At 28.3% G+C, this 115,343-nt stretch carries 116 protein-coding genes, 6 tRNA genes and 1 riboswitch (1 of these 123 running past the window's edge); of the genes, 59 read left to right on the top strand and 63 right to left on the bottom strand.

Features of this window, described 5'->3' with window-relative positions; all coding sequences use genetic code 11:
• Window positions 1-1,993 carry the 3' portion of a preprotein translocase subunit SecA gene (secA, locus tag AC5SL1_RS00610; protein WP_494599805.1) on the top strand. The gene continues 572 nt to the left of window position 1, outside the view, so only the last 1,993 of its 2,565 coding nucleotides appear in the window; the start codon falls outside the window, past its left edge; the stop codon is at window positions 1,991-1,993.
• Here the strand turns inward: secA and AC5SL1_RS00605 are convergent.
• Complete coding sequence (locus AC5SL1_RS00605) at window positions 1,988-3,094, bottom strand: acetyl-CoA carboxylase carboxyltransferase subunit alpha (protein ID WP_494599803.1); 1,107 nt, start codon at window positions 3,092-3,094, stop codon at window positions 1,988-1,990. The two genes, secA and AC5SL1_RS00605, sit on opposite strands and share 6 nt — an antisense overlap.
• Window positions 3,095-3,181: 87 nt before the next feature.
• Window positions 3,182-3,268, top strand: a riboswitch (glycine riboswitch).
• 83 nt (window positions 3,269-3,351) lie between these two features.
• Here AC5SL1_RS00605 and AC5SL1_RS00600 point away from each other — a divergent pair.
• On the top strand, window positions 3,352-5,538 hold the full coding sequence (locus tag AC5SL1_RS00600) for a malate synthase G (RefSeq protein WP_494599801.1): 2,187 nt from the start codon (window positions 3,352-3,354) through the stop codon (window positions 5,536-5,538).
• 1 nt (window position 5,539) lies between these two features.
• On the opposite strand, the gene recR is transcribed toward AC5SL1_RS00600, so the two are convergent.
• The 5 genes from recR to kdsB form a co-directional block, all read right to left on the bottom strand.
• Window positions 5,540-6,136 carry a recombination mediator RecR gene (gene recR, locus AC5SL1_RS00595; RefSeq protein ID WP_494580058.1) on the bottom strand — a complete coding sequence of 199 codons (597 nt, stop codon included), beginning with the start codon at window positions 6,134-6,136 and terminating at the stop codon, window positions 5,540-5,542.
• Window positions 6,137-6,140: 4 nt separating this feature from the next.
• The gene (locus AC5SL1_RS00590) at window positions 6,141-6,458 is read right to left on the bottom strand and encodes a YbaB/EbfC family nucleoid-associated protein (RefSeq protein WP_494599799.1); all 318 of its coding nucleotides are present in this window, start codon (window positions 6,456-6,458) and stop codon (window positions 6,141-6,143) included.
• A complete protein-coding gene (gene dnaX / locus AC5SL1_RS00585) occupies window positions 6,451-8,139 on the bottom strand; it encodes a DNA polymerase III subunit gamma/tau (RefSeq protein ID WP_494599797.1) in 1,689 nt (562 codons plus the stop codon). The genes AC5SL1_RS00590 and dnaX overlap by 8 nt, the downstream gene beginning before the upstream one ends.
• Before the next feature lie 142 nt (window positions 8,140-8,281).
• On the bottom strand, window positions 8,282-9,112 hold the full coding sequence (locus tag AC5SL1_RS00580) for a prephenate dehydratase domain-containing protein (RefSeq protein ID WP_494599795.1): 831 nt from the start codon (window positions 9,110-9,112) through the stop codon (window positions 8,282-8,284).
• Window positions 9,113-9,116: 4 nt separating this feature from the next.
• On the bottom strand, window positions 9,117-9,857 hold the full coding sequence (gene kdsB / locus AC5SL1_RS00575) for a 3-deoxy-manno-octulosonate cytidylyltransferase (protein ID WP_494599793.1): 741 nt from the start codon (window positions 9,855-9,857) through the stop codon (window positions 9,117-9,119).
• 104 nt (window positions 9,858-9,961) lie between these two features.
• Here kdsB and AC5SL1_RS00570 point away from each other — a divergent pair, with 104 nt between their 5' ends.
• Entirely contained in the window at window positions 9,962-10,501 is a 540-nt protein-coding gene (locus AC5SL1_RS00570; protein WP_494599791.1) for a c-type cytochrome, read from the top strand.
• Here the strand turns inward: AC5SL1_RS00570 and argF are convergent.
• The 3 genes from argF to AC5SL1_RS00555 are packed head-to-tail and all read right to left on the bottom strand — an operon-like array spanning window position 10,493 to window position 13,407.
• Complete coding sequence (gene argF, locus AC5SL1_RS00565; protein WP_494599789.1) at window positions 10,493-11,422, bottom strand: ornithine carbamoyltransferase; 930 nt, start codon at window positions 11,420-11,422, stop codon at window positions 10,493-10,495. The two genes, AC5SL1_RS00570 and argF, sit on opposite strands and share 9 nt — an antisense overlap.
• 2 nt (window positions 11,423-11,424) lie before the next feature.
• The gene (locus AC5SL1_RS00560; RefSeq protein ID WP_494599787.1) at window positions 11,425-12,591 is read right to left on the bottom strand and encodes an aspartate aminotransferase family protein; all 1,167 of its coding nucleotides are present in this window, start codon (window positions 12,589-12,591) and stop codon (window positions 11,425-11,427) included.
• A gap of 3 nt (window positions 12,592-12,594) precedes the next feature.
• Entirely contained in the window at window positions 12,595-13,407 is an 813-nt protein-coding gene (locus AC5SL1_RS00555) for an ABC transporter permease (RefSeq protein WP_494599785.1), read from the bottom strand.
• 124 nt (window positions 13,408-13,531) lie between these two features.
• Between AC5SL1_RS00555 and AC5SL1_RS00550 the strand changes: the two genes are divergently transcribed.
• Window positions 13,532-14,032 (top strand): GcrA family cell cycle regulator, encoded by a 501-nt coding sequence (locus tag AC5SL1_RS00550; protein ID WP_494599783.1) that lies wholly within the window; start codon window positions 13,532-13,534, stop codon window positions 14,030-14,032.
• A gap of 159 nt (window positions 14,033-14,191) precedes the next feature.
• On the opposite strand, the gene AC5SL1_RS00545 is transcribed toward AC5SL1_RS00550, so the two are convergent.
• A complete protein-coding gene (locus tag AC5SL1_RS00545; RefSeq protein WP_494599781.1) occupies window positions 14,192-15,160 on the bottom strand; it encodes a complex I NDUFA9 subunit family protein in 969 nt (322 codons plus the stop codon).
• Between the two features lie 16 nt (window positions 15,161-15,176).
• Between AC5SL1_RS00545 and AC5SL1_RS00540 the strand changes: the two genes are divergently transcribed.
• The 14 genes from AC5SL1_RS00540 to AC5SL1_RS00475 are packed head-to-tail and all read left to right on the top strand — an operon-like array spanning window position 15,177 to window position 27,581.
• A complete protein-coding gene (locus AC5SL1_RS00540) occupies window positions 15,177-15,788 on the top strand; it encodes a ribonuclease D (RefSeq protein WP_494580042.1) in 612 nt (203 codons plus the stop codon).
• On the top strand, window positions 15,776-16,756 hold the full coding sequence (locus AC5SL1_RS00535) for a KpsF/GutQ family sugar-phosphate isomerase (RefSeq protein ID WP_494599779.1): 981 nt from the start codon (window positions 15,776-15,778) through the stop codon (window positions 16,754-16,756). Before AC5SL1_RS00540 ends, AC5SL1_RS00535 begins: the two co-directional genes overlap by 13 nt.
• Window positions 16,757-17,332 carry an LPS export ABC transporter periplasmic protein LptC gene (lptC, locus tag AC5SL1_RS00530; RefSeq protein ID WP_494599777.1) on the top strand — a complete coding sequence of 192 codons (576 nt, stop codon included), beginning with the start codon at window positions 16,757-16,759 and terminating at the stop codon, window positions 17,330-17,332.
• Between the two features lie 2 nt (window positions 17,333-17,334).
• Window positions 17,335-18,111, top strand: coding sequence for an ATP-binding cassette domain-containing protein (locus AC5SL1_RS00525; protein ID WP_494599775.1), 777 nt, complete (start codon window positions 17,335-17,337; stop codon window positions 18,109-18,111).
• A 10-nt stretch (window positions 18,112-18,121) separates the two neighbouring features.
• Window positions 18,122-19,450, top strand: coding sequence for a 3-phosphoshikimate 1-carboxyvinyltransferase (gene aroA / locus AC5SL1_RS00520; protein ID WP_494599773.1), 1,329 nt, complete (start codon window positions 18,122-18,124; stop codon window positions 19,448-19,450).
• Complete coding sequence (locus tag AC5SL1_RS00515) at window positions 19,447-20,100, top strand: (d)CMP kinase (RefSeq protein ID WP_494599771.1); 654 nt, start codon at window positions 19,447-19,449, stop codon at window positions 20,098-20,100. Before aroA ends, AC5SL1_RS00515 begins: the two co-directional genes overlap by 4 nt.
• Window positions 20,100-21,830 carry a S1 RNA-binding domain-containing protein gene (locus tag AC5SL1_RS00510; protein ID WP_494599769.1) on the top strand — a complete coding sequence of 577 codons (1,731 nt, stop codon included), beginning with the start codon at window positions 20,100-20,102 and terminating at the stop codon, window positions 21,828-21,830. Before AC5SL1_RS00515 ends, AC5SL1_RS00510 begins: the two co-directional genes overlap by 1 nt.
• Window positions 21,831-21,833: 3 nt before the next feature.
• Window positions 21,834-22,124, top strand: a complete 291-nt coding sequence (locus AC5SL1_RS00505) for an HU family DNA-binding protein (protein ID WP_494599767.1) — start codon at window positions 21,834-21,836, stop codon at window positions 22,122-22,124.
• Complete coding sequence (gene pyrF, locus AC5SL1_RS00500) at window positions 22,114-22,791, top strand: orotidine-5'-phosphate decarboxylase (RefSeq protein ID WP_494599765.1); 678 nt, start codon at window positions 22,114-22,116, stop codon at window positions 22,789-22,791. Before AC5SL1_RS00505 ends, pyrF begins: the two co-directional genes overlap by 11 nt.
• On the top strand, window positions 22,792-23,415 hold the full coding sequence (locus tag AC5SL1_RS00495; protein ID WP_494599763.1) for a phosphoribosylanthranilate isomerase: 624 nt from the start codon (window positions 22,792-22,794) through the stop codon (window positions 23,413-23,415).
• Window positions 23,405-24,637: a tryptophan synthase subunit beta gene (gene trpB, locus AC5SL1_RS00490; protein WP_494599761.1), complete on the top strand. Its 1,233-nt coding sequence runs from the start codon at window positions 23,405-23,407 to the stop codon at window positions 24,635-24,637. The genes AC5SL1_RS00495 and trpB overlap by 11 nt, the downstream gene beginning before the upstream one ends.
• 1 nt (window position 24,638) lies before the next feature.
• On the top strand, window positions 24,639-25,436 hold the full coding sequence (gene trpA, locus AC5SL1_RS00485) for a tryptophan synthase subunit alpha (protein ID WP_494599759.1): 798 nt from the start codon (window positions 24,639-24,641) through the stop codon (window positions 25,434-25,436).
• Complete coding sequence (locus AC5SL1_RS00480) at window positions 25,433-26,362, top strand: acetyl-CoA carboxylase carboxyltransferase subunit beta (RefSeq protein WP_494599758.1); 930 nt, start codon at window positions 25,433-25,435, stop codon at window positions 26,360-26,362. The genes trpA and AC5SL1_RS00480 overlap by 4 nt, the downstream gene beginning before the upstream one ends.
• Window positions 26,316-27,581 (top strand): bifunctional folylpolyglutamate synthase/dihydrofolate synthase, encoded by a 1,266-nt coding sequence (locus AC5SL1_RS00475; protein WP_494599757.1) that lies wholly within the window; start codon window positions 26,316-26,318, stop codon window positions 27,579-27,581. The genes AC5SL1_RS00480 and AC5SL1_RS00475 overlap by 47 nt, the downstream gene beginning before the upstream one ends.
• Here the strand turns inward: AC5SL1_RS00475 and AC5SL1_RS00470 are convergent.
• The 16 genes from AC5SL1_RS00470 to AC5SL1_RS00395 all read right to left on the bottom strand — a co-directional run bounded on the left by AC5SL1_RS00470 (window position 27,578) and on the right by AC5SL1_RS00395 (window position 39,227).
• The gene (locus AC5SL1_RS00470; RefSeq protein WP_494586646.1) at window positions 27,578-27,895 is read right to left on the bottom strand and encodes a thioredoxin family protein; all 318 of its coding nucleotides are present in this window, start codon (window positions 27,893-27,895) and stop codon (window positions 27,578-27,580) included. The genes AC5SL1_RS00475 and AC5SL1_RS00470 overlap by 4 nt on opposite strands.
• Window positions 27,896-27,967: 72 nt before the next feature.
• Complete coding sequence (locus AC5SL1_RS00465) at window positions 27,968-29,395, bottom strand: exonuclease domain-containing protein (RefSeq protein ID WP_494599755.1); 1,428 nt, start codon at window positions 29,393-29,395, stop codon at window positions 27,968-27,970.
• Between the two features lies 1 nt (window position 29,396).
• The gene (locus AC5SL1_RS00460) at window positions 29,397-30,086 is read right to left on the bottom strand and encodes a hypothetical protein (protein ID WP_494599753.1); all 690 of its coding nucleotides are present in this window, start codon (window positions 30,084-30,086) and stop codon (window positions 29,397-29,399) included.
• 37 nt (window positions 30,087-30,123) lie between these two features.
• Window positions 30,124-31,221 (bottom strand): DNA recombination protein RmuC, encoded by a 1,098-nt coding sequence (locus AC5SL1_RS00455; RefSeq protein ID WP_494599751.1) that lies wholly within the window; start codon window positions 31,219-31,221, stop codon window positions 30,124-30,126.
• A 178-nt stretch (window positions 31,222-31,399) separates the two neighbouring features.
• Window positions 31,400-32,092 carry an ATP phosphoribosyltransferase gene (gene hisG / locus AC5SL1_RS00450; RefSeq protein WP_494599749.1) on the bottom strand — a complete coding sequence of 231 codons (693 nt, stop codon included), beginning with the start codon at window positions 32,090-32,092 and terminating at the stop codon, window positions 31,400-31,402.
• Window positions 32,092-33,144, bottom strand: a complete 1,053-nt coding sequence (locus AC5SL1_RS00445) for an ATP phosphoribosyltransferase regulatory subunit (protein WP_494599747.1) — start codon at window positions 33,142-33,144, stop codon at window positions 32,092-32,094. Before AC5SL1_RS00445 ends, hisG begins: the two co-directional genes overlap by 1 nt.
• A complete protein-coding gene (hisS, locus tag AC5SL1_RS00440; protein WP_494599745.1) occupies window positions 33,122-34,516 on the bottom strand; it encodes a histidine--tRNA ligase in 1,395 nt (464 codons plus the stop codon). The genes AC5SL1_RS00445 and hisS overlap by 23 nt, the downstream gene beginning before the upstream one ends.
• Before the next feature lie 4 nt (window positions 34,517-34,520).
• Window positions 34,521-34,595 (bottom strand) — tRNA-His (locus AC5SL1_RS00435).
• 235 nt (window positions 34,596-34,830) lie between these two features.
• Window positions 34,831-35,043: a cold-shock protein gene (locus tag AC5SL1_RS00430; protein ID WP_271516577.1), complete on the bottom strand. Its 213-nt coding sequence runs from the start codon at window positions 35,041-35,043 to the stop codon at window positions 34,831-34,833.
• Between the two features lie 92 nt (window positions 35,044-35,135).
• A tRNA-Phe gene (locus AC5SL1_RS00425) sits at window positions 35,136-35,210 on the bottom strand.
• 6 nt (window positions 35,211-35,216) lie between these two features.
• Window positions 35,217-35,432, bottom strand: a complete 216-nt coding sequence (gene infA, locus AC5SL1_RS00420; RefSeq protein WP_484014148.1) for a translation initiation factor IF-1 — start codon at window positions 35,430-35,432, stop codon at window positions 35,217-35,219.
• 2 nt (window positions 35,433-35,434) lie between these two features.
• Window positions 35,435-36,721, bottom strand: coding sequence for a histidinol dehydrogenase (gene hisD / locus AC5SL1_RS00415; RefSeq protein ID WP_494599743.1), 1,287 nt, complete (start codon window positions 36,719-36,721; stop codon window positions 35,435-35,437).
• Window positions 36,721-37,116, bottom strand: a complete 396-nt coding sequence (locus AC5SL1_RS00410; RefSeq protein ID WP_494599741.1) for a DUF2948 family protein — start codon at window positions 37,114-37,116, stop codon at window positions 36,721-36,723. Before AC5SL1_RS00410 ends, hisD begins: the two co-directional genes overlap by 1 nt.
• Entirely contained in the window at window positions 37,116-38,369 is a 1,254-nt protein-coding gene (gene murA, locus AC5SL1_RS00405; protein ID WP_494599739.1) for a UDP-N-acetylglucosamine 1-carboxyvinyltransferase, read from the bottom strand. Before murA ends, AC5SL1_RS00410 begins: the two co-directional genes overlap by 1 nt.
• Before the next feature lie 2 nt (window positions 38,370-38,371).
• Window positions 38,372-38,929, bottom strand: a complete 558-nt coding sequence (dcd, locus tag AC5SL1_RS00400) for a dCTP deaminase (protein ID WP_494599737.1) — start codon at window positions 38,927-38,929, stop codon at window positions 38,372-38,374.
• A gap of 100 nt (window positions 38,930-39,029) precedes the next feature.
• Entirely contained in the window at window positions 39,030-39,227 is a 198-nt protein-coding gene (locus AC5SL1_RS00395) for a hypothetical protein (RefSeq protein WP_494580001.1), read from the bottom strand.
• Window positions 39,228-39,330: 103 nt separating this feature from the next.
• On the opposite strand from AC5SL1_RS00395, the gene AC5SL1_RS00390 reads away from it, so the two are divergent.
• A tRNA-Thr gene (locus AC5SL1_RS00390) sits at window positions 39,331-39,404 on the top strand.
• 14 nt (window positions 39,405-39,418) lie between these two features.
• Here AC5SL1_RS00390 and AC5SL1_RS00385 read toward each other — a convergent pair.
• Complete coding sequence (locus AC5SL1_RS00385) at window positions 39,419-40,024, bottom strand: hypothetical protein (RefSeq protein WP_494599735.1); 606 nt, start codon at window positions 40,022-40,024, stop codon at window positions 39,419-39,421.
• A 20-nt stretch (window positions 40,025-40,044) separates the two neighbouring features.
• Between AC5SL1_RS00385 and AC5SL1_RS00380 the strand changes: the two genes are divergently transcribed.
• From AC5SL1_RS00380 to AC5SL1_RS00370, 3 genes are read left to right on the top strand one after another with little or no spacing between them, the layout of a single operon-like run.
• Window positions 40,045-40,749 carry a glycosyltransferase family 2 protein gene (locus AC5SL1_RS00380; RefSeq protein ID WP_494599733.1) on the top strand — a complete coding sequence of 235 codons (705 nt, stop codon included), beginning with the start codon at window positions 40,045-40,047 and terminating at the stop codon, window positions 40,747-40,749.
• 3 nt (window positions 40,750-40,752) lie between these two features.
• Entirely contained in the window at window positions 40,753-41,169 is a 417-nt protein-coding gene (locus tag AC5SL1_RS00375; RefSeq protein WP_494599731.1) for a cupin domain-containing protein, read from the top strand.
• The gene (locus AC5SL1_RS00370; RefSeq protein ID WP_494599729.1) at window positions 41,166-42,287 is read left to right on the top strand and encodes a DegT/DnrJ/EryC1/StrS family aminotransferase; all 1,122 of its coding nucleotides are present in this window, start codon (window positions 41,166-41,168) and stop codon (window positions 42,285-42,287) included. The genes AC5SL1_RS00375 and AC5SL1_RS00370 overlap by 4 nt, the downstream gene beginning before the upstream one ends.
• A gap of 7 nt (window positions 42,288-42,294) precedes the next feature.
• On the opposite strand, the gene AC5SL1_RS00365 is transcribed toward AC5SL1_RS00370, so the two are convergent.
• Window positions 42,295-43,563 (bottom strand): hypothetical protein, encoded by a 1,269-nt coding sequence (locus AC5SL1_RS00365; protein WP_494599727.1) that lies wholly within the window; start codon window positions 43,561-43,563, stop codon window positions 42,295-42,297.
• A complete protein-coding gene (locus AC5SL1_RS00360) occupies window positions 43,560-44,279 on the bottom strand; it encodes a TVP38/TMEM64 family protein (protein ID WP_494599725.1) in 720 nt (239 codons plus the stop codon). The genes AC5SL1_RS00365 and AC5SL1_RS00360 overlap by 4 nt, the downstream gene beginning before the upstream one ends.
• A gap of 92 nt (window positions 44,280-44,371) precedes the next feature.
• Between AC5SL1_RS00360 and rpmH the strand changes: the two genes are divergently transcribed.
• Genes rpmH through AC5SL1_RS00305 form a run of 11 tightly spaced genes read left to right on the top strand, consistent with a single transcriptional unit; the run spans window position 44,372 to window position 52,000 of the window.
• Entirely contained in the window at window positions 44,372-44,536 is a 165-nt protein-coding gene (rpmH, locus tag AC5SL1_RS00355; protein ID WP_271516905.1) for a 50S ribosomal protein L34, read from the top strand.
• Window positions 44,537-44,546: 10 nt separating this feature from the next.
• On the top strand, window positions 44,547-44,891 hold the full coding sequence (gene rnpA, locus AC5SL1_RS00350) for a ribonuclease P protein component (protein ID WP_271516908.1): 345 nt from the start codon (window positions 44,547-44,549) through the stop codon (window positions 44,889-44,891).
• Window positions 44,891-45,142, top strand: a complete 252-nt coding sequence (yidD, locus tag AC5SL1_RS00345; RefSeq protein ID WP_494599723.1) for a membrane protein insertion efficiency factor YidD — start codon at window positions 44,891-44,893, stop codon at window positions 45,140-45,142. The genes rnpA and yidD overlap by 1 nt, the downstream gene beginning before the upstream one ends.
• On the top strand, window positions 45,142-46,818 hold the full coding sequence (yidC, locus tag AC5SL1_RS00340) for a membrane protein insertase YidC (protein ID WP_494599721.1): 1,677 nt from the start codon (window positions 45,142-45,144) through the stop codon (window positions 46,816-46,818). Before yidD ends, yidC begins: the two co-directional genes overlap by 1 nt.
• Window positions 46,819-47,685: an acetylglutamate kinase gene (gene argB / locus AC5SL1_RS00335; protein ID WP_494599719.1), complete on the top strand. Its 867-nt coding sequence runs from the start codon at window positions 46,819-46,821 to the stop codon at window positions 47,683-47,685.
• Window positions 47,682-48,353: a pyrimidine 5'-nucleotidase gene (locus tag AC5SL1_RS00330; RefSeq protein ID WP_494599717.1), complete on the top strand. Its 672-nt coding sequence runs from the start codon at window positions 47,682-47,684 to the stop codon at window positions 48,351-48,353. The genes argB and AC5SL1_RS00330 overlap by 4 nt, the downstream gene beginning before the upstream one ends.
• A 29-nt stretch (window positions 48,354-48,382) precedes the next feature.
• Window positions 48,383-49,210 (top strand): 2,3,4,5-tetrahydropyridine-2,6-dicarboxylate N-succinyltransferase, encoded by an 828-nt coding sequence (gene dapD, locus AC5SL1_RS00325; RefSeq protein WP_494599715.1) that lies wholly within the window; start codon window positions 48,383-48,385, stop codon window positions 49,208-49,210.
• Window positions 49,211-50,365: a succinyl-diaminopimelate desuccinylase gene (dapE, locus tag AC5SL1_RS00320; RefSeq protein ID WP_494599713.1), complete on the top strand. Its 1,155-nt coding sequence runs from the start codon at window positions 49,211-49,213 to the stop codon at window positions 50,363-50,365.
• The gene (locus tag AC5SL1_RS00315) at window positions 50,365-50,559 is read left to right on the top strand and encodes a hypothetical protein (RefSeq protein WP_494599711.1); all 195 of its coding nucleotides are present in this window, start codon (window positions 50,365-50,367) and stop codon (window positions 50,557-50,559) included. The genes dapE and AC5SL1_RS00315 overlap by 1 nt, the downstream gene beginning before the upstream one ends.
• Window positions 50,560-51,489: a histone deacetylase family protein gene (locus AC5SL1_RS00310; protein ID WP_494599709.1), complete on the top strand. Its 930-nt coding sequence runs from the start codon at window positions 50,560-50,562 to the stop codon at window positions 51,487-51,489.
• A 31-nt stretch (window positions 51,490-51,520) separates the two neighbouring features.
• Window positions 51,521-52,000, top strand: a complete 480-nt coding sequence (locus AC5SL1_RS00305) for an SET domain-containing protein (protein WP_494599707.1) — start codon at window positions 51,521-51,523, stop codon at window positions 51,998-52,000.
• Here the strand turns inward: AC5SL1_RS00305 and truA are convergent.
• The 5 genes from truA to AC5SL1_RS00280 are packed head-to-tail and all read right to left on the bottom strand — an operon-like array spanning window position 51,990 to window position 56,117.
• A complete protein-coding gene (truA, locus tag AC5SL1_RS00300) occupies window positions 51,990-52,730 on the bottom strand; it encodes a tRNA pseudouridine(38-40) synthase TruA (RefSeq protein WP_271516934.1) in 741 nt (246 codons plus the stop codon). The genes AC5SL1_RS00305 and truA overlap by 11 nt on opposite strands.
• Window positions 52,723-53,655 (bottom strand): methionyl-tRNA formyltransferase, encoded by a 933-nt coding sequence (gene fmt, locus AC5SL1_RS00295; protein WP_494599705.1) that lies wholly within the window; start codon window positions 53,653-53,655, stop codon window positions 52,723-52,725. The genes truA and fmt overlap by 8 nt, the downstream gene beginning before the upstream one ends.
• Window positions 53,656-53,657: 2 nt before the next feature.
• Entirely contained in the window at window positions 53,658-54,176 is a 519-nt protein-coding gene (gene def / locus AC5SL1_RS00290) for a peptide deformylase (RefSeq protein WP_494586629.1), read from the bottom strand.
• Between the two features lie 26 nt (window positions 54,177-54,202).
• Window positions 54,203-55,966: a hypothetical protein gene (locus AC5SL1_RS00285; RefSeq protein WP_494599703.1), complete on the bottom strand. Its 1,764-nt coding sequence runs from the start codon at window positions 55,964-55,966 to the stop codon at window positions 54,203-54,205.
• The gene (locus AC5SL1_RS00280; RefSeq protein ID WP_494599701.1) at window positions 55,941-56,117 is read right to left on the bottom strand and encodes a hypothetical protein; all 177 of its coding nucleotides are present in this window, start codon (window positions 56,115-56,117) and stop codon (window positions 55,941-55,943) included. Before AC5SL1_RS00280 ends, AC5SL1_RS00285 begins: the two co-directional genes overlap by 26 nt.
• Window positions 56,118-56,176: 59 nt before the next feature.
• Between AC5SL1_RS00280 and AC5SL1_RS00275 the strand changes: the two genes are divergently transcribed.
• Both AC5SL1_RS00275 and aroB read left to right on the top strand, forming a co-directional pair.
• Entirely contained in the window at window positions 56,177-56,689 is a 513-nt protein-coding gene (locus AC5SL1_RS00275; RefSeq protein WP_494599699.1) for a shikimate kinase, read from the top strand.
• A complete protein-coding gene (aroB, locus tag AC5SL1_RS00270; protein ID WP_494599697.1) occupies window positions 56,676-57,782 on the top strand; it encodes a 3-dehydroquinate synthase in 1,107 nt (368 codons plus the stop codon). The genes AC5SL1_RS00275 and aroB overlap by 14 nt, the downstream gene beginning before the upstream one ends.
• Here the strand turns inward: aroB and AC5SL1_RS00265 are convergent.
• The gene (locus AC5SL1_RS00265; RefSeq protein ID WP_494599695.1) at window positions 57,771-58,031 is read right to left on the bottom strand and encodes a BolA/IbaG family iron-sulfur metabolism protein; all 261 of its coding nucleotides are present in this window, start codon (window positions 58,029-58,031) and stop codon (window positions 57,771-57,773) included. The two genes, aroB and AC5SL1_RS00265, sit on opposite strands and share 12 nt — an antisense overlap.
• A 25-nt stretch (window positions 58,032-58,056) precedes the next feature.
• Here AC5SL1_RS00265 and AC5SL1_RS00260 point away from each other — a divergent pair, with 25 nt between their 5' ends.
• Genes AC5SL1_RS00260 through AC5SL1_RS00250 form a run of 3 tightly spaced genes read left to right on the top strand, consistent with a single transcriptional unit; the run spans window position 58,057 to window position 61,357 of the window.
• Window positions 58,057-58,584, top strand: coding sequence for a J domain-containing protein (locus tag AC5SL1_RS00260; RefSeq protein ID WP_494573220.1), 528 nt, complete (start codon window positions 58,057-58,059; stop codon window positions 58,582-58,584).
• Complete coding sequence (cobS, locus tag AC5SL1_RS00255; RefSeq protein ID WP_494599693.1) at window positions 58,574-59,548, top strand: cobaltochelatase subunit CobS; 975 nt, start codon at window positions 58,574-58,576, stop codon at window positions 59,546-59,548. The genes AC5SL1_RS00260 and cobS overlap by 11 nt, the downstream gene beginning before the upstream one ends.
• Window positions 59,549-61,357, top strand: coding sequence for a cobaltochelatase CobT-related protein (locus AC5SL1_RS00250; RefSeq protein WP_494599691.1), 1,809 nt, complete (start codon window positions 59,549-59,551; stop codon window positions 61,355-61,357).
• Here the strand turns inward: AC5SL1_RS00250 and AC5SL1_RS00245 are convergent.
• From AC5SL1_RS00245 to AC5SL1_RS00235, 3 genes are all read right to left on the bottom strand, one after another.
• Window positions 61,354-62,634, bottom strand: coding sequence for an ActS/PrrB/RegB family redox-sensitive histidine kinase (locus AC5SL1_RS00245; protein ID WP_494599689.1), 1,281 nt, complete (start codon window positions 62,632-62,634; stop codon window positions 61,354-61,356). The two genes, AC5SL1_RS00250 and AC5SL1_RS00245, sit on opposite strands and share 4 nt — an antisense overlap.
• 2 nt (window positions 62,635-62,636) lie before the next feature.
• Window positions 62,637-64,694, bottom strand: a complete 2,058-nt coding sequence (locus AC5SL1_RS00240; RefSeq protein WP_494599687.1) for a DNA gyrase subunit B — start codon at window positions 64,692-64,694, stop codon at window positions 62,637-62,639.
• 120 nt (window positions 64,695-64,814) lie between these two features.
• Window positions 64,815-64,904: transfer RNA gene (locus AC5SL1_RS00235), tRNA-Ser, on the bottom strand.
• An 86-nt stretch (window positions 64,905-64,990) separates the two neighbouring features.
• On the opposite strand from AC5SL1_RS00235, the gene AC5SL1_RS00230 reads away from it, so the two are divergent.
• From AC5SL1_RS00230 to AC5SL1_RS00210, 5 genes are read left to right on the top strand one after another with little or no spacing between them, the layout of a single operon-like run.
• Window positions 64,991-65,737, top strand: coding sequence for a hypothetical protein (locus AC5SL1_RS00230; RefSeq protein WP_494591947.1), 747 nt, complete (start codon window positions 64,991-64,993; stop codon window positions 65,735-65,737).
• A 2-nt stretch (window positions 65,738-65,739) separates the two neighbouring features.
• Entirely contained in the window at window positions 65,740-66,144 is a 405-nt protein-coding gene (locus AC5SL1_RS00225; protein ID WP_494599685.1) for a sugar 3,4-ketoisomerase, read from the top strand.
• Window positions 66,141-67,067: an SDR family oxidoreductase gene (locus AC5SL1_RS00220; protein WP_494599683.1), complete on the top strand. Its 927-nt coding sequence runs from the start codon at window positions 66,141-66,143 to the stop codon at window positions 67,065-67,067. The genes AC5SL1_RS00225 and AC5SL1_RS00220 overlap by 4 nt, the downstream gene beginning before the upstream one ends.
• Window positions 67,067-68,266, top strand: coding sequence for a class I SAM-dependent methyltransferase (locus tag AC5SL1_RS00215; RefSeq protein ID WP_494599681.1), 1,200 nt, complete (start codon window positions 67,067-67,069; stop codon window positions 68,264-68,266). Before AC5SL1_RS00220 ends, AC5SL1_RS00215 begins: the two co-directional genes overlap by 1 nt.
• Window positions 68,267-68,292: 26 nt before the next feature.
• Window positions 68,293-69,402 (top strand): DegT/DnrJ/EryC1/StrS family aminotransferase, encoded by a 1,110-nt coding sequence (locus tag AC5SL1_RS00210; RefSeq protein WP_494599679.1) that lies wholly within the window; start codon window positions 68,293-68,295, stop codon window positions 69,400-69,402.
• A 1-nt stretch (window position 69,403) separates the two neighbouring features.
• Here AC5SL1_RS00210 and AC5SL1_RS00205 read toward each other — a convergent pair whose 3' ends face one another.
• The gene (locus AC5SL1_RS00205) at window positions 69,404-70,210 is read right to left on the bottom strand and encodes a DUF4422 domain-containing protein (protein ID WP_494591944.1); all 807 of its coding nucleotides are present in this window, start codon (window positions 70,208-70,210) and stop codon (window positions 69,404-69,406) included.
• Window positions 70,211-70,279: 69 nt separating this feature from the next.
• On the opposite strand from AC5SL1_RS00205, the gene AC5SL1_RS00200 reads away from it, so the two are divergent.
• A complete protein-coding gene (locus AC5SL1_RS00200) occupies window positions 70,280-71,032 on the top strand; it encodes an FkbM family methyltransferase (RefSeq protein ID WP_494591942.1) in 753 nt (250 codons plus the stop codon).
• Here the strand turns inward: AC5SL1_RS00200 and AC5SL1_RS00195 are convergent.
• Genes AC5SL1_RS00195 through AC5SL1_RS00155 form a run of 9 tightly spaced genes read right to left on the bottom strand, consistent with a single transcriptional unit; the run spans window position 71,029 to window position 81,406 of the window.
• Window positions 71,029-71,844 (bottom strand): hypothetical protein, encoded by an 816-nt coding sequence (locus AC5SL1_RS00195; RefSeq protein WP_494591940.1) that lies wholly within the window; start codon window positions 71,842-71,844, stop codon window positions 71,029-71,031. The two genes, AC5SL1_RS00200 and AC5SL1_RS00195, sit on opposite strands and share 4 nt — an antisense overlap.
• A complete protein-coding gene (lepA, locus tag AC5SL1_RS00190; RefSeq protein ID WP_494599677.1) occupies window positions 71,841-73,652 on the bottom strand; it encodes a translation elongation factor 4 in 1,812 nt (603 codons plus the stop codon). Before lepA ends, AC5SL1_RS00195 begins: the two co-directional genes overlap by 4 nt.
• 2 nt (window positions 73,653-73,654) lie before the next feature.
• Window positions 73,655-76,063, bottom strand: coding sequence for a phenylalanine--tRNA ligase subunit beta (gene pheT, locus AC5SL1_RS00185; RefSeq protein ID WP_494599675.1), 2,409 nt, complete (start codon window positions 76,061-76,063; stop codon window positions 73,655-73,657).
• A complete protein-coding gene (gene pheS, locus AC5SL1_RS00180) occupies window positions 76,060-77,127 on the bottom strand; it encodes a phenylalanine--tRNA ligase subunit alpha (protein ID WP_494573209.1) in 1,068 nt (355 codons plus the stop codon). Before pheS ends, pheT begins: the two co-directional genes overlap by 4 nt.
• A gap of 43 nt (window positions 77,128-77,170) precedes the next feature.
• Window positions 77,171-77,527 (bottom strand): 50S ribosomal protein L20, encoded by a 357-nt coding sequence (rplT, locus tag AC5SL1_RS00175; protein WP_271516858.1) that lies wholly within the window; start codon window positions 77,525-77,527, stop codon window positions 77,171-77,173.
• 1 nt (window position 77,528) lies between these two features.
• Window positions 77,529-77,735 carry a 50S ribosomal protein L35 gene (gene rpmI / locus AC5SL1_RS00170; protein ID WP_168606837.1) on the bottom strand — a complete coding sequence of 69 codons (207 nt, stop codon included), beginning with the start codon at window positions 77,733-77,735 and terminating at the stop codon, window positions 77,529-77,531.
• A 53-nt stretch (window positions 77,736-77,788) separates the two neighbouring features.
• Entirely contained in the window at window positions 77,789-78,334 is a 546-nt protein-coding gene (infC, locus tag AC5SL1_RS00165; RefSeq protein WP_494586609.1) for a translation initiation factor IF-3, read from the bottom strand.
• Complete coding sequence (gene thrS / locus AC5SL1_RS00160) at window positions 78,335-80,251, bottom strand: threonine--tRNA ligase (RefSeq protein WP_494599673.1); 1,917 nt, start codon at window positions 80,249-80,251, stop codon at window positions 78,335-78,337.
• Entirely contained in the window at window positions 80,252-81,406 is a 1,155-nt protein-coding gene (locus AC5SL1_RS00155) for a glycosyltransferase family 4 protein (RefSeq protein WP_494599671.1), read from the bottom strand.
• A 42-nt stretch (window positions 81,407-81,448) separates the two neighbouring features.
• Here AC5SL1_RS00155 and AC5SL1_RS00150 point away from each other — a divergent pair, with 42 nt between their 5' ends.
• Window positions 81,449-82,204 carry an alpha/beta hydrolase gene (locus AC5SL1_RS00150; protein WP_494599669.1) on the top strand — a complete coding sequence of 252 codons (756 nt, stop codon included), beginning with the start codon at window positions 81,449-81,451 and terminating at the stop codon, window positions 82,202-82,204.
• On the opposite strand, the gene AC5SL1_RS00145 is transcribed toward AC5SL1_RS00150, so the two are convergent.
• The 3 genes from AC5SL1_RS00145 to AC5SL1_RS00135 are packed head-to-tail and all read right to left on the bottom strand — an operon-like array spanning window position 82,169 to window position 88,996.
• The gene (locus AC5SL1_RS00145; protein WP_494599667.1) at window positions 82,169-83,050 is read right to left on the bottom strand and encodes an NAD-dependent epimerase/dehydratase family protein; all 882 of its coding nucleotides are present in this window, start codon (window positions 83,048-83,050) and stop codon (window positions 82,169-82,171) included. The two genes, AC5SL1_RS00150 and AC5SL1_RS00145, sit on opposite strands and share 36 nt — an antisense overlap.
• 1 nt (window position 83,051) lies before the next feature.
• A complete protein-coding gene (gltB, locus tag AC5SL1_RS00140; protein WP_494599665.1) occupies window positions 83,052-87,557 on the bottom strand; it encodes a glutamate synthase large subunit in 4,506 nt (1,501 codons plus the stop codon).
• Window positions 87,557-88,996 (bottom strand): NAD(P)-dependent oxidoreductase, encoded by a 1,440-nt coding sequence (locus tag AC5SL1_RS00135; RefSeq protein ID WP_494599663.1) that lies wholly within the window; start codon window positions 88,994-88,996, stop codon window positions 87,557-87,559. The genes gltB and AC5SL1_RS00135 overlap by 1 nt, the downstream gene beginning before the upstream one ends.
• Window positions 88,997-89,179: 183 nt before the next feature.
• On the opposite strand from AC5SL1_RS00135, the gene AC5SL1_RS00130 reads away from it, so the two are divergent.
• Window positions 89,180-89,947, top strand: coding sequence for an undecaprenyl-diphosphate phosphatase (locus tag AC5SL1_RS00130; RefSeq protein WP_271516842.1), 768 nt, complete (start codon window positions 89,180-89,182; stop codon window positions 89,945-89,947).
• On the opposite strand, the gene AC5SL1_RS00125 is transcribed toward AC5SL1_RS00130, so the two are convergent.
• From AC5SL1_RS00125 to AC5SL1_RS00110, 4 genes are all read right to left on the bottom strand, one after another.
• Complete coding sequence (locus tag AC5SL1_RS00125; RefSeq protein ID WP_494586601.1) at window positions 89,944-90,831, bottom strand: DMT family transporter; 888 nt, start codon at window positions 90,829-90,831, stop codon at window positions 89,944-89,946. The two genes, AC5SL1_RS00130 and AC5SL1_RS00125, sit on opposite strands and share 4 nt — an antisense overlap.
• Window positions 90,832-90,837: 6 nt before the next feature.
• Window positions 90,838-92,109, bottom strand: coding sequence for a 2-oxo acid dehydrogenase subunit E2 (locus AC5SL1_RS00120; RefSeq protein WP_494599661.1), 1,272 nt, complete (start codon window positions 92,107-92,109; stop codon window positions 90,838-90,840).
• Window position 92,110: 1 nt separating this feature from the next.
• On the bottom strand, window positions 92,111-95,146 hold the full coding sequence (aceE, locus tag AC5SL1_RS00115) for a pyruvate dehydrogenase (acetyl-transferring), homodimeric type (protein ID WP_494599659.1): 3,036 nt from the start codon (window positions 95,144-95,146) through the stop codon (window positions 92,111-92,113).
• 129 nt (window positions 95,147-95,275) lie between these two features.
• Window positions 95,276-96,463 (bottom strand): acetyl-CoA C-acetyltransferase, encoded by a 1,188-nt coding sequence (locus AC5SL1_RS00110; RefSeq protein ID WP_494599657.1) that lies wholly within the window; start codon window positions 96,461-96,463, stop codon window positions 95,276-95,278.
• Window positions 96,464-96,537: 74 nt separating this feature from the next.
• Between AC5SL1_RS00110 and AC5SL1_RS00105 the strand changes: the two genes are divergently transcribed.
• The 6 genes from AC5SL1_RS00105 to AC5SL1_RS00080 all read left to right on the top strand — a co-directional run bounded on the left by AC5SL1_RS00105 (window position 96,538) and on the right by AC5SL1_RS00080 (window position 101,377).
• Window positions 96,538-96,614: transfer RNA gene (locus tag AC5SL1_RS00105), tRNA-Arg, on the top strand.
• A gap of 121 nt (window positions 96,615-96,735) precedes the next feature.
• Complete coding sequence (locus AC5SL1_RS00100) at window positions 96,736-97,161, top strand: PaaI family thioesterase (RefSeq protein WP_494599655.1); 426 nt, start codon at window positions 96,736-96,738, stop codon at window positions 97,159-97,161.
• A gap of 134 nt (window positions 97,162-97,295) precedes the next feature.
• On the top strand, window positions 97,296-99,776 hold the full coding sequence (locus AC5SL1_RS00095; protein WP_494599653.1) for a helicase-related protein: 2,481 nt from the start codon (window positions 97,296-97,298) through the stop codon (window positions 99,774-99,776).
• The gene (locus tag AC5SL1_RS00090; protein WP_494586596.1) at window positions 99,776-100,204 is read left to right on the top strand and encodes a tellurite resistance TerB family protein; all 429 of its coding nucleotides are present in this window, start codon (window positions 99,776-99,778) and stop codon (window positions 100,202-100,204) included. Before AC5SL1_RS00095 ends, AC5SL1_RS00090 begins: the two co-directional genes overlap by 1 nt.
• A complete protein-coding gene (gene fdxA / locus AC5SL1_RS00085) occupies window positions 100,201-100,527 on the top strand; it encodes a ferredoxin FdxA (protein ID WP_494599651.1) in 327 nt (108 codons plus the stop codon). The genes AC5SL1_RS00090 and fdxA overlap by 4 nt, the downstream gene beginning before the upstream one ends.
• Entirely contained in the window at window positions 100,469-101,377 is a 909-nt protein-coding gene (locus AC5SL1_RS00080) for a CarD family transcriptional regulator (protein ID WP_494599649.1), read from the top strand. Before fdxA ends, AC5SL1_RS00080 begins: the two co-directional genes overlap by 59 nt.
• A 353-nt stretch (window positions 101,378-101,730) precedes the next feature.
• On the opposite strand, the gene AC5SL1_RS00075 is transcribed toward AC5SL1_RS00080, so the two are convergent.
• The 3 genes from AC5SL1_RS00075 to AC5SL1_RS00065 all read right to left on the bottom strand — a co-directional run bounded on the left by AC5SL1_RS00075 (window position 101,731) and on the right by AC5SL1_RS00065 (window position 105,631).
• Window positions 101,731-103,431 (bottom strand): AMP-dependent synthetase/ligase, encoded by a 1,701-nt coding sequence (locus AC5SL1_RS00075; protein ID WP_494599647.1) that lies wholly within the window; start codon window positions 103,429-103,431, stop codon window positions 101,731-101,733.
• 180 nt (window positions 103,432-103,611) lie between these two features.
• Window positions 103,612-105,540: an acyltransferase family protein gene (locus tag AC5SL1_RS00070; protein ID WP_494599645.1), complete on the bottom strand. Its 1,929-nt coding sequence runs from the start codon at window positions 105,538-105,540 to the stop codon at window positions 103,612-103,614.
• 6 nt (window positions 105,541-105,546) lie between these two features.
• Window positions 105,547-105,631, bottom strand: a tRNA-Leu gene (locus tag AC5SL1_RS00065).
• A gap of 67 nt (window positions 105,632-105,698) precedes the next feature.
• Here AC5SL1_RS00065 and AC5SL1_RS00060 point away from each other — a divergent pair.
• Genes AC5SL1_RS00060 through AC5SL1_RS00050 form a run of 3 tightly spaced genes read left to right on the top strand, consistent with a single transcriptional unit; the run spans window position 105,699 to window position 107,298 of the window.
• Window positions 105,699-106,295, top strand: a complete 597-nt coding sequence (locus AC5SL1_RS00060; RefSeq protein WP_494599643.1) for a YqaA family protein — start codon at window positions 105,699-105,701, stop codon at window positions 106,293-106,295.
• The gene (locus AC5SL1_RS00055) at window positions 106,296-106,781 is read left to right on the top strand and encodes a disulfide bond formation protein B (protein ID WP_494599641.1); all 486 of its coding nucleotides are present in this window, start codon (window positions 106,296-106,298) and stop codon (window positions 106,779-106,781) included. It abuts the gene before it with no gap.
• Window positions 106,765-107,298 carry a demethoxyubiquinone hydroxylase family protein gene (locus AC5SL1_RS00050; protein WP_494579905.1) on the top strand — a complete coding sequence of 178 codons (534 nt, stop codon included), beginning with the start codon at window positions 106,765-106,767 and terminating at the stop codon, window positions 107,296-107,298. Before AC5SL1_RS00055 ends, AC5SL1_RS00050 begins: the two co-directional genes overlap by 17 nt.
• Here the strand turns inward: AC5SL1_RS00050 and AC5SL1_RS00045 are convergent, their stop codons facing one another.
• Both AC5SL1_RS00045 and AC5SL1_RS00040 read right to left on the bottom strand, forming a co-directional pair.
• A complete protein-coding gene (locus AC5SL1_RS00045) occupies window positions 107,299-107,865 on the bottom strand; it encodes an HNH endonuclease (protein ID WP_494599639.1) in 567 nt (188 codons plus the stop codon). It abuts the gene before it with no gap.
• 47 nt (window positions 107,866-107,912) lie between these two features.
• Complete coding sequence (locus AC5SL1_RS00040) at window positions 107,913-108,569, bottom strand: alpha/beta hydrolase (RefSeq protein WP_494599637.1); 657 nt, start codon at window positions 108,567-108,569, stop codon at window positions 107,913-107,915.
• A 49-nt stretch (window positions 108,570-108,618) separates the two neighbouring features.
• Here AC5SL1_RS00040 and AC5SL1_RS00035 point away from each other — a divergent pair, with 49 nt between their 5' ends.
• The gene (locus tag AC5SL1_RS00035; protein ID WP_271517065.1) at window positions 108,619-108,822 is read left to right on the top strand and encodes a twin transmembrane helix small protein; all 204 of its coding nucleotides are present in this window, start codon (window positions 108,619-108,621) and stop codon (window positions 108,820-108,822) included.
• Here the strand turns inward: AC5SL1_RS00035 and AC5SL1_RS00030 are convergent.
• Window positions 108,819-109,334 carry a TlpA family protein disulfide reductase gene (locus AC5SL1_RS00030; protein ID WP_494573186.1) on the bottom strand — a complete coding sequence of 172 codons (516 nt, stop codon included), beginning with the start codon at window positions 109,332-109,334 and terminating at the stop codon, window positions 108,819-108,821. The two genes, AC5SL1_RS00035 and AC5SL1_RS00030, sit on opposite strands and share 4 nt — an antisense overlap.
• Window positions 109,335-109,358: 24 nt before the next feature.
• Between AC5SL1_RS00030 and argH the strand changes: the two genes are divergently transcribed.
• From argH to AC5SL1_RS00015, 3 genes are all read left to right on the top strand, one after another.
• Window positions 109,359-110,747 carry an argininosuccinate lyase gene (argH, locus tag AC5SL1_RS00025; protein WP_494599635.1) on the top strand — a complete coding sequence of 463 codons (1,389 nt, stop codon included), beginning with the start codon at window positions 109,359-109,361 and terminating at the stop codon, window positions 110,745-110,747.
• Window positions 110,748-110,864: 117 nt separating this feature from the next.
• Window positions 110,865-112,079 (top strand): diaminopimelate decarboxylase, encoded by a 1,215-nt coding sequence (gene lysA, locus AC5SL1_RS00020; protein ID WP_494599633.1) that lies wholly within the window; start codon window positions 110,865-110,867, stop codon window positions 112,077-112,079.
• Window positions 112,080-112,091: 12 nt separating this feature from the next.
• On the top strand, window positions 112,092-112,793 hold the full coding sequence (locus tag AC5SL1_RS00015) for a lysophospholipid acyltransferase family protein (RefSeq protein ID WP_494599631.1): 702 nt from the start codon (window positions 112,092-112,094) through the stop codon (window positions 112,791-112,793).
• Here AC5SL1_RS00015 and dnaN read toward each other — a convergent pair.
• Window positions 112,790-113,902 carry a DNA polymerase III subunit beta gene (dnaN, locus tag AC5SL1_RS00010; protein WP_494599629.1) on the bottom strand — a complete coding sequence of 371 codons (1,113 nt, stop codon included), beginning with the start codon at window positions 113,900-113,902 and terminating at the stop codon, window positions 112,790-112,792. The two genes, AC5SL1_RS00015 and dnaN, sit on opposite strands and share 4 nt — an antisense overlap.
• Entirely contained in the window at window positions 113,892-115,304 is a 1,413-nt protein-coding gene (gene dnaA / locus AC5SL1_RS00005) for a chromosomal replication initiator protein DnaA (protein ID WP_494586585.1), read from the bottom strand. The genes dnaN and dnaA overlap by 11 nt, the downstream gene beginning before the upstream one ends.
• Window positions 115,305-115,343: the final 39 nt, after the last annotated feature.

Raw genomic sequence — 115,343 nt, 5'->3', positions numbered from 1 at the left:
TAATATGAAATTCTCCAAGGACCAAATGGTTCAAAGAGGACATGTATATACAATTGTTGATGAAATTGACTCTTGTTTAATCGATGAAGCTAGAACACCACTTGTAATCTCTGGTGCTGCAGAAGATAAAACTGAACAATATCTTGCTATTGATAAATTAGTTAAAAAACTTACTCCTAAAAATTATGAGATAGATGAAAAAGACAAAAATATACTATTAACAAATGAAGGAATTAATAATATTGAAAAAATACTTTCGAATGCTGGAATATTAAAAAATAATAATTTCTATGATCCTGAAAACTTAAGTCTCGTACATCATGTGAATCAATCTTTGAGAGCTAATCATTTATTTGAAAAAGGAAGAGATTATATTGTAAGAGATGGCTCTTTAAAAATCATTGATGAGTTGACAGGTAGAATATTAGAAGGCAGAAGATATGGTGATGGACTTCATCAAGCACTTGAAGCAAAAGAAAGAATAGATGTACAGGCTGAAAATCAAACCCTTGCATCAATAACTTATCAAAACTATTTTAAGCTTTATGAAAAAATTTCTGGATGTACAGGAACAGCTGTAACAGAATCTCAAGAATTTTTTGAAATATATAATTTAATAGTAGTTGTTATCCCTACTAATAAAGAAATGATCAGAAAAGACTGGAATGATCAAATTTTTCGAACTGAATTAGAAAAAAATAAAGCAATTATAAATAAAGTTTTAGAATGTCATGAAAAAGGTCAGCCAATTTTAGTTTTCACTTCAAGCATCAACAAGTCTGAAATCTATTCTAAACTATTAGATGAAAAAAAAATTAAGCATGTAGTATTAAATGCAAAAAATCATGAAAATGAAGCTGAAATCATCGCAAATGCTGGAAAAATGAACTCAGTTATAATTACAACAAGTATTTCAGGAAGAGGTGTTGATATTCAGTTGGGTGGTAAGAAAGGTGGTCAGCCTGATGAAGAATTACTGCAAAATAAAAATAAAATTAAATCACTTGGTGGACTATTTGTAATTGGTACTGAAAGAATGGAATCAAGAAGAGTCGATAACCAAGCAAGAGGAAGAGCTGGGAGACAGGGTGATGAAGGTAGCTCAATATTTTATGTTAGTTTAGAAGATGATCTTATGCGAATTTTTGGTTCTGAGTCTATGAATAATATTCTTCAAAAACTGGGACTAAAAGATGGTGAAAGTATCGATCATCCCTGGATAAATAAAGCTCTTGAGCGTGCACAACAAAAAGTTGAAGCAAGAAACTTTGATATAAGAAAAAACTTATTAAAATTTGATGATGTTTTGAATGATCAAAGACACGTTATTTTTTCTCAAAGGAACAATGTGATGAATAATGAAAAAGTTTTTGATTATTCTGATGAATTTTTATTAGAGATTATAAATCATCTTATTACTTTAAAATCTCAAAAAATATCAAAAACTAAAAATAATGAATTCAACAATCAACTAAAAACTCTAGTTGGAAAAAGTGTAAATGATAATGAATTTGAAAATCTTGTAAATTTAAATGATAAAGAATTTAAGGAAAAGATAGACTCTAAATTTATCGAAGCCAGAAATGAGAGAGTTAATATGCTTAATGAAGAGAAGGCTAAAGAAATTGAAAAAAGAATTTTACTTCAGTGCATTGATTTAAATTGGAAATCTCATATCCAATATCTTGAACAATTAAGACAAGTTATTGGCCTAAGGTCTTATGGTCAAAAAGATCCCCTGGTTGAATATAAAAAAGAGGCTTTTTATCTTTTTGAAAATTTACTTAATAAATTAAAAATTGATTTTGTTACAATTTTAATAAATCTAAAAATAGTTCAAGAGCCAAGTGAAAATACAACTAAACCTATTAAGAAGCAAATTTCGAATAACCCCAAATGTTTATTAATACAAAAAAAAGATCAAAAACTATCAAGAAACGAAAAGTGTGAAGCCACTGGTAAAAAATTTAAAAATTGCTGTGGCGCTTTATAGAAAAAAAACCAGATAAGAAAACAAAACAATTGCAGCAACAAATATTGATAAAAAAATCTTAAAGTTAAAAAATTTTTCAATAAAGCTATTAAGCTTATTTTTTTTCATATTTAGCGCACTTAGATTATCTGGTTGACTTACAAAGCCCTTTGTTCTTCCAATGCTTAAAAATTTATTTTTTCTATGGCTAAAAATTTCTTCTCCACTCATATTCTCAAATTCATTCAAATTATTTGTGATTGATCTTCTAACATTATCCAAAATTAAATCTCTATCTCGGTGTGCACCACCAATTGGTTCTGCAACGATCTCATCAATCACCTTTAGTTCAAGGAGATCTTTTGATGATAATTTCATTGCTTTTGCAGCCTCTAAGGTTCTCTTTGGATCTCTCCATAAAATGGTTGCACATCCTTCTGGAGATATAACTGAATAGATTGCATTTTCTAACATAATAACTTTATTAGATGAGGCTAGTGCTATTGCTCCTCCTGAACCACCTTCACCAATAACAACAGCTAAAGTTGGAACATTTAATGACATGCAACATTCAATTGATTTTGCGATTGCCTCTGCCTGCCCTCTTTCCTCGGCTCCAACACCAGGATAAGCCCCAGGGGTATCAACAAATGAAATTATTGGGATATTAAATTTGTTTGCCAGATTCATTAATCTAATTGTTTTTCTATAACCCTCAGGTCTCATCATTCCAAAGTTTCTTTCCATCCTAGTTTCAAGAGTGTCACCTTTCTCTTGTCCAATAACCAAAACTGATTTTTCGTTAAACTTTGCAAACCCAGCTATTACTGATTTATCTTCCCCATAAAACCTGTCTCCAGACAATGAAATAAAATCTTCAAATAAATTATCTATAAAAAATTTTGCTTTAGGTCTATCTTCATGTCTTGCAACTAAAGTTGTTTGCCAAGGATCTAGATTTGAATAAATCTCTTTTAACTTTTCATCTATTTCTTTTTGTGATTGTAAGATTTTTTTTGTGTCTACTTCTGATAGCCCATCTTGATTATATGGATCCTTTAGTTTTTCTAATTCATTTTCAAGATTTTTTATATCTGTTTCAAAGTTTAAATAATTTTTCATAAACAACTTTTAATATTTAATTAACAAAAAAGGCAATAAAATGTTTTAAATAATTTATATTTGACATAATCTTGTTTAAAGGTACTCTTAAACAAATCGGGAGAGACTAATAAAAATAGCGCCGAAGGAGCAACCACCCCGGAAACTCTCAGGCAAAAGGACCGATAAAAACATAACACTCTGGAAAGAGATTAAATCTCGCCGATGGAGCAAAACTCTCAGGCAAAAATACAGATGGGGTAATTATTAAGGGTGCTATGAAAGAACAATATACAAAAATACACAATCTATCTGTTTCTAATCAATTACTTAACTTCATTGATGAAGAATTGCTTAAAGATACAAATATTTCTTCTGAAAAATTCTGGGAAGGCTTCGACAAAGCAGTTCATGAGCTAGCCCCAAAAAATAAAGAACTATTAAAAATAAGAGAGGATTTACAAAAAAAAATAGACAATTGGCATATTGCTAATAAAGGCAATGAAATAAATTTAGAGGAATATAAAAAATTTTTAAAGGAAATTGATTATCTAAAAGAAGTAGGTCCGGATTTTAAAATTCAAACAAATAACGTTGATGAAGAAATAACTAGCATTGCCGGACCACAATTAGTGGTTCCAATCATGAATGAAAGATATGCATTGAATGCTGCTAACGCTAGATGGATGAGTTTATATGATAGTTTGTATGGCACAGACATAATTGAACAATCTGAAGATAGTGCCCATCAAAGATATGATCCTTTAAGAGGGGAAATGGTTATAAAATATGGAAGAGACTTTTTAAAAAAATATTTTCCTTTAGAAGATTTTGAATGGCATAATATTACAGGGTTTAAAATTGATAATGGTTCTTTAACAATATTAAAAGATAATGCTGAAACATCTTTAAAATTTAAAGATAAATTTATTGGTCATAGAGGAGAGGCCAATAATCCTTCAGCAATAATATTAAAAAATAATAATCTTCATATAGAAATAATTATAGATCCAAATGCTTTTAGTTCTAAACAAGATCCTGCTAAAATTAGCGATATTATTGTTGAAGCTGCAGTTTCAACTATTTGTGATAATGAAGATAGCGTTGCTGCGGTTGATGCTGATGACAAGGTTATTTGTTATCGTAATTGGCTTGGACTTATGAAGGGTGATTTAAAATCAACTTTCGAAAAAAATGGAAAGACATATGAACGTAAATTAAATCCTGACAGAAGTTATATTTCTAAAGATGGAAAAGGATTAAAACTACATGGAAGGAGTTTGTTATTGATAAGAAATGTTGGACACCTTATGACTAACTCAGCAATCACTTTAAAAGATGGTTCTGAAATACCAGAAGGTATTATGGATGCCTTTATAACTTCAGCAGCTTGCCTTCACGATATCGAAAAAAAAAGTAATTCTAGAAAAGGTTCCATTTATATTGTTAAACCAAAAATGCATGGTCCTGATGAAACTGCATTTACAGATTTAATTTTTACTAAAGTTGAAGAAGTTTTAGGATTGGAAAAATACACATGTAAAATTGGAATAATGGATGAGGAAAGAAGAACATCGTCCAATCTTAAAGAGTGCATCAGAACTCTGAAAAATAGAGTATTTTTTATCAATACAGGTTTTTTAGATAGAACTGGCGATGAAATGCATACATCAATGGAAGCAGGTCCAATGATAAAAAAAGGAGATATGAAGTCTTCGAAATGGATTAATGCATACGAAAATAACAATGTGGATGTAGGACTTGCATGTGGTTTTTCAGGTGTAGCACAAATTGGTAAAGGTATGTGGGCCATGCCAGACAAGATGAAAGATATGATGGAGCAAAAAACTGGTCATCTTAAAGCCGGAGCTAATTGTGCCTGGGTACCTTCTCCTACAGCAGCAGCTCTTCATGCTCTTCATTATCACGAAATAAATATTTTTGATCAACAAAAAGAATTGCAGAAAAGACAGGCTGCAAAGTTAGATGATCTTTTAACGATTCCAGTAGCCGATAGACCAAACTGGTCTGTTGATGAAATAAATTCTGAAATTGCAAACTCTGCACAAACTCTATTGGGATATGTTGTGAGATGGATTGATCATGGCGTTGGTTGTTCAAAGGTACCTGATATTAATAATATTGGATTAATGGAAGATCGAGCTACTTTAAGAATTTCATCTCAACACATTGCTAATTGGGTTCATCATGGTGTTTGTTCTAAGGAACAAGTAATAAAAATTATGAAAAACATGGCAAAGATTGTAGATGATCAAAATAAGAATGATGGCGCCTATACTCGATCTGGAAGAGGTAGCTATGAAATGATGTCTGATAATTTTGATCAATCGGTTGCGTTTAAAACTGCTTGTGATTTAATTTTTAATGGAAAAGAACAGCCTTCTGGATATACAGAGCCTTTACTACATCTAAACAGATTGTTAAAAAAGTCTAGTCAGAATTAGTTTAAATTCCTGATCTATTTTTAAAGGCAGAATATAAAGTTCCATCATCCAGACTTTCTATCTCACCCCCAACTGGCAGACCTTGTGCTAGTTTTGTTATTTTTGTTTTTGTTTGCTTAAGACTATCTTGAATATAATAAGCTGTTGTTTGACCCTCGACAGTTGCACTTGTAGCTAATATAACTTCCTCTATATTTTCTCTAATAACTCTCTCCACCAATGAATTAATTAAAAGGTCTTCTTTTCTTTGACCAGCAGATGAAATTGTTCCACCAAGAATGTGGAAATATCCTTTAAAAATATTTGAATTTTCTATTGACCATTGGTCAGCTATGTCTTCAACAACACATATTTTATTATATTTCTCTTTTGTATTTTCACAATTATTACAGCCGTCTGAGTTTGATTTTAATGTTCCACAAGATTGACATCTAATTACATTTTTATAAACCTGGGCCAATGTGTTGGCCATTGGTTTAACCAACTCATCTCTATTGTTAATAAGTTTTAGCACAATTCTTTTTGCAGATTTAGGACCTAAGCCTGGAAGCTTAGCAATTAATTTAATTAATTCATCTATTTCACTAATATTTTGCATTGAATTAAAGTGGCCATTTAAAACCAGGGATGTCAAATCCACTTGTGGATTTTGAAAGTTCCTCAGATGTTTTAGACTTTAGTTCTGATTTTGCATTATTGTGAGCCGCTACGATTAAGTCTTCTATTATAACTTTATCCTCTTTCATAACTTCATCAGATAAATTTATTTTAATCATTTCGTTTTCACCATTTAGTATAACTTTTACAGAGTTGGAACCTGAAATTCCCTCGGCTTGAATATTTTTAATTTTTTCCTGGCTCTCTTTCATTTTGGCTTCTAATTCCTTAGCTTTATTTAAAATTTTTGTAAAATCAGTCATTTTTTTTGTTATCTCTTTGCTTAATATCAATTAGCTCAGCATCAGAAAATTTTTGTAAAATATCCCTATAAATTGAAGATTTTTTTACAGAGTCAATTAACTCTTTTTTTAAATTTACTTCCTCTTCTTTTTTAGATGGCTGACCCTTTGTTTTACTTAATGTTATTATCCACCTTTCGTTTGTCCACTCATAAAGTTTTAAAGACAAGTCTTTGATAAAATCTTTATCAAGATCTTCATTAAAAGAAATTTCTATTCTTTTGTTTTCAAAACTTACAAGGTTAACATTCTTTTCTAATTCATATTTTAATTTAATTTCTTTTTTAGATGAACATAATTCCAATAGATCATCAAATGAATTTAAAAGTTTTGTCTGTAGTTTAGTTTCTTTCCCCTCATCTTTTATTTTTATATCTTTTTCTTGAACAATATTTTTCATTTGACCTATTGTTTCTGCTTTGTCTTTTATCCCAAACAAATCATCATCATCTTTTGTTTGTAAAGAAGAGGCATAATTAACTTTTTCAGTTTTTTGAGATGATTCTTCGTCATCAATGTATAATACTTGCTTATTCATTTCTTTTAAATGTGTCAGTCTAATTAAAAACATTTCCATAGATAAATGTTGATTAGAAACAATATCTAGCTCTTCCAAAGTCTTAATTGTAAATTGCCAAAATAATATTAAAGTTTCATTATTAACTTTTCCTGAGATTTCTTGAATCTTTTTAAATTCTTCGTCATTTAAAGAAAAATTTGTTCCATCAATATCTAATGAATTAATATTTTTAAAATAATAAAGTAATTCTAGGAAATCATTTATAAATATTTTAGGCTCAACTCCCTGATTGTATATTTCCCTGTAAGTGTTTAAAACTTCTTTTTCTTTGCCCTCAAATATAAGTTCAAACAAAGTAATTAGTTGTGATTTATCGAAATAACCAAATATTTTTTGAGCAGCACTTAAATCTAATTCTCTATTTTCATCTAATGTCAGTAATGCTCTATCAAGTAATGATAAGGCATCTCTAACTGACCCTTCAGAAATTTTAACAATCAATTTAAGTGCATCATCTGATGCATTGCCATTTTCTTTATTTTTAATTTCTTTAATAAAATTAAATAATTCAAATGATTTAATTCTAGATAAGTCAAATCTTTGACATCGTGATACTACTGTAATTGGAATTTTTTTTATTTCAGTTGTTGCAAAAATAAATTTTAAATATTCTGGCGGCTCCTCTAATGTTTTTAACAAAGCATTAAATGCTTGTTTGCTGAGCATGTGAACTTCATCTATTATGAATATTTTATATTTAGCTGTAGTTGGACCATACCTTGAGAATTCAATAAGGTCCCTTACATCATCAACTCCTGTCTTACTTGCTGCATCCATTTCTAAAACATCAATATGATTTGAATTTGAAATTGCAGTACAATTTTCGCAAAAATTTTCTTTGCATAGGTTATCAGTGCCATTTGAACAATTTAAAGACTTTGCAACTATTCTTGCTGTGGTAGTTTTTCCAATTCCTCTAATTCCTGTGAAAAGGTAAGCATTTGGAACTTTATTAGCCTTAATTGAATTTGATATAGTTTCTGCCACCACATCTTGACCTATAAGGTCATCAAATATCTGGGGTCTATATTTTAAAGCTAAAACTTTTGTATTTTTATTCATTTTTTTAAGGAGACTAGAACCTGAAAAACTGTCTCTACGACTGCTTCCGTTAAGATCTGGTCGGGTTCAAGCAGCATTCACCTCTAGCCTCCAAAACTATTATAGCAGTAATGTTTTCTAATCTACAAGAAAAGTTTCTAGGTTATTTTTCTCTAAATTTATCAGCCTCAAAAACACCTAGCACGTGAAAGTCTTGACAATGAAGTCCCAATTCCTCCAAAGATTTTTGAACTTTTGTATCTTCTATGTGGCCATCTAAATCACATAGAAAAAAATAAGATTCGAATGAATTCTGCTCTGGATAACTTTGAAGCTTTGTAAGATTAACACCATTAATAGCAAAACCTCCCAACGACTGATAGAGGGCAGCAGGTTTGCTTTTAAGTTTAAATAAAAAAGAGGTTATGTATTTTTTATTTTCAAAATTAGGCTGTGAAACTTCCTTTCCCATAATTAAGAACCGAGTTGCATTTCCACTATCATTTTCAATATTGGGAGCAAGTATTTTTAAATTATAAATTTCTGCACTCAATGATGATGCTATTGCTGCTTCGCTTTTAATTTTATTCTTTGAAATATTTTCAGCAGATCCCGCTGTGTCAGCTCGAACATGCTCAACAAAGTTATTCTTTTTTATAAATTTTGAACATTGAGATAACGCCTGAGCATGAGAAAACACATCTTTAATATCACTTAGCTTACTATCAGGCTGTCCTAATAAATTATGTTCAATCTTTTGAAAATATTCGGCGTAAATATTTAGTCTGTATTTAAAAATTAAGTACTCTATTCCAATATTTCCTGTAATGCGATTTGACTCTGGTATTACTATTCTAGAATTTGTCTCTGATGAGGCTTTTAAAAAACATTCATCAAATGTTTTACATGGAATAATTTTTGAATTTGGATCTACTTCTAAAGCTGCCAAATGTGAGTAAGCTCCAAAAGTTCCCTGAAAATATATTTTTCTCATTCTATTATGATTTATATTCCATAATTTTTTTTATAGCCAGATAATCCTCTTCTGAATCGACTCCTATAGGAGAATATTTTGCTAAAGCTACATTAATTTTTATATTATTATCAAGCGCTCTTAATTGTTCTAATCTATTTTTTTTTTCATTTATAGTTTGATCTAAATCTATAAATTTTTCTAATATATTTGTCTTATATGAATATATTCCAATATGATGATAAACATTTAAATTACTTGAAGGCATACTTTTTCTACTAAAGTTTATTGCTAATGGAAAATTATTATTTACTATCTCTTTTTCTGTAAAAACTTTAACAACATTTTCATTTTCGAGCATAGCATCGTCTTTTAATTTTGCAGCCAATGTTCCAATTGCTGAATTATTGTTAATCATAAAATTATTTAAATTTATGATATCATTTTTATCAATATCAGGTTCATCCCCCTGAAGATTCAATATGTAATCAATATTTTTTAGATTAAGTTTTTTATAAGCTTCAAAAATTCTATCTGTACCAGTTTTATGATGACTACCAGTTAAAATTGCCTTTCCACCATTTTTAGTTACATCCTCTAATATTTCCTGATCTTCTGTTGCAACTACCACATCACCAATATTGGCCTCCACAGCTCTTTTAAAAACATGAGAAATAATTGATAAATTATTAATTTTTAAAAGAGGCTTTCCAGGTAATCTGGATGCTGACATTCTTGAAGGAATTAAAATTAATGTTTTAACCATTATAAAACCTGTAACTTGTGCGTCTGTTAGACGCAAAATTAAAAATTAAAATTTGAGTTTTTTTTTTATTATCATGTTATATCTGCAAAATTAATTAAATATATATGGATTCGTTTGAGTTAAATAAAATAATTGCTTCAATTCTATTGGTTGCTCTTTTGGTCATTGGCTTAGGTAAACTTGCCGATGGTGTTTTTCATGTAAAACAACCAAAAAATCCAGGGTATCAAGTCGAGATTGAAAACCAGTCTACTTCTTTAGTAACACAAGTTTCTGAAGTGGAAGAAAAGATTGATATAGTTGCTATCATGGCACTAGGAGACGTGGCAGCTGGAGAAAAAATATTCAAAAAATGTGCAGCTTGTCATTCTATTGAAAAAGGTGGAGCTAACAAAATTGGACCTGCACTTTATGGTGTAGTTGGAAGTAAAGTTGGTCATGTATCAGATTATAAATATTCTAAAGCGTTAGCGACGTATGGAAAACAATGGTCATTTGAAGAACTAAATGGTTTTTTAACAAAACCAGCCTCTTACCTTAAGGGAACAAAAATGTCCTATGCTGGTTTAAGAAAAGAAACAGATAGAGCTTCTGTTATCAAATACCTAAATCAAAATAGTGATAACCCAATACCTTTACCTTAATTTTTCAAAACAATACAAAAGAATACTTTTTTGAACATGAACTCTATTGAGTGCTTGTAACCAAACCTCTGAATTTTTCCCTAAAAAAACTTCATCGGTAACTTCTTTACCTCTAGGAAGACAATGTAAAAAAGTTGCATCTTTTTTTGCAAAACTAATTAATTTAGAATTAATCTTAAAATTATTAAAAGCTCTAATCTTATTCATTTTATTTACATTGTCATTTAGTGAGATAACCTTATCTGAAAAAATCACATCTGCATTTTTAACAGCTTTTTTAGCGTCATTAAAAATGAAAATTTTACCTTTGTTATTTTTTGCCCAATCAATTACAAATTTTTTAGGTTCATAATTTTTCGGACAAGCAATGTTTAGTTTAAATGAAAACTTAGCTGATGCTGCTATTAAACTATTTAAAACATTGTTTGAATCTCCAACCCAACAAATATTTAATTTTGAGATTGATTTTTTCTTTATCTCTTCGACTGTAAAAATGTCTGAAAGAACTTGAGTTGGATGAGATGAAGGACTCAAACCATTAATAACGGGCATTGTTAAATATTTACTAAATTCTTCAATTTTTTTATCACTATCAGTTCTCAACATAAAACCATCTCCATAGGTTGATAAAATTTTTGCAGTATCTGCTAAACTTTCACCACCTTTTCCAAGATGCAACTCATTTGCTCTAAGAGTTATGGTTCCTCCACCTAATTGTTTTATTGCTAGATAAAAACTTAATCTTGTTCTTAAACTTGCTTTTTCAAACATTTGAATGAGTAATTTACCCTTTAGAGGTTGGTCTTTATCCACATCTAAAGTGTTAAATTTTTTTCTTTTTAATTTTCTTTTTTTGGCATCAGTAATAATTTTTCTTAGATCTGCTGCTGGAATGTCTTTAAGAGTAATAAAATGTTTCATTATTATTTATAAGTTGAACAAACTTTTTTAATAATATTTATAGCTAAATCTATTTCTTGTTTCTTAACATTGAGTGGTGGTAATATTCTCACTACATTTTCCCCAGCCCGGATTGTTAAAAGCTTATTATCCATTAACTTTTGAATAAATTTTGTCTGATCCCCATACAATTGTAATCCAATAAGTAAACCAACTCCTCTTACCTCTTTAATGATATTAGGGAACTTTTTTTTAATTTCATTTAACTCTTTATTAAAATATTTTGATAATTTTTTAACATTATTAAGGAATCCTTTTTTAAATATTTGATCTAATACCGCATTCCCAACAGACATTGCCAGTGGATTTCCTCCAAAAGTAGATCCATGAGTGCCCGCTGTCATACCTGATGCAACTTTTTTATTCATCAAAAGTGCACCGAGCGGGAATCCCCCTCCTATGCCTTTGGCTATTGGTACTATATCTGGTTTAATTTTTGAGTCTTCAAAAGCAAAAAAATTTCCAGATCTTCCTATGCCACACTGAACCTCGTCTAAAATTAATAAAATTTTTTTCTTATTACAAATTTTTCTCAACTCTTTTAGGCACCAATCTGGTATTGCTTTGATACCTCCTTCACCCATAACAGTTTCAACCATTATAGCTGCTGTTTTTTTTGTAATAGAGTTCATTAAATTTTTGTGATTTCCAAATTCAAAATGATCAAATCCTTCAACTTTAGGTCCAAACCCTTCAGTCATTTTTTTTGATCCACTAGCATAAATTGCTGCTAATGTTCTGCCATGAAATGAATTTTTAATACAAAGAATTCTGTTTTTTGAAGGTTGCCCTATTGAGTAAAAATACCTTCTGGCGGCCTTGATTGCTGCTTCTGTTGCTTCAGCTCCACTGTTTTGAAAAATAACAAAATCAGCAAAAGTTTTTTTTGTTAATCTTTCAGCTAATCTTTCTCCCTCAGGAATTATAAATGCGTTTGATATATGCCATAATTTTTTTGATTGGTTATTTATTGCCTTTATTAAATATGGATTAGCATGTCCTAAAGAATTAACTGCAATGCCTTGAACAAAATCTAAGTATTTTTTTCCATTAGTTGAATATAAAAAACTACCTTTTCCATATTTAAATGAAATAGGTCTTCTGTTATAGTTTTTTGCTAAAGCGCTCATTTATTAAGATTTAATTTTATAACCTTTTTTGTAAAGAAAAAAAGCTACATACCACATTAAAATGCTTAGTATTAACAAATATATTAAACCTATACTTATTGATCCATCAGACCTTCCTAAAAAACCATACCTAAAACCATCAATCATATAAAAAAAAGGATTAAGATGACTTATGGTTTGAAAAAATTGTGGAAGCTTATCAATTGAATAAAAAACTCCTGATAAAAAACTTAAAGGGGTAATAACAAAGTTAGTTACTGTAGCTGTATGATCAAATTTTTCAGCCCATAGTCCTGTTATAAAGCCCAAACTTCCTAAAATAAATGCACTTAAAAAACCAAATATAAAAATATATAAAAAATTATTAATAGGTATTTCAACTATCAGAGAAAAAACTCCGATTGAAATGATTGCAATCAAGAAACTTCTAGTCAGAGCTGCAAGTATTATTGCCATTGTGACCTCAAATGCAGACAAGGGTGCGTAAAGCATATCCACGATATTTCCTTGAATTTTTCCTATCATTAATGATGAAACTGAATGACTAAATGATTGAGTTAAAATGCTCATAGCAATTAATCCGGGGGCTAGAAAACTAATGAATGAGTACCCAAGAACATCTCCCCTATTATTTCCTAGTGCCAAAGATAATACTGATAAAAATAAAAGACTGGATACAAGTGGAGATAGTAATGTTTGTTGCCAAACTGCCATGAACCTATTGCATTCTTTAAGCCACAAACTTCTAAAACCAATCCAATTAACAAGACCAAATTTCTTTACATCAATTTGATATTTTTTATTCAATTCAACCATAAGTAATCATTTATAGGTTTTAAAAAAAATTTGTGTACAAAACAAAAATATTTATTGTTTTTTTTTAATTCTCGTGAGATCTGTATATAGTTATTAGAATTAATTAACATACTAAATATAGATTATGAGTTGGACAGAAGAAAAAGTCGATAAATTAAAAGAGCTTTGGGGCAAAGGAAGTACAGCAAGTCAAATTGCTGAAATAATTGGAGGTATCAGCAGAAATGCGGTTATTGGTAAAGCACACAGACTTAACCTATCGTCGAAAATCAAAACTCGTAATGCTTCTTCAGTTCAAAATTATGATAATAACTCAGAAGAAAATAACTCAAAGCAAAAAAGAGGAAGAAAAAGTAAATTTAAATCATTAATAATTGAAAAAGACTTTGAGCCTGAAAATCCAAAAAAATTAGAAGAACTAGATGAAAGTTCATGTAAGTGGCCTATTGGGCACCCAGAAGAAGAGAGTTTTTATTTCTGTGGCAGATCTTCTTTAAAAGATTTTTCATACTGTAAACTTCACTTACTTTATGCCTATCAGCCAAAAGGGAAAAAAGAAGAGCCTGTGAGTGACAAAGATGAAGAGGCTCCTCAATATATCGAAAAGAAAATAAATACAGCTTAGCGTATTTTAAAATTTTTTTTTATTTTTTTTTACCCTCTAAACCTCTAATAAGAGATTTAACAATTAAATAGATTAAGAATGAAAAAATTAAAAATATTAATAAATAAATTTTTTTGATCACGATCAATAAATTATAACGTTTTAGTGTTTTAATTTCTATTAAGAATTACTGGATCTATATTTTTTTGTAGAAAATTGACCGCCTTCTCTCCACATATAACAATACTTTTCAACTTCTTGGTCAAATATTTTTGAACTTGGCACTCCTAAATCAAAATTAGTTTGATATTTACTTGAAGGAATATTGTCATATTTTAAAAGAGTCAATTGATCTATTGTCAATAATGGTTTTGGGAATAATTGAAAAAATTTTGCTGATATTTTGGCCGCAAATAAAGGCATGGGTATTAAGAGCCTTTTTTTATTAATTAGTACTAATAGTTTATTGAGAATTTCTTTTAAAGTAAAAGTTTCAGGCCCAACACATTCCACTATCTTTGAATGAATATTTTTTGAAATAATATAATAAATTATATCTGTTAAATCAGAACAATGTATTGGAGTAAATTTAGTGTCGCCATTGTAATAAAGTGGGAAAAATGGAAGTCTGCTTAATAAAGTCATAAAACTTGTTGTAAAGTTATCGTCAACTGAATAAACGACTGAAGGTCTTAATATTGTAGTCAGAGAAAAATTTTTTTGAATATTGAGCTCACCCTCTAATTTACTTTTTGCATATTCTGCGTCTGTCGCTTTATTAATGCCCAATGCTGATAAATGAATAAATTGATTAATTTTATATTCCTTACAAAGCTTAGCTAAAATAGATGGAAAAATAGAATGAATATTTTTAAATGAATTGCCTTTTCCACTTTCATATAAAATGCCTATTAAATTTATACAAATGTCAGCTTTAGAAAATAATTTTCTTATTTTGTTTTCATCAAAAATATTAGCTTCAACAATGTCAATGTATCCAGCATTGGCTTGGGTTTTAATTATGTAGCCTTTTTGATGAAGGTTTCTAGTAACAATAGTTACTTTATAATTATTTTTAGTTAGCTTTCTGATTAAATGTCTACCTATTTGACCGCTGCCGCCAAAGATTAGACAATTTTTTGCTTTCATATATATATATTTAAAAATGAATATTGATATTAAACTTCACAAAGGGGATCTACCAGAAGATTTAGATTTAGGCAATATTATTGCTGTTGATGGAGAGTTTATGGGGCTTAACGTAAAGCGTGATCCCTTGTGTCTAATACAAATATCAACTGGTAATTCAGATGCACATATAATTCAGCTAGACCGAAAAAACTATATTGCACCTAATTTAAATAAAGTGCTATCAAATGAAAAGATTACAAAAATATTCCATTATGGAAGAGCTGATATAGCGCATATTAAACATTATCTAAAAACAGAAACTAAAAATATTCTAGATACAAAAATTGCATCAAAACTAGCTAGATCTTATTCAGATAGTCACTCTCTTAAAACTTTAATTAAAGAATTTATGAATATTGATGTTAGCAAACAATTTCAAAGTTCAGATTTTGGTGGTGAATTATCACCTGCTCAACTTAAATATTGTGCTAATGATGTTATTTATTTGCACAAAATACATGGGGAGTTAAATAAAATTCTAGTTAGAGAAAAACGAATTGATTTATACAATGATTGCTTAAAATTTTTAAAAACAAGAGTTGATCTTGATTTAGCTTTATTCAAAGATGATATATGGGCTCACTAGATAAAAAAAAAAATTATAAAAAAATTGCAAAAGAAGTAATAGACTTAGAAATAAAAGCTCTAAAAAAGTTGAAGACTTCAATAAATAGTTCTTTTAATGAAGCCATTGAGGCTATTACAAATTGCCAATCAAAAGTAATTTTGTGTGGAGTTGGAAAAAGTGGTTTAATAGCAGCTAAAATATCAGCTACTCTCTCATCTGTAGGAACACCTTCATTTTGTGTATCTGCTAATGATTGCTTGCATGGTGATTTAGGCAGTATATCCAAAAAAGATGTTCTTATCCTAATAAGTAATTCTGGAAAAACAGAAGAGCTAAAACCAATAATTCATTATGCAAATAGAAATAAAATAAAATTAATTGGAATAGTTTCAAAGAAAAATTCTATCTTATATAAGGCTTCAGATATAAAGCTGCTAATACCTGAGGTTAATGAAGCAGGCCTATCTATAGTTCCAACCTCAAGTACTATTGCACAGTTAGCACTAGGAGACTCAATATCAATAGCAACTTTAAATAAAAAAAAATTTAGTAAATTTGATTTTTCAAGATTTCATCCTGCTGGAAGCTTGGGCACTCAACTCAAAACTGTTGGGGATTTAATGCTGACAAAGGATAAGATACCCTTCATAAATGAAAATCAAAATATGGCTAATGCTCTAAAAATAATAACAGAAAAGAAACTTGGCTTATTAGTTGTAAAAAATTCAAAAGGTAACACAATTGGGATAATAACTGATGGAAATATTAGAAGAATAGGTCAAAATAATTCAAATATTCATAAATTAAATGTCAAAAAGGTTATGACTAAAAATCCTATAACAATTAATATAGATACATTGGCAGCAAAAGCTTTGAGAATTATGAATGAAAAGAAAATAACAAGCTTGTGCGTTAATAAAAAAAATAATAAGAAAACAATTGGAATAATTCACATTCATAATATTCTTCAAGCGAATATTGAATAAATGAAACATAAAATAATAATTCAAATTATATTCATTATAATTTTTTTTACTATTATGTTTCTATTTTATTATAAATACTTTTCATCAAATAACGTCTCAACAAACTTACAAAATAATAACCCAGACTCTGAAAGTCTACAAAAAGAGAATAGCCTAATAAGAGATATGACTTATCAAACTACTGACATTAATGGAAATAAATATTATATTTTTTCTGAGTATGGAGAAGTGGATATTACTAATTCAGAAATTATTATAATGACAAATGTTTCAGCAAAAATTGAAATATTTAATAAAGATACAATTCATATAAATTCATTATCAGCAAGATACAATACCTCAAACTATGAAACAAATTTTAATAAAGAAGTGAAATTAAAATATTTAGATCATAAAATTTTTTCAAATAATATGGACTTGTCTTTTCAAAAAAAATTTGCATGGTTATATGAAAATGTGAATTATAAAAGTTTAGATTATGAGCTTTTTGCTGATAAGATAGAAATTGATTTAATAACAAAAAACTCTAAAATATTTGAGAAAAATACTAAAAAAGTAAAAATTATTAAAAAATAAAGATGGCAATAATTAAAAAATTTAGAATAAAATCTTTTAAAGAAAATAAACCTTTAATTAAATTAGAAAAAATTTCTTTATCCTTTGGTAAAAGACAAATTTTAGATAATATTAGTTTTAGTATAAATAGTGGTGAAATTTTAGGTATGCTTGGACCAAATGGAGTTGGTAAATCTACTTTATTCAATTTAATAATTGGTCTACTAAAGCCCGATTTTGGTTCTATAATAGTCAATGGAGAAAATGTTTTAGATTATCCCATATCAGAAAGAACAAAAAAATTTAAAATTGGCTATGTTCCTCAATACGGTGGGTATTTTCATGACCTTACTTTATTAGACAATTTAAAGGCAGTAAGTGAAGTGCTCATAGATAATAAAAATCACCGAAATTCAAAAATAGATTATTTAATTTCTAGATTTGAGTTAGATTCCGTACTAAATATACAGGCAAAATTTTTATCTGGAGGTCAAAAAAAAAAGTTAGTCATTGCTATGGCATTGATGGGTGACCCCAAGGTTCTACTTTTAGATGAATGCTTTGCAGCTCTTGACGTGATGACAATTAAGATGCTTCAAGAACTAATTGTTAGTCTTCAATCTGAAAAAAATATTTGCATCTGCATATGTGATCATCAAGCAAGAGATCTTCTTTCGTGTGTTGATGTTGCAATAGTTATGTCTAATTGTAAGATTGTAGCTAAAGGTACACCATCAATGCTTATTAATGATACAAAGGCAAAAACAGCATATTTTGGAAATTCATTCAAAATTAATTAATAAATTATAAATGCCAAGCTATTTATCTATCAATAAAAGAATAGATAGTTTTAATAAAAAAATTATCGTAAGTGGTGACAAAAGTTTATCTATTAGATGGGTTCTTTTAGCATCACAAGCTGTTGGAAAATCCAAAGCTTATAATTTATTGATGTCTGAAGATGTTATTGCTGCATTAGAGGCTATAAAAAAATTAGGAATAAAAGTATTAATTAAAAAAAAATATTGTGAAATATTAGGAAAAGGTCTTAATAATTTTACATACGAGAATGGCTTAATAATTGACGCTAAAAATTCTGGAACGCTTGGAAGATTAATATTGGGCTTATTAATCAAATCAACAAAAAAAATAAAATTAATAGGTGATAAAAGTCTCTCGAAAAGAGATTTTTCAAGAGTAATTGAACCACTTAAAAAATTTGGTGCCAAATTTCAATACAAGGTAAAAAATAAACTGCCTCTATCAATTATAGGGTCTAATAATTCAAAAGATATCCATTATGTAGAGAACAGAGGATCTGCTCAGTGTAAAAGTTGTGTTATGTTGGCGGCGCTTAACTCATCAGGAACAACATACATAAAGGCAAAAAAATCAAGAAATCATACAGAATTACTTTTTAAATATCTTAAAGTGCCTATCAAAATAAAAAAAACAAAAAAATATGATTTCATAAATATAAACAAACCAAAAAAAATTAATGCGTTTAATTATAATATTCCAGGAGATATAAGCTCTAGTGCTTTTTTTATGGTTCTTGCAATATTGTCTGAAAATTCAAAACTTTTAATTAAAAATATTAATATTAACCCCTCTAGAATAGGTGTGATTACTATTTTAAAAAAGATGGGTGCTAAAATTTCATTTAAGAATAAAAGAAATTATAAAGGTGAAAAAATTTCTGATATTCTAATACGAAGTTCAAAAAACCTTAAAGGAATAAACTGTCCAGCAGAATTGAATAGTAGTGCTATAGATGAGTTTCTAATTATTTTTATTGCTGCAGCTAAAGCAAAAGGAATTTCTTATTTCAAGGATATATCTGAGCTTAATCAAAAAGAAAGTCCAAGATTAAATTTGGGATCTAAAATTTTGAATATGATGGGTGTAAAAACTGAGCTAACTGAAAGTTCAATAAAAATTTATGGTCAACCAAATTTAAAAATCACAAAAAAAATTGTTATTAAGAATTATTTAAAAGATCATAGAATTTTTATGATGAGTACTATTGCTGCTTTAACATGTGGGGGGATATGGAAAATTCATGATAAAGATTCTATAAATACATCTTTTCCATCTTTCTTAAAATTAATCAAAAATATAAATAGTAAATCTCTATGAAATTAAAAAAAAAGATTAAAGTTGCAATTGATTCTCCAGCAGCTGCTGGAGCCGGTACCCAAGCAAAATTAATTTCTAAACATTTTAATTTATTTTATTTAGACACAGGAAAAATTTATAGATTAATTGCTAGTATAAAATTAACCCAGCCTAAAAAATATGGACACACATTAATTAAAAAAAAAATGAACCAACTAACTATAAAAGATTTGCAGAACAAAAAGCTTTTATCTGACGAAGTTGGTACTATGGCTTCTATTATATCAAAAGATAAGAAAATAAGAAAACTTGTTCATGCTTTTCAAATTAAGAGTGCTTATCATCCCCCAAGAAAGTATAATGGTTCATGTTTGGATGGAAGAGATATTACCTATAAGATAATTCCAGACGCAGATTTTAAATTTTTTATAACAGCAAATTCAAAAACTAGAGCGCTAAGAAGGTATAAAGAGCTAAAGGGCTCTAATAAGAAAATATCTTTTAATGATATATTAGAAAGCATTAAAAAACGTGATAAAAGCGATTATAATAGAGCAATATCACCATTAAAGAAAACGCAAGATTCGATCTTGATTAATACTACAAATTTAACTAAAAGAGCATGCTTTTTAAAAATTAAACAAATTATGGATAGGAAACTCAAAGCTTAATGGAAATTTATAAAGACCTTTCAAACCCTGCATCAAAAGAATTCGAACAACTACTTAACTCACAGTTTACCAAAACAGCAAGCCTTGAAGAAGGAAAAATAATTACAGGTGTAGTAAACAAAGTAACTGAAAACTTTGTTTTTCTTGAAGTTCCTGGCTTAAAATCTGAACCAATCCTAGACATAAATGAATTAAAAAGCATGGGTATGCTTGATAAGGCAAAAGTAGGTGAAAAAATCTCTGTACTTCTTGAGAGATTAGAAGATAAAAAAGGTGAAGTTTTAGTTTCTGCTTCTAAAGCACAAAAAATTCAGGGATGGGATAAACTTGTTGAGGCCTATGAAAAAAATGAGCCCATAATGGGAAAAATTACAGGACGTGTTAAAGGTGGGTGTATTGTTGAACATATAGATACAGGGTCTTTAATGTTTTTACCTGGTTCACAAATATCAGATAAACCCCTAAAAGATATTAGTCACTTAATGAACGAGCCACAAAAGTTTGCTCTTATTAAATTAGATAAAGTTAGAGGAAATGCCTGTGTTTCAAGAAGAGAAATTATTTCTTCTTTCAAAAAAGAGGATAAAATTAAAATCATAGAAAAATTCAAAGTTGGAGATATTATTAAAGGTGCAGAAGTAAAAGGATATAGTTCATTTGGATGTTTCTTCAGTGTTAATGGAGAGTTAGATGTTCTGGTTCACTTACAAGAAATATCTTATTCAAGAGTAAATCATCCTGATGAAGTTTTCACCATAGGTGAAAAACATGATTTATTAGTTATTTCAGTTGATAAAGAAAAATTACAAGTTGGTTGTTCTGTAAAACAACTTTCGAAAGATCCATTTGAAAATATTTCTAACTACGAACTAAACAAAGTTTATAAAGTCAAAGTAGTTAAATTAATGGATTTTGGTGCATTCTGTGAACTTGAAAAAGGTTTATCAACTTTACTACATTCGAGTGAATTAAGTTGGACTAAAAAAAATATATCTGCAAAAAAAATGTTTAAAGTGGGTGACGAGATAGATTGTGTAATTACTGAAATTGATAAAGAAAAAAGAAGAGTTGCAATTTCACATCGTTTAACTACTGAAAATCCATTTGAAACTTTTGAAAATAAATATCCTATTGGATCTGAGGTTGAAGGAGAAGTGGCAAGTAAAAATGAATACTCAATTTTCTTAAAAATTAATGGATTAGATATTGATGCGTTTCTTCACTGCAACGACCTTACATATTTAAATAATGGTGAAGAAGAATTAGCCAAATATAAAGTTGGAGATAAACTAAAGGTTAAAGTTTTAGAAGTAAAAGCTGCAGAACAAAAAGTTAGAGTTGGTTTAAGACAAACTCAGCCAGACCCATTTGATTGGTTTAATGATAAAAAAGTTAAACAAGCTATTACAGTTAAGATCATTTCAGCTGACAATAAAGGGCTTGTTGTAAGACCCGAAGGTTGTGAAATGGATTTCATCATCAAAAAATCTGCAATAGCTATTAATGCTGCAGATGCTAGACCAGCTAGATTTACTGGTGGAGAAAGAATTGATTGTGCAATAGCAGAACTAGATTTAGAAAAAAGAAAAGCAACACTAAGTATCAAATTACTTGAAGAAATTGAAAGAAAAGATGCGTTAGAAAAATATGGTGCTGAAGGATCAGGAAAAAATCTTCCCTTCTCTTCTCTTTCTGATGACTTAAAGAAAAAGAAAAAAGAAGACGAATAAAAATTGGCTATTGTAAAATCAAAACTTCTTAAACAACTAGCAAAAAACTACCCAAATTTTTTAAAAAAAGACTTAGAAAAATTTACTAACATAGTTCTTAACGAGATTAAATTTGCTCTTAAGCGGGGTGATCGAGTTGAATTGAGAGGTTTTGGGGTTTTTTCTACCAATATTCAAAAAGCAAGAATATCTAGAAATCCTAAGACTGGTGAAAAAGTAAATACCCCCCAAAAAAAAACAATTCACTTTAAAATGGCGAAAGATATGTTTAAAAAATTAAACAATGAAGAATAAAAATATTTTTGTAGCCTGTGATGTATCAAGTCAAAAAGAAATATTGGATTTATTAGAACTAATTCACGAAGACATATATGGCATAAAAATTGGGCTTCAATATATCACCCAAAGAAGTCCCAATGAAATAAGAGAGCTTTCAAAATTTAATAAACCTATATTTTATGATGGTAAATTTTTTGACATTAAGAACACACTAGTTGAGTCTATTAAGTCTCTTCAGGAACTTAATGTAAAATATGCAACAGTACATTTGTTGAATGGATTAGATGCTCTTAAAGCTGCAAATCTAGCTGCTGAAAATATTAATATAAACCTTTTAGGTGTTTCTGTTTTAACAAGTTTTGGAGATGAAGACCTATCTAAATTAGGTTTTAATAATAAAGTTGAAGATCAAGTAAAAACTTTAGTTAAAATTGCAATGGATGCAAATTTATATGGAGTTATTTGTAGTCCACTTGAAATAAAAATGATTAAATCTATTGCACCAAAACTTAAATGCTTTACCCCAGGAATTAGAATGGATGACTTAAAAGATGATCAAAAAAGAACTCTTACTGCTAATGAAGCAATCGAAGAAGGTAGCGACTGTTTAATTATTGGCAGACCTATTACAAAAGGTAACCCAAAAGAAAATTTAAAAAATATCCTTTCATCAATTAAATAAATGAAGTCTAAAATTTGCGGAATCTCAGATTCTAAAACATTAATTCATTTAACAAATCACCCCTATCCCCCCCAATATATTGGTTTTATTGTCAATTATCCAAAATCTAAAAGATTTGTTCCCTACGAAAAGCTTAAGCAAATTTTAAATATAGATAAAAAAAAATCAAAATATGTAGCTGTATTAGTTAAACCAAATGAAAATATTCTAGAGGAAATAAAAAATTTACCTTTTGATTATTATCAGATTTATGACGCTACCCCATCTAAAATTAGTTTAATTAAACAAAAATATAGAAAAAAAATTATTGTTTCTCTAACTATTAATAGTAAAGAAGATGTGATGAAATATTTAGACTACCATGATATTGCAGATATAATTTTATTCGATAGCAAGGGTTATGAAAAAAGCATGTCTTTTGAGCATCAATTAATTCAAGATATTAAAATCAACAAAGAATTGATGTTAGCTGGAAATATTCAAGTTGAGGATAACCTTGAAAAATATAAAAAAATAGCTGATATTATAGATATTTCTGGTGGCCTAGAAACATCTGGAATAAAAGATATTTCAAAAATAAATAATTTTTTAGATAAAATAAAACGGGTTAATAATGAAACTTAAAAAGAAAATTCCTTTAATAGACCAGCATGATAAAAGTGGATTTTGGGGAGGAAAATTTGGTGGAAACTATATACCTGAAACTTTAAAAAAGCCTGTTGAAGACTTAACGATATTATTTCAAAAACTAAGACGTGATAAGAAGTTTCTCAAACAAAGAGATCTATATTTTAAAAATTATATAGGCTCTCCTACTTCATTTATAAAACTTAAAAACCTATCTAAGCATCTGAGGGGGGCACAAATATATGCTAAAATGGTATCTGAGGCGAACGGAGGTGCTCATAAAATCTATAATGCAACAGTGCACTGCCTTATTGCCAAAAAGGCAGGAAAAAAATACGTCGTTGGTGATACTGGAGCGGGCTATGCCGGAAAAATGCTAAGTATGGCAGCAAAAAAATTTGGTCTTAAATGTAAAATATTCATGGGTGCAAAAGATATAAAAAGACAAAAACCAAATGTAGATGCAATGAAAAAAAACGGTGCAGAGGTGGTGCCTGTTTATTCTGGAAGTCAAACATTGGTTGATGCTGTAAGTGAGTGTATGCGTTACTGGGTTTCAAATTGTGATAATACTCATATGTGTGTTGGTTCAACTGTTGGTCCTAATATTTTTGTTAAAATTTGTGGTTGGAGTACTGCTCAAATTTCAAGAGAGCTAAAAATTCAAATTAAATCAGAATTCAAAAAAATTCCAAAGAAAATTAAACTAATTAATTGTGTGGGTGGTGGAAGTTCAGCTTATGGATTTTGGAGTGAGTTTATTGATTATGATAAAAAACAAATTGAGTTAATAGGTGTTGAAGCTGGTGGACCAAAAAAATCAAAGCTACATGCTGCTCCTTTAACAAACGGAGCTAAACTTGGTATTTTACATGGTGCGGCTGCTTATGTTTGTCAAAACAATGAAGGTCAGATTAATGATACTGCGTCTATTTCTGCTGGACTAGATTACCCTGGCGTATCACCTATTCACTGTTTTTTAAAAGATACAAAGAGAGCTAGATACACATCAGCAACTGATGAGGCTGCATTAAATGCTTATCAATTAGTCACAAAACTTGAAAAAATAAATCCTAGTTTAGAACCAAGTCATGCTTTTGCAGAAGCTATAAAAATTGCTCCTAAATTAAGCAAAGATACAATTATTATAGTAAACTCATGTGGGGATGCAAAAAAAGATCGTGATATTTTAAAAGCAAGATTGGGTAGAATTAAATAGTATGTCTTTAATTAATCTTGCATTTAAAAAAATTAGAAATGAAAAAAGACCTGCATTACTAACTTACACAGTAGCTGGAGATAACACTAAAAAGAAATCTCTTGAGATACTAAAGTCAATTGCAGCTTATGCTGATATTTGTGAGATAGGGTTTCCACACAACACTCCAATTGCTGATGGAGGTCAAATACAATCTAGTGCTTATAGAGCCTTAAAAAATGGAATTAAAATTAAAGATGTTTTTTCAATTGTAAAAGACTTTAAAAAATTTAATAAAACTAAACCTGTAATATTGATGGGTTACTATAATATGATTTATCAATATGGAGATAGTAATTTTATAAATATTTGTAAAAAAGTTGGCGTTGATGGATTAATTGTTGTTGATCTTCCATATCCTGAAAATAAAGAATTTGCAAAAAAATGTAGAAAAAAAAATATTAGTTTTATTCAGTTATTATCCCCAACTACCTCTACGAATAGGATGAAACAAATTGTCAAAGACTCACATGATATGGTCTATTATATAAGTATGCTATCAACAACAGGTGGTAAACTTAAAGTTTCACCAAAAACTATTCTAGATAGATATAATAAAATTAAAAAATTAAATAAAAATAAAAATATTGTAATCGGATTTGGAATTACTGAAAAAACAATAGCATCACTGCGAAAAGCTGATGGATTAGTTGTGGGTAGCGCATTATGCAAAGAAATATCAAATTCAATAAAAAAAAGACAAAATCCTGTCACAAATGTAACTAATATTGTAAAAAGATTAAAGAATAAAATATTATGAATTGGATAAAAAAAACTTTACGTTTTGGTGAAAAAATAAAAACAATTATCAAGCAACGTGCCAGTAAAGCTGAAATTGCTAACAGTGATTGGACTTCATGTTGTAAAGGGCCAATTTTAAAAAAAGATTTAGAAGACAATTTATGGGTTTGTCCATCTTGTAATAAACATCATAGAATTAGCCCCCGTCAAAGATTTGATATAATTTTTGGGAAAAATAATTATGAAGTTTTAAAAACTCCAATACCTCAGGATGACCCTTTGGTATGGCATGACTCAAAACCATATAAAGATAGGTTAAAATCTGCGAGAAAAAAAACAGGAATGGAATGTGGAATGATGGTAATTAACACAAACATTCAAAGTATAAAAATGACAGTTATAGCATCTGATTTTGATTTTGTGGGTGGGTCTATTGGCGCTGCTGAAGGTGAAGCTTTCTTATATGGTATTCAGCATGCAATTGAGAACCAACAACCTTTTGTAGTTTTTACTTCTGGTGGTGGAATGAGAATGATGGAAAGTCTTATTTCATTAAGTCAAATGACTCGAACAACTTTAGCTATTAATGAACTTAAAAAGAATAATCTTCCTTATATAGTTGTATTAACAGACCCTACTGCAGGAGGCATAACAGCATCATATGCAATGCTTGGCGATATACATATCGCTGAACCAGGTGCTTTAATAGCTTTTGCTGGTGCTCGTGTAATCCAAGGAACCGTTCGTGAAGAATTGCCGGTTGGCTTTCAAAGAAGTGAATACGTTGAAAAAACTGGTTTTGTGGATTTAATAGTTGAAAGAAAAGATTTAAGAGAAAAAATTAGAGTATTATTATCAATATTGTTAAAGAAAAATTCTGCTATAAATTCAGCTACAAATGAAACTTCAGAAGATAGTAGAACACTTACAAAAGCTGCATCCTAAAGAAATAGATCTTAGTTTAGATCGCATTAAAGAACTCTGCAAAAAATTAGGTAATCCTCAAGACAAAATCAAAGCTATATCTGTAGTGGGTACCAATGGGAAGAACAGCACAATTAATGCAATCTTTTCTATTTTAAAAGAAGCTAATTTCAAATGTAATGTTTATACAAGTCCTCATATTCTAAAAATAAATGAAAGATTTGTCTTCAATAATGAGCAATTAAGCGATGATGAGTTAGCTGATTTATTTGAAGAAGTAGAAAATATCAATGAAAATAAACCCATTACATTCTTTGAAATATTAACAGCATCTTATTTTTATAAAGCTGCTCAATACTCAGATAATATTAACCTTATAGAAGCTGGCTTATTTCACCGGTTTGATGCAACTAATATACTAAAAGAAAACTTAGCTAGTGTTGTATGTTCGTGTTCTATTGACCACACAGACTGGTTACCAAAAGATGATCAAACAATTGAAAAAATTATATTTGAAAAAACATCTACACTTTTAAATTCAAATATTATTGTAGCTAAACAAAGCGCTAAAGAGACGATGGATTGTATTAAAAAAACTATCTATCAAAACCCATCTGATAAAGTATTTTTTAATGATGATTTTAGTTACTCAATTAATGAAAATGATTTCTTCTATTATGAGGATAAATTAGGTGGATTAAAACTTCCAATGCCTAATGTTCTTGGTCAATATCAATTAGAAAATATTTCAACTGCAATAGCGACCTTAAAAACTTTGGATATTGGTATCAAGGACGAACATATTCAAAGAGGTGTTACAAAAATATCTAGCTTAGCAAGACTTCAGGAAATTAAATCTGGTAAATTAAAAGAGTTAATTAAAAACAATAAATTAATAGTTGATGGAAGCCATAACGAAGGTGGTGCTAAAGCATTAAACGAATATCTTCAAACCTTAGATTGTAACAAACATGTTATTATTGGAATGATGGCAAACAAAGAACATGAAAAATACATCAATTACCTTAAAGATGTTTCATCTATAACCACCATAGATTTAAAAACTCAACCAAACTCTATTAGTGGAAAAGATTTAAAAGAGAAATTTAAAAGTATACCTAATGTTCAATATCAACCAAGTATAGAACAAGCTATTAAATCGATTGATTTAAAAGAAGGTGATCTTTTATTAATTACAGGATCTTTGTATGGTGCTGCTGAAGTATTAAATTTAAATTAGATATTTTTATCTAAAAACTCTTTCATTTGACTTTCGGCTACTCCTCCAACCTTCCTGTCGATTTCTACACCTTTTTTATAAACAATAACGGTAGGCACGCCTCTTATTCCTGCAGCCGAACCTGTGTTAATTCCACCATTTTCAATATCGGCATAATAGAAACTAGCTTTATCTTTATAATTTTCAGATAACTTTTCCATTACAGGTTTTAAAGCTTTGCAGGGTTGGCACCATTCTGCAGAAAATTGCACAATAGAAACATCTTCATTTTTTATTTTTGTTTCAAATTGTTCATCTTGAAAGTCAATTAGCATATTAGTTTTATAAATTTTTATTTTATTAATTCAATATCAAAAAGGTATTTTTTTGTTTAATTCACAAAATAGTTATGCTTGTTCATACTTTTTCTGTATTCCCTCAACAAATTCGTTAATTTCATCCAAAAACTTAAGTTTTTCCTCATCCTTTTCATTTGTATATCTTTCCCTTAAATTATCGCATTCATAATAAAATTCTTTGCATGTCCACCATTTTTCTTTTTCATCGCTTAAAATTCTTTCAGCTATTCCTCTTTTAATCGCTTTATACATATCTGGTGGTAACGTTTCTGGTGATTCTTGATATATTATTTTTTTTCCAAAACTCACCATTCTCTCATCCTCAAATTTATCTAATAATATTAATTTATCCTTCCATGACGCTGCATGCCATTTTGGAAATAAAGCTGTATCTTTTTGAGGTGTAAATTTTTTATAAATAGTTTCTTCAGCTAGTAAATCAACCTGTGAGTCAAATTGAGCTTTTTCTTCAGCAGCTTCTCGTAATGCGGTTAAAACATTTTGAGAGAATTTTTCATTACTATTTACTAATTTCGCACGCTCTTTAATTAGATCAGGATCAAGATTGCTATATGGCTCAACTTGCAGTCCATAACTTGCATCTAAAATTATAGGAGCTTTATTTGATCTTATAGTTCTTAGAAATTTTAATTTTTTAATAGCACTTTTAAGTTCAGAAATTGACATATCAAATAGCGGGATCGGATCAATTTTAAGATCAAACGCTTGACCCCACTGATAGATTGGATGAATGCAATGTTTTGGGTGGAGTGGTGCAACTACAAATCTATAATTTTTTCCAAAATGATATTCAGCTAATGTAAACATTTTTTCAGTTTTAAATATCGTCTCAGTATCACTCTTATTTGCTGTTCTTAAAAATGTATCCCAAGTCTGAGGTTGATTTTTTTTAATTAATCCTAAAACCTTAACCGTTAGTTCTGCATCAAATAAAGCACTATGGGCACCACTTGATTCAAAGCCATTCATTCTAGCTAGCGACTCTAGTTTCATTACTGGATTACCTTTTGCATTTATTTCGGTTTTTACAACACTTTCATCGACTGCATGAGCGCCTCTTGCAATGTTTAAACCATCATGTCTTTTGTTGGGAGTTGCATTGGTGATATAAGGATATCTAATTCCTCTAAAAAATTCGTTTCTTATCATCTCATCATCAAAGCCAATGTTTGACCAACCCATGAATATTGCTGGGCTCCATTTTTTAAATGTAGCTTCTAACTGAGATAACATTTGGTAGTGACTTAAATTTCCTTTAGTTAATAAATCAACACTAGTTTTGTTAACTATTAATGCCATTGCTTGAGGAACTTCTCCTTCTGGCAATCTACATCTAAAATTAAAACGATCTAATTCTTTAAAATTTGGGTCAACTAAAATACCCCCTACTTCAATAATACTTCCCCATGAAGTATTGGCTGAACTGCTTTCTATATCCCAAATTGCTAAATTCATATTAGTTCATATTCCGTTGATGATAGTATTGTTCTACTTTTTCTAAAAACTTATTTTGATATTCTTCTAGTTTTTCACCTTGAATTCTAAAGTCTTGGAATAAATTATCTACAGTACAAAGTAAAACAATTCCTTGAGTTATTTTTGAATTATGGACAACGTTATGAGCTAATGAATAAGCACCTAATTGAAGATAATAATCCTCAATCCACTCTTCTTTTTTTGGTTTATTGGACTGTTTAAAATCTATAATAGTCTCTTGTCCTTCATACACACCTACTGCATCACATGTGCCCGCGTATTTGTTTGGATAAAATAATGTTGCTTCAATACCATAAATTTCCGACAATTTTCCTTTAATACCTTGTTCAATAATTTCATCTGCCATTTTTTTAGATTTACTAGCCTCTTCTTCTAATAGTTCTAAATTTAATTGACCTAATAAGTATTTTTCTAAATGAGAATGCATTGATGTACCTCTGCTTGAAGCATCATTTTTAATTCTATTCGCTTCAGCAGCTCCTACTCTTGCTTTCCAATTCGCAAGGGATGCTTTTTTTTCTTCACTTTGTGTTGCTTGTAATATGGAAGTTACCGATGGAAGTTTTTCTTGATTAACTGAATACATTCTTGAACCACTTACAATTGATCTCATAGATTTTGGATAAGTAAATTTATTATTCCATTGCATATATTTTGTTATAAGCGTTATTTAGAAAAAAAAGAAATTAATTTTTGGCTTGTTTTGAATGGTCAACAAATTTTTCTACATTTTCTGTTTGAATTGCTTTTTCGATTTGTTCAGGATCTTTAATATTCTCTAACGTTCTAGTAATTGATCTTGCGTCTGTTCCAAACTTGTCAACAACGATCATTGCTTCTTCTAATTTTTTTCTTAGAGCAACTATATTTTCAAAATGTTTTCCAAATCTTGAGCTAATTGTTTTTAAATGATCGTAAATTTCAGTTGCACCTTTTTGAACCTTTAGAGATTGAAAGCCCATATGTAGTGATTGCAGATATGCTGAAAGTGTATTTGGTCCACAAATTACAACTTTATGTTTTTTCATTAACTCTTGAGTTAATAATTCTTTGCTAGTTGGGTCTTGGTATTCAGTTAGTTCTTTATATAAACTTTCAGTTGGTGCATAAACAATTGCAAAATCTGTAGTTTTAGGAGGAACAATATATTTCTCATTAACACTTTTAGCCTTAGCTTTAAAGGCAGTCGCTAATTTTGCTCTAGCATCAGCAACAGCTCTTTTGTCATCCGCGTCATAACCATCGGTAATTGCTTTAAATTTTTCTACTGGGAAATGACTATCCACTGGAACTAGAACATCTCCTTGAAGCTTAATTGCAAATTCAACATTTTCACTTGTGTCCTCTTTCATCTTAACATTGGTCATGAATTGAGAAGCAGGTAATAAGTCTTTAATCAGTGCATCTAATGAAAACTCTGCAAGTGTTCCATATTTTTTAACTCCAGCCAAAATTTTTGTTATGCCTTCTTGGCTTTTATTTAATAACTCTACTTGGTTATTGAAGTTACCAACTTTTTCATCAACTTTTGTTAAAGCTTCTGTCATATCTTTAGTAACCCCAGTTGATAGATTGTTAAACGAGGTCGACATAGATCCTAGTGAAGTATTAATAGTAGTATTTAAGGTATCTTTTAATGAGGTGATTTCAGTTTTTAAATTTGCTATTTCTTCATTTTCCTTATTTTCACTTATATCATCAGGTTTTGATCTTAAATTTAGGTAAAGAATTGAAGATGCTATGCCAACTAATATGATCAGTAAAATTACTAAGATTATATCCATGATTCTTTTATTTTATTTTATAGTAAAAATTTGATTAATATATTTAAATATTTACAATTAAATTATGGACTTAATCTTGGTATTCAAAATAATATCTATTATTGCAATTATCGTTACATCCTATGCTGTAATTAGAAATTTTGATATTATTAAGATTATTTTGATTTATTGGAAAGATCTAATTCTTCGAAAGTAGTTTAACTAGTTTTTTAACTTCTAGTTTTTTTACAGATGATTTAGATATCATAATGCAAGCTACAGATTCTAAAATTTCACCATCTTTTAAAATACGTAAATTGTTAGCTTTTAAAGTCTCACCAGTTGAAGATATATCTGTAATAATTTCACTTGATCCTGTGAAAGGATAAGCTTCAGTTGCCCCTAAACTTCCAACTAACTTAAATTGAGTAACTCCTTTTGAAAACAAAAATTCTCTAGTTAGATTTGGATATTTTGTTGCTACTCTTAGCCTTTTCTTTTTCTTATCTTTAAACTCAAATGCAATTTCTTCTAAATCTGCAACAGTTTGAACATCTATCCATGGGTCTGGTATTGCAACAACTAAAGTTGCTTTTCCAAAATTATACTTTTTAAATACACTAACTTTATTTTGAATATTTACTTCACTCTCCTTTAATAAATCATAACCTGAAAATCCAAGGTCTAATGAACCATCTGCAAGTCTTTCTATAATCTCTCGTGCATGTAAATATAAAACTTTAACATGAGATAATTGTTTTATCGATCCTAGTAAATCTCTTTCTCCTCGTTCAGAAATCAGATTGAATTTATTCTTTTTAAATATTTTTAGAACATCTTTTCTAAGTCTACCTTTACTTGGAATACCAATATTAATTATATTTTTTTTCATTAGTAATTTAAATTTAAGGCAGCTCCTACTGCAGCTACTTGATTTTTTGAACCTAAATCAGAAATTAATTTATCGTATCTTCCACCGTTAATTATATTTCTATTCTTTGACTTAGACTTAATATCAATTTTAAATACCATGCCTGTGTAATATTCTAATTGTCTTCCAAAAGAGGCTGAGAAAACTACAGTTAGTTTTGAAATTTTATTATTTGAGGTTGGAAAATATTTTTGATCGACTACTAAATTAATCTTGTTTTTTTTAAAAAATTTATTTAGTTCATTTGCAGCTTTATTTATTGGGCATTTGATTTTAAGAAATTCTTTTATAATCTTTGATATATTTTCTCCTTTACTGGCTCCTCGTGGATCTCTAATTTTATTATCAAACCTTTTCAAAATTTCATTAATTGATCTTCCTGCAATAACTTTTGATGGATCTTCTTTTAACATTTTAAAATATCGTTTTTTATCAATCTCAACGATTGTGGGATCTACATCTGAGTTCGTCTCTAATCTTTTCAAAAGATCATTAAAATATTTCTCCCTCCAAAAATGCCTTGATAGTCTTAACTTCCATCGCTTTGGAATATCTAGTTTTGAAATTAACAAATTAAAAATTTCAACATTACCAATTGTTAATGTACCTGATGTATACTTAATATTTTGGAGGGATTTTAGAGATGTATTGATAATTTCTCTGTCATCATTCTTTTCATCTTTAGATCCAATGATTTCAAATCCAACTTGATCTCTAATTATAGAGTCTTTTTTATTCTGTGATTTTCTATAAGCCTGTCCACTATAAAAAATCTTCTCTTTTCCCTTTAAATTATTTTCTAAATATCTAAGACATGATGCAATGGTTAAATCAGGTCTAAGGCAAAGCTCACTTCCATTTTGATCAATGAAAGAAAATATAAATTTTCTAAAGTTTTCACCTGATCTTTGAACAATATGGTTAGCTTCAATAACTGAAGGTAAATCAATATACTTAAATCCTTTAGACTTTACTGATCTAAGGATATTTTCAGATAAGTTTTTTGACTTCATTAATTAAATCAGCTTTTGGAATTGTTTGATTATTTTCACCTTTAACACCTTTAAGGTTTTTAATAGTAACCGTATTGTCTTTAAACTCATTTTCTCCACAAATGATCGCAACTGGTAATTCACGTTTATTTGCAAAAGTTAATTGTTTGCCTAGGTTTTTTTTGCTGTCTAAAAAAATTTCAGCATTAATATTATTGTCTCTTAACTGATCAACTAATTCATAATAATTTTTTAAGTATTTTTCATCCATTACACAAACTAAAACTGGTTTTTGATCCTCTATTTTAATTTGATCTAATTGCATTAGAGCAAATAATAGTCGATCCACACCAAAGCTTATTCCTGTTCCTGGAATATCAACTCCTCTAAATCTTGATATCAATTTTGCATAAGCTCCACCTGAACATATGCTTCCAATATCTACTTCTTTGCCTTTATTGTTTGTAACTTTAAAATTTAAATTAGTCTCTACAATAAAGTCAGAATAATAAGCAAGGCCTCTAACGATTGTAAAATTAGTTTTAACCCGATTTAAATTTGATCCATATCCAAGTAATTCAAATACATTTTCTAACTCACTTATTCCTTCTTGGGATAATGGATTTTTTAAAGTTTGTTTTAGATCTTTTAAATCTTTTATTTTTAGAAAATTTAATATTTGTGCTGCTTGATCATCAGATAACCCAGCACCTTTAGTAATGGCACCACTTTGATCTTTTCTCTCTTTTTTTAGTAAATCTTCAACTCCCTTTAATCCAAAGCCCGGCTTATATAATTTATCGATTGCCCTGATAACTTTTATTTGTTTGTCCTCAGAAATTTTTAATTCATCAATTAAACCTTGAACGATTTTTCTATTACTTACATTGATTGTAAATTGATCTTTGTTTAAACCACAATCTGATAATGTGCTTGATATTAAATTGCACAGTTCTGCATTTGCCTGAGCAGGATTAACATTTCCAACAATATCAAAGTCGGCTTGCATAAATTCTCTGTAACGGCCATTTCCAGCTTTTTCATTACGAAATACATTTTGGATTTGATACCGCTTAAAAATAGATGGAAGTTCTTGATTGTTCTCAGCTACAAATCTTGCAAGTGGGCTTGATAAATCATATCGAAGCGTAATACTTTTTTCACCATCTTGGAACGAGAATACATCAGACATAGGGTTGCTATCGTCTTCTGCAAGAAAAGATCCTATATTTTCACTAATTTCAAACGAAGGGGTTTCAAGAGCTTCTGCTCCAAACTTAATAAAATTATTCTCAATAGCTTTTAATAGCTTTTTTTTGAGAAGAAGTTTTTTATCCCAACGATCTTCAAATCCTGAAGGTAATCCAGGAACTAATTTATTTTCTTTATTCATTTTTTGGTACCCGGGCTGAGAATCGAACTCAAACTTAAAGTTCCACAAACTTTCGTGCTAACCGTTACACCACCCAGGCATTCCTTGTTTTTATATTATTTTTGTGTGGATTAAAAATTATATTATAAATAAATAGCCTACAGGCTATGGAAACAGATTCTATGAGTACTTCTCGAAGTCTCTCTATATGTAATATTTATAATCATGAGCATCTTTTAGACAATAAATTATAATTTTCAATACCTAAATATAAAAAGGACGTTATCTTATTTTTCAAAGATAAAACGCCCTTTTAAATATGTGAAATTAAAGAACTAATCTATTTTTTTTAGATTTATAGCTGAAGGGCCTTTTGGACCATCCTCCATCTCAAATTCTAGCTTATCACCTTCGTTAAGAAAACGCATACCAGCATTTTTGACGGCTGATGCGTGAACGAATGCATCTTTTTCTTTGTCGTCTCTTTCAATAAAGCCATAGCCTTTTTTGCCATTAAACCACTTTACTGTTCCTTTTAGCGTGCTCATTTTTTACTTATCCTTTTATTATTTATATAAAAAAAATTATTTTATTTTTTTAATCATTTCAATAGGAAATTAAAAAATAGATATTCAAGGTATGGTGCCTCGAGCATGATTCGCACATGCGACACAAGCCTTTTCAGGGCTCTGCTCTACTCCTGAGCTACCGAGGCATTTGTTTACCCTCTAAAAGTGATCCGACCTTTAGTTAAGTCGTAAGGTGTTATTTCGACTTGAACCTTATCACCTTGAAGTACTCTAATTCTGTTCTTACGCAATTTGCCTGCAGCATGAGCTGTTACAATATGGCCGTTCTCTAACTTTACTCTAAACATTGCATTTGGTAATAAATCCTCAACAATTCCTGAGAACGATAGCATTTCTTGTTTTGACAAATTTATTTTCTCCTAATTCTTTTTTCTACTGACTTAGCGTGTCCCACTAAACCTTCGTAGTTTGCAAGTGTTATAACTGATGGTCCAAGGGTTTCAATCCCTTTTTTTGATAGGTTTATATATGAAATTCTTTTATAAAATTCATTAACACTAATACCACTGGAATATCTTGCTGAAGAATTAGTTGGCAAAACGTGGTTAGAGCCCGCGTTATAATCTGTCATAGCCATGACTGCATATTTACCTAAGCAGATAGATCCTGAATTTCTAATTTTTCCTACCATTTTTTTATAGCTTTTAATATTTAATTCTAAATGTTCGGGCGCAATTTTATTTACTGTATCAATAATTTTTTGATCTGACTGCATGTGAATTAAAATTCCATTATTGCGTAAACTATTTTTTGCAATTTGAGATCTGGGCAACTTTTTTAATTGCTTAATAATTTCATCATTAACCCTTTTAATAATTTTTTTATCTTTTGAAATTAATATGCATTGGGCAAGACTATCGTGCTCTGCTTGGCCTATTAAATCACTTGCAACCCATTCAGGATTTGAAAACTTATCACAAATAATTGTAACTTCTGAAGGGCCTGCAATCATACCTTCAATTCCAACATCGCCAAAAACTTCTTTCTTAGCTGCCGCAACATAAGAGTTTCCTGGACCAACGATTTTATCAACTTTTTTAATTTTCTTAGTGCCATATGCCAAAGCTGCGATAGCAGAAGGTCCACCTATGGAATAAATCTCTCTAATTTTACATTTTTTTGCAGCATATAATACCGCAGGATTTTGAACCCCTTTTTGTCCAGGATTAATCATGACAAGTCTTTTTACCCCAGCAACAATTGCTGGCACAGCATTCATTAAAACACTTGAGGGATATGATGCTGTAGAGCCAGGCACATAAATAGCAACCGCTTCAATAGGCACATATTTATATTCAAGCTTGTTGTTTAAATTATCAGTATAAGAAATATTTTTAAATTTTTGAAATGAATGAAATTTATAAATTCGATTATAAGCAAGATCAATTGCTCTCTTCACTTTTGGATCTAGAGATTTTATAAGTCGATTAATCTTTTCTTTATTTGGAGCAATTATACTATTTTTATTAAATTTTTTTTCATATTTTAAAATAGCTTTATCACCATTTACTTTAACATCTTTTATAATTTTAATAACTGAAGCTGAGCTAAGTTGAATTTTATTTTTTCTTTTAGATAATAAATTATCTAAAATATTATCAAAGTTTTTATTTTTACTGTCTAATATTTTAATCATTAATTAGCTTTATTTTGGTCATCTAGGGTTACTTCAATTATCTCAGCTGACAATGCAATATATGCATTATTTTCAAAAATTAAATTTATTTCATAATTGTCATTATTTTTTAAATAATCTATGCCAATTAACTCCAATTCTTCATCTGAATTGTTTTGTTTTATATTTTTAGACTTAACTTTATCTACAAATTCAAACTTGCAAATACTGCTAACTTTTTTATCTTTTTCATCTGTTTCTATTTTTAATCTATTAAGCGAGAGTAAAAAGACTTTGTTTAACGGAAGGTATTTTATATTCTCAATCTTAACTTTGGCCCCAGAACAACATGCGGATATTAACTGTAATCCCTCATTATCTGTAGCTATTATTTTTGATAAATATTTTTTATCCATTAATTAATCCTTCTTATTTTTACCCCTACCTTTTTTAATTTTTTTTCAATATCTTCATATCCTCTGTCAAGGTGATAAATTCTATTAATTATAGACTTTCCTTTAGAAGCAAGTGCTGCAAGAATTAACGATACAGAAGCTCTTAGGTCAGTAGCCATCAATTCAGCTGCTTCAAATTTAATATTTCCTTCTATTATTGCTTTGTTTCCATTAATAGAAATTTTGGCACCCATTCTATTTAATTCTGCAACGTGCATAAATCTATTTTCAAATATTTCTTCTTTAATATAGGACTTTTTATTAGCTTTGCATAATAAGACCATCATTTGAGCTTGGAGATCTGTTGGAAATCCTGGATAAGGAGATGTTTTAAAGTTTATACTTTTAATTTTTTTACTTCCATGAATTAAAATTTCATTTTTTCTTAATATAATTTTTGATCCTATTTTCTTTAAAACATTAATTTCAGTATTAATTATTTCAGGATTAATTCCAGTAACTTTTAAATTTCCTTCAGTCAATGCAGCAGCTATCAAATAAGTGCCTGCTTCTATTCTGTCAGGCATTATTTTATAACTTAAATCTTTAAGTATATTCACGCCCTCAATTTTGATAGCTCTCTTTGCAATCCATTTAATATTACATCCCATTGTGATTAAAAAATTAACCAAATCTTTAATTTCTGGCTCAATTGCACAATTTGATAAAATAGTTTTTCCTTTTGCTAAACATGAGGCTATAATTAAATTTTCTGTAGCACCAACTGATACTTTTGGAAATTTTATTTTTGCACCTATTAATCCTTTTGGGGCATTAGCATAAACATATCCTTGAATGATTTTATAATTGACCCCAAGTTTTGATAGAGCATGTAAATGTATATCGACAGGTCTAGTTCCAATTGCACAGCCACCTGGTAATGAGACTTTTGCTTTTCCAAATTTTGCAAGTAAAGGACCTAGAACTAAAATTCCTGCTCTCATGGTTTTAACTAAATTGTAAGAAGCAAAAGTTTTATTTTGTTTATTATTTTTAATAATCAAATTTTTTTTATTATAATTAATAGCTGAACCAAGAGATTTTAATAAAAGTATCATAGTTTCAATATCTTTTACTTTTGGTAGATTTGATAAAGATACTTTTCTATTTGATAACAATGTGGCTGCTAAAATAGGAAGAGATGCATTTTTTGAGCCAGAAATTTTAACTTGCCCTTTGAGCTTTGCTGCTCCAAAGACTTCCAATTTTTTCATGATTATACTTTTGGTAAAGTTACTCCAGTTTGACCCATATATTTTCCTTTACGGTCAGCGTACGAAGTTTCAGGAGATTGATCTCCTTTCAAAAATAAAAATTGAGCAACACCTTCGTTTGCGTAAATCTTTGCTGGAAGTGGTGTGGTATTTGAAAATTCAAGGGTAACGGTTCCAAAAAATTCAGATTCAATAGGAGTTACGTTTACTATAATTCCTGTTCTTGCATAAGTACTCTTGCCAACAACAATACACATGATGTTTCTTGGTATTTTAAAAACCTCTATAGTAGTTCCTAGAGCAAAAGAGTTAGGTGGGATAATGATATAATTAGAGCTTTTTTTAGTTACAAAATTATCTGGTGTAAATTCTTTAGGATCAACAATTGAGGAGTTAACATTGTGAAAAATTTTAAATTCATCTCCTACTCTCGCATCATAACCAAATGAACTTAGACCATAAGAAATTTTACCCTCTCTGACCTGTTTGTCTATAAAGGGAGAAATCATTCCTTCTTCAACTGCCAACTTCCTTATAGATTTGTCGGAAAGTACTGACATTATTTACTTTTCTTCTTATTTTTTTTTTGAAAAATTTTTCTTTTTTTTAAATTTTTTTTAAGAGCAAGACTTAGCTTCTCATTTTTTTCTTTATCATTCATTATTTATCTGGATTAGTTAGAAAATCTAATGTGATAGGTTTTGAGGCATCTAAAACCTTCTCAGGTTCTTGTTGAGCTTTTGGACCTTCTTTAGCTTCTCTTTTTGCTCTTTTTTCTGCAAGCTTTTTTTCTCTCTTAGCTTGCTTTTCCATGAGCTTGTTTCCTTTAGTAGATTTATAATCGTAATGAATTCCCATAAAATTTTTTCCTTCACTAGTTATAAATCATTATATGAAAAAAATTAAGGCAATATTTTGAAAAAATGATTTATTATAAAAATACTCAATAAATACCAAAATAGCCCCTATAGTTAAATGGCATAACGTGTCCATGGTAAGGATAAATTTCAAGTTCGATTCTTGGTGGGGGCACCATAAATCAATTTTTTTCAATTAATTGAACAAAATAAAATATTTCTATTTTTGCTTATAATAAGAGAGTCTTTAACTTTTAAATTTTCAGTAACATAATTTAGTTTTTTTTTATTTAGATTTATAAAAACCATAAAAGTCTTTTTATAAATATTTTTTATATTTTGAATTAACTTATTAAAATCTTTATCTTTTTTTAAAGGATCATTTATTATTAATAATTGATATTTATCATGCATATTAAAGTTTAATATATCTTTGTTAAAAATTTGTATATTTTCATTTTTTAATTTAAGAGACTCTAAATAAATTTCTTTTTCAAACTCAATACCATCTATTTTAAAATTATTTAAAACACCTAAATAATACAAAATTTTTCCATACCCAGAACCCAAATCACATATAAATTTTATGTTATTTTTTATTATAAAATTCTTTATCTTTTTTAAAAAAAAGTATGAACAAGGAATTGAGTCGGAAAAATAATTACTATCTAAATACTTAAATTTATTAAATGCATTATTATATTTTTTGTAATAAATAGCCTCATTTACCAAGATTAAAATAGAGTAAAAATGATAATTTTTAATTATATCAAATAAAGCTTTTAAGTATTTTTTCATATAATATAATTAATATCTTCATGAGTGATTTATCAATAATATTATGTACTTATAATGAAGCAATCAATATTAGTGTGACTCTTGCTAAGCTCATTAGAAGAAATTCTATAAAAGAAATAATTATTGTTGACGATAACTCAACAGATGGAACTATAAAAATTATTCAGAGTCTTAAAAATGATAAAATAAAATTGTTTGTTAGAGAAAAAACTAGAGGGTTTGCAAGTGCATTTATTTTTGGAATATTAATGTCTAATGGTCATTATATCTTAAGATTTGATGCTGATATGCATCAAGAAATTGATTTTTTTATTGATACTTTTGAAAAAAATAAAGACAAAGATTGTGTGATTTTTTCAAGATATGTTATCCATGGTGCTGATCTGAGAAGTACTTATAGAAGTGTACCTAGTTTTATATTGAATAAGATTTGTCAATACTTGCTATCAAATAAGATTCGAGATTATACAAGTTGTATAATATTTTTTAAAAGAGATCTTTTGTCAGATATCTTGCCACAGAATTCTTACTATGCAAACTTCATTATAGAATTTGTTTTTTTATTAATTATTAAAAAAAAAAATTATCTAGAAGTTGCTTTTGTTCAAAAAAAAATTACAGAAACAAATAGTAAATCTGCACCTAATATAATCAAGTTTTTTAATAACGGTTTTTTTTATTTAATGACAATTATTAAATGTGTATTATTAAAAATAAAATATTAATTTATGAATTTTAAAGTTAAAAATATCATTGTAGAAAAAAAAATAGTAGCAAAAGTATTTAAATATACTAAAAAAAAATTAAAAGGAGTTCATTTTTTTACTCCTAATAATCTAAATTTCCAAATAGGAAGCATGTCTCATAGTAAAAATCATATAATTAAACCTCACTTTCACATCAATCGCAGCAAAATTATTAAACAAATGTCGGAATTACTAATTATTTTTTCTGGACAACTAAAAGTTTTTTTTTACAAAAAAAATAATTTAAGATCTAAGTCAGTAATTATTAATAAAAAAGATATGATTCTTCTATTATCAGGTGGCCATGGATTTAAAGTTCTTAAGAAATTAGAGATGCTTGAAATTAAACAAGGACCTTTCGTCGGTGAAAAAGACAAAAAAAGATTAGAAAAACTTTGAAAAAATTTATTCCTGTAAATAAACCTTTGATCACTAAAGCTGATGCTAATAAAGTTTATTCTGTTTTAAATAGTGGCTGGATTTCTTCAGAGGGTTCCAATGTTAAGAAATTTGAACAAAATTTTTCAAAGTTTATTGGTCATAAATATTCTATTGCTGTCTCGAGTGGCACCGCTGCGTTGGAAATTGCTGTTAAGTGCCTAAACTTAAAAAAAGGGGATGAGGTAATCATCCCAAATTTTACCATAATATCAAATGCATTAGCCATAATAAAGCTTGGTCTTAAAATAAAATTAATAGATTGTGACATGGAGAATTGGAACATGAATATTAAAAAAGTTGAAAGAGCTATCACAAGTAAAACAAGAGCTATTATTGCAACTCATATATATAATTTTCCTTTAAGAGTTGATCTATTAAAAAAATTTTGTAAAAAAAAAAAAATATTCATTATAGAAGATGCGGCGGAAGCTCTTGGACAGAAAATATATAATAAAAATTGTGGTAGTTTTGGTGATATTTCCACATTTAGTTTTTATGCAAATAAACAAATTACAACTGGAGAAGGAGGAATGATAACCACTAATAACAAAATATTTTATAAAAAAATGTTAAGTTTAAGAAACTTGGCTTTTGGAAAAAAAAATAGATTTAACCATGATGATATTGGATGGAATTACCGTATGACAAACATACAAGCGACATTAGGCATCAATCAACTAAAAAGAATAAATAAAATTGTAAAAACTAGACACAATGTTGGTCTACAATTTTATCAAAGATTAAGAAATAACAAAAATATATATATCCCTGAACCAAAAAAAAATTATGCTAAAAATATTTACTGGGTTATTGCAATATTGATAATTAAAAAAAACATAAGACTTGATGCTAAAAAAGTCATGGATAAACTCAATAAATTTGGAATAGGTACACGTCCTTTCTTCTGGCCAATGCATAAGCAAAATATTCTAAAAAATTTAAAATTATATAACTCTAAACAGTTTAAAAATTCTGAATATATTTCAAAATATGGATTTTATTTACCCTCAAGTCTATCTTTAAAAAAAACTGAGATTGATTTTATTTGTCAAAAAGTAAATCTTATTTTTAAATAACAATATTCTATTCTATATATTTTTTATGAAATTTTATTAAGGGATTTTCTTGGAACAATCTGATTCCATTAAAATTGAACACTTTTTTTGAAGTATTGTAGATAATTTTATATCCAATATTTGTGGAAATATCTCCAGTTATCGCTGTTTTAGGACTCCAAAAAAATGCAAATAAAAAAAATGCAAATGCACAAAGAGATTTATTATTAAAAAATTTACCTAATATTGAATTATTAATTTCTAATTCATTTTCTATTATGGAATTTTTTAGAAGATAAAAATAGAGTAAAATTGCAAACGTATAAGTTATATTTATCCATCTACCCCAATCATACCCAAAAATAAATAACATTAACGCTGGGCAATAAAGAATAAAAAATACTGTCTTTAATTTAAAGTTTCTTGTGATAAAATTATTTTTTTCAATAAACTTAGTTTTTGATATAAGAATGTTTAAAGGTAAAAAACCAACTAAAAAAATTAAAATATATCTTAAATAATGAGTAAAATTTGCATTGTCATGTATCCACAAAGTATCAAAGTGGATTGTGCTTGTGATTAACATGTTTGCTGACATGTAGCATCTTTCGCTATAATTGGTGCTAAGAAAATTACACATTAATTCATGTCCAGTATTGCTTAAAGGTGTAATGAATATGTAAACAAAAGTTACAATTCCTGGAAAAAAAACAATTAATGATTTTTTAAATACTTCTTTAAATGTTTTTAAATTATTTTTAATTATAAATACTGTTAAAAAAAATGGAAAAAATAAAACTACCTGCTCCCAAAGTAAACAAACAACTGGACTTACAAAAAATATTAAATAATTAATGATCTTAGCACTAAATTTATTTGCACAAAAAAAGATAGTAATTAAAAAAAATAAAAATAAAATAATTTCTTTTCTTCCCAATACTTCTAATTCTGCTATTGGATATAATAAAAAAATAGGCGCATAGAGTGCGAATTTTTGTAAAATATTTAATTTTAAATTTCTTAAATAAAAATATATTAATGCAAGATAAGTTGTATGGATTATTGTTTGAATAAAAAATATTGATCTTCTTAAAGAAATATCCAACAAATTTGCAAAAATCATAGCGATCTCACCACCAAGTCCTCTTCTGGTAAAACCACCTTGATAGTTAATTAACCATTCTGATATAGATGAGTCATTTCCAACAAGGTGTTTTATATCTAGCCAAAAAATTACTAAGCAAATGTTTACCAAAATGAAAATAAAAAATGGTTTTTTTAAGAATTGATATTTCATTTATTATAAATTTTTTTTTTGAGAATTAATGATATCAATAATATAATAATAAAGCCTATAATTGGAAAGTATATTTCAGGTAGCACCAATAAAGAAATCAATGATGGAAACTTTTCAAATTTAAATAATGCTTCACTTAAACCACTTGCAAAGCTGCTTAATATAAACACAGAAGGTAAAATTCCTAAAAAAGTTCCTATAAAATAATTTTTTGCATTTATATTAAATATTACGGGTAATAAATTTGCTATAAAGAAAGGAACAAAACCAACAAATCTAAATATAATCATTACCAATAAATGATTTTTACTAAAGAGAGTTTCAAATTTTTTAAATTTATATAATAATTTTTTTTTTAAAACTTCATAAAAAAAATATTTAGCAATTATATATAATGCTAAAGCACCCATAGATAAACTGAATGTAACTATCAAAGTTCCAAGCCATTTACCAAATATAAAACCGCCCACTAAGATTATTGGACTTCCAAAACCAAGTAAAAAAACCCATAGTACCGTAAAAAGAAAAAAAAATATCGACATAAGAAATAAGTTATTACTTTTTAACTCATTTAACTTGTCAGCATTAGATTGAATAATCTTAATACTGTTAATCTCTTTCAAACTAAAATATGAAAAGAAAAAGTATAAAAATAAGCAAATAAATACTAGATAGAAGATGCCTAAAATTATCTTAATTTTTTTTGATTTTTCCATAATTTGCTTGAAGTAATATAAAATCTTCTATTTGCTATTTATACATTTAATTACTATAAAGAGCGAAATTTATTAAAGATTAAATATATCCTATGAAAAGAACATATCAGCCTAAAGTTGGAAAACGTCTTAAGAAGCACGGCTTCAGATCAAAGATGGCAACTAAAGGTGGAAAAAAACTTCTAAAGAGAAGAAGAGCTAAGGGACGTAAGAATCTCACAGTATCATCTACCCAAAAAAAACCTCAGGGTAAATAATTCAAACTAAATGAAAAGCAAAATTGTTGCTCTTTCTAAAAACGAAGATTTCAAAAATTTACTTAAGAAAAAGAAAGTCTCAAACAAGTATATCACTCTTTTTTTTGGTCCTCTCGCAGATAAAGATAATAAAAAACTAAATATTAGCTTTGTAGTTAAAAAAAAACTTATCCGTGGTGCTGTAAAGAGAAATAAAATTAAAAGAAGATTAAGAAATATAATGAACGAAGCTGTAAAAAAAGTGTCTATAAACTTTAATTATTCTTACCTTGTGATTGCGAAAATAACTATGCTAAACAATGAATATGCGATAATAAAAGATACTTTATTCCAAGACATAGAAAAGATTAAGTAATGAACATTATATCAAATATTTTAATTGGCCTGATCAAACTTTATAAAATAGTTATTAGTCCTTATTTAACTCCTTCGTGTAGATATCTCCCAACCTGCTCAGAATATACAATTGAATGTTTAAGAACATATGGGCTTATTAAAGGGATCTCAAAAAGTACTAAACGAATATTTTCGTGTCATCCCATTAAAATGTTGGGTGGTGGTGAAGGGTTTGATCCAGTAATTAAAGAATTAAAGGGTAAGAAATAATGGATACAAAAAACGTAATTGCAGCTATATCCTTATCAGCAGCTGTAATTGTTTTATACTCTCTTTTTTTTCAGCCTGATCCTGTGGCTATAAAACAAAATCTAGCTGAACAAAAAAAAATTGAAAACAATACAGATACTCCAAGCTTAGATAAAAATGAAAACTTTGCAAAACTATCAAGAACAGATGCTTTAAAAGAAAATGATAGAATTCAATTTGAAAATGAAAGTGTTATTGGATCAATTTCTTTAAAAGGTGCAACAATAGATGACTTAACTTTTAAAGAATATAATGTTGAACTGAATAAAAATGAAAAAATAGTCTTATTAAACCCAAGAAATGTTGAAGATGGTTACTTAATTGAAAGTGGCTTTGTAAGCACTAATAAAAATATTGATATCCCTGATGCTTCTTCCGTCTGGGAGATTTCTGGAAATAAAAGATTAACTAATAATAATCCTGTAAAACTAACATGGAGCAACTCTCAAGGTATCACATTTGAAAAACATATAAGTCTAGATGACCAATTTTTATTTACTGTAAAAGAAAAAATAATTAATTCATCAGATAAATCTTATAATTTTTACTCCTACGGGCAAATAATTAGAAACAAAATACCAGAGATATCTGGCTTTTATATTTTGCATGAAGGGTTTTTATCTGTACTTGATGATCAATTAATTGAAGAAGATTACGATGATATCCATGAAAAGAAATTTACTCAAATTGCACAAGATGGATTTGTTGCTATTTCAGATAAATTTTGGGTTACATCAGTTATACCACCAAAAGGAAAAGAGTTTAAAACAACTTTTGATTATAAAAATAAATTCAGAGCCAACTACATATCAACTAAAGGTATAGAAGTTAAAGCAAACAGCTCTATTGAAGAAAAAATTCAAATTATAGTTGCCGCTAAAAGAGTAAGTGTCATTGATGGTTATGCTGAAAATTTAGATATCAATAAATTTGATCTAGCAATTGACTGGGGCTTTATGTATTTCATTACAAAGCCTTTATTCTTTATATTGGATTACTTCTTTAAATTACTTGGTAATTATGGTTTAGCAATTATTGCTGTCACTATTTGTATTAGATTGGCTTTCTTCCCTCTTGCCAACTTTAGCTTTAAGTCCATGGGGAAAATGAAGTTATTAGCGCCTGAAATGGCTCGTCTGAAAGAATTGCATAAGGATGATAAAATGAAATTGCAACAAGCGATGATGGCCCTTTATAAGAAAGAAAAAGTTAATCCTATGAGTGGTTGTCTACCTATCCTGGTTCAGATTCCAGTTTTCTTTGCGCTGTATAAAGTATTATTTGTAACCATTGAAATGAGACACATGCCATTTTATGGATGGATACATGACTTAAGCGATAGAGACCCAACATCTTTATTTAATGTTTTTGGTTTGATTCCTTGGGATCCACCTTCTTTCTTATTAATAGGTGCATGGCCAATAATTATGGGAATCACGATGTGGATTCAGCAGAAACTTAATCCAACACCACCAGATCCTATACAGGCTAAAATATTTATGTTTTTTCCAGTATTTCTAACTGTAATTCTTGCACCCTTTCCTGCGGGTCTTGTTATCTACTGGAGCTTCAACAACATCTTCACAATGATTCAACAATATATTGTTCAAAGAAAAATGACTATCAAAACAACATAAATGTCATCGTTAAAAGAAGAAGAATTAACAAACATCCTACCTAAAGACGGCCCAACAGTTAAAGAGGTAAAAAAATATTTAGAAAAGTATAATGATGAATTTATTGTCATTAAATGTGGGGGTAGTGTTTTAATTGATCCAAAATTATTTAAAATTTTTATTGAAGATGTTGCTGTTTTAAAAAAACTTGGTTTTAATCCCATAGTTATCCACGGTGGTGGAAAAAGGATAAACAACAAACTAAATGATCTTAACATTAAAAGTGATTTTATTAATGGACTAAGAGTTACAGATAAAAATACTATTAATATAGTTGAAGATGTATTGATTGAATTTAATAAAGAAATTGTCAATGCTTTAAAGGAGCAATCTTCTGAAACAAAAGGAATTACTTCAAAAGAATACAATATAATAACTGTAAAACCTGAAAGTGACAAATTAGGTTTTGTAGGTACTCCCACTCACATTAAAACTAATGTTTTAAAAGAAATTATTAAAGTTAATGAAGTGCCCGTTGTTGCACCATTAGGATTAGATGAAAACAATCAAACTTTTAATATAAATGCTGATACTGCTGCAGGATCAATAGCAATTGAGTTAAAAGCTAGAAGATTAATGATTATCAGCGATGTAGAAGGCGTATTAGACAGTGAAAAAAAACTAATCCCTGAAATTAATTCTAAAAAAGCTAATGAATTAATTGATCAAAAAGTAATTTCTGGTGGAATGATACCTAAAATTAAGAATTGTCTAGATGTTGCTAGTAAAGGAGTTAAGGCAGTTGTAATAATTGATGGAAGAAAAAATCACTCACTCCTTTTTGAATTATTGTCTGATAAAGGTTCAGGAACTTTAATTAGAGAATGAAAAATTTAATTAATACTAAATACTGGATATTCGACTTAGATAATACTTTGTATTCTGGACAAACAAAGGTTTTTTCTGAAGTTGATAAAAAAATGTCCTCTTTTATTTCAAAGAAATTTAATGTGGATTTAATTAAAGCAAAAGAGATTCAAAAAGAATACTTCTATGAATATGGAACAACATTATCAGGATTAATGACTCACGATAAAATTGATCCACATGAATTTCTGGAATTTGTTCATGACATTGATATTAGCTGGCTTCCTAAAGATAAGTTGCTGCGGGAAGAATTAATTAAAATTAAAGAAAAAAAATATATTTTTACTAATGGTTCTCATGCTCATGTTGAAAATGTAACTAAACAACTAGGTATAGATGGTTTGTTTGATGGAGCATTTGATATTGTTGATGCTAATTTTATACCTAAACCAAAAATTGAACCTTATAAAAAAATAATTGAAAAATTTAATCTTGATCCAACAAAATCAATATTAATTGAAGATATTGCTCATAATTTAGAACAAGCTAAAAACTTGGGAATGAAAACTTGCTGGCTTGAGAATGATGAAGTATTCGCAAAAAAAGATGCTGATAAACCATATATTGATTATAAGATTAAGAACTTGCCTTCTTTTCTTCAAGAAATTAATGTATTAAAAGCACAATAAAACTAACCTACAAACGATAAAATAAAACTATGAAAGAATTTGAAAACATTATCAATACAGCTTGGGAAAATAAAGATTCCATAAATGGTCAATCTGATAAGTCTATATTAGATGCCATCAACCAAACGATTGAACTTGTTGATAATGGTGAACTAAGAGTTGCTGAAAAAAATGGTAATGAGTGGATAGTTAATCAGTGGGTTAAAAAAGCAATAATGTTAAGTTTTAGGACCCATGATATGGACTCATTAAGTGGCCCATATAGTAGTTGGTATGACAAATCTCATTTACTAAAAGGTAAAACATCGGGTTGGACAAAAGAAGATCATATAAAAGCTGGTTTTAGAATGGTTCCGAATTCTCCAGTTAGAAAAGGTTCTTTTATTGGAAAGAATGCAGTGCTTATGCCTTGCTTTGTAAATATTGGAGCATATGTAGATGAAGGTACTATGGTGGATACTTGGGCTTCTGTAGGATCGTGTGCACAAATAGGAAAGAACTGTCACATATCAGGTGGTGCTGGAATTGGAGGTGTATTAGAACCAATGCAAGCTAACCCTACTATCATCGAAGATAACTGCTTTATTGGAGCTCGTTCAGAGATAGTTGAAGGAGTAATTGTTGGAGAAGGATCTGTATTATCAATGGGTGTATTTATTGGTCAATCTACAAAAATTGTTTACAGAGAAACTGGTGAGGTAATCTATGGAAAAATTCCTCCGTACTCAGTAATAGTACCAGGCAGCATTCCAAGTAAAGATGGTAAAGGCCCTGCTTTATATTGTGCAGTAATTATTAAACAAGTTGATGAAAAAACTAGATCTAAAACCTCTATTAACGACTTATTAAGAGACTAAATGCCAAATTATAATGAAATTACATTAGCTAAAGAGCTAATAAGATTTCCAAGCATTACACCCATTGATGCTGGTGTAATGAAATTCTTAGCTAAAAAATTAACTGCTATTGGATTTAAATGTAAGATTTTAGAGTTTAAAGATAAAAATTCTAAACCAGTTAAAAACCTATATGCGAGATTAGGTAATTCTCAACCAAACTTTATGTTTGCTGGTCACTTAGATGTTGTTCCTCCTGGAAATATGAAAGATTGGACGATTAAGCCTTTTAGTCCAGCTATTAAAAAAAATCATCTTATTGGTAGAGGTGCTAACGACATGAAAAGTGCAATAGCAAGCTGGGTTGTTGCTGTAAATAACTTTGTATCAAATAATAAAAAAATCAATGGATCAATTAGTTTATTAATTACTGGTGATGAAGAAGGTGTTGCAATTAATGGTACTAAAAAAGTAGTTGATTACTTAAAAAAGAAAAAAGAAAAAATAGACTTTTGCTTAGTTGGTGAACCAACAAACCCTAATAAACTTGGTGAAATGATTAAAATTGGTAGAAGAGGAAGTATCAATGCTGAATTAACTATAATTGGAACTCAAGGTCATGTTGCATATCCTCATCGTGCTAAAAATCCATCAACTTCATTGATCAAAATACTGAATGAAATAAAAGAAATAAAATTTGATAAAGGAACAAAAGACTTTCAGCCAACAAATTTAGAAGTAACTAAAATTAATATAAATAATACAGCTGATAATGTTATTCCAGGACTTGCAAGAGCTACCTTTAACATAAGATTTAATAATAAACATACATCTTCTAGCTTAAGGAATAGATTAAATAAAATTTTCAAAAAAATTACTAAAAAAGATAAATCTAATTTTAAAGTAGAATATCGTGTATCAGGTGAAGCTTTTTTAACTAAGCCCAATAAAACAACTTATATGATTCAAAATGTAATAAAAAAAATTACAAAAATTAAACCTCAATTATCTACAACAGGTGGAACTTCAGACGCAAGATTTATTAGAAAAATTGCTCCATGTTTAGAGTTTGGTCTAGTAGGTAAAACAATGCACAAAGTAGATGAAGCAGTATCTATTTCAGACTTAAAAAAGTTAACAAAGATATATTCTGAAATTCTTAAAAATTACTTTTAATGATTTGCATTAAAACAGATATTCCTAAAGAACTTTATGATATTGATGATGAATTAAAAGCTATCTATCACTCTAAAGATACAGTTTGTTTTTTTATTTTTAAGAATAGAGAACAGCGTAATGAGTTTGTAGAAAGAACTAAAGGAATGACAAAAGTAGAACGAGAAACTATTTATCGAGAATATCTATCTTAAATGAAAACTGGTTTTATAACCTCTGATACTTATCAAAATCATAATACGGGTGACGGTCATCCAGAGAAAATTGATAGAGTTACAGTAATTATCGATAACTTTAAAAAATTAGATAATAAAGATTTAATATGGAAAAAACCTTCAAAATTCGACCAGTCACTTTTAGAAACAACTCACAATTCTGATTATATAAATTTTGTAGAAAAATCTTTTCCTGAAAAAGGATTATCTTTTTTAGATGGAGATACAATTGTCTCTCCAGGAAGTAAGGATGCCACATCAGATGCCGTAGGTTCAATTATTACAGCTATTGATGGTGTACAAAATAAAAATTTTAAAAACGCTTTTTGCGCCGTTAGACCTCCAGGTCATCATGCAGAGAAAAATAAAGCTATGGGTTTTTGTATCTATAACAATGTAGCTGTTGGAGCTAATTATCTCATAAATAAATACAAACTTAATAAAATAGCAATTATTGATTTTGACGTGCATCATGGAAACGGCACTCAAGATATTTTTTATGATAATGAAAAAGTTCTATATATTTCTACTCATCAATACCCTTATTATCCAGGGTCGGGTGCTAATGATGAAAAAGGAAAACACAACAACATATTAAATATTCCTTTGCCAGCAGGAACAACATCAGAAGAATATTTAAATGCCTATGAATCTGTTCTTAATAAAATTAAAGAATTTAAACCTGAATTCATCTTGCTTTCTGCAGGGTTTGATGCCCATAAAGATGATCCATTGGCACAACTTCAATTAGAGTCAAAAGACTTTTATGACATTACCAAAAGAACATTGGAGCTATCAAAACAATATTGTGATGGAAAAGTAGTGTCAATTTTAGAAGGTGGATACGATCTACTAGCACTTCAAGAAAGTACTGAGATGCATGTAAAAGCTTTACTAGAATTTAATTGATAATTTCTTAATACACATTAAAGAACTCACAATGAAACTTTACAAAATTAAAAAATCTAACATCGATAAAAAAGGTCGTGGGCTATATGCTACAAAAGACATCAAAGAGGGCACTAGAATTATTAATTATGTTGGCAAAATTATTACTAAGAAACAAACAGAAGAATCACAAAAGTTTGATAATGCAAAGCCCATCTATTTGTTTAATTTAAATAAAAAATACGACTTGGATGGAGATGTTTCTTGGAATACCGCACGTTTAATAAATCACTCTTGCTCTAATAATTGTGATTATAATGGGACAGGTTTAAGGTTATGGGTAGTTGCTATAAGAGATATTAAAAAAGGTGAAGAAATTACAGCTGATTATGGTTTTGGCTATGATGAAGATTACAAACAATTTCCATGCAAATGTAAGTCAAAAAATTGTTGTGGCTATATTGTTCGAGCAGAGTCTAGATGGAGAATTAATAAAAAATTTAGCATTGGCCGACAAAGAACTAGTAAATAACTTTTTCTAAAAATAATCCCTCAGCAGGTGCTGGTGGTGCACAAAGAATTCTTTTTTTTGATTTAATAACAAATTCAAATTTTTTTAAATTCCATTTATTTTCAGCTAAGTATTTTAAACTACCTACCATTGATCGTACTTGTTGTTGTAAAAATGATTGTGATTTAAATTGTAATTCAATTCTTCCACCATTTGATTTAATCAAAACAGATTCCATAGTTTTAATTGGACTTTTTGCATTACAGCTTGATGCTCTAAAAGTAGAAAAGTCTTTAGTACCTAAAAGTTTTTTTGCTCCTTTTTTCATTAACTCAATATCTAATTTTTTTATTATGTGCCAACCTCTTTCTTTTTCAAGAGAAGGCTTACTTAATCTATTAAAAATTATATATTTATAAATTCTTTGTTTGGCTGAATGTCTTGCGTGAAATTTTAGACTTCTTTTTTTAATTTTTAAAATAGAAATACCTTTATCATTTATAAAATGATTAATTGATTTTAATAACTTATCTAAATTTTGAATTTCTTTTTTGCAGTCAAAATGAGCTGACTGCTCTATTGCATGAACACCTGCGTCTGTTCTTCCAGATCCTATCAAAACTACTTTTTCTTTTAAAAGTTTTGATAATTTGATTTGTATTTCTTTTTGAATTGATTTTCCTTTAGATTGTATTTGCCAACCAACAAAACTTGTTCCTATATACTCTATCAAAATTTGATATCTAAACATTTGTTAATCTTGAGCCTTTTATTATTTGAGAGCCAAGAACAAATTCATTAATATTTTGAGGCTTTTTTCCTTGTCTTTGAATTTCAATAACTTTTATAGATTTTTGATTTCCACAGCTAATTTCTAAGTCACTAGTCATTACTTCACCTATCTCACCACTTTTAGTGCCTAATTCTGCTTTTAAAATTTTATATCTTTCTTCTTTAAAAATAAAAAAAGCTCCGGGGCTTGGGTATAATCCATTTATTTTACCAATTATATTTTCTGCATTATCACTCCATTTTATTTCACCCTCAGATTTTTTAATTTTAGATGCATAGGTTGCATTTTTATGATCCTGCTCTTTAAATCTTACAGTATCATCAAGTATACCATCAATATTTTCTGATATTTTTTCTGAAGCTAAAATCGAAAGTTTTGTTGATATTGTTTCTGCATTGTCATTTTCTTTAATATCTATTTTATACGAATTACAAACAGGTCCTGTATCAAGTTTTTCTCCAATTTTCATAATACTAATACCTGTTTCTTTTTCTAAATTTATAATTGACCTTTGAATAGGGGCAGCTCCTCTCCACTTTGGTAATAATGATGCATGTATATTAATAAAACCTTTTTTGGATAAATTTAAAAATTCATTAGGAATAATTTGTCCATATGCAACTACTATAACTATATCAACATCTAATTTTTTAAAAAAATTAAATTCTTCATTATTACCTTTTAAAATTCTAGGGGTCCTACATTCAATATTTAATTCCTCTGAGATAATGTGTATTGGTGATTTATTGTATCTTTGCCCTCTTTGTGATTTTTGTGGTGGCTGCGTATAAGTTGCAGATATCAAATATTTTTTTTTATGAAGTGCTTTAAGTATAGGTACAGCAAAAGATGGTGTACCCATAAAGACAATCTTCCTTGTCATTACTAAACGATAATTCTTTTAGATTTAAATTTAGAAAGTTTTTTTATAATCATTGATTTTTTGAGTTTTGATAAATAGTCTATGAATAAAATACCCTCTAAATGATCAATTTCGTGTTGAATACATGTTGCTAATAAACCCTCTGCTTTTAATATTTGTTTTTTTCCATAATAATCTAAATATTCAACCTCACACGTTTTTGGTCTTTCTATTTCTGCAAATTGATCTGGTACCGATAAGCATCCCTCTTCATATCTAGATTTATTTTCATTTTTATTTTTTATAACTGGGTTTACAAAATACAGTGGCTCTTTTTTATTTTCATCTCTACTAATATCCATAACAATAATTCTTTTAGGAATACCAATTTGAATAGCCGCCAAGCCTATTCCGGGTGCTGCATACATTGTATCAAGCATATCATCCATTAGCTTTCTTTCTTCATCACCCACCTTTTCAACAGGCTTTGAAATTTGCCTCAAAAATTTATTTGGTTCTGTCAAGATTTGTTTAACTGCCATAATTATCTATTATTTTAGTATAATTTTTAAACTTTTAAAGGAAGAACTTTAAGCAGAATCTTATTTCTTATTGGATCAATATCTAGCTGGTTAAGAGCACTAATTATAAAATATAATGTATCATCATCAATATTTTTTAGCTCATCTCGTCCAATAACTTCGATAACTCTAAGTATTGTTGCTGCCATATCTCCACTATTTATAAATATTTGAATATCTGATGGCATTTCATAGTTATTGGGTTCATATAAAGTATTAAATTTATCAAGAACTTTTACTCCATCAGACTTTAAAGACTCAATTAAAATAATATCTTTTTTAGAGAAAAAATATTTTTTATCTTTTTTAATTTTTTTTAATAAATTGTTTACGTCTTTATTAATATCACTTAAGCCATTTTCTAATATAAAATGATTAATCAATTTTGATTGATGTAAAATTTTATTATTTATTTTTATATTAGTTAATTTATTTTCTTTTTTATCAATATATTTTTGATAAAAAGTTGTGTAGTTAGATGGGACTTCTTGTTCATCAATATCACTTAAAAGGTATCTTAATTCATCGGAAAATGCGTCTTCTATTTCATCAATTTTAAACGAGTTTTTTAGTGCATTCATTAGCTCAAGTTTTTTTTCTATATCTGTTGTAATCAAAATTCCTTGATAAATTAAAGCCCTAGCCTCAATAGCAGGGAGTACTTTTGTAGATTCTTTAATGTTGAGTAGTTGATTTATGGCGAATTGGAATTTCTTATAAAGTTCAAATAATTCCTTTTCTGAATAGTTGCCATCATGAGTGGCCTTTTCAATATTTGCAATTTTATCTAATTCATTAAGTTCAATATCATTAATTTTATATAAAAGATTTGATGTCGACAAATATCGCCATATTTCTTTTGATGTTGAGTTTTTAGGTTCAAATTTAAAATCTGAGTTAGTTATATGAGATAAATGAAAATTTAAAATTGTATTTTCTGATATTTCTGTATCAGGTTCATTGGTATAACCCATCAAGTAATTAATTTTTTTTTCAAAAAACTTATCATTAAAATCATTAAGTTCTTTTTTTAAATCTATCAGTAGTTGGGCTTCTTCTTTTTTGTTATTATGAATAAGGCAATAAATATTAAATTTAGATAAATAAACATCTTCTATGGGATCTTTAATTTCAGAAAATATTTCGCAAGCTTTTTTAACATTTGATTCAGACAAATAATGATCAACTAAATATTTAGTTAATTTTGAATTCTCATTAATAATTTGATTTGTTAATAAATAATTTTCAATTAATCCATAATTTGATTTCTTAATAAGCCAGTTAGACTTTATTTCTAAAAACTGTTCTTCTGTAATATTTTGCTTGGGATAATATGCATTAGTCAAAAGTAAAATATCCATTATTTCTGAAGCATCTTGAGATAAATTGAGCTTATCAATGCGCTTAAAAATATTTAAAATTTGATCACCATTAGAATTAGACCACATATTTATATCTAGCCCATTTTCTTCTGGATCATATAGGCCTACTAATTTTACATCTTTGGAGATTAAAGTTTGTGATTGCTCTATACTTAACTCACTATTACTTTGAGATTGCATTTCATAAATACTGTTCTGAGGAATTTCTTCGTCATCATCATTTTTGGTATTTAAGACTTTATTGGTATTGCTCTTTTCTTCTATACTCCAGATATCAATAGGTTCTTGTGATTGAACATTAAGACTTATAAAAAAGGAAAACAGAAAAATTATAAAACATTTTCTATTTAACAATTTTAAATTTTTCATTTGAGATAATTTTTTCAACATCTTTGCTGGGATATGGAATTTCTATTTTTCCTAAAAACATTGTGGCAACTACAACAACAACTAAAATCAATAATACTTTAATTAATAAGCCTTTAGTTCTGCTGCTACTTGTATTTTTTGTAAATTGCATATAATCTTTTATTAATTTCAAATTAAGACATATTTGTGTTTTTTCAATAAAGAAAGCTTATGGATTCAAATAAAAACATCATTTTTTTAGGAATGATGGGATCTGGAAAATCATCTATAGGAAGTTTAGTATCAAAAAAACTAAAGCTTCCATTCATCGATATTGATAACTTAATTGAGGAGTCCTTAAAGATGTCAATTACAGAAATATTTGAAAATAAAGGAGAGGATTATTTTAGAAAATTAGAAGAAAAAATCACACTTAAATCCTTAAAAAATAAAAAAAATGTAATTGCTCTAGGTGGAGGTGGTTTTATAAATGATAATATTAGAAAAGAGGTTTTATCAAATCATATCAGTTTTTGGCTTGATTGGGATGAGTCAATTTTACTTCAAAGAATAAGAAATAGTAAAAAAAGGCCATTAGTTTTTAAATCAACCGATAAGGAAATTAAAGAAATTATTAAAAAAAGAATTAAAGTATATTCTAAAGCACAATTTAAGATAAAATGTAATAAACTTACAAAAACTGAAATACAAAAAAAGATAATAAAAATTTATGAGCTTAATTAAAATACAAGTTAATACTGTTAATCAAAAATATCCTATTTACATAGGAAATAATATTTTAAATAAATTAAATAAATTTTTAAAAAACGCTTCTATAAATTTAAATCATTGTCTTATTATAGCAGACAAAAATGTCCCCAAAAAATTGATTAAAGAAGTCATTAAATCTATACCAAGATATTCAACCATAATTCACTATTTCAATGCTAATGAAAAAAATAAAAACCAAAATAGTGTACAAAAAATTTTATCAATTCTTTTAAAAAAAAATTTCAACAGAAATGATTGTTTAATTTCTATTGGTGGGGGCATAACAGGGGATGTCTCGGGTTTTGCAGCAAGTATATATAAAAGAGGTTTAAAATTTATTAATATTCCAACTACTTTACTCTCACAGGTGGACTCATCAATTGGTGGTAAGACTGGTGTAAATACCCCGTATGGTAAAAATTTAATTGGATCATTCTACCAACCAAGTTTAGTTATTTCTGATATTAATTTTTTAAGGTCTTTGCCAAAAAGGGAAATCGTTTGTGGTTATGGAGAGGTACTTAAACACGCTCTGATTAAAGATAAAAAATTCTTTTTATTTTTGAATAAAAATGGAACTAACATTTTAAGATTAAAAAGCCCATTCATTGAAAAAGCTATTTACCAAAGCTGTTTAATAAAAAAAAGAGTGGTTGAGGAAGATGAAAAAGAGATGGGGATAAGAAAAATACTAAACCTTGGACATACTTTTGCTCACGCATTCGAAGCAACACTTGAATACTCAAGAAAATTAAATCATGGTGAGGCTGTTATACTGGGAGTAAAAACAGCAGCAAAGTTCAGTCTAATAAATAAAAATTTAAATATAAAAGATTTTCAAATAATTGAAAATCATCTTAATAAATTAAATCTTCCAAGTGATATTAATAAATTTTTTTCAATTAAGGATCTTAATAAGATTTTATCTTTTATGAAAAAGGATAAAAAAAACAATACAAAAAAAATTAATTTAATTTTATTAAACAAAATTGGTACCCCTATTCATAAACTTGAATTCAATGAAAAAAGAATTGCTACTTTTTTACAAAAAGAATTAATTGAATAATATTTGTATTGAATGTATATAATTTTTAAGCTCTAAATCTAAGATATTATAAATTTTTTTTGTTGATTCTACTTTAGATAATTGAGCAAGCTCATTAGATTTAATAATCAATTTTAAATGGTACATTCCTTCTTGATTTTGCTTGTGGTTTTTATGTAGAAAACTTTTATCTTCAATTTTTAAATCCTGAATTATAATTTCTTTTTGAAGTTTATTTTTAACAATTGTAATTAATTCATTTATATTCATAAATAATAATTTATTATTATATAGCATGAAAAATATTTGTGATTGGAATAATTGTTTTGAAATAGGTGAATATAAAGCGCCAATTGAAAAAGATAATAGTAAAAAATACCGATTACTTTGTTTGGCACATGTCAAAGAATTCAATAAGAATTGGAATTATTTTAAAGGTATGGATGATGAGCAAGTCTTTGATTTTCTTAAATCTGATATGACATGGCATAAACCAACTCAAAGCTTTAGTTCTTCTGATAATTTTTTTAAAGTTTTGTGGAACACAACTTTAAAGGATGAATTTGATAAAACAAAGCTTAGAGGTGAATATAACCATATGAATCAATTTAAATTTGATGCTAATGATATTAAAGCTTTTAGTATTTTGGGTGTTTCTGTTGGATTAAAATGGGAACAAATACAAAACAAATTCAAAACTCTTGTCAAAAAATTTCACCCTGATATTAATTTAGGAAATAAAGAATACGAAGAAAAACTTAAATTAATTACTTTAGCTTACACCCAGCTAAAAAATACATATAGGGAAAAAATTGACACCTAATTTAAACATACAACCAGATATCAAAATATCTTTAAAACAATCTTTTGGAATTGACTCAGATATGGAAGTGGACGCTTTCTCAAAAAAAAGTGAGTATGTCCCAGAAATAGATAAAAATTACAAATTTGATAGGGACACCACTCTTGCAATAGTTTCGGGATTTGCATTTAATAAAAGAGTTCTAGTTCAGGGTTATCATGGAACTGGTAAATCAACTCACATAGAACAAATTGCTGCTAGATTAAATTGGCCCTGTATTAGAGTAAATTTAGACAGTCATGTAAGTAGAATTGATTTAATTGGTAAAGACGCAATAGTTGTAAAGGATGGAAAACAGGTTACTGAATTTAAAGAAGGTATTTTGCCTTGGTCAATACAAAACCCAGTTGCTCTTGTTTTTGATGAATATGATGCTGGTAGACCAGATGTTATGTTTGTTATTCAGAGAGTTCTAGAAGCAGAAGGTAATTTTACTCTTTTAGATAAAAATAAAGTAATAAAGCAAAATAAATTTTTTAGACTGTTTGCAACATCTAATACTGTAGGATTGGGGGATACTACTGGATTGTATCATGGAACTCAGCAGATTAACCAGGGTCAAATGGATAGATGGAATATTGTAACATCACTGAACTATCTTAGCCTTGATAAAGAAATGGAGATCATTTTGGCAAAAAATAAAAATTTGAATAATTCAAAAGGTAAAGAAAAAATCGCAAACATGATTAAAGTAGCCTCTTTAACCAGAAAAGGCTTTATAGCAGGAGATATATCTACCGTAATGAGTCCTAGAACAGTATTGCATTGGGCAGAAAATGCTGAAATCTTTAAAGACACTGGCTATGCATTTAGAGTCACCTTCTTAAACAAGTGTGATGACATTGAAAAAAATACTATAGCTGAATATTATCAAAGATGTTTTGGTGACGAGCTGCCAGAGTCTATGGTTAATATTCGGATTTAAATGAGCAGCAAAGAAAATAATTTTAAAGAGCAATTTAAACAAGCTTTAATTTCAACTGCAAAAGTAATTTCTGAAGATTATAAGTTAGATGTAAAAAAACTTGATAAAAGTTTAAGTAATAAAAAAATTGATTTTTTTGATGTAACTAATTTATCTTGTAAAAATGATTTTATTAGATTGAGAGCAGAAACAGATTCAGGAGCTTTAAAGAAAAAATTTTCAAATAAAGATATATTTAATAAAAACCTACCAAATAATCCATCTTGTAAATCTTTATATAATATTGCAGAAAAAATTAGATATGAGGTTTTGGGTGGAAAAATGCTCAAAGGTGTTGGAAAAAATTTAAATGAAAATTATAAACAAAAAATTAATTCTAATCATAAAGATCAAATCAAAACTAAGGATGATGTCCCTGTTGCTGAGGCATTTGAACTATTTATGTTAAAAAAATTTTTTAATTTAAAACTTAATTCAACATCATCTAAAATGTTAAACGTTTGGGAGAAAGATTTTTCAACATTTATTGATAAGCACATAGATTTTTTAAATGAAAACTTAGAAGATCAAGACAATTACAGTTTAAAATTTTCTGAGATTTTAGAAAATATGGATATTTTTAACTCGAATAATGAAGAAAATAATCAGAATGAAGATGAAAAAGATAATTATCAAGATAATAAATCTGAGAATAGTGATGAAAATCAATCAGATGCTAAAGAAGATGAAAATAAACAAGATGAGGTAAAAGCTAGTCTTGATGCAGGATTTGATCTTAGTGATCAACAAATGAATGAACAACTAGAGGATTCTGAATCATTAGAAGAAAGCTCAGAGAGCATTCTTCAAAAATCTAATCTTAACAATATCGATCAAGAATATAAAATTTATACAAATGAATTTGATGAAATTGCGAAAGCAGAAATTTTAGAAGACTTAAAAGAAACTCAAAAACTACGAAAAAATTTAGATCAACAGTTAATTGGTTTTCAAGATCTTATAACTAAGCTTGCTAATAAATTGCAGAGGCAACTTCTTGCTAAACAAAATCGATCCTGGGAATTTGATTTAGAGGAAGGTTTGTTAGATAGCTCAAAGTTAACAAGAGTAATTATGGATCCATATAATTCTTTATCATTTATGAGAGAGAAAGATCTTGATTTTAAAGACACTATAGTAACACTTCTAATCGATAACTCTGGTTCAATGCGTGGACGTCCAATTACTATTGCTGCTCTTTGTGCGGATATATTGTCTAGAACTTTAGAAAGGTGTTCTGTTAAAGTAGAAGTGTTAGGTTTTACAACTAAAAATTGGAAAGGTGGAAAAAGTAGAGAAGCTTGGACAAAAAGAAATAAGCCAAAGAATCCTGGAAGACTAAATGATTTAAGACATATAATTTATAAAGGAGCTGACACTCAATGGAGACAAACTAAAAATAATATAGGTCTGATGCTTAAGGAAGGTCTTTTAAAAGAAAATATAGATGGTGAAGCTATATCATGGGCCTACAATAGAATAAAAAAAAGAAAAGAGGAAAGAAAAATTTTAATGGTAATTTCAGATGGGGCTCCTGTGGATGACTCAACCTTATCTGTCAATTCTGGAGATTTTCTAGAAAAACATTTAAAAAAAATAGTTAAGTTCATAGAGGTTAAAACTGATGTTGAAATTCTTGCAATTGGAATTGGTCATGATGTATCTAGATACTATGAAAAAGCCATTAAGATAACAGATGTTCATGAGCTTGGTGATGTTATGATATCTCAGTTAAGTGGCTTATTTGAAACTAAAAAAAAATTACATTAAAGTTTTAAAAGATCTTGATTTTTCCACTTTATATTCACTTCAGCACCTGTTCTTGTTTCAGAGTTTTTACATAAAATACTTGCATGATTTTTTTCAAGCAAAGTTTTTCCAATAAACATTCCAAGTCCTAATCCAGATTTTGAATTTATAGAAGACTTTAGAGATTTCACATAAGGTTCGCCAATTTTACTTAGCACATCCTTAGGATACCCATCACCATCATCCTCAATCATAATTTCAGAAAACTCACTGTTCGTTTTAAGTGTTATAAAAACTTTTTTTCTTGAAAATTTATTTGCATTACCAATAAAATTTCTCAAGCCATAAATTACCTCTATGGACTTATTAAATCCTAATGGATTAGAATTTTGATCATAATTTACAATAAACTCTTTTTTGCTTATTTCTTGAAACGATTTAACAATCTCATCTATATATTTTGACAATGTAAGATTGCTATCAATAAAATTATCCTCTACTATTGGGTTTAACGTAAGCTTTTTAAGTATCTCACTACACCTATCTATCTGACTGACCAACAATTCAACATCCTTTTTAACATCAATATCATCTTTAAATTGTTTTAATAAATCTGATGAAATAATTTTGATAGTTGAAAATGGAGTTCCAAGAGAATGTGCCGCAGCAGCAGCTTGTCCTCCTAAGGATAAAAGTTCATGCTCTTTTGACATGATTTCTTCCATTTTATTTAGTGCCTCTTTTCTTATTCTGGACTCTGATCCAAAGGTTGAAGCAAAATAATTCAAAAAAAGTAAAGCAATAATCAATGCTATTGGAATTGAATAGTAATAATAGCTGTCTACATGAAAATGTTCTTTAATTGGATAGGGTAAAGGTTGATTAAAAAAGGTAAGAAAAATAATTATTAAAACTGTGAAGCAAACTAATAATAAATTGCTTCTAAAACCTAAATTGGATGATGAAAATATAGCCGGGATAATCAAAAAAATTGAAAAAGGATTTATAATTCCACCTGTTAAATAAATCAAACAACTCAGTTGTAAAATATCAATAAATAAAAAAAGAAATGCTATCTTATCTGTTAGTTGAGTGTTCTGATTAATATAGATTAAATAAAGATTACTTAGCACCCCGATTAGAATTGTTGAATTTGTTAAAATTAGATTAAATCTAAAGTCAAAAACAAAATAAATAAGGTTAACTGTTATAAGTTGACCAATAATTGCAATCCATCTTAAATTTATGTAAGTAGATTTTTTTAATGAAAAATATTTTGAAGTTTCGAAAAACTTCATTATTAGATATCTAGATTTTGAACATTAATAGCATTTGACACAATAAAGTCTTTTCTTAAGGCAACATCATTGCCCATTAAAGTGTGGATTAAATCTTGGTCTTTTTTTAAGTCTTTTGAATATTGAACTTGTAATAAATTTCTAGTTTCAGGATCCAAAGTCGTGCTCCACAATTCTTCTGGATTCATCTCTCCTAATCCCTTAAACCTTTGAATACTCATTCTTGATTTTTCTTCCTCATAAGCTCTCTTAAATTCTTTTGTTCCTTTTTTTATTTTTTGTAATTCTTTGCTATGTTTTAAAATATAGTCTTCTAATTCTTTTTCATCTTTAATGTAAATTCCTTTTGTACCTTTATTTATTTTAAACAAAGGTGGTTGGGCTAGATAAACATGACCATTTTCAATCAATTTATTAAATGGCTTATTATTAAAAAATGTTAACAACAAAGCTCTAATGTGAGATCCATCAACATCAGCATCTGTCATAATAATTATTTTACCGTACCTTAAATCCTTTAAATCAATATCTTGAACCTTTGGGTCTAAACCAAGTGCATTAATCAAAGTTACCACTTCATTTGATGACATCATTTTTGCCAATGCCTTTGTTCTATGTTCGCTACCATCTTTATTACTATTTTTTTTGAGAATAATTTCTTCAACATATGTATTAAGTATTTTTCCTCTTAATGGTAAAACAGCTTGATTAGATCTATTCCTGCCCTGCTTAGCAGAACCTCCCGCAGAATCTCCCTCTACTATAAATAATTCAGTGCCTTCTTGTTTGCCTATTTGGCAATCAGCAAGTTTTCCTGGTAAACCACTTAGCTCTAGTGCTCCTTTTCTTCTAACATTCTCCCTAGCTTTTCTAGCAACATCTCTTGCTAAAGCTGCTTGCATTACTTTTGCTAAAATAATTTTAGACGTTGATGGGTTTTGATCAAACCATATCGATAATTTTTCACTTATAATATTTTCTACAATCATTCTAACTTCTGATGAAACTAGCTTATCTTTTGTTTGTGATGAAAATTTAGGATCTGGTATTTTTGCAGAAATTACGCAAGTTAATCCCTCTTTAATATCATCACCCGATATAGTTAATTTATTTTTTTTCAATAGATTATGTTCAGTAGCATATTTATTGATGACTCTTGTAAGTGCACTTCTAAATCCTAGTAAATGGGTTCCACCATCTTTTTGATATATATTATTTGTATAAGGATAAATATCTTCACCATAGCTTGCATTCCATTTTAGAGAGCATTCAATTTCTATATTGTCTTTTTTACCTTCAATATAAATTGGTTTTTTAAACAAATCATTTCCTGTTTTATTAAAAAGTTTTTCTCTTTTTTCATCTAAAAAATCTACAAATTCTAAAACCCCACCATCAAATTTAAATTCAATTACCTTTTCTTTTTTTTGATTTAAATCATTAATTGAGATTTTTATTCCTTTATTTAAGAATGCAAGTTCTCGCATTCTTTTAATAATAATATTAGGTGAAAATTTTATTGAAGAAAAAATCTCTTTTGACGGTAAAAAAGTTATTTGTGTACCAGTATTTTTTGATTTTCCTATAATTTTAAGCGGTGCAACTGATACCCCATCTTTAAATTCCATATAATACCTATTACCATCTCTCTCAATCTCTAATTTTAATTTTTCTGATAACGCATTAACTACTGAAACTCCAACTCCATGAAGACCACCTGAAACTTTGTAGGAGTCATGATCAAATTTTCCACCCGCATGAAGTTGTGTCATAATAACTTCTGCTGCAGACATTTTTTCACCTTTATGCATATCCACAGGAATTCCTCTACCATCATCTCTTACAGTAATTGTTCCATCAGAGTTAATTTTAACTTCTATATTTTTACAATACCCTGCTAAAGCTTCATCAATTGAATTATCAACAACTTCATAAACCATATGATGCAAACCAGTGCCATCATCTGTGTCACCAATATACATTCCAGGTCTTTTTCTAACAGCTTCAAGACCTTTTAAAACTTTGATAGAGTCTGCTTGATATGTTGAGTTGTTTTTCATTTTTTTTGTATTGGAAATTTAAATAATTATAGCATTTTTATAAAAAAAAGAGGGAAATTAATTATATTAATACACACAATATTGCTTAATAAACCTTGATTTTAAATGTCATTTCTATTCTGGCGGAGAGACAGGGATTCGAACCCTGGGTACCTTTAACAGTACACACACTTTCCAAGCGTGCGCCTTAAACCGCTCGGCCATCTCTCCATATAAAAATATATTTGTTAAAATATATATTATATTTAATTATATATTTCTATTTCTTATCTTTTAAGGTTAATTTATTAATATTTATGAAAAGTTTTGATTTTAGTATTATTTTAACATGCACGGTAAATCCTATTCAAATGCCTAACCTTGTGAGAAGTAACCCAGAAATAAGATTTCAAGACTATAAAAAATCCTTTAACTTTTGGGTTAACAATGCATTTGTTAATAAAATAATACTTATTGAAAATTCAAATTTTGATTTAAGTTATTTTAATGAAGTTGCAGAAGATATAAAGAACAAAGAGATTGAGATTATTTCTTCTAACTCAAATAATGAATATGATAAATCTCTAGGCAAGGGGTATGGGCAATATCTTTGCCTGAAAGAAATATTTGATCAATCACAAATTGCAAAAACTACCAAGTACTTTATAGATATAACAGGAAGACATTGCGTAAAAAATTTTAAAGCAATAATCAAAGATATTATAAAAAATGAGTCAGACATATATGTAAATATTACTGATAACCTAAAATTTGCGGATGCTAATATTTATGGGGGTACTAAAAATTTTTTTATAAATTACTTATTACCAGAAACAAAAAAAACTAATGACTCACAAAATAAAATTTTTGAAAATTGTGTGGCAAGTGCTACATTAAAAGCAGTATCGGATGGAATGAGTTTATCCAAAACACCAATTTATGCAGATATAGAAGGTTTTATTGGTACCAATGGAAAGAAATATAAACAAAGTATAATAAAAAAAATAAAATTATTTTTTTTTAGAAAACTTAAAATTTATTTTTTTAATCACAAAAAATATTAGAAATGAATAAAGTTGAAATTATAAAACTAAAATCTTTTACTAAAAAGAGTGGAAAATTAGTGCCACTAAATTTTGATAGTAAATTTCCTATAAAAGTAAAAAGAATTTTTTATATTTATGGTAAAAAAAATAACCATAGAGGAGATCATGCGCACAAAAAATGTAAACAGCTTTTTATTCCAATTTTAGGTAAGATTATCTTATTTATAAAAAAAAATGGTAAAGATAAAAAAATTATTTTAGATTCTAAAAATAATAAAGGAATTTTAGTACCGAATTTGTATTGGTGTAGATTAAAATTTCTATCAACAAATGGAATTGTAATGATTATCTGTGATAGAGAATACGAATTTCAGGACTATATAGAAAAGTACTCTGAGTTCAAAAAAATTGAGGCAAGTAAATGAAAATATTGATTACAGGAGCATGTGGACATATCGGATCATACTTTGTCGAAAATTTATATAAAATTAAAAAAGTTAAAAAAGCTATTTTGATTGATAATTTAAAATCAAACAGATTTAATTCTTTATTCAATACCAATAAAAAAAATAAAGTTGAGTTTTACCTTAAAGATCTAAATGACATACGGTCATTAGATCAGTTTAAAGGTATTAGTATAGTTTTTCATTTTGCATCTATGACTAATGCTGAAAAAAGTTTCGGCAAAGAAAAAGAGATGTTTTCAAACAATCTAAATTGTTTAAAAACTGTTATAAAATTTTGTGAAAAAACCAACGCTAAACTAGTTCACCTTTCTTCAACCAGTGTTTATGGTAAACAAACAGACCTTGTTGATGAAACTTGTGAAAAAAAATACCTAAAACCACAAAGTCCTTACGCTAAGATTAAAATAATGGAGGAAAATATCCTCAAAAAAAATACAAAATCAATAAAATATAACACTTTTAGATTTGGAACTATTGCTGGTGTGTCAAGGGGTATAAGATTTCATACAGCGGTGAATAGTTTTTGTTTAAATGCTGGGATTGGGGAAAAAATTAAAGTATATAAAACTGCTCTTCATCAATATAGACCCTATTTATCATTAGAGGATGCCTTCGAATTATTTAAGTTTTGTATAGATGAAAATTTCTTTGAAAATGACATTTATAATGTTGTTTCAAATAACTTCACTGTTAATCAAATAATAAATAAAATAAAAAAATTAAAAAAGAATATTAAAATTAGCTATGTTAATTCTGCTATTATGAATCAGCTTTCATACCATGTGGATAAAAAAAAACTATCTAATAGAGGCCTTTTTCTTAATTCTAACCTAGATAGAGATGTTGCGGATACATTAAATTTGTTTAAAAACATTAAGTAATGAAATGTAAAATAACAAAATTACCCATTAAACCATTCATGTCATTTGGGAAGATGCCAATTGCAAATGGTTTTTTAAGTAAAAATGAATTCAATCAAGAATTTTTTTTTGATATGGAAATTGGTTTCTCAGAAAAATGTTCACTTTTTCAACTGAAAGATCACCCCACACCAGAACAAATGTTTAACAGTAAGTACCCTTTTTTTACAGGAAGTTCTGAAGCCATGAAATTGCATTTCCAAAATTATGCAAATTTTTTAAAAAAAAATTATATTAAAAAACAATCAAAAATAGTTGAGATTGGTTCAAATGATGGAACTTTTTTAGATAATTTTAAAGATACTAATTTAGATTATATTGGTTTTGAACCATCAAGTAATGTGGCGCAGTTAGCAAACAATAATGGGATTAAAACAATTAATAGTTTCTTTAATCTAGGCTCATTAGATTTAATTAAAGATTTTGTTGGACAAACAGATGTTATTTTTGCTGCAAATGTTATTTGTCATATTCCAGATTTAATTGATCTTATAAAAACTATAGATAAGCTATTGTCGAAGGATGGTGTATTTGTTTTTGAAGAACCTTACCTTGGTTCAATGTTTAAAAAAACATCCTATGATCAAATTTATGATGAACATATATTTATGTTTTCGGGAACATCTGTACAAAAGATTTTTGATTTATTTGATATGGAGCTAATAGATTTGATTAAGCAAGAAACACATGGGGGATCAATGAGATATGTTATTTCTAGAAAAAAACAAAGAGTAACTAGTTTGAATGTGCAAAAAATACTAGATGAAGAAAAAAGTAATAATCTAGATAATATTGAATCTTGCTTGATATTTAAAAAAAACTGTGAAGATTCAAGAATTGAACTTAACAATACAATAAATAAATTAATTTGTGAGGGTAAAAGAATTGTTGGTTACGCTGCAACTTCAAAAAGTACAACTATTTTAAATTATTGTAAAATTGGGCCAGAGATGATTGAATATATTTGTGATACAACAATAGAAAAGATCGGCAAATACTCTCCTGGTATGCATATTCCTATAGTTTCTGTAGATCAGTTTAGGAAAGATAATGCTGATATTGCCTACTTATTTGCATGGAATCATAAAACTGAAATTTTTGCTAAAGAAGAAAAGTTTATAAAAAAAAATACTAAATGGATTTCCCATGTTAAAATCTAATTAAAATTATAAAGAGCTCCATACAAATGATTAAATCCTGGGAATACAAGAATGAGTATAATTATTTAAAAAATAATATTCTTAAGACAATAGATAAGGTCTTAAAAAGTGGAAATTTATTTTTTGGTAATGAGTTAGAAAAATTTGAAAAAAATTTTTTAAAAACTAATAAATCTAAATATGGTGTTGCAGTTGGGAGTGGTACTGATGCTATTTATTTATCATTAAAAGCATTAAATATTGGAAAAAATGATGAAGTCATAACTGTAGCTAACACAGCCATACCTACTGTTGCAGCAATTATAAACACTGGTGCATCTGTTAAATTCATTGATGTTGGCAATGATTACCTAATTGATATTGATAAAATTGAAAAATCAATTACAAAAAAAACTAAAGCAATTATCCCTGTTCACTTATATGGACAATCTTGTGAAATGGACAAGATATTAAAGATTGGAAAAAAATATAACTTAAAAATAATTGAGGATTGTGCTCAGGCGCAAGGTGCTACATATAAAAGTAAGAAAGTAGGAACTTTAGGTGTTACTGGCTGTTTTTCATTTTACCCAACTAAAATACTTGGATCTTATGGAGATGGAGGCTTTGTTACTACCAATGATAAAAATCTATACCTGAAAATTAGAAGATTAAGATTCTATGGAATGGAACAAATGAATAGTCGTAAATGGTGGAATAAAAAATATTTTGCTGTAGAAAATGGAACAAACTCAAGGCTTAGTGAAATTCAGGCGGCAATATTAAACATTAAAATTAAATATTTAAATACATTTATTAAAAGAAGAAAAAAAATTGCGGAAATGTATAACAGTGGAATTATTAATTCTAAAATTATTAAACCTTATGTAAACCAAAATAATAAGCACGTTTACCATCTATATGTTGTTGCATCTAAAAATAGAGATTTAATTTTAAAAATAATGAAAGAAAATAAAATCCAACTCGGTATTCAGTATCCTTATCCTTTACATAAAATGTTAGCCTATAAAAATAGCACTTACTCTAGACTCAAAAATACAGAAAAGTTTTCAAAAAAAATTTTTTCTTTACCAATATATCCAACACTAGAAGACTCAAAAGTAAAAAAAATTATCAATATATTAAATAGAATTTAATTTAATTTTGAGTTGTATCAAAAAATTTCCAAGGCCAATGTATTGTTTTAGTATATTTGTTAAACCAAAAAGATAAGTAACGTTCAGCTAAATATGCATATAATCTTTGTGTATCATATCCCTGCAAGTTTTTAAATCCAAATTCTTTTTCACATCTTAAAAGCCAAGGGAATAAGGCCTCAAACCATGTATTAACTATATTAGGCTTTGCTATAAACATTATGTGAGGGTTGTATGAAATAGATTCATTACAATAATCAAAAAAGTCTTTTCTATCTTCCTTATTTAACAGATTAATTGCTTTATTTAGGTTGCCATACCCATGATGCATATCAAAATGAAAAGTTAATGATTGTTTTTTTTTATTAAAGAAAATTGAGGGATCTTTTATAATAGACTTAAAGCCTCTTTTTATCATTTTCATCTTTTTTACATTATTTACATATATTGGTTCACAAATTACTGAGTCAAAACCGTCCCACTCGTCTGGAACAGATTGTAACACTTGATTTGAAAAAGAATTTTTTTCTATTTCATTATTTATAGAATTTTTATTAATCCAAAATCTTCTTTTTTGACAAAACCCAATCCAATTGTCTTCCTGTATATCTATAATATTTTTCCAATACCAATATTGGAAAGTCAGCTCTGAGTAATACTTTTCTTTAGAGAAAATGTTATCTTTTGAATTGCATAAAATATAATTTTTAGGAGGATTTTCATGTCCTACCCAACCTATATTATAATTAGTACTATCTAAAAAATTTATAACCTTATTGGTTACACAATACATTTTTAAATTTTTCATATAAATTTTTTTAGTAAATTTTATATTTTATATAACTTTTAACATATAAAAGTATATTGTCATTTTATAATGAAAAATAAAATATTAAAAAAAATTTTAGGGGTGATTGGTTACAAGCTTATTGAAAAAGAAATAATAAAAAATGAAAGACTAATTTCAAACAAATCATATCTAAAAATTGATAGTTTGCTAGATACACTATTTGAAGAAAAGAAAATAAGTAACTTAATACAAATAGGAGCAAATGATGGTATCCGTTTTGATATATTAAATAGCTATATAAAAAAACATAAAACAAAAAGTATATTGGTTGAGCCAATTAAAGAAAATTATGAAAAGCTAAAGAAAAATTATAAAGATTGTGATTTTATTTCTTTTGAAAATTCTGCTATTTCAGTAAATGATGAAATCTCTTTCCTTTATAAAGTTAATGAAAAATATGTTAAAAATTATGATAACCACATACCAGGGATCACTTCTTTTAATAAAGAGCACTTATTGAAACATGGTGTTAAAAATAGACATATAGTTTGTGAAAATGTTTCATCAATCAATATGAAAGATTTAATAACAAAATATCAATTAAAATCACTAGATTTATTATATGTCGATGCCGAAGGCTATGATGGTAAAATCATAATTGACTTTCTAATGACTACAAATATGAAACCAGTTATTATTTTAGAGTTTATACATATTAAAAATATAATTTTTGAATCACTAATTCAAATTCTTGAAGAAAACGAATATAAATTATTTTCAATTAATGAAAATTTGCTTTGCTACCCAGAAGATGCAGTTAAATATATTAAATTTATTTAATCAATAATCCATTCTTTGAAGAAGTCTTTATTTTCAATTATTTTTTTAGGGAAAGAACTGTCTAATGTTTTAACTTTATATATTTCATTTCTTCCAATTATATCTTGACCAGTATTAATTCTTTTTTTTATTTCATCTAATGCTAAATATTTATCGTCTATTTTTTCTTTAAAGTGGTAAGGGTCATTTGTTTCACATAAATTTTTATATTTATAAAGAAGTTGTTCTGCACTTTTTAAATTACAAAAATGCCAACCACCATTTTCAATAATATTGTTTAATCTAATTTTATCAATTCTCCAAAAGGGTCTTTTTTTAAATTTTAAATTTCTTAACCACTGTGGAGATTTCAAAAACTTTTGAATACATATTCTACTTCCATACCAGTAAGGATTTTTTGTACTTTGTAAATTTATTTTATAATAATAATGATTTTGTTTAAAAGCAGCATAACGCATTTCTTTTTTAAATTTTTGTATTGAATCTGGATTTGGTATTTCATCCAAATCTGAAATAATAACCAAATCATTTTCTGACGAAGATATAAGTCCTCTTAATATAGCATTCCTTTGAAAATTTTCTCTTAGGTAAGGATCATCACCATCTGGCATATCCTCTACTGGGACATATATTATTTTTTTTTTAAAATTTGGAAATTTATCTATATTAAATCTCAATTTTTTAGGATTATTCTGCCATGTTTTGTTTCCTTCAACTATTACAAAATAGTCTACATATTCATTTAAGATATTTAGTCTCAAATCCAACAATAAATCTTCATCCCAATATGAAAAACAATCGTAAATTTTCATAAGCTATCTTTATTAATCTTTAGAACTCCTATGAAGGCTTCCTGAGGGATTTCTACTTTACCAAATTGCTTCCCTCTGGCTTTTCCTTTTTTTTGCTTGTCTAATAATTTTCTCTTTCGATCTCTGGCACCCCCACCATGAATTTTAGTTAATACATCTTTTTTAAATCCTTTAATTGTCTCTCTTGCTATAATCTTTCCACCAATAGCAGCCTGTACTGGAATCATAAAATTATGACGAGGAATTAAATCTTTTAATTTTTCACATACCTCTCTTCCAACAGTTTGTGCAAAATCTTTATGAACCATCATAGACAATGCATCAACTGGCTCAGCGTTTACTAAAATTCCCAGTTTTACTAAATCACCTTCTCTGTGACCTATAATTTCATAGTCAAAACTAGCATATCCACTGGTCATCGACTTAAGTCTATCATTAAAATCAAAAACAACTTCGTTTAAAGGTATTTCATAATTTAAAACAGCCCTATTACCAGAATAACTTAAATTTGTTTGTACACCTCTTTTATCTTGGCAAACTTTTATAATTGCCCCCAAATATTGATCTGGAGTTATTATTGTTGCTTTAATCCAAGGCTCTTCAATAAACTTAATTAGTGTTGGATCAGGTAAACTAGAGGGGTTTTGAAGTTCTATAACCTCTCCTTTATTCATATGGACTTTGTAAACTACACCTGGTGTAGTTGTTAATAAATTTATATCAAATTCTCTTTCAAGTCTCTCTGTAATTATTTCTAAATGCAATAAACCTAAAAAACCACACCTAAAACCCAATCCTAAGGCCGATGAAGACTCTGCCTCAAAAGAAAAACTTGCATCATTTAATTGTAATTTACCTAACCCGTCTTTAAGTTTTTGATACTCAGAACTATCGACTGGAAACAATCCACAAAATACAACTGGCTTACTTGGTTTAAATCCGGGAAGTGCTTCTTGCAATGGTTTAGTTGCGTCACAAATGGTATCCCCAACTTTTGTTTCAGATAAAACTTTTATTCCTGTTGTTATGAAACCTATTTCACCTGCATTTAACTCTTTCATATCAGTTGCTTTAGGAGTAAAGACACCAACTTTTTCAATAATATATTCTTGATTTGTTGACATCATTTTTATCTTCATATTTTTATAAATTTTTCCATCAATGACTCTGACTAAAATAACTACACCTAGATAAGTGTCATACCAACTATCAACTAATAAACACTTTAAATCTGCATCTTTTTCTCCCTCTGGAGCTGGTAATGATACAATAATTTGTTCCAGAATTTCATTAATACCTTCACCTGTTTTTCCTGAACAAGGAATAGCATTTTCAGTATCAATACCGATTACTTCCTCTATTTGTTTTTTTGTTTTTTCTAAATCTGAAGCTGGTAAATCAATTTTGTTTAGAACAGGTACAATCTCATGGTTTATATCAAGTGCTTGATAAACATTTGCTAGCGTTTGTGCTTCGACACCTTGTGTACTATCAACAATCAATATGGATCCTTCACACGCATATAAAGATCTGCTAACCTCATAACTAAAATCAACATGACCTGGTGTATCAATTATATTCAAGATATAATCTTTATTATCCTTAGATTTATAATTAAGTTTTACTGTTTGGGCTTTAATTGTAATCCCTCTTTCCCTTTCTATGTCCATTGAATCTAATACTTGAGCCTTCATTTCTCTTTCAGTAAGTCCTCCACAACTGTGTATTATTCTATCCGCAATGGTAGATTTGCCATGATCAATATGTGCAATAATTGCAAAGTTTCTTATATGATCAATTTTTGCCATAACTATGATCTAATCTTTGCGTCAGTTTTTGTTTCTACAGCTGATATAATAAGTTGATTAATTTTATTAAGATCTTCTTCATTTAATGTTTTTTCTAAAGATTGGATAGTTACATTAAGTGCAATTGATTTTTTATTTTCTGGAATATTTGAACCCTCATAAACATCAAAAATTTTAACTGATTTTATTAATTCTTTATCTACATTAGATATAATATCTATTAGTTCCTGTGCTTTAAAATTTTTATCTAACACAAAAGCAAAGTCTCTTTCTGATTTTTGAAAATCTGAATATTTATATTGAGTTTTTTGATCTTTTAATGATTTTTTAGGATGTTTAATATTGTCTAAAAAGATTTCAAAACCAACTAAAGCTTCTGATTTAATATCTAATTTCTTTAAAATCTTTGGATGAATATCACCAAAAAAAGCTATTACCTTTTCTTTATCTTTGTTTAAGAAAACTCTTCCTGATTTTCCTGGGTGATAATAATTAGGTGTCTCATCATCTATATAAAATTTATCTTTATTAAATCCCGCTTCAACTAAACTTTGAATAACATCTCTTTTTACATCAAAAACATCAACTAACCTTTCTTTTTCAATCCAACTCTGTCTAGTCAATTTACCTGACCTTAAGCCACTAATTACTGTCTGTTGTTCACCTGGTTGGCTTCCTTGAAAAGTAGGGCCAATCTCAAATATTGATAAATCCTTAAATCCTCTTCCTAAATTCTTGTCTAAATGAATAATCAAATTTGAAAAGATTGAAGACCTTAATACATTTAAATCTGAACTAATGGGATTAACTATTTTGATTTCTTTATTTTTTTCTAAAAATAATTGATTAATCTTGCTGTCTGTAAAAGACCAAGTTATTGCTTCTAGATACCCCTTAGAAGCTATAGATCTTTGTAAAAAATGAAATAGTTTTTGTTTTGAATTTAATGTGTCTCTAGCTCTATTCTTTTCAGGCTCAATCATTTTAATTTGATCATAGCCTTTAATTCTCACCAACTCTTCTACCACATCAACTTCTTGGGAAATATCAGGTCTCCATGGTGGAATTATCAAATCAAAAAAGTTTTTAGTTTTTTTAACTTCAAATCCTAAATTTTCTAAAATTTGTTTCATTTCTTTTTTTGCAATATTAAATCCAGTAATTTTTTCAAATAAAACAGGATTAAATTTTATATTGCTGTTTTTTGTTTTTTCTGTTTTTTGGATATCGAATTCACTTATTTCTCCACCACAAATTTCTTTAATTAATCTAGCTGCTTTTTCAAGACCTTGCTCTATGGATAGCGGATCAATACCTCTTTCAAATCTAAATTTTGCATCAGTATCTATATTTAAAATTTTAGAAGACTTTCTAATTGATCTTGGATTAAAATACGCTGACTCAATTAATACATTTTTTGTATCAAACTCTGTTCCTGTTCTAGTTCCACCTATTATACCACCAAGACCTAATACGCCTGAACTATCAGAAATTACACACATATCACTTTCTAATTCGTACTCTTTATTATCTAGTGCCTCAAATTTTTCACCTTTTTTTGAATTTCTAACAATTATTTGTTTATCAATTTTATCGACATCATATGCGTGCAAAGGTCTATTTAAATCAATCATTACATAATTTGTAATATCAACTATTGCAGATATAGGTTTTTGACCGAGAGATATTATCTTTTCTTTTAACCAATCAGGACTTTCTGTATTTTTTACACCTTTAATTAAACAACTGCCAAATGATGTACAAGCCTGACCTTTTTCATTTAAAATTTTAACATTAACAGTTTGTTTTCCTTTTTTTTTTAATTTTTGCTCTTTTTTCTTTATTAGTTTGCCAGCTCCAGCTGCTGCTAAATCTCTTGCTATACCACTCACTCCTAAACAATCTGCTCTATTAGGGGTTATAGAAATATCAATTACATTTAAATCATTTTTTGGAAAATAATTTTTACCAATTTTTTTTTCATATTTTTTTGTTGAAAGCTCTGTAATACCATCACTTTCTTCTGATAAATTTAACTCAGACTCTGAACAAAGCATCCCTGATGAGGTAACTCCTCTTATTTTGCTTACCACTAACTTCATTTGATTTTTTGGGATTACTGCACCTGGTGGAGCATAAATTGTTAACAATCCTTCTTTTGCATTTGGTGCACCACAGACTACTTTTACAGGATTACCCGAGCCTATATCAACATCGCATACTTTTAGTCTATCTGCATCTGGATGTTTTTCTGCCTTTAAAATTTTAGCTACTATGAATGCATCAAGCTCACCTGATTGCTTATCTACACTTTCTACTTCTAAACCAATATCTGTAAGTTTATCTATAATTTCGTTTTCATTTAATTTTGTGTCTAAATGTTCTTTGAGCCAGTTAGTTGTAATCTTCATCTACTTAGGCCTCTATAATTTGTTGGTACATCTATTGGATCAAATCCAAAGTGATTTAACCATCTATAGTCACAATCAAAAAAGGCTCTTAAGTCATTTATGCCATACTTAAGCATTGCCAATCTATCTATACCTATTCCAAATGCATAACCTTGAAACTCATCAGGATTTACCTTCACATTTCTTAAAACATTTGGGTGAACCATTCCACATCCCAAAACTTCAAGCCATTTGTCACCTTCTCCAATAACTATTTTTCCATCTTTAATTTCATAACCAATATCAACTTCAGCTGAAGGTTCTGTAAATGGAAAATGACTAGGTCTAAATCTCATTTTTATCTTATCAACTTCAAAAAACTCTTTAATAAAATAATTTAAGCATCCTTTTAGATGACCCATGTTAATATCTTTATCAATATGTAGTCCTTCTACTTGATGGAACATAGGCGCATGAGTTTGATCACTATCAGACCTATACGTTCTACCTGGTGCTATTATTTTAAAAGGCGGTTTATCATTTAACATTGTTCTAATTTGTACTGGAGAAGTATGGGTCCTTAACAATAATTCTTTTTTATCATCTAAATAGAAAGTGTCATGCATATCTCTTGCTGGATGATTGTCAGGCGTATTTAATGCTGTAAAATTATTATATTCATTTTCAATATCTGGTCCTTCTTCAACACTAAATCCAATTTCTGAAAAGATTGAGGAAATTTCATCTATAACCTGTGACACTGGGTGTATCTTTCCCTGTGTGAAGGGTCTCTCTGGTAAAGTTATATCTACTTTTTCTTTTTCAAGTTTTTGATTAATTTCTTTTGTTTCAATATCATCAATTTTTTCGGATATTAAATTTTGTAGTTCATCTTTTACCTGATTTAAGTCTGATGCAAATTTCTTTCTTTCTTCTTCAGCTACCTTTCCCAGCATTTTAAATTGAGAACTAATTAGACCAGCTTTGCCAAATAAATCTGTCTTGATTTGATTAACTTGATTAAGGTCTAAATTACCTTTTAGCTTTAAAAGAAAATCATCTTTAATTTTTTTAATATCAGACATATTGAGAGATTATTTCTTCACCGAAGAAAAACAATAGTGAAGATTAATTTAGTGCTGATTGAGCCTTTTGAACAATAGTTTTAAAGGCTTCTGGACTATCGTATGCTATTTCAGCTAATATTTTTCTATCTAGCTTAATGCCACATTTTGTTAAACCATTAATAAATTTTGAATATGTTAAGCCCTCAGATCTAACACCTGCGTTAATCCTTTGAATCCATAATGATTTAAATTCTCTTTTTTTTGTTCTACGGTCTCTGTATGCATACTGCATAGCTTTTTCCATAGCTTGCTTTGCAACTCTTATTGTACTTTTTCTTCTTCCCCACTGACCTTTTACAGCTTTTAAAACTTTTTTATGTTTCGCATGACTTGTGACACCTCTTTTAACTCTTGCCATATTATCCTCTTAAACTGTAAGGCATATATGATTTAACTATTTTGCCATCCTGTTTTGACATAGTAGTTGTGCCTCTTAATTTTCTAATTTGTGAATTTGTTCTTTTAATCATGCCATGTCTTTTTCCAGCCTGAGCCATCATAACTTTACCTGTAGCAGAGATTTTAAATCTTTTTTTTGCTGAACTTTTTGTTTTTAATTTAGGCATAATTCTGCGGTCTTATACAAATATTGTCATAGATTTACAACCTCTATTAAGGCCTATAAAGGCTGAATAACCATAATCATTTGCTTCCCATCAAATTTTGGGTGTAGCTCTACTTTGCCAATATCTTGCATATCAGCTTTTATCTTGTCCATTAATTCCCTACCTAGATGTGAGTGCTGCAGCTCTCTACCTTTAAATCTTATTGTAAATTTTACTTTATCACCTTTACCAATAAATTTTTTAGCATTTTTAACTTTAAAATCATAATCATGAGTCTCTGTAACAGGTCTCATTTTGATCTCTTTCAACAAAACAATTTTTTGTTTTTTCTTTGCAACGTTAGCTTTTTTTTGAGCATCATACTTAAATTTACCCATGTCGATAATTTTACATACAGGTGGTTTAGCATTTGGAGCTATCTCGATTAGATCTAAGCCTTGTTCTTTAGCCATTGAAATGGCTTCGTTAGTATTTATTATTCCAATATTTTCTCCGTCACTTCCAATTACTTGTACTTCTGGAGCCGTAATTCTATTATTAGACTTAGGTCCTTTATCTTTAGTTCTTCTTTGAAAATAATTTTGTTTAAAATCTGCCACTTAGTTTGAAGATGCTTTGTTTAAAGCTGAGAAAGTTTTTAAAAATAAGTTTAATACCATATTTTCTTGTTTGTTAGTATCCAATCTTCTAATCGTTACTGAGTTACTGTCAACTTCTTTTTTACCACAAATCAATAAAAGTGGTATTTTTGATAAAGAATGTTCTCTAATTTTATAATTTAAATTATGATTTTTTAAATCAACTTCAGAGCTCATACCAGCTTCTCTAATTTTTTCATTTACTTCTTTTGCATAGTTATCAAACTCCTCCGAGATTGGAATTACAACAACTTGTAAAGGAGCTATCCAAAAAGGAAATTTTCCAGCATAATTTTCTATTAGAATTCCTATAAATCTTTCTAAAGAACCAAACAAAGCCCTATGTAACATCACAGGTATTTTTTTTGTTCCATCTTTATCAACAAAAGAAGCATCTAATCTTCCAGGTAAATTAAGATCAACCTGCAATGTTCCACATTGCCAATCTCTACCAATGGCATCTCTTAGAACAAATTCAATTTTTGGACCATAAAATGCTCCTTCACCTTTGTTAATTGTATATTCAAGTTTTGATGCTTTCACAGCATCTAATAAAGCTTTCTCTGCTTTGTCCCAAACATTGTCATCACCAACTCTTAAATCAGGCCTATCTGAATATTTTAATATTACATTTTTAAATCCGAGATCTTTGTAAATATCTAAAATTAAATTAGTAACTATTAAGCATTCTTCAGTAATTTGATCCTCAGTACAAAATATATGTGCATCATCCTGAGTAAAAGCTCTAACTCTTAATAGACCATGTAAGGCTCCTGAAGGTTCATATCTATGAACCTTTCCAAATTCTGAAATCCTTAATGGAAGATCTCTATAGCTCTTTAAACCTTGATTAAAAACCTGTACATGACCTGGACAATTCATTGGTTTAATAGCAAATACTTTTTCATCTGGTGTCTCAGATGTATACATGTGTTCACCATACTTTTCCCAATGGCCAGATTTTTCCCAAAGAGCTCTGTCTAAAACTTCTGGAGTATTTACTTCCTTATAACCAGCTTTCTCTTGTCTTCCCCTCATATAAGCAACTAATTTTTGAAATAATTTCCAACCTTTTTCATGCCAAAAAACTGATCCTGGGCTCTCTTCTCTAAAATGAAATAAGTCCATTTCCTTTCCTAATTTTCTGTGATCTCTTTTTTCTGCTTCTTCTATTCTTTTTAAATATTCATCTAAATCTTTTTGTGAAGCCCAACTTGTTCCATAAATTCTTTGTAACATTTCATTATTGGAGTCTCCTCTCCAATAAGCTCCTGATACTTTAGTTAATTTAAAATATTTTCCAATTTTTCCTGTTGAAGGTAAATGTGGACCCCTACATAAATCATGCCAATCACCGTGAAAATATATAGAAACATCTTCTCCCTTGGGAATACTTTCAATAATTTCAGCTTTATACACCTCTCCAATCTCTTTAAAATGAGATATTGCTTTATCTCTATTCCAAACCTCTCTTGTCGTTGGAACATCTCTGTCAACAATCTCTCTCATTTTATTTTCAATTTTTTTTAAATCTTCTTCTGTAAAAGCTTCTTTTCTGGAAAAATCATAATAAAAACCATTTTCAATAATTGGTCCTATGGTCACTTGTGTTCCTGGAAAAAGTTCCTGAACTGCCATTGCTGTTATATGAGCTGTATCATGCCTAATGGTTTCTAGGCCTTCTTTATCTTTGGATGTAAAAATTTTAATTGTACAATCTTTATCTATAACGTGACTTAAATCTTTAAGCTCATCATTTACACTAATTATGCTTGCTTGCTTAGATAAAGACTTGCTAATCTTTTCTGCAACCTCAAGACCTGTTACTTTATTTGGAAAATCTAAAGTGTTTCCATCTGGTAATGTAATTAATGGCATTTAATTTAATAATTTTTTGTATTCTGAATATGTAGAAAAACACATTTTTTCAACATTAAATTTCTTAATTATATTTTTTCTACCTTCTATACCAATAGATTTCAATCTAGATTCATCTAATTGTAAAACTTCTACTATTTTTTTAGATAAAGATTCTGGATCACTAGATTTAAATAAAAAACCTGTTTTTTTATCAATGATTGTTTCATTAGATCCACCTATATCGCTCGCTATTATTGGCTTTTCCATTGATTGAGCCTCAACTGCAACCCTACCAAAGGCCTCTGGCTCTATAGAAGCTGAAACAACTAAACTAGATATTTTATATGCAAGTGGCATATTTTTACAATGTTCTATAAATTTTAATTGGCCTGTTAGTCTATGTTGCTCTGCTAATCTTTTTATTTTTTTTGCATAAATATCTCTTCCCTGGTCACTTCCAAGAATGACGGCATAAAATGATTGAAAGCCTAATTTTTTGTTAGCAAGGTTTAATGCTTCAATAAAAATCTCCTGTCCCTTCCATGAGGTTAAACGACCAGGCATTAATATTATTTTTTTACCTCTAGTTAATTCCCATTGAGAAATAAGTTTGTTTTCCTGGTCTTCTAAAGTTGTAGAAGGATCAAAGTAATCTACATTAATTCCTCTAAATATTACTAAAAATTTTTTTTTTACATTAAGATACTTTTTATAATTATGACTGATGTGTGAAAAAATAAAATTGGAACCTGCTATAATTAAATCTGATCTAACCATTACTGAATTGTAAAATTTTTTAATTGAATTATTAAAATTATATGTTCCATGAAATGTGGTAACAAATTTTCTTCTAGTTATTTTGGTTGCAATTAAGCATGACCACGCTGGTGCACGGCTTCTTGCGTGCACTATCGAAATATTATTTAACAAAATAATAAAGATTAAAGCTATAGAATTAAAAATTATTAATAATGGATTCTTACTATGTACAGGAAGTTTAATTAATTTAACTTTTTTTTTATCTATGAATTTTAATAACTCCCCTCCACTAGTAACAATATAAGAAGTGCAATTATTTTCTGGTAGGTAGTGTGCAAGATCATAACAACCTGTTTCTGCCCCACCATATCCAAGCTTTGGTATTACTTGCAAAACTTTTAATTTTGAAGACATTTGATAGAACTATATATTAAGAATGAACTCTAATAAACTGATATGAATAAATTTAAATATCTCAAAATTTCAAATAACAAACAAATAAGATATCTTACCAATAATTATAGGAAAAACTTATACGTTGTTTTTCTACACGGTTTTATGTCAAATATTGAGGGTGAAAAACCACATGCTATTTTTAAATATACCAAAAATAACAAACTGGGTTTTCTTGCACTTGAATACTCAGGTCATGGAAAATCAACTGGTAAATTTACAGATGGCAATATCAGCAAGTGGACTAGAGAAGTAAAAATAACTATAAAAAAAATAGTAGGTAAAAATCCATTTATCTTAGTAGGTTCAAGTATGGGTGCATGGCTTTCACTTAACCAATTTAAATTTTTTGGAAATCAAATTAAAGGTTTTTTAGGCATTGGTTCAGCTCCAGAATTTTTACAAAACCTAATGTGGAAAAAGTTCTCCAAACCAATGAAAAAAGAAACAATTAAAAATGGAATTTATCATTTAAAACATGGCACTTATGAATATCCAATTACTTATCAGTTAATAAAAGATGGAAGAAAAAATAGAATTTTAAACAAAAAAATAAAATCCTTTATAGACGTTGTGATGATCCACGGAAGTAAAGATGAGGTTGTTCCAAAAATATATTCAAAAAAAGTTTTAAAAATATTTACTAATGCAAAAAAGAAATTAGTAATAATTAAAGATGGTGATCACAGCCTTTCAACAAAAAAGGGGCTGAAAAAAATAATTTTAGAACTTAATAAAATTGTCTCTAATATAGCTTAAGCCCTCTACGTAACTTGGAAACTTTAATTTGTAATTAAAATAATCTTTAATTTTTTCATTACTCACTTTTTTTGACTCTTTGTAAAAATTTTTTAACATTTCACTTTTTATTTCATCTACTTCAATTTTTTTAACATTTTTAATTCCTAACAATTTTGCTGCATATAATATAATTTCCTCAGAGGATGAGGGTTTATCATCTGCTAGATTATATATTTCTCCTGATTTAAATTTAAAAATTGAAGCAAATAAAAAGTTTGCAATATCCACTACATGAATTCTTGAAAAGTAGTGATCTGTTTTATTAATTATATTTACTTCACTTGATTTTAAGCGTGAAAGAGTATTTTTTTCATTAGAATAAATTCCTGACAACCTAAAGATTTGAATCGGCAATTCATTATTTTTAGCAAATGAGATCCAAGAATTTTCTGATTCAAGTCTTGCCAAACCCTTATCTGTAAATGGGTTTGTTTCACTACTTTCATTTACCCATTCTCCTTTATGATCTCCATAAACACTAGTTGAAGATAAATAAGTTATCCATTTTACTTTTGAATTTTTAATGAATTCGGAAAAATTTTTTAAAACAATATCTTCTTTATTAATTGGAGGTATAGAAATTAAGATATGAGTTGCTTGATTTAATTTAATTAATAAATCTCTATCAAATTTTTTATCATCAAAAAAATAATTATTATATTCAATACCATTAGAGATTTTTTTTGATGATTCTAACCTAGAAGTTACTGATAAATTAAGTTTGTAGTTCTCTGTACTTAATTTTTTAATAAAATTTTTTGCTACTTGGCCAAAACCAAAACAAAAAATATTTATTTCCTTCACTTTAACTTACTTCTTTTATAATGGGTTTTATGCTTAAAGGGTTTTCAAGTTTATCAATCATTTCTTTTGGACAAATTTGAATAAAGTTAGAAATTTCTTGATCAAAATTTTCAATTATCTTTTTAGATAAATTTGAATTTGTCTCAATATGATGCTCTTTGACTAATCCTTTTAAATAATTAATCCAGTATTCTGTTTCCGGCGTTTGCCAAATTATACTTTCTGGATTAGCTTTTTTATCAAATTCATTATTAATATTATAAACGAAAGCCATACCTCCCGTCATACCTGCCCCGAAGTTGTCTCCAACATCACCCAAAACAACTACTGTTCCCCCTGTCATATATTCACATGCATTAGAATCGCAACCCTCAATAACTGATACTGAACCTGAATTTCTAACAGCATACCTCTCTCCTGCTTGACCAGCTGCAAAAAGCTTGCCTGAAGTTGCTCCATATAAAACCGTATTTCCAATTATTGTATTTTCATATGAAGCAAGATTACTTTCATCTGGAAGTTTAACAACTATTGTTGCTCCTGAAAGTCCTTTACCAACATAATCATTTGCATCTCCTTTTAAAATGAGTTTCAGTCCTTTTATACCGAAGGCTCCAAAAGATTGTCCTGCTGTTCCCTTAAAATTTAAAGTTAAAAAATTTTCCTCTAAAGCTTCTGATCCATATTTTTCGTATAAGTGATTGGAAATTCTAGTTCCAACAGTTCTGTGTATATTTTTAATAATAAATTCTTTTTCTAAAACTTTTACTTTTCCTATCTTATCTTTTATTTCAGATAAAATCTCTTGATCCAAAGTATCTGGAACTTCATTTATTTCTGGTGTTGTGCAATATCTTGTATTATCTCCAGCATCTGTTTGAACAAAAAGTGGATTTAAATCTAAATCATCAAGATTGGGTGATGCTTTACTGATCTGACGCAATAAGTCAGTTCTGCCAATTACCTCATTTAAAGATTTAAACCCTAATTCTGCTAAAATTTCTCTTACTTCTTCACCAATAAATCTAAATAAATTCACTACTTTATCAGGAGTGCCTGTAAATTTTTCTCTTAGTTTTTCATCCTGAGTACAAACTCCGACTGGGCATGTATTTGAATGACATTGTCTAACCATTATACATCCCATTGCCACAAGTGCTGTAGTTGCTACTCCATACTCTTCTGCACCCATCATAGCTGCAATAACCACATCTCTTCCGGTTTTAATTCCCCCATCTGTTCTTAATGTAACTTTATGTCTTAAATTATTTAAAGTTAGAACCTGATTGGCTTCTGTCAATCCCATTTCCCAAGGTATACCTACATATTTAACACTTGTTTGAGGTGTTGCACCTGTGCCACCATTGTGTCCTGAGATTAAAATTATATCGGCTTTAGCTTTTGCAACACCGGCTGCTATTGTTCCAATTCCTGAAGATGCTACTAATTTTACTCCAACTCTTGCTTTGGGATTTGCTTGCTTTAAATCATAAATTAGTTGTGCTAAATCCTCTATTGAATAAATATCATGATGAGGGGGAGGTGATATTAATGTTACTCCAGGTGTTGAATGTCTTAATTTAGCTATCTCTTTTGTAACTTTAAATCCAGGTAATTGTCCTCCCTCTCCAGGCTTTGCTCCTTGTGCAATTTTAATTTCTATTTCATTACAGTTATTTAAATATTTTAAGGTTACTCCAAATCTAGCTGATGCAATTTGTTTTACTCTTGAATTTGCACTATCTCCATTTTGCATTTTTACAAATCTTTTTTCATCTTCTCCACCTTCTCCACTACAAGATGCACCTTTAATTCTATTCATTCCTATAGCTAAAGTTTCATGAGCCTCTTTTGATAATGCTCCATGAGACATGCTCCCACTTCCAAATCTAGTTAATATATTTTCAATTGGCTCAACTTCTGAGACTTGAATAGGTGATTTTAAATTTTTAGTTTTAAAACCAATTAAATCTCTAAGATGAATAGGTGGTAGGTTATAAATTCCTTCTGCATATTTTTTATATGCCTCATATGAATTAGATGAGACAGCACTTTGTAATAAATGTATTAGCTTGCCTTGATATTGATGTACTTCACCATTTTTTCTATACCTGTATATGCCACCAATAGGTAGTACAGAATCTGTACTTTCAAAAGCTTCTTTATGAATTGTTCTTAATTTTTTTTCTATTCCAATTAAACCTATGCCTGAAATTTTTGATAGAACACCAGGAAAATATGCTGATGCCACTGTCCTACTTAAACCAACTGTCTCAAAATTACATCCCCCTCGATAAGAACTGATGACTGAAATTCCCATCTTCGACATAATCTTCAAGAGTCCATAATTTACTGATTGCACATATCTTTCTATGCATTCATCATATCCATATTTACCAAATAATTTTTTTTCAAATCTTTGGTATAGACTATCTAATGCTAGATATGGGTTAACTGTGGTAGCTCCTACTCCTATAAGAGTTGCAAATGAATGTGTATCTAGGGCCTCTCCTGTTTGAGCATTAATAGACACATAACCTCTTAATTTTTTTTTAATAAGATGTGTATTAACTGCTCCAACGCTTAAAAGCATTGGAATTGGCAACCTTTCATTTGAAATATTTTTATCACTTAGCACAAGTTGAGTTAGGCCCTGCCTAGCAGATATTTCAGACTCCCTTTGAATTTTTTCAATGGCACTATCTAGATTTTCATCTTTTGAAAAAGTACAGTCGATGGTTTTAGAATTTTGACCAAAAAAATTTATAAACTTATCTAATTGTGAATTAGATAAAATAGGACTGTCTAAAACATATATATTTTCTTTAATTAAGTTAGTAAAATCCAATATATTTCCAAGATTACCAAAACGAGTTTTTAAACTCATAACTTTATTTTCTCTAAGAGAGTCAATTGGTGGATTTGTTACTTGGCTAAAATTTTGTCTAAAAAAATGATAAAGAGGTCTATACCTATCAGACAATACCGCTAAAGGCGTATCATCACCCATTGAACCAATGGCCTCTTTGCCATCTTCGGCCATGGGATGAAGAATAAGCTCTAAATCCTCTAAACTATATCCAAAAGCATGCTGTCTTTTTCTAAGTTCGTCTCCTGAAAAGATAGATTTTTCATTCTTAATTGGAAATTTTTTATCTAAATCAATAATTTGATTATTAAAATGTTTAAATTCTTTAGCTAAATAATCTTTAATTTCTACATTGGTAAATACTTTACCTTTAGCAATTCTAACACCAATTATTTCACCAGGTCCTAATCTACCCTTTTTAACTATTTTTTTCTCATCGATCTCAACCATTCCTGTTTCAGACCCGGCACACAATATTCTATCTTTAGTAATTGTATATCTCATTGGCCGTAAACCATTTCTATCGGTAGCTACTATGGCCCATTCATTATCTGTTGCTGCAATTGCTGCAGGACCATCCCATGGCTCCATTGTACTATTTAAGAAGTTAAATAATTGTAAATGATCCTTTGGAAGTGTTTTGCTTTTTTTAGACCAAGCATCAGGAATTAACATTAATTTCGCAAGTGGTGCTGATTGACCTGAAATATTTAATAATTCAAATACACTATCAAGAGAAGCTGAGTCTGATGACCCTGGTGAAATAACAGGCTTTAAGTTTTCCATATCATCAAATAATGGGCTATCCATTTCTTGCTCATGGACTTTCATCCAATTGAAGTTTCCTTTAAGTGTATTGATCTCACCATTATGAGCTATTGCTCTAAAAGGTTGAGCCAGATCCCAACTTGGTGCTGTGTTTGTAGAAAATCTTTGATGAAATATTGCAAATCTAGAAATAAATCTTTCATCTTTTAAATCTTCATAAAAGTCTGCAATTGATTCTGCTAAAAACATTCCTTTATAGATAATTGATTTTGAGCTTAACGAGCAAATGTAAAAATCTTTAATTGCATTTTTAATTGCTTCCTTTTCAATTTTTCTTCTAGTTTCGTAAATTTTTCTCTCTAATTCTTTTTCAGTTAAATTTTTATCATTATGTTTAAATAAAACCTGCGTAATTTCTGGCCTAGTAAGATTTGCTTTTTCTCCTAGAACTTTTGGATTTACAGGTACTTGTCTCCATCCGTAGATACTAAAGTTACTTTTTGTTAATTCGCTTTCAACGACTGTTCTTGCATTTTCTTGAGCTTCATAATTATTTCTTGGTAAAAATATCATTCCAACACAAATTTCAGATCCATCATGATCGTGGCCTGTAATTTCAATTTTTTCAGCAAAAAAATCAGATGGAATTTCTATATGTATCCCAGCTCCATCTCCTGTCTTGCCATCAGCATCGACTGCACCTCTATGCCAAACAGCTTTTAAAGCATTAATTCCATATTCAACTACTTTTCTTGATTTTTTTCCTTCTGTAGAAGCAATTAAACCTACTCCACAAGCATCATGCTCCATCTCTTTTGAATAAACATGTCCTTCTTCAAGTATTTTGAGGTTTTTTTTATAATTTTTCACTAAGCAACCATTTCTTTTTTGATTTCTTTGCTTTCAAGAAATTTTTTTATGGATGCTGCAGCATCTCTTCCATCCTTGATTGCCCATACAACAAGAGAGGCTCCTCTTACTATATCACCAGCAGCAAAAACACCTGACAAACTAGTTTCCATTGTATCAAAATCAGTTTTTAATGTTCCCCATTTGGTAACTTGCAAATCATCTGAACCAAAAAGTTTGGGTAAGTCCTCTGGATCAAACCCCAATGCCTTAATAACAATATCTGCTTTAATATTAAAATTTGAATCTTTTTGTATTTCTGGCTTTCTTCTTCCACTTTCATCTGCTTCGCCAAGTTTAATTTTATTTACAACCAATTCTTCAACTTTATTTGTACCTAAAAATTCTTTTGGACTTGATAACCAAACAAATTCAACACCTTCCTCCTCTGCATTAGCTACTTCTCTAGCTGATCCAGGCATGTTTTCTTTGTCTCTTCTATACAAACATTTTACTGATTTAGCTTTTTGTCTAATTGAAGTTCTTACACAATCCATTGCTGTATCGCCTCCACCAATTACAACAACATCTTTTCCTTCAGCATTTAAAGTTCCATTATCAAATAATTCTACCTTATCACCTAATCCTTTTTTATTTGAAGCTGTTAAAAATTCCATTGCAGGAAAAATATTTCCTAAATCATTTCCTGGTAATTCAATCTCACGAGCTTTATAAACACCAGTAGCAATTAATAATGCATCGTGTTTTTTTCTTAATTGATCTAAACTTGTATCTTTACCAACTTCAAAATTTTGGATAAAATTAATTCCACCTTCTTCTAATAATTTAGTTCGTCTTTCCACTACGAATTTTTCTAATTTAAAATTTGGTATACCATAAATCAATAATCCACCTGCCCTATCGTATCTGTCATATACAGTAATCTGATAGCCTAGTTTACGAAGTTGTTCTGCCGCTGCTAAACCAGCTGGACCTGCTCCTATAATTCCGACACTTTGATTTTTTTCATTATTAACCTTTATCGGATGTACCCATCCTTGCTCCCATGCATTATCTGTTATATATTTTTCAATTGATCCAATAGTTACAGTGCCATGACCTGATTGCTCAATTACACAGTTTCCTTCACATAGTCTGTCTTGTGGGCAAATTCTTCCACAAACTTCTGGCATATTATTTGTACTTTGTGACAGTTCATATGCTTCTTTTAATCTTCCTTCTGCTGTCAGTTTTAACCAATCTGGAATATTATTGCTTAATGGACAATGTACTTGGCAAAATGGAACTCCACATTGAGAGCACCTGCTTGATTGTTCACTAGCTCTTTCATTTATAAATTCTTTATAAATTTCATTAAAATCTTTTTTTCTATTATCAACTTCTCTTTTAGGTGGTGTTTGTTGACCTATATCTACAAATTTTAGCATTTTATCTGACATATTTTTTATTCCAAAATGTATATTATATTAGGATTTTCTTTTAAAAAAGAGAAATAAGGTCATATATACTGACTTATAATTTTTATTATGCGTTGATTACTAGGCTTATTATACTTTTTGCATATCTAATATGTTTAAATCGAATTGTTTTATTTAAAGATTATTTAAGCTACGAAGCTTTTAATGCTCACAAATTTAATTGAAATTATAATTTTATCTTTAATTCAAGGTGTATCAGAGTTTTTGCCAATTAGTTCTTCTGCACACTTAATTGTTGTTTCTACTTTATATGATTTTAAATCGAGCTCTTTGCTAATAGATGTAAGTTTACATCTTGGTTCACTAATGGCAATTATCTTTTTTTTTAGAGAAGAATTATTTAACATTAAACATAATCAAAAATTATTATTATTAATAGTTTTTGGGTCTATGCCACTAATAATAGTTGGTTATGTTTTGTATAAAACAGGTCTAATTTATTTTTTACGGGATATTAAAATAATTGCCTGGACTACTTTAATATTTGGAATTATTTTATATTTTGCTGATAAATGTAAATTTGATAAAAAAATTTCTTCTAATCTTAATTTAAAAATAGTTTTATATATTGGTTGTTTTCAAATTTTAGCATTAATTCCAGGAGTGAGCAGAGCAGGAATTACAATGACAGCTTCAAGGTTTTTAAGATTTAATAGGTTTGATTCTAGTAAAATTTCTTTTTTACTAGCTATACCCGCATTGGCTGGAGCAAGCGTTTTAAATTTAAAAGATATCATTGGACAAAGTTTTGAAATTAATTATCTAGTCTTTATAGCAATAACATTGTCTTTTTTATTTTCTTATTTTACAGTAAAGTTTTTTTTAAAGTACATTAATAAATTTTCTTTAAATATTTTTATAATTTATAGAGTTATAGTTGGAATAATTTTACTTTTAATAATTTATAATTAATTCTTTTTAACTATTGGGGCTAGTTGTGAAAATAAAACTCCAAATAAAATGAATAAACATCCAAAAAGATTATTAATATCTAAAATTTGATCTAATAAGATCCATGCAGCTATTGTTGCAAAAACACCTTCAAGAGAAAAGATTATAGCAGATGGTGCAGGAGAAATATTTTTTTGTGCATAAATCTGCAAAACAAATGCAAGTCCACCTGATAAAATACCTGCATATAAAATTTGAAATTTTTCTTTTAAAATATTTGACCAAATAAAATCTTCAAAATATAATCCTATAATTAAAGATAAAAACGCAACAATTAAAGTTTGTATTGCCCCAATCGTTAAAGGTAAATTATAATTTTCTATAATCTTTCCAGTAAATATAATGTGAGTACTCCAGAAAAAAGCACCCAATATTACTAATGTGTCACCAATTCTGACTGTCGCACTATAAAAATTAGTTAATAAATATCCTCCTATTACACAAAGAATGACTGAGGGCCATATGCTCCAATGAATTGGTTTTTTGTATATCAAAAAAACTATAACTGGGACCAATGGTACATAAAAAATCGTAAAAAAAGCAGCATTTGCCACATCAGTATACATCAATGCCACTTGTTGAAGAGCTGAACCTAAAAATAATGAAAATCCTATTAATACTGCTAAATTGATAAATTGTTTTTTATCTTTTTTTAAAGATTTTGAAATATTTTTTCTTTCAAAAATAAAGGCTAAAGGTGTTACTGCTAAAAATCCGACAAAAAATCTTACTGCATTAAATGTAAAAGGACCAATATCGTCCATTCCTGTATCTTGGGCAATAAAAGTTGTTCCCCATATCAATGTGCAAAGTAATGCACTAAATAATGAGGCTGTTTTTGACATGAAGGTTTATACGGCTAACTTATAAGCAAAATTTTTACCCAGATTTTCTTTAAGGTCATTATTAAACCTGGCTGCTTCTGCTCCATCAATTATTCTATGATCATACGACAAAGAAATAGGAAGCATTGTTCTTGTTTTAAACTTACCATCAATAAAAATTTGTTTTTTTTGTGCTTTACCTACACCTAATATTGCAACTTCAGGAAAATTGATTATTGGAGTAAAAAATGAACCTCCAATACCTCCTAAGCTGGTAATGGTCATAGAACCACCAAAGAATTCTTTTTTATCTATTCTTAAATTTTTACATTGTTCACTAACTGTTTTTAATTCGTTACTTATTAAAGAAATATTTTTATTATCTGCATTTCTAATCTTTGGAACCATTAAGCCATGAATGGTATCTACTGCAATGCCAACGTGAAAGTATTTTTTCATCGTTATTTTTCCATTCTCAATATCATCAATTGAAGAGTTAAAACTAGGAAATTTCTTTAATGATGCCACTAAAGCTTTTACAATAAATGCTAATGGAGTAATTTTTTTTCTTTCACCAGTATACATATCTGTAAGCGAAGCTCTAAAATCTTCCATCTCAGTTATATCTACTTCATCATGATTGGTTACATGTGGTATCGTTGTCCAAGAATTTACTAAATAAGTAGAAGCTAGTTTTTTTACTCTTGGTATATCTTTAATTTCAACTTCACCAAAATCAGTATGAGAAAACTCGCTTACAATTTTTTTAGGCTGGGTTTCAATTTTTAGCTGATCACTATTAACTTTAGTTGCTATAAAATTTTTAACATCATTCTCTATAACTCGTCCTTGCCTCTCACTACCTACTATTTCATTAATATTAACACCAAGTTCTCTAGCAAATTTACGAACCTTCGGACTTGCAGAGGAAAGTTCTCCAATATTATTCTTAATTAAATTATGTGTTGGATTTATTTGTTCAACTTTTTTTTCTTCTTTTTTATTAACAGTAGGTTCTTCTTTGTTTACAACTTCCTTTTTTACAACTTTTTTTTCTTCTTTAGATTCTTTTAAAGTTAAAATTAAATCACCTTCTGAAACTTTATCTCCTACTTTAATTTTAACTGACTTAATTTTACCATCAACAGAAGATGGTATTTCAACGCTAGATTTGTCACTTTCAATTGTAATTAATGGGTCATTTTTAGATAATGACTGGCCGTTTGAAACTAATACCTCTATAACCTCAACATTTTTAAATTCACCAATATTTGGTACTTTAATTTCTTTATCAGTCATCTTACAGTTTTGTTGGCATCGGCTTATTGCCATCAATATTATATTTTTTTATAGCTTCTTTTGCATATTTTGAAGCAATTAACTGTTCTTTTGCTAAGACACTTAACCCATAAGCAACTATATGTTCTTTATCTACTTCAAAAAATTTTCTTAAATTTTTTCTAGTATCACTTCTACCATACCCGTCAGTTCCTAATGAGTAAAAGCTTTTATTTGTGTAAGGTCTAATTTGATCTGAATTCATTCGCATATAGTCTGATGCAGCTAAAATAGGACCCTCACTTTTACCTAGACATTTTTCAACAAATGAAACTTTTTGTTCTTTATCAGGATTTAAAAGATTATATCTTTCAACTTCCATTCCATCTTTTCTAAGTTCATTAAAGCTAGTAACGCTCCAAATTTCACTATCTATTTGGTATTCATTTTGGAGAATTTCAGCAGCAATCATCATCTCTCTTAAAATTGTACCAGAACCTAAAAGTTGTATTTTTGTTTTTTTATATTTTGTAAATTCTTTAATTTTATACATTCCTTTAAGAATTCCCTCTTCACAATTTTTATCTTTTGGCATTTCTGGATGTGAATAATTCTCATTCATAGTTGTAATATAATAAAAAACATTCTCATTTTTCTCATGCATTCTTCTTAAGCCTTCTCTAAAAATTACTGCTAATTCATAATGAAATGTTGGATCATATGTTACACAATTTGGTATTGTTGAAGCTATTAAGTGGCTATGACCATCTTGATGCTGTAATCCTTCACCTGCTAAGGTTGTTCTTCCTGCTGTTGCCCCAATTAAAAATCCTCTAGCCTGACTATCTCCAGCAGCCCAAGCAAGATCACCTATTCTTTGAAAACCAAACATCGAATAAAAAATATAGATTGGTATCATTTCAATGTCATGATTTGTATATGCTGTAGCAGCTGCAATCCATGAAGACATTGCACCCGCTTCATTAATTCCCTCTTCTAATACCTGACCACTTTTATCTTCTCGGTAAGAACTCAATTGAGCTGAATCTTCTGGTTCATATTTTTGACCTTCATGAGCATATATCCCAATTTTTTGAAAAAAACCTTCCATTCCAAATGTACGTGCTTCATCAGGAATTATTGGAACTAATCTAGGCGAGACATTTTTGTCTCTTAATAAATTTGTGAACATTCTTACCATTGCCATGGTTGTCGACATTTCTTTTTCACCAGTTGATACTTTCATAAAATCAAAAATATCTTTTGGAGGTGCTTTAATCGGTTTTGCATAACTGGTTCTTTCTGGAAGGTATCCACCTAGACTTAGTCTTCTCTCTTTGATGTATTTAATCTCCAGAGACTTCTCATCTGGTTTGTAGTATTCAATATTTTTTACCTGTTCGTCTGTTAAAGGAACATCAAAACGATCTCTGTAATATAGTAAATCATCTACATCCAGTTTCTTTGTTTGGTGAGTAGTGTTAACACTTTCCCCTGTTTTGCCCATTCCATAGCCTTTAATCGTTTTCGCTATTATAACTGTTGGGCTACCTACATTTTTTGATGCTTTGTCATAAGCTGCATAAACTTTATGTGGATCATGACCTCCTCTATTAAGTCTCCAAATATCTTTATCAGATAAACTAGAAACCATTTCTTTAGTTTCAGGAAATTTTCCAAAAAATTTTTTCCTAACATAAGCACCATCACGAGCTTTCATTGCTTGATACTCACCATCAACAGTTTCATTCATAAGTTTAACTAAGTGACCAGTTTTATCGTTAGCAATTAAAGAGTCCCAATATGAGCCCCAGACTACTTTTATTACATTCCATCCAGCTCCTCTAAAACTTCCCTCTAATTCTTGAATAATTTTTCCATTACCTCTTACTGGCCCATCTAATCTTTGAAGATTACAGTTTACTACAAAGATTAAGTTGTCTAGTTTTTCTCTAGCTGCCAATCCTATAGCACCTAAAGATTCGGGCTCGTCCATTTCTCCATCACCGAGAAATGCCCAAACTTTTCTACCTTCATCTTTAATTAAACCCCGATTAATTAGATATTTCATATATCTTGCTTGGTAAATCGCAAGCATTGGTCCTAGACCCATTGAGACAGTTGGAAACTGCCAAAATTTTGGCATCAACCAGGGATGTGGGTATGATGAAAGTCCACCTGGCTTTACTTCTTGCCTAAAGCGATCAAGCTGCTTTTCATTCAATCTACCTTCCAAAAATGCTCTAGCATACATGCCAGGTGCACTATGGCCTTGAAAATATATTAAGTCCCCACCAAATTTATTATTTTTTGCTCTCCAAAAATGATTCATTCCAACATCGTATAAAGTAGCTGCAGATGCGAAGGTACCTATATGTCCTCCCAATTCTGGAAATTTTTTATTTGCTCTAACAACCATTGCAGCTGCATTCCATCTAATTAATGATCTTATTCTTCTCTCTATGTTTTGATCACCATTTGATTTACTTTCAGCTTCAGGTGGAATTGTATTGATATAAGGTGTATTTTGAGTGTAAGGAATATTGGCCCCTTTTTGATATGCTTTATTGATTAATTCTTTAATTAAAAAATGAGCTCTTTGATTTCCATCTTTTTCAACAACGGCAGATAAAGATTCTATCCAATCTTGAGTTTCTAAAGGATCGATATCATTTTCACTAATAACTTGAATTGTAGATTGTTTTTTTTCTTTAATTGGCTCTGGTGATAATGTTTTTTCTTTTTCAGTAACTAAAGTAGACTCCGCTTCTTTAATAATACTTTCAGTATCTTTAGGTATAATCTTTTCAACTGGTGCATCATTTGTAGATTTAATATTAAGTATTAAATCTCCCTTGGATACTTTGTCACCAACTTTAACATTTAAAAATTCTACTTTTCCAGAAATTGTTGCTGGAATTTCAACACTAGATTTATCACTCTCTATAGTAATTATTGGATCATTAACTTTAATTTCATCTCCAACTTTTACTAAAAGTTCTATAATTTCAACTTTTTCAAAATCTCCAATATCTGGGACAAGCAGCTTTTCACTCATATATTAAAATGACTTATACACTGAATATAACCTAACATTGGTATTATTTTATGGAAATAAATAGGCTTTTTTGTAACAACTTTATTTAAAAAATTAATAAATCTTATCAATTTATATAAAAATAAAGTTTTAAGTTCTTTCAATGCACATAGCTATGCCCATTCCACCACCAATACAAAGAGAGGCACAGCCCTTACTTTTGTTCTCTCTAATCATTTCATGAATTAAGGTTACCATTATTCTAGCTCCAGATGCACCAATTGGATGACCTAATGCGATGGCACCACCATTAACGTTAACAATTTTTTTTGGTATTTTAAGTTCCCTTATAACTGCAATACATTGTGCTGCAAAAGCCTCATTAATTTCAAATAAATCAATATCTTCAATATTCCAGCCAGCCTTTTTTAATGCCATATTAATAGCCTGAATTGGACCCAATCCCATTAATGCTGGATCGACCCCACAAGTTGCCCAAGATGTTATCTTGGCTAATGGTTCAATGCCTCTTAGTTCTGCTTCTTCTCTTGACATCAATACAGTTGCTGCTGCACCATCATTTATTCCTGATGAATTTCCTGCTGTAACTGTTCCATTATTTTTAAATACAGTTTTTAATTTTTTTAAATCTTCTATATTTAAATTATCTCTTGGATGTTCATCTTTCCCCAGAATTAATTTATGATTATCAATATCAAATTCTAATTTGATTATTTCATTATCAAATTTATTTTTACTTATTGCTTTCTGAGTTTTTTCTTGAGAATTTAAAGCAAAAATATCTTGTTCATCCCTAGAAATTTTATATTTTTCAGCAACATTTTCAGCAGTAACTCCCATGTGATAATTGTTAAATGAGTCTATTAATCCATCATTTAGCATTGTATCTAATAGTTTTTTTTCATCTAATTTTTTATCTTCTCTAAAGAATATAGAGTGAGGTGCCCTAGACATGTTTTCCTGACCACCTGCAATAATAATATTATTTTCTCCTAATTTGATTGATTGATATCCTGAAACTATTGCTCTTAAACCAGATCCACATACTTGATTAATAATATGGGCAGGTTTTGAAATTGGAATTCCAGCATAAATTGATGCCTGTCTTGCAGGATTTTGTCCAAGTCCAGCAGTAAGAACGTGACCCATGATTATCTCATCAATTTCGTTAGGTTTTAAATCTGATCTAATGATTACCTCTTTAATAGTTGATGCACCTAATTTTTCAGCACTAATATCTTTTAGCGATCCCTTATATGAGCCTATTGGTGTTCTCAATGCAGCTGTAATCACCACATCGTTTGATTTTTTGGTCATTGCTAATACATCATAATATTTTATAAGTTAATTTACATTAAAAACTTTGATATGTTGGGTAAATTATTTAATAAGGACCGCTGGCCAAATTGGATAAGGCGCTCGGCTACGAACCGGGAGATTCCAGATTCGAGTTCTGGGCGGTCCACCAAAAAGGATAAAATAAAATGTTAGATTGGTTATTAAAATCGTCACTACAAAAATCAGTAATATATTTTTTTATTATAGTTTTTATAATTTTATTAATTTTAACTTTCACATTATAAATAACCATGAGCAACAAATTTGAACAAATAAGTATTAAACCTGGCTTCATGCAGCACAACGGTGGTGTTTTATTCCGAACTATTTCTGATACTGAATATCAATTTAAAACTACAATTAATAAAAATCATTTAAATGCTGCTGGAATTACCCATGGAGGTTTTCTTTCAGCTTTAATCGATGCAGGAGCAGGCACAGCAGCACACAGGGCTGCTGGAAATGCACCGTGTGTAACTATTTCTTTAGATTTAAAATTTATTGGTTCTTCAAAAGTAGGTGATGAAATAATTGGTTTTACAAAAATATTAAAAAAAACAAATACACTAGTATTTTTATTTTGTGAGCTAACGTGTAACGATAAAATTATAACTTCAGCATCAGGTTTGTGGAAAATTCTAAAAATAAAACCATCTAATTTAGGTCCTGGTGGTTAAGTTTTAACAAATCTAATATTAAACAAAAAAATGAGAACTTTTTCCCTTACGATTCGGTCATGTTTTAACCTATTTTTGTTCTTTATCACTAACAACATGTGGTGGGGTATAAATTAAAGGTACCATAAATAGAAATGAGTAAAAATAAAATTACTGCTGTTCTCGGTCCAACTAACACTGGCAAAACCTATTTAGCGATTGAAACAATGCTATCATTTGATTCTGGAATGATTGGTTTTCCATTAAGACTGCTTGCAAGAGAGGTATATGACAAGATAATAAAAAAAATTAGCCTAGATAAAGTTGCACTAATTACTGGTGAAGAAAAAATTATTCCAGCAAATGCGAAATATTTTCTTTGTACGGTAGAGTCAATGCCAGTTAACAAACATTTGGATTTTGTTGGAATTGATGAAATACAAATGTGTGCAGATCATGAAAGAGGTCATATTTTTACTGACAGACTATTAAACCTTCGTGGAGAAAAGCTAACTATGTTTATGGGGTCTAGTACTATTAAAAATATCATAAACAAATTAGATGAAGATACCGAATTCATTAATAGAGAAAGACTTTCTAAACTTTCATATGTGGGCCATAAAAAGATTTCAAGAATAAATAGAAAAACAGCTATAATAGCTTTTTCTACTGAAGAAGTTTATGCAATCGCAGAACTTGTAAGGAGACAAAAGGGTGGAGCAGCAATAGTTATGGGTTCTTTAAGTCCAAAAACTAGAAACGCACAAGTAGAACTTTATCAATCAGGTGATGTTGATTTTTTAGTTGCTACTGATGCAATAGGAATGGGTATTAATATGGATTTAGAAAATGTCTATTTCTCAAATTTAAAAAAATTTGATGGAAAAAAACAAAGACGCCTCAATATGTCTGAGATTGGTCAAATAGCTGGAAGAGCAGGCAGATATTTAAATGATGGAAATTTTGGTATTACTGGAGATTGCAAAGAAATTGCTGCGGAAGAAGTTGAATTACTTGAAGGTCATAAATTTGAAGAGATTAGAATGTTGTTTTGGAGAAATTCAAATTTAAATTTTAATAATGCTTTAAGTTTAATTAAATCACTAGAAGAAAAACCAAATACACATTGGTTAAGAAAAATACATGAGTGTGGAGATGAAAAGGTTTTAAGATATTTTTTAAAAGATTTAAAAAGATTTAATATTGAAAACAATAAAGAGACCCTAGAATTGCTGTGGGAATGCTGTCAAATACCTGACTTTGTAAAAAAGACGTATGGCAATCATATAGAGGTTGTGAGTAAAGTTTTTGGTTTTTTAAATAGTAAAGAAGGCAGAATTACTAATGATTTTATGCGTCTACAACTGATGAAATTAGATAAATTAGAAGGAAATGTAGATTCTTTATCAAATAGAATTGCAAATGTTAGAACTTGGTCATATGTTTCTAATAAAATTAACTGGGTTGAAAATCAGGGGTATTGGATTGAAAAAACAAAATTATTAGAAGATAGATTGTCTGATAGATTACATGAGGAGCTTACCAAAACTTTTATCGACAAAAGAGCCAGTGTGCTAGCAAGAGGATTAAAACAAGATATAGAATTTAAAACTGAGATAATGGAAGATAATAAAGTAATAATTGATGATCAATTTATTGGGAGCTTAAAAGGCTTAAAATTTGAAATGGATTTAAAAGTTGGAGCCTTGGAAACTGATATTAAGTCACTAAAAAAAGCAGCCAGACAAACAGTAGGTCCAGAATTACAAAAACGGATTGGATCGATCATAGAAACTGGATTAATAGAAATAAAAGATGATTTTAAAATTTATTGGAAAGATTTTCCTATTGCAAAATTAACTACTGGTAAGGATTATCTCAATCCAGATTTACTTTTAATTGTAGATGATATTTTAGAAAATAATGATAAGCAAAAACTATCTGATTTTCTTGAAAAATGGATTAAAGAAAAAATTAATTACATACTAAAAAGTCTGATTGATTTAAGAAATCTAAAAGAAAGTAATTCATCAATAAAAGCTTTGGCTTATCAGCTATATGAAAATAATGGCGTTATAAAAAGAGAGATTGTTTCTGACTATTTAAAAAAACTTGGCCAGGATGAAAGAAAGATTTTAAGAGATATGGGTGTTAAATTTGGGAGATATCATGTTTTCTTATTTAGATTACTAAAACCAGAAGCTGTCTCCTTAAGAACTTTATTGTGGAAAAACTTTAATCAAAAATACTTTGATCTAACACCTCCAACATTTGGCTTAAATTTTTTAGAAGATAAAGATATTAAGAATAAAAATTTTATGCTTCTTTGTGGATTTGAAAATTTTGATTATTATTATGTTAGGATCGATATTTTAGAAAGGTTATTTGTTCAGATAATAAACTCAAATAACGATAAAGATAAAGATATAAAACTAGTTCCTGAAATGCTAAATTTATTGGGATGCAGCAAGGATAACTTTAAAAACTTAATTAAGAAAATGAATTATAAAATAATAGAAAAAGATAAGGAGATATATTTTAGATATAATCCCAAAAGACAAATTAAAAAAGCTTTTAAAAAGAAAGAAACTTCAAATAGTCCTTTTAAAGTTCTAAAAAATTTTAATTTTAATTAATGATTAATTTTTTTAAAAATAAAGAAAAAACCATTTCAGGAGATAATGACTCATTATGTAAGATTACAGCTCTACTTATACATGCTGCAAAAATTGATGAAAATTACGAAGAGACTGAAAAAGATATAATTAAAAAAACTTTAATTGAACTAGGAGCAGAAAAATCAAGCATAGATGACATTATTTCAAAAGCAACTACTATTGAAGAAAATTCCAATCAAATACTTGATTTTACTAGAGAAATAAAAAATTCACCAGAGTCTGATAAAATTAAAATTATTGAATCATTGTGGAAAATTATTTATTCAAATAATAATGCGGATATGTATGAAGCAAACTTAATGCGAAGACTTGCTGGTTTGTTATATATAAATCCTAAAATAATGGGTGATTTAAAAGAAAAAATAAAACAAGAATTAAAAAAATGACATACCTAGTAAATGAAAAATGTATTAAATGTAAATTAATGGACTGTGTTGAGGTTTGCCCTGTCGATTGTTTTTACGAAGGAAAAAATATGCTTGTAATTAAACCGGAGGAGTGTATAGATTGTGGCGTTTGCGAGCCAGAATGCCCTGTTGACGCTATAGTAGCTGACACTGAGTCTGGTAGCGAAAAATGGCTTGAAGTAAATACTAAGTATTCAGAAATCTGGCCGAATATAACAGTTAAAAAAAATCCTCCTGAGGATAATGAAAAATATAAAAATGAAGAAAAAAAGTACGACAAATATTTTAGCGAAAATCTTTAAAAAATCTACTAAGAAAAAAACTAAAAAGAAAACTGCTGCGAAGGTGGTAAAAAAAGTCTCAAAGCCAAAAATAAAAAAAGTTAAAAAAGTAGTTACTTCAAAAAAAACTAAAGTTATTAAAAAGACTACAGTAAAAATAAAAAAAAATTTAAAAACAATTTCAGTAAAAACTGCACCTCAAAATATTGAAATTAAGACTGATAATTTAAGAATTTCAAAAAGTAATGAAATTAAACCTGAAATTATAAAGGTAAAAAAACAAGAAACTGAAAAAAAAGAATACAAAGTAAAAGACTATGTTGTGTATCCAAAACATGGCGTTGGTCAAATTACTGAATTTAAAAAAATCAACATTGGTGGAATAGATGTTGAAACTTATGTCCTTAAATTTGAAAAAGATAAAGCTAATGGAATGGTGCCAGTAAATAAACAGTCTCACCTTAGACCACTTGCAACCATCAACCAAGTTAACAAATGTATATCCATTTTAAAAAGTAAACCAAAAGTCAAAAGATCAATGTGGAGTAGAAGAGCCCAAGAGTATGAAGCAAAAATATCTTCTGGTAAAATCTATGAACTTGCTGAGGTAGTAAGAGATTTAAATAAAGGTGATGATTTGATGGTTGATCAATCTTATAGCGAAAGACAACTTTTTGAAAAAGCATACGAAAGAATTTTATCTGAATTTCAAATAGTAATGGGTGTATCACTAGAGGATACACAGAAAAAACTAGATAAGGCACTTAAGAGAAATCTTGAAGGACAAGCCAAGGCTGCTGTAGCAGCTCCTACTAAAGCTGTAGAACCTGATGAGCCTGAGGCTGATCCAATTACCGATACCGAGGATTAAAAATTAGAGCAAAAAAAACGCCTCTCACACATAACGTTGTGAGAAGCGTTTTTTGAAAAGATTAAGATACTATCTTTTTCTTCTCTTAGCCTTTTTAGCTTTTTTAGCTTTTTTCTTAGTTTTCTTTTTAGCTTTTTTAGCTTTTTTTCTTGTAGCCATCTTTAGCTCCCTGTTTAAGTTAAACGAATCAAATTGATTCGTTGATAGCTTATTTTTATTTTTTTATACAAGTGATGTCAATTCTTTAATTCAATAACGATTTTAAATTTTTTCTAAAAAAATTTTTATTTCTTTAAATTTTTTTAAGTAAAAAAAGTTATAGTTTATGCGATTAATAATCCATTTGAATAAAATTAAAAAAGTTTTTCAATTTCATTTTTATAAGTTTCTATAATTTTATATCTTTTTAATTTTAATGTTGGAGTCATCATGTTGTTTTCAATTGTAAATTGCTTTTTTATTATTAAAAATTTTTTTATTTTTTCTATTCTAGATAAATTAATATTTATTTTTTCTAATTCAATTTGAACTTCTTCTACACTAATGTCGTTATATTCTGGGCTTAGTACTAATAAAGCAACTAGAAAAGGTTTGTTATCACCGAATACTAAACTTTGTTCAATATATTTAGATTTATTTAAATCATTTTCAATTTTTATTGGTGAAATATTATCTCCACCAGGTGTAATAATTATATCTTTTTTTCGATCTGTTATTTTTAAAAACTCTCCATCAAATTCTCCAATATCTCCAGTAGATAACCATCCATTTTTTAAAACTTTATTGGTCTCTTCTTCATTTTTCCAATAACCTAGCATCACATTTTCACCCTTAATCAATATTTCTCCATCGTTTGCTAATTTTACTGAATTTCCTATAAATGGTTTTCCAACTGTATCAACTCGAATATCTTTTATAGAATTACAGCTAACTACTGGTGATGTTTCTGTTAAACCATAACCTTGTAAAGTTAGTAAACCAATTGCGTTTAAGAACGAACCAACTTCATAGTCTAAAGCTCCACCTCCTGAAATAAAAGCTTTTAAATTTCCTCCAAATTGTCTCTTAATTTTTTTTCTTACTAAAGCCTCACAAATAAAATTAACAATACTTTCACTTAATAATAATTTTTCTTTATTTAATTTTTTCCTTCCCAATATGACAGTCTGGTTTACTAGCAGTTTTTTTAAACCCTTTGATTTTGCAAATGTTGAATTAATTTTCTGATATAAATTTTGATAAAATCTTGGAACAGCTGTCATTATTTCTGGAGAACAATCACCCATATTTTTTATAAGTTTATCTATGCTTTCTGCATAAAAAACTTGTGCACCAACCACTATCTGTACAAATTGAACTGTATGCTCATATGAATGTGAAAGTGGCAGCCAAGTTAAAAACTTTGGAATTTTAGAAATAAACTCTTTTAATAATAGATTCGCACCCTCACAATTATTAAGAATACCACCATGACTTAACATTACACCTTTTGGGTTTCCTTGTGTTCCAGAAGTATAAATTATGCACGCTATATCCTTTCTTTGAATATCTAAATTAAAGAAATCTTTACTACTACTAATTTTTTTTTCAAAAATTTCATCTATGTTTAAATAAAATTTACTATCAAAATCATCTATACTTTCAAAAAAAATAATTTTTTTTATAAATTTTTTTTTAGGAATTATTGTTTTAATCTTTGAATATAAAGTTTTATCAGAAATAATTAAAATGCTTGGAGTGCAATCATCAATAATATATTCATAATCTTTTTCGGTATAAGTAGTGTATGCTGGCACAGTTATTCCACCTGAAAGCATAATTGAAAGGTCAGATATCAACCACTCAGGTCTATTTTCTGATACTAACAAACATCTATCGCCCTTATTGATGTATTTATTTATTTCTTCAGATAATTTTATAATATTCAAGTAAACACTTTCCCAAGAATATTCTTTTTGGTGTTTTAACGATTTTAAAAAAATATCTTCTTTATTTTTTTTTTGGTATTGGTGTTGAAATAATTCTAATAAATTATTAATGTTGTCTATCTTCATAAAAAAATGATGGGCGAAGAGAGAATCGAACTCTTACTTCTTGCGAAACACGATTTTGAGTTATTCACACCTCCCTTTTGTCGTTGATTTAAAGTCATTTTTTTCATTGTATTTTAGGTGTCAAAGAGGTGTCAAACATTAACTTACATGAATAACTAAAATCTTACTTGTTCTTAACTTTTATTGAGACTTTTGAATTTTTTTAAGAAATTCATTAAAATCTTCACTCAAAAATTCTGCAAATTCTTTTGTGATATGAGAAAAATCGTCTGTAAAAACATATTTATCTTTCACACTTAGATAATTATAACAAATGTTTTTTTTACAAAATTTAGGTTTAAAATCATAAATAAAAATATTTTTATTTTCTTTTAATTTTTCTAAAATCTTAATAATTTTAATATTTTTATCATAGTCAATTTGTGCTCGACAAGTATCTAATGGATTATAAATACCTAAATTACATTTTTTATCTCTATTTATAACTTTGTGAGGAGCAATGAATATAATTTTTTCGTTCTCTTTAAATTTACTTAAAAACTGTTCAAGTTTTTTAGAGTCTAATTTTAGTGGATAATTAATTGACACTACTATTGTTTTACTTTTTTTGAACTTTGATTTAATTTCATTGTAATTATTCAATAAATTAAAGGTGTTATCTGTATTATCATTAGTTTTAAAATTTTCATTATCTAGTCTTGCATAATATAAATTTTTAATTGATGGTATATTTGCGATTGTATTGATGAGGTGTAGACCATAACTATCACCAACAAGAAAAAATAAATCATTATTTTTAAAATCACTCTTAATACAATTTAAATAAGTCGATCTTTTAAAACTTTCATAGCGATTAATACATTCATCTACGTCGAGTTCCCACTTTTGTAGAATTCTATTTGAAATTGATTTTTTGTTAATATTATAAATATTAGAAAAATAGTTAGTTTTAGCTATTACATTATAAATTAAATTTCTAACTTTTAGATCATAAAATGAATTAATGGATAATATTAATATCAAAACTAATACTACAGAAAATTTTACTATTTTTGGAAAAATTTCTAGTAAAATATGATTATATCTAATTGGTTCGATAAATTTAAATGAAATTAATGAAAAAAAAATTGAGATTACGATGGAAAAAAAATAAAAATTTAATCCCGTAAAAAAAATATTCATAAAATAAATTGTTGGCATATGATAAAGATAAATTGAGTAAGATGCTTTCCCAAAAAGATTTATAAATTTATTTTCATAAATTAATTTTGGAATTAAATAATTAAATATGATTATTAATGAGGTTATTATTACAGAGATTAATATTAAAAGTTTTTCTTTTGTAAGAAAAAAATTATTTAAATTTACAAATATGATCAAAATTCCAATCAAAATAAGCAAATATACTAAGGATTTATTAATATTTTTACTAATGTAGATGTTTGTAAAGATAAATAAGAGACAACCTAATATTAATTCCCATACTCTTCCAAATGGCAAATAGAAATGGCTTAATTCAAAATTACTAATAAATATTAAAAATGAAATTAAAAAAATTGATAATAAAAATATAATCAAAATATTTATAAAATTTTTATTTTTTTTAAAAAAATAAAAAATAAAAATTAATATAAATGGATAAAAAAAATAAAATTGTTCTTCAATAGACAGGGACCAAGTATGAATTAAAGGTATACTATGATTGTTAATCAAAAAATAATCAAATTGGTCTAAATTGTTAAAAAAGTAAAAATTACTTAATGCAAAAACTGATGAGAAAAGGCTTTTTATTGTAATTTGTAATTCAAAATCACTCCATGATGCAAAAAGTAAATAAAAAATCAGAAACAAAAATAACATTACAATTAAAGCAGGAAATAATCTTAAAAACCTTTTTGAATAAAAATTCAAAAATGAAATTTTATTATTAATAAATTTATATTGAAATAAAGATTGAGTAATAACATATCCAGAAATTACAAAAAAAATATCTACACCAATAAAACCAAATGAAAAATAATCTTTATTTAAGTGAAATAGAAATACAAAAGTAACTGCTAATGCTCTTAATGCATCTAGATAATATTTATAAACGAAAGAATTTTGCATATATTTTGGTGGGCGAAGAGAGAATCGAACTCTCACTTCTTGCGAAACACGATTTTGAGTCGTGCGCGTCTACCAGTTCCGCCATTCGCCCGAAATTATCATTATTATAACTATAAAATTAAATAGTATAAGAACTTAATTTATACTAAAACGAAAAAATGTTTAATGAATTGTATCAGAAATCTTTAAAACTTGCTGCTCATAAGAGTTCTAAAATATTTCTTGCATTTATATCCTTTATTGAAAGTTCTTTTTTTCCTATTCCTCCGGACGTTATGATTGTGCCAATGGTCATTGCAAAAAAAAATGATTATTTAAAAATTTTTTTGATAGCAACAATATTTTCCACACTTGGTGGAATACTGGGATATTTTATAGGTTTTTATTTCTTAGAAATCGCAATGAGTGTTGTAGAATTCTACGGCTATGAGGAAAAACTCTTTAATTTGAAAGAAAACTTAACAAAGGGTAGTGGTCTCTATATTTGGCTTGCCACCCTATTTCTTGCTGGCTTTACACCTCTGCCATTTAAAGTTTTTACCATAACAAGTGGCATGATTAGTTTTAACTTATTTATATTTATTTTTATTTGTTTAATTTCTAGAGGATTAAGATTTTTTATTGTTGCTTATTTTTCTTATAAATTAGGTGATGCTTTTAGTAACTTTATGAAAACTGATGCGGCTAAATGGTTTATGTTTTTAGGCATTCTAATTGTAATAATTTTTGCTGTAATATATTTTTTTATTAAATAAATGAATAATATAAAACGAGAAACAATTCTTAAACTAGTATTAATATTTAGTATTATTGCAATTTTATCTGCTTATTTTATTCAATATGTGCTGGGACACCAACCATGTAACCTTTGTTTAATTGAAAGAATTCCATATATCTCTTCTATAATAATTATTTGTGCTATCTTCATTTTTAAAAAAATTGAAAAAATACTTTTGATAGTTTTGATAATAATATTTATGAGTGCATTTATCATATCTCTCTATCATTTTGGAATAGAACAGGGATTTATTAAAGAGTCTTTAGTTTGTGACTTAAGCTCAACAAATACAAATTTAACAAAAGAGACTATCCTAAATGAATTAAAGCAAAAAACAATAAGCTGTAAAGATGTAACTTTTAAAATTTTTGGCTTATCCCTTGCGACTTTTAATATTTTTATCTCGTTAATAATTAGTGTTATAGTTATAAAACTTTTTTTAAATTATGAAAAAAACAAATAAAAATAGAGTTAAAGAATTTATTAGAGTAGATCATGCTGGTGAGCGAGGTGCAATAAAAATTTATGAAGGTCAATTACTAGCACTTAATACATTCATAAAAGACGATGATTTAAAAAAAAAAATTGAACAAATGAAAGTCCATGAAAAAGAACACTGTGATTATTTTGAAAATGAAATAAGAAAAAGAAATATTCAGCCTACTAAGTTTCTACCTTTATGGGATATTCTTGGTGTTGGACTTGGCTTTGGCACGGCTATTTTAGGAAAAAAAGCAGCTATGTTATGTACAGCATCTGTTGAAGAAGTTATTGATGAACATTACTCGAGTCAAATTTATGAACTAGAGAGCGATGAAAAAGAACTTAAGAAAAAAATAATCAAATTCAGAGAAGATGAATTACATCATAAAGATATTGCATACGAGGAAGGTGCTACAAAACAAGGCGCTTATTCTATTTTAGATAAAATAATAAAAACAGGCTCGAAGATTGCAATTTCTATATCTGAAAAAGTATAATTAAGCTTCAAGCTCAACATCCCAGTATAAATAATCCATCCAACTTTTATGAAGAAAGTTTGGAGGAAAATGTTTACCATTTTTATGCAAATCTTCAGTTGTTGGCTGATATGGAGCTTGATTAAGAGTCATTTCAGAATTTTTTAACAACCTACCACCTTTTTTTACATTACATGACGAGCATGCAGTTACAACATTGTCCCAATTAGTTTGACCTCCTTTAGACCTTGGAAGTAAATGATCAAAAGTTAGCTCTTCACCACTTCCACAATATTGACAAGAGAATCTATCTCTCAAGAATACATTAAATCTGGTAAAGCTTGGATTTGCCTGAGGTTTTATAAAACTCTTTAAAGCAATTACACTTGGTAATCGCATGTTAAAAGATGGACTTCTAACTATTTTATCATAATTGCTAACGATAGAAACTCTATCTAAAAAAACTGACTTAATAGAATCTTGCCAACTCCATAGTGACAACGGATAATAACTTAGAGGTCTATAATCAGCATTTAAAACTAAAGCTGGACACTTTTCTAAAGATAAATTTTGATCACCAAAAATCATAAATAAAACTTTAACTGAAAATTATTACTTTATCAATGAATAGAATTTTAAATATTAAAACTATTTTTTATATAGTTTAATGCAGCACTTGAGGCTTCGATTGGAATATGATGTTCACAATTCTCAATCATTTTTGTTTCTACCTCTACATTATTTCTAATTAAAAAATCTTTTGCCTCTAATAAATGAGTAGGGGATACAACAGCATCTTTGTCTCCATGTATTAAAAACATTTTTGTTAAAGATTTTTTTCTTTTTTTTAAATCATCTTGATTGATTATTTTACCTGAAAATCCAACTACACAATTATAATTCTCATTACTTGTTAAACCTAAATTTATGGACATCATGCAGCCTTGGCTAAAGCCAGATAAACAAATTTGTGAATTTTCTAAATTGTATTTTTCTTTAATTTCTTCAATAAATTCATGCAGTTTAGTTTCTGCTTTTTTGGATTGTTCTAAAATATATTCTGGATCATCTTTTGTTAAATCAAACCATTGGTAGCCACCTGGATTAATTTCACATTTTTCATGTCCATTTGGACATAAAAAAATAGCATTAGGTAAAAACCTCTTCCAGTTTAGTGTTAGCATGCTTATGTCTTTTCCATCACCACCATATCCATGAAGCAAAATAACCGCATATTTAATTGGAATATCTTTTTCAGGGTTTACAATTGTTGTTGATAGGCAAAATGTCATAGATATTTTATTATGTTTTAATATAAAAAAAACACTCTACAATATAATTATGATTTCAGGAACATTAGTTAAAATACTTGGTATAGTTCTCTTGATAGTGGTGGCCGTTGTTTTGATTCTAGGAATTGGCACTCTATTTAAAGGTGGCGAAACAAGTAAAAAATATTCCAATAAGCTAATGCAACTAAGAGTATTGTTGCAATTTTTAGCTATAGTAGCGTTAGTTTGTTTTGCCTACTTCTTTAAAAATTAATTATAATTTTTTAACCATTTAATAAATCCTTCATCATTAAAATCGATTGATCCTATTAAACGAGCAAATTCTTCACCTTTTTTATTAAAAAAAATTGTTGTTGGAACTCCTCTTAAGGAAAATTTTTTTGCCAAAGTAATTGGCGAGTCAAAATAAATATCTAAATTTTTAATATTTAACTCTTTAAAAAAAGACTCAGATTTTGAAATATCCTCTCGGCCGATATTAATTGGAAAAATCTTTAGATTATTAAGCTCTAAATTTACCTGAAGATTATCGAGTGATGGCATTTCCTCTCGACAAGGAGCACACCAGGTAGCCCAAAAATTTAGTATTAGTAATTTTCCCTTAAAATCACTTAAATTAACACTATTCTGATTTGCATCGTTGAAAATTACATTTTCATACGTTTTAGGTTTTTTAGTTAAAACCAAATTTTTTATATCTAGCTTTTCTTCTGCATGGCTAAAGGTGCTAGCCACTAAATAAATAAATATTATTAATAATTTCATACTAAATATGTATAATTAATTATCATGCTAAAAAATAAAAACAATACCGCAATATGGGGAACAAGAATAAAAAAAGATGCTTCCACCTTATTTCAAAAAGTTGGTAACTCAATCGATGTTGATAAAAAACTTTTTAGGGAGGATATTTTAGGTTCTATTGCACACGTTGAGATGCTTTTTAGACAAAAAATTATTAGTTTTAAAATTAAAAATAAAATAATTTATGGACTAAACAAAATTGAAAAAGAAATTTTAAAAAATAAATTTGAATTTAACAAAAAGTATGAAGATATTCACATGAATATTGAAAAAAGATTATTTCAAATTATAGGAGAAGAAGCTGGCTATGTTCATACTGCTAGATCAAGAAATGATCAGGTAATTACTGATTTTAAAATGTGGACAGCATCTGCTACTAAAGAGATTAATAAAAATTTAGATAGTCTTATAAAAACAATTCTCAAAATTTCTGAAAAAAATATTGAAACTATAATGCCAGGATTTACTCATTTGAAAAATGCTCAAGCAGTTTCATTTGCTCATTATTTAATGGCTTATGTAGAGATGTTTAGTAGAGATAAAAAAAGATTTTCATATAATCTGGAAAGTTTATCAGAATGTCCATTAGGTGTAGCAGCATTAACAGGAACCTCTTTTAATATTGATAGAAATTTTACGTCAAAAAAATTAGGATTTAAAAAGCCAACTAATAACTCTATTGATACAGTGGCGGATAGAGATTTTGTTTTAGATTTTTTGTATAGTGCTTCTGTTTGTTCAATGCACATCTCAAGAATTGCTGAAGAACTTATTATTTGGAACTCTGATGCTTTCAATTTAATTGTACTATCGGACAAAGTTGTTACTGGTTCTTCAATAATGCCACAAAAGAAGAATCCTGATCTATTAGAATATTTAAGAGGAAAAACAGGATCAACTTATGGAAACTTATTTTCGATGCTAACAATATTAAAAGGTCTTCCAATATCCTATTTTAAAGATCTTCAGGATGATAAGGAAATATTATTCAAATCTAATGAGATATTAAATAATTGCATAGCAATTTTAAATGAAGTTTTGAAAAATTTAAAACCGAACAAGCAAAAAATGCTAGACCTTGCAAATTCAGGTTACATCACGGCTACCGATTTAGCTGACTATCTTGTTAAAAATCATTCAATGCCATTTAGAAAAGCTTATCAAACAACTGCATCGATTGTTAATTTTGCAGAGAAAAAAAATAAAAAATTAAATGAATTGAGCATTGAAGAATTAAAGAAAATAGAACCAAAGCTTACAACTGAAGTCTTAAAGGTATTTAATGTAAAATACTCTGTAAATTCAAAAAAATCCTATGGTGGAACATCTTTTGATAATATTAAAAAAATGATAATGAAATATAAGAAATTATAAAATGATGAAAAAATTAATTTTAATCTGTATATTTTCTTCTTTGTTATTTGCCTGTGGAAAAAAAGGAGACCCAAAATATGATGGGAACGAAATGGTTTTTCCTAAGTCTATTGATTAATGAAATATATAAATAAAAAACTTTCTATAGAAAAAATTAAAGTTGAGGATATTGCCAAAAAATTTGGGACACCTACATACTGCTATTCTTATAAAAGACTAAAAGATAATATAAATAATTTCAAAAATAACTTTAAATCATTTTCTCCACTGGTCTGTTTTGCGATCAAATCAAATACTAATGTAAATTTAATTAAAGAGATAAGAAAATTAGGCCTGGGCGCAGATGTTGTTTCAATGGGAGAGTTGATGATGGCCCTTAAAGCTGGAGTAAACCCAAAAAAAATTGTTTTTTCTGGGGTTGGTAAAACGGCTAAGGAAATAAACTATGCTATTGATAAAAAAATTTTATTAATAAATGCAGAGTCAAAAAGTGAAATTATTGAAATAGAAAGAATTGCAAAAAATAAAAGGAAAGTAGTTGATATAGGAATTAGACTAAATCCAAATACAGATGCCAAAACTTTAAAACAAATTTCCACAGGTAAAAAAGAAAATAAATTTGGAGTAGATGAAAAAATATTTTTTGAACTAATTAATTACACAAAACTATCCAAAAATATAAAATTGAAATGTTTAAGTGTTCATATTGGTAGTCAGATTTTAGATCATCAGCCATATGAAAAAATGCTTAATGTTATCGATAAAATTATTAAAAAAAGTAATCATAATTTTGAGTTTATTGATCTTGGTGGGGGAATGGGAATATCTTACGAAGAAAATACCAAAAAACTAAATTATAAAAAATACAATTTGGCTATAAATAAATTTTTAAAAAAACATAAATCTAAAATTATATTTGAACCAGGTAGATCTATAGTTGGTGATATAGGATCACTAATTTCTCAAGTAATTTATATAAAACAAAATGATAAAAAAGATTTTATAATACTTGATGCTGCAATGAATGATCTAATGAGACCAGCTTTATATGGTGCAAACCATAAAACTTTACCTGCAACAAAACACAGCAGGCTTTCAAAGAAAACTTATGAATTTGTTGGTCCAATTTGTGAAAGTACAGATAAATTTACAACTTTAAAAAAGTTTCAAAAATTAAAAGAGAAAGACCTCGTTGTAATGTGTGATACTGGAGCGTATGGAATGTCTTTAAGTTCAAACTATAACCTCAGACCAAAAGCTGCAGAAATACTGATCAAAGGAAATAAAATTAATGTTATTAAAAAAAGACAAAAACTTGATCAATTAATCTAGTTTTTGATTGAAATGATAAGAAATTTTTTATTCTCTCTATTTTTTTATATTGGAATTATTTTTATTTCTTTATTATTTCTACCATCACTTTTTCTTCCCAAAAAAATTGTTTTATTTGGTGGTAAGATTATGGGATATTGGACCTCTTTTTGCTTAAAAACTTTTTTATCAACAAAAATTATAATTAAAGGAGAAGAAAATATTATCAATAATAGAAAGTTTTTTATTGCTGCCTCTCATCAATCAATGTTTGAAACTTTTTATTTACAAACAATTTTTAAATCACCAGTTTTTATTCTTAAGAAGGAATTATTAATGATACCCATATTTGGCTGGTATTTAAAAAAAATTGGTTCAATATCAATAAAAAGAAATAAAGTAACTAAAGATAATCTTGGCTTCTTTAATGATATATCAAAACAAATAAATGCATCTGATAGACCATTAATAATTTTTCCACAAGGTACACGGTTGTCTCCGGAGGAACGCACACCTTTTAAAAAAGGTTCAAGCAGAATTTATGAGGAACTTAAAATATCTTGCCAACCTATCGCTATTAATTCTGGAAATACTTGGCCAAAAAAAGGGCCTAAAAAAATTGATAAAATTATAACTATTTCAATTTTAGAACCAATTGAACCTGGATTAGAAAAAAATGTTTTTTTAAACAAGCTTGAAAATGTAATTTATAGCGAGCTCGATGCTATTAATTAGCCTTTCATAGGCATTATTACAAATATACTATCAAAGTCACCCGGATCTTTAATTAATGCTGGTGAGCCAGTGTCATTAAAGAAAATCTCTATTTTATCTCCATCAAGCTGTGAAGCAACGTCAATTAAATATCTTGAGTTAAAGCTTATCTCTAAATCATGATCGAATTTTACAGTTAAGCTTTCTTTTCCATCTCCGCTATTTGTATTGTTTACAGATAAATTTAAAACATCTTTTGATAAATTAAATTTCACACCATCTTTTTTATCTAATGACACTGATGCTACTCTATCAACTGAATCTAGAAAAAGTTTTAAATTTATATCCAATTTTTTCTGATTATTTTTTGGTATTACTTGAATATAATTTGGAAATTTTCCATCAATTAACTTGGAAATCAAAATACTATTATTTAGTTCAAACTTAATTTTAGATTTAACATTTGAAATCTTAACATCCCCATCATAGCTCTCTAACAATGAGCATAATTGAAAGATTGTTTTCTTTGGAAGAATTATTGGCTCAAAATCAATCTTTTGATCTAATCTTATTTTAGATATAGACATTCTGTGACTATCAGTGGCAGCTGCTGTTAGAAAGTTTTTATCTTCTATTTGGGTTTGATGAAAAAAAATTCCACTTAAATAATGTCTTGTTTCATCATTAGAGACTGAAAATTTACATTTATTTAATAGTTTTAATAACTGTTTTGATTTTATTATAAACTCATTTTGATTGAAGTTTTCATCAGTCAAAGGAAACTCGGATGCACTAATACAATTTAAATTAAAAATTGATTTTTCAGACTCTACTTGAAGCTTACTAACATCGGTTAAAGATAAATTGATTTTTTTTCCAGAGGAAAATTTTCTTATAATATCATACATAATAGATGAAGTGGTGGTCGTATTTCCCTCTTCTAACACTTCAACATTATTAATTTGATGAATAAAAATTAAATCTAAATCTGTCGCTGTAATAGTTAAGTTTGAGTTACTGGCATTTAACAAAACATTAGATAAAATTGGAAGTGTACTTCTTTTTTCTATCACACCCTGACAATAATTAAGGGCTTGTTGCAGATCTTGTTGATTAACGTTAAATTTCATTTTCTTTATTATACAATATCTGATTTTTTAAGTTATTAATATTGTTAGTCATTTCTGGATCTTTTTCTTTTAATTTTTCAATGGTTTTAACTGAATGAATAATTGTTGTATGATCTCTATTTGAAAACTCTCTACCTATTTCTGGTAAGGATTTTGAGGTTAATATTTTAGTTAAATAGATCGCTGTTTGTCTCGGCCTAACTAAATATCTTGATCTTCTTGAGGACAACATCTCATTTTTACTAATTTTGAAGAACTTACATACAGTTGATTGTATTAAATCTATTGTTACTTTATTTTCACCAATATTTAATAGATCTTTTAAAACTACTTTAACTTCTGATAAATTTGGAACTTTGTTGTAAATTCTTGAAAAGGAAACAACTCTATTAATTGCTCCTACTAACTCTCTAATACTGGTAGTTATTTCTGTGCTTATAAATTTTTGTATTTCTTCTGAAATATTTACTTGATTTGAATAAAAAATGTTTAATTCTTCTGTTTTTTGCTTAACAATTTTACTTCTAAGTTCATAATCTGGTTTTTGTATATCAACAACAAGACCTCCAGCAAATCTTGATTTAATTCTATCTTGGATTCTTGATAATTTGTTTGGAGCTCTGTCGGCAGAGATTATTACTTGTGAACCTTTATCTAATAGTGCATTAAACGTATGAAAAAACTCCTCTTGCATTGCTTCTTTACCATTCATGAATTGAATATCATCTATCAATAATATGTCAGTATTTCTAAAGTACTCTTTAAACTTTACCATATCATTAGATTTAATTGATTTTACAAACTGATACATAAATCTCTCAGCAGAAATAAACATGACTTTGTTTTTTTCTTTTAATGAAAGACCAATTGAATTTAATAAATGTGTTTTTCCCATTCCAACTCCTCCATAAATATAAAGTGGATTATAATGAGAAATATTTTCTGAAACTTTCATAGATGCCTCATAAGCAAGTTTATTGCTTGTTCCTGTAATAAAACTATCAAATCTTTTATTTGGGTCTATTCTGTTGTATTGCAAGTATGTATCTTTAATGAAGGATATGTTTTCATTATTTTGATTTTTGGTAATATTATTTTCTATTTCATTTTCAGAATTTTTTTCAATAATCTTAAATTCTATTCTTGTCAGATCTTTCTTATAAGTTTTTATTATTTGCAAAATTTGATCTAAATATCTTGAGGTAATCCAGTCTCGGATAAATCTGGTGGAAACCGAAAGTAAGACATAGCTATTCATCTCTTCAACAAAGTCTATCTTTCTAAGCCAGCTTTCATATATATCGCTACCTAGCTTATTTTTCATATCCTTTTGAATTACAACCCAGTCTAAAGCTTCAGAAGATACATCTTTTGTACTTTGTGTTGATTTGTTGCTTGTCATAAAATTTGTAGGAATAAAGTTAGTTAGAAGCAAAATCAT

The organism is Candidatus Pelagibacter sp. PS_10_02 (assembly GCF_059418005.1).
The sequence above is the reverse complement of the archived record's forward strand: the minus strand, read 5'-3'. Positions and strand labels throughout refer to the sequence as shown.

Excerpts from the sequence above, each read along its gene's own strand:
- AC5SL1_RS00605 (WP_494599803.1), bottom strand. The coding sequence starts at position 3,094 with ATGAAAAATTATTTAAACTTTGAAACAGATATAAAAAATCTTGAAAAT.
- AC5SL1_RS00600 (WP_494599801.1), top strand. The coding sequence starts at position 3,352 with ATGAAAGAACAATATACAAAAATACACAATCTATCTGTTTCTAATCAA.
- recR (WP_494580058.1), bottom strand. The coding sequence starts at position 6,136 with ATGCAAAATATTAGTGAAATAGATGAATTAATTAAATTAATTGCTAAG.
- AC5SL1_RS00590 (WP_494599799.1), bottom strand. The coding sequence starts at position 6,458 with ATGACTGATTTTACAAAAATTTTAAATAAAGCTAAGGAATTAGAAGCC.
- dnaX (WP_494599797.1), bottom strand. The coding sequence starts at position 8,139 with ATGAATAAAAATACAAAAGTTTTAGCTTTAAAATATAGACCCCAGATA.
- AC5SL1_RS00580 (WP_494599795.1), bottom strand. The coding sequence starts at position 9,112 with ATGAGAAAAATATATTTTCAGGGAACTTTTGGAGCTTACTCACATTTG.
- kdsB (WP_494599793.1), bottom strand. The coding sequence starts at position 9,857 with ATGGTTAAAACATTAATTTTAATTCCTTCAAGAATGTCAGCATCCAGA.
- AC5SL1_RS00570 (WP_494599791.1), top strand. The coding sequence starts at position 9,962 with ATGGATTCGTTTGAGTTAAATAAAATAATTGCTTCAATTCTATTGGTT.
- argF (WP_494599789.1), bottom strand. The coding sequence starts at position 11,422 with ATGAAACATTTTATTACTCTTAAAGACATTCCAGCAGCAGATCTAAGA.
- AC5SL1_RS00560 (WP_494599787.1), bottom strand. The coding sequence starts at position 12,591 with ATGAGCGCTTTAGCAAAAAACTATAACAGAAGACCTATTTCATTTAAA.
- AC5SL1_RS00555 (WP_494599785.1), bottom strand. The coding sequence starts at position 13,407 with ATGGTTGAATTGAATAAAAAATATCAAATTGATGTAAAGAAATTTGGT.
- AC5SL1_RS00550 (WP_494599783.1), top strand. The coding sequence starts at position 13,532 with ATGAGTTGGACAGAAGAAAAAGTCGATAAATTAAAAGAGCTTTGGGGC.
- AC5SL1_RS00545 (WP_494599781.1), bottom strand. The coding sequence starts at position 15,160 with ATGAAAGCAAAAAATTGTCTAATCTTTGGCGGCAGCGGTCAAATAGGT.
- AC5SL1_RS00540 (WP_494580042.1), top strand. The coding sequence starts at position 15,177 with ATGAATATTGATATTAAACTTCACAAAGGGGATCTACCAGAAGATTTA.
- AC5SL1_RS00535 (WP_494599779.1), top strand. The coding sequence starts at position 15,776 with ATGGGCTCACTAGATAAAAAAAAAAATTATAAAAAAATTGCAAAAGAA.
- lptC (WP_494599777.1), top strand. The coding sequence starts at position 16,757 with ATGAAACATAAAATAATAATTCAAATTATATTCATTATAATTTTTTTT.
- AC5SL1_RS00525 (WP_494599775.1), top strand. The coding sequence starts at position 17,335 with ATGGCAATAATTAAAAAATTTAGAATAAAATCTTTTAAAGAAAATAAA.
- aroA (WP_494599773.1), top strand. The coding sequence starts at position 18,122 with ATGCCAAGCTATTTATCTATCAATAAAAGAATAGATAGTTTTAATAAA.
- AC5SL1_RS00515 (WP_494599771.1), top strand. The coding sequence starts at position 19,447 with ATGAAATTAAAAAAAAAGATTAAAGTTGCAATTGATTCTCCAGCAGCT.
- AC5SL1_RS00510 (WP_494599769.1), top strand. The coding sequence starts at position 20,100 with ATGGAAATTTATAAAGACCTTTCAAACCCTGCATCAAAAGAATTCGAA.
- pyrF (WP_494599765.1), top strand. The coding sequence starts at position 22,114 with ATGAAGAATAAAAATATTTTTGTAGCCTGTGATGTATCAAGTCAAAAA.
- AC5SL1_RS00495 (WP_494599763.1), top strand. The coding sequence starts at position 22,792 with ATGAAGTCTAAAATTTGCGGAATCTCAGATTCTAAAACATTAATTCAT.
- trpB (WP_494599761.1), top strand. The coding sequence starts at position 23,405 with ATGAAACTTAAAAAGAAAATTCCTTTAATAGACCAGCATGATAAAAGT.
- trpA (WP_494599759.1), top strand. The coding sequence starts at position 24,639 with ATGTCTTTAATTAATCTTGCATTTAAAAAAATTAGAAATGAAAAAAGA.
- AC5SL1_RS00480 (WP_494599758.1), top strand. The coding sequence starts at position 25,433 with ATGAATTGGATAAAAAAAACTTTACGTTTTGGTGAAAAAATAAAAACA.
- AC5SL1_RS00475 (WP_494599757.1), top strand. The coding sequence starts at position 26,316 with ATGAAACTTCAGAAGATAGTAGAACACTTACAAAAGCTGCATCCTAAA.
- AC5SL1_RS00470 (WP_494586646.1), bottom strand. The coding sequence starts at position 27,895 with ATGCTAATTGACTTTCAAGATGAACAATTTGAAACAAAAATAAAAAAT.
- AC5SL1_RS00465 (WP_494599755.1), bottom strand. The coding sequence starts at position 29,395 with ATGAATTTAGCAATTTGGGATATAGAAAGCAGTTCAGCCAATACTTCA.
- AC5SL1_RS00460 (WP_494599753.1), bottom strand. The coding sequence starts at position 30,086 with ATGCAATGGAATAATAAATTTACTTATCCAAAATCTATGAGATCAATT.
- AC5SL1_RS00455 (WP_494599751.1), bottom strand. The coding sequence starts at position 31,221 with ATGGATATAATCTTAGTAATTTTACTGATCATATTAGTTGGCATAGCA.
- hisG (WP_494599749.1), bottom strand. The coding sequence starts at position 32,092 with ATGAAAAAAAATATAATTAATATTGGTATTCCAAGTAAAGGTAGACTT.
- AC5SL1_RS00445 (WP_494599747.1), bottom strand. The coding sequence starts at position 33,144 with ATGAAGTCAAAAAACTTATCTGAAAATATCCTTAGATCAGTAAAGTCT.
- hisS (WP_494599745.1), bottom strand. The coding sequence starts at position 34,516 with ATGAATAAAGAAAATAAATTAGTTCCTGGATTACCTTCAGGATTTGAA.
- AC5SL1_RS00430 (WP_271516577.1), bottom strand. The coding sequence starts at position 35,043 with ATGAGCACGCTAAAAGGAACAGTAAAGTGGTTTAATGGCAAAAAAGGC.
- hisD (WP_494599743.1), bottom strand. The coding sequence starts at position 36,721 with ATGATTAAAATATTAGACAGTAAAAATAAAAACTTTGATAATATTTTA.
- AC5SL1_RS00410 (WP_494599741.1), bottom strand. The coding sequence starts at position 37,116 with ATGGATAAAAAATATTTATCAAAAATAATAGCTACAGATAATGAGGGA.
- murA (WP_494599739.1), bottom strand. The coding sequence starts at position 38,369 with ATGAAAAAATTGGAAGTCTTTGGAGCAGCAAAGCTCAAAGGGCAAGTT.
- dcd (WP_494599737.1), bottom strand. The coding sequence starts at position 38,929 with ATGTCAGTACTTTCCGACAAATCTATAAGGAAGTTGGCAGTTGAAGAA.
- AC5SL1_RS00395 (WP_494580001.1), bottom strand. The coding sequence starts at position 39,227 with ATGGGAATTCATTACGATTATAAATCTACTAAAGGAAACAAGCTCATG.
- AC5SL1_RS00385 (WP_494599735.1), bottom strand. The coding sequence starts at position 40,024 with ATGAAAAAATACTTAAAAGCTTTATTTGATATAATTAAAAATTATCAT.
- AC5SL1_RS00380 (WP_494599733.1), top strand. The coding sequence starts at position 40,045 with ATGAGTGATTTATCAATAATATTATGTACTTATAATGAAGCAATCAAT.
- AC5SL1_RS00375 (WP_494599731.1), top strand. The coding sequence starts at position 40,753 with ATGAATTTTAAAGTTAAAAATATCATTGTAGAAAAAAAAATAGTAGCA.
- AC5SL1_RS00365 (WP_494599727.1), bottom strand. The coding sequence starts at position 43,563 with ATGAAATATCAATTCTTAAAAAAACCATTTTTTATTTTCATTTTGGTA.
- AC5SL1_RS00360 (WP_494599725.1), bottom strand. The coding sequence starts at position 44,279 with ATGGAAAAATCAAAAAAAATTAAGATAATTTTAGGCATCTTCTATCTA.
- rpmH (WP_271516905.1), top strand. The coding sequence starts at position 44,372 with ATGAAAAGAACATATCAGCCTAAAGTTGGAAAACGTCTTAAGAAGCAC.
- rnpA (WP_271516908.1), top strand. The coding sequence starts at position 44,547 with ATGAAAAGCAAAATTGTTGCTCTTTCTAAAAACGAAGATTTCAAAAAT.
- yidD (WP_494599723.1), top strand. The coding sequence starts at position 44,891 with ATGAACATTATATCAAATATTTTAATTGGCCTGATCAAACTTTATAAA.
- yidC (WP_494599721.1), top strand. The coding sequence starts at position 45,142 with ATGGATACAAAAAACGTAATTGCAGCTATATCCTTATCAGCAGCTGTA.
- argB (WP_494599719.1), top strand. The coding sequence starts at position 46,819 with ATGTCATCGTTAAAAGAAGAAGAATTAACAAACATCCTACCTAAAGAC.
- AC5SL1_RS00330 (WP_494599717.1), top strand. The coding sequence starts at position 47,682 with ATGAAAAATTTAATTAATACTAAATACTGGATATTCGACTTAGATAAT.
- dapD (WP_494599715.1), top strand. The coding sequence starts at position 48,383 with ATGAAAGAATTTGAAAACATTATCAATACAGCTTGGGAAAATAAAGAT.
- dapE (WP_494599713.1), top strand. The coding sequence starts at position 49,211 with ATGCCAAATTATAATGAAATTACATTAGCTAAAGAGCTAATAAGATTT.
- AC5SL1_RS00315 (WP_494599711.1), top strand. The coding sequence starts at position 50,365 with ATGATTTGCATTAAAACAGATATTCCTAAAGAACTTTATGATATTGAT.
- AC5SL1_RS00310 (WP_494599709.1), top strand. The coding sequence starts at position 50,560 with ATGAAAACTGGTTTTATAACCTCTGATACTTATCAAAATCATAATACG.
- AC5SL1_RS00305 (WP_494599707.1), top strand. The coding sequence starts at position 51,521 with ATGAAACTTTACAAAATTAAAAAATCTAACATCGATAAAAAAGGTCGT.
- truA (WP_271516934.1), bottom strand. The coding sequence starts at position 52,730 with ATGTTTAGATATCAAATTTTGATAGAGTATATAGGAACAAGTTTTGTT.
- fmt (WP_494599705.1), bottom strand. The coding sequence starts at position 53,655 with ATGACAAGGAAGATTGTCTTTATGGGTACACCATCTTTTGCTGTACCT.
- def (WP_494586629.1), bottom strand. The coding sequence starts at position 54,176 with ATGGCAGTTAAACAAATCTTGACAGAACCAAATAAATTTTTGAGGCAA.
- AC5SL1_RS00285 (WP_494599703.1), bottom strand. The coding sequence starts at position 55,966 with ATGAAAAATTTAAAATTGTTAAATAGAAAATGTTTTATAATTTTTCTG.
- AC5SL1_RS00280 (WP_494599701.1), bottom strand. The coding sequence starts at position 56,117 with ATGCAATTTACAAAAAATACAAGTAGCAGCAGAACTAAAGGCTTATTA.
- AC5SL1_RS00275 (WP_494599699.1), top strand. The coding sequence starts at position 56,177 with ATGGATTCAAATAAAAACATCATTTTTTTAGGAATGATGGGATCTGGA.
- aroB (WP_494599697.1), top strand. The coding sequence starts at position 56,676 with ATGAGCTTAATTAAAATACAAGTTAATACTGTTAATCAAAAATATCCT.
- AC5SL1_RS00265 (WP_494599695.1), bottom strand. The coding sequence starts at position 58,031 with ATGAATATAAATGAATTAATTACAATTGTTAAAAATAAACTTCAAAAA.
- AC5SL1_RS00260 (WP_494573220.1), top strand. The coding sequence starts at position 58,057 with ATGAAAAATATTTGTGATTGGAATAATTGTTTTGAAATAGGTGAATAT.
- AC5SL1_RS00250 (WP_494599691.1), top strand. The coding sequence starts at position 59,549 with ATGAGCAGCAAAGAAAATAATTTTAAAGAGCAATTTAAACAAGCTTTA.
- AC5SL1_RS00245 (WP_494599689.1), bottom strand. The coding sequence starts at position 62,634 with ATGAAGTTTTTCGAAACTTCAAAATATTTTTCATTAAAAAAATCTACT.
- AC5SL1_RS00240 (WP_494599687.1), bottom strand. The coding sequence starts at position 64,694 with ATGAAAAACAACTCAACATATCAAGCAGACTCTATCAAAGTTTTAAAA.
- AC5SL1_RS00230 (WP_494591947.1), top strand. The coding sequence starts at position 64,991 with ATGAAAAGTTTTGATTTTAGTATTATTTTAACATGCACGGTAAATCCT.
- AC5SL1_RS00225 (WP_494599685.1), top strand. The coding sequence starts at position 65,740 with ATGAATAAAGTTGAAATTATAAAACTAAAATCTTTTACTAAAAAGAGT.
- AC5SL1_RS00220 (WP_494599683.1), top strand. The coding sequence starts at position 66,141 with ATGAAAATATTGATTACAGGAGCATGTGGACATATCGGATCATACTTT.
- AC5SL1_RS00215 (WP_494599681.1), top strand. The coding sequence starts at position 67,067 with ATGAAATGTAAAATAACAAAATTACCCATTAAACCATTCATGTCATTT.
- AC5SL1_RS00210 (WP_494599679.1), top strand. The coding sequence starts at position 68,293 with ATGATTAAATCCTGGGAATACAAGAATGAGTATAATTATTTAAAAAAT.
- AC5SL1_RS00205 (WP_494591944.1), bottom strand. The coding sequence starts at position 70,210 with ATGAAAAATTTAAAAATGTATTGTGTAACCAATAAGGTTATAAATTTT.
- AC5SL1_RS00200 (WP_494591942.1), top strand. The coding sequence starts at position 70,280 with ATGAAAAATAAAATATTAAAAAAAATTTTAGGGGTGATTGGTTACAAG.
- AC5SL1_RS00195 (WP_494591940.1), bottom strand. The coding sequence starts at position 71,844 with ATGAAAATTTACGATTGTTTTTCATATTGGGATGAAGATTTATTGTTG.
- lepA (WP_494599677.1), bottom strand. The coding sequence starts at position 73,652 with ATGGCAAAAATTGATCATATAAGAAACTTTGCAATTATTGCACATATT.
- pheT (WP_494599675.1), bottom strand. The coding sequence starts at position 76,063 with ATGAAGATTACAACTAACTGGCTCAAAGAACATTTAGACACAAAATTA.
- pheS (WP_494573209.1), bottom strand. The coding sequence starts at position 77,127 with ATGTCTGATATTAAAAAAATTAAAGATGATTTTCTTTTAAAGCTAAAA.
- rplT (WP_271516858.1), bottom strand. The coding sequence starts at position 77,527 with ATGGCAAGAGTTAAAAGAGGTGTCACAAGTCATGCGAAACATAAAAAA.
- rpmI (WP_168606837.1), bottom strand. The coding sequence starts at position 77,735 with ATGCCTAAATTAAAAACAAAAAGTTCAGCAAAAAAAAGATTTAAAATC.
- thrS (WP_494599673.1), bottom strand. The coding sequence starts at position 80,251 with ATGCCATTAATTACATTACCAGATGGAAACACTTTAGATTTTCCAAAT.
- AC5SL1_RS00155 (WP_494599671.1), bottom strand. The coding sequence starts at position 81,406 with ATGTCTTCAAAATTAAAAGTTTTGCAAGTAATACCAAAGCTTGGATAT.
- AC5SL1_RS00150 (WP_494599669.1), top strand. The coding sequence starts at position 81,449 with ATGAATAAATTTAAATATCTCAAAATTTCAAATAACAAACAAATAAGA.
- AC5SL1_RS00135 (WP_494599663.1), bottom strand. The coding sequence starts at position 88,996 with ATGTCAGATAAAATGCTAAAATTTGTAGATATAGGTCAACAAACACCA.
- AC5SL1_RS00130 (WP_271516842.1), top strand. The coding sequence starts at position 89,180 with ATGCTCACAAATTTAATTGAAATTATAATTTTATCTTTAATTCAAGGT.
- AC5SL1_RS00125 (WP_494586601.1), bottom strand. The coding sequence starts at position 90,831 with ATGTCAAAAACAGCCTCATTATTTAGTGCATTACTTTGCACATTGATA.
- AC5SL1_RS00120 (WP_494599661.1), bottom strand. The coding sequence starts at position 92,109 with ATGACTGATAAAGAAATTAAAGTACCAAATATTGGTGAATTTAAAAAT.
- aceE (WP_494599659.1), bottom strand. The coding sequence starts at position 95,146 with ATGAGTGAAAAGCTGCTTGTCCCAGATATTGGAGATTTTGAAAAAGTT.
- AC5SL1_RS00110 (WP_494599657.1), bottom strand. The coding sequence starts at position 96,463 with ATGACCAAAAAATCAAACGATGTGGTGATTACAGCTGCATTGAGAACA.
- AC5SL1_RS00100 (WP_494599655.1), top strand. The coding sequence starts at position 96,736 with ATGAGCAACAAATTTGAACAAATAAGTATTAAACCTGGCTTCATGCAG.
- AC5SL1_RS00095 (WP_494599653.1), top strand. The coding sequence starts at position 97,296 with ATGAGTAAAAATAAAATTACTGCTGTTCTCGGTCCAACTAACACTGGC.
- AC5SL1_RS00090 (WP_494586596.1), top strand. The coding sequence starts at position 99,776 with ATGATTAATTTTTTTAAAAATAAAGAAAAAACCATTTCAGGAGATAAT.
- fdxA (WP_494599651.1), top strand. The coding sequence starts at position 100,201 with ATGACATACCTAGTAAATGAAAAATGTATTAAATGTAAATTAATGGAC.
- AC5SL1_RS00080 (WP_494599649.1), top strand. The coding sequence starts at position 100,469 with ATGAAAAATATAAAAATGAAGAAAAAAAGTACGACAAATATTTTAGCG.
- AC5SL1_RS00075 (WP_494599647.1), bottom strand. The coding sequence starts at position 103,431 with ATGAAGATAGACAACATTAATAATTTATTAGAATTATTTCAACACCAA.
- AC5SL1_RS00070 (WP_494599645.1), bottom strand. The coding sequence starts at position 105,540 with ATGCAAAATTCTTTCGTTTATAAATATTATCTAGATGCATTAAGAGCA.
- AC5SL1_RS00060 (WP_494599643.1), top strand. The coding sequence starts at position 105,699 with ATGTTTAATGAATTGTATCAGAAATCTTTAAAACTTGCTGCTCATAAG.
- AC5SL1_RS00055 (WP_494599641.1), top strand. The coding sequence starts at position 106,296 with ATGAATAATATAAAACGAGAAACAATTCTTAAACTAGTATTAATATTT.
- AC5SL1_RS00050 (WP_494579905.1), top strand. The coding sequence starts at position 106,765 with ATGAAAAAAACAAATAAAAATAGAGTTAAAGAATTTATTAGAGTAGAT.
- AC5SL1_RS00045 (WP_494599639.1), bottom strand. The coding sequence starts at position 107,865 with ATGATTTTTGGTGATCAAAATTTATCTTTAGAAAAGTGTCCAGCTTTA.
- AC5SL1_RS00040 (WP_494599637.1), bottom strand. The coding sequence starts at position 108,569 with ATGACATTTTGCCTATCAACAACAATTGTAAACCCTGAAAAAGATATT.
- AC5SL1_RS00035 (WP_271517065.1), top strand. The coding sequence starts at position 108,619 with ATGATTTCAGGAACATTAGTTAAAATACTTGGTATAGTTCTCTTGATA.
- AC5SL1_RS00030 (WP_494573186.1), bottom strand. The coding sequence starts at position 109,334 with ATGAAATTATTAATAATATTTATTTATTTAGTGGCTAGCACCTTTAGC.
- argH (WP_494599635.1), top strand. The coding sequence starts at position 109,359 with ATGCTAAAAAATAAAAACAATACCGCAATATGGGGAACAAGAATAAAA.
- lysA (WP_494599633.1), top strand. The coding sequence starts at position 110,865 with ATGAAATATATAAATAAAAAACTTTCTATAGAAAAAATTAAAGTTGAG.
- AC5SL1_RS00015 (WP_494599631.1), top strand. The coding sequence starts at position 112,092 with ATGATAAGAAATTTTTTATTCTCTCTATTTTTTTATATTGGAATTATT.
- dnaN (WP_494599629.1), bottom strand. The coding sequence starts at position 113,902 with ATGAAATTTAACGTTAATCAACAAGATCTGCAACAAGCCCTTAATTAT.
- dnaA (WP_494586585.1), bottom strand. The coding sequence starts at position 115,304 with ATGACAAGCAACAAATCAACACAAAGTACAAAAGATGTATCTTCTGAA.